The following is a 108,314-nucleotide window of genomic DNA, read 5'->3' as shown; positions in this document are numbered from 1 at the left end:
CCGCGCGGGGGCGCCGGGCCGGGCGCGCCCGGGGGGGGCGGCCGCCCCGCCCCCCCCCCCGCGGCCCCCCGGGGGGCCCGCCCCCGCCGCCCCCGCCCCCCCACAGCGGTGAGTAGGAGAACACCTCGGGTAGATCGGCGTCGAGGTACGCCAGGAGGGACTTCACATCCTCCACGGTGAACCCGCAGGACAGAAGCTCACGGATGTTCCGGACCCTGCGTACCGCACCTGGCTCATACAGGCGATAACCCGCCGTCGTGCGGTCGGACTCCAGCAGGCCCTGCTCCTCGTAGTAACGCAGGGCACGGGTCGTGGTCCCGGCTTCCGCGGCCAGTTCACCGATCAGCATTGCAGCCACCTCCGAGTCCGACCATAAGGCTTCACCCGTACGTCAAGGTCAACTCCCGAGCCGGACAACCGTCTTCCCGGTGAACGTGCCGTTCACAAGATCGAGGAGAGCCTGCGGTGCATTGGCCAGCCCATCGATCACCGTCTCGTCATAGACGATCGCTCCCTCGCGCAGCCACGTACGGAATTGCGCGCCGAACTCCGGAGCACGTTCAAGGTGATCGCCCACGGTGAAGCCGCGGATGGTGAGCCGCTTACCGAGGACACTGAGCAGGTCGCCGGGACCGTCGTCGGGACCGGCTTTGCTCTGCCGGTTGAGGGCTCCGCACACGGCGGTGCGGCCATGCGGGTTCATGATCTCGATCGCGGCGCGCAGCTGTTCGCCACCCACGTTGTCGAAGTAGACGTCGATGCCTTCGGGTGCGGTCTCACGCAGCCGGTCGACGATAGGTCCGTCGTGATAGTCGAAGGCCGCATCGAACCCAAGTTTCCCGGTCAGATAGGCGACCTTGTCCTGCGATCCGGCGCTGCCGATCACCCGGGCCGCCCCCTTGAGCCGGGCGATCTGGCCGGCCATGCTCCCGGTCGCCCCCGCCGCACTGGAGACGAAGACGGTGTCGCCGGGCCGTAGCTCGGCCGCGTCCATGAGCCCGACGTAGGCGACCAGTCCGAAGCCCAGGTAAGTGGAGAGCGTCGGGTAGACGTCCCGGTCGACGCGGCGGAACAGCCCGGCCTGCGCCACGGCATACTCGCGCCAGCCAAGCCGGTGCATCACCAGGTCGCCCTCGCCAAGTGATGAATCCGCGGAGGCGACCACTTCACCGATGGCATCGCCGTACATCACCTCGCCGACCTCATAGCAGGGCATCGGCAGGCCGGACTCGCCCGTGATCAGCATGAGCATGCCGGGATCGAGCGACATGAAGAGATTGCGGACCAGCACCTGCCCCGATGCGGGACTGGGAACAGCGACCTCGGTGATCTCGAAGTCCCTGGGAGTGGGCAGGCCCTCAGGCCGTGCGACCAGTCGGGCTTCCAGCCCGGTACGGGAGATGCCGGAGCGGCTGGATAGGGTTGTGCTCCTCGAAGATGTGTCCATGCCGACGACGCTAGGGATTGACCCATGCGTGAAGGTCAAGCCGTCCGGCCGGTGGCGGCCTCGTGGCGTACCTGGAGGCCGAACGGGGCGTCGGCCCGCAGGGAGTGCACAGAACTCGATCACCTCGGGGCCTGGCCTGTGTTGCGCCCCGCCCGGTGCCGCCGCCCACCCGCGCGACCTCTAACGGCCTCGGGACACAAGGCCCTGCGGAGTAGCTCGTGACGCACACCTTGAGAACCCCGCACGGCCGCCTTGCGCCACGTGGCTGCCCCACCAGCATTGCTCCGTCAAGTCGTTAAGCTCCAAGTGCACGCCCGATCTCTGCGAGCTCCTCCTCCGCCAGCGGCCCGAACTCCAGCGCCCGGGCGTTTTCCTCCGCCTGCGCCACCGTCCGAAAGCCGGGGATGGGCACCGTCCTCGGGCTGCGCGCCCACAGCCAGGCCAGCGCGCCCTGGGTGAGAGTGCGCCCTCGGCTCGAGAGGACGGACCGTACCGCCTCGATGCGCTCCAGCCACTGCGGATCGGCGCCACCACCCGCCGCGAATCCCGGCAGCCAGGCAGGCGGTGCACTGCGGATGTCCCCGGAGGCGAGCGTGCTCCCCGAAACGTACTTCCCGGTCAGCAGCCCCATCGCGAGCGGGCTGCGGTTGATGCTCGCGAGGTCGGACGCCTCACACAAGGCGAGCATTTCGGGCGCGTCCTGGAGGACGTTGCAGCGGTGCTGCACGGCCGCGCAGTGCGGGCCCGCGGCGAAGAGGGCCGCGCGCCCCGGGTCGTCAGTGCTCCATGCGTACGCGCGGATGAGCCCTTCTCGTACGAGATCCTCGCAGGCGTCCCGCAGGAGAGCGGCCCGTTCGGGGTCCGCGTCCGACAGATGCAGCTGGTAAAGGTCCACGTAGTCGGTGCCGAGCCTGACGAGCGAATCCGTCAGCGCACGTCGTACGTACGCTGGTGAGTCGTCGCTGCCCGTGAGGACTTTGCTCTCCTCATCGAAGAGGTTGCCCCACTTGGTGGCCACGACGACGTCCGCCCTGTGCCTGCCGAGTGCCCGTCCCAGTACACGCTCGCTGTGCCCGGTCCCGTAGACGTCGGCGGTGTCGAAGAAGGTCACACCGAGGTCCAGCGCACGGCGCACGGCACGCACGGACTCCTCGTCATCGACCTTGCCCCAGCCGAGCGGACTCCCGTCGGGGCCCTGCCATTCCCCGCCGATGGCCCAGCAGCCAAAACCGAGGGCGCTCACCTCGATTCCGCTTCGTCCAAGGGTCCTTGTGTACGGCGCGTGCCTACCGGCGGCCGTCCCGTGCGTCGTCTCCATGCTTGTGAAGGCTAGGAGTTGGAGTGCATGCGAAGGCAACCCCCCTGCCGTGCCACGCCCGTAGGCGTCAAATCAGGTGGGATCCCAGCGTGTCGAACCCGCGGACCGCGAAGCGGTGGACCGCACCACGCACGGTGACGTCGTTGTGTTCGAGCAGGTGCGCGACCTCGGGCACGGACAGGCCGCGCCCCATCAGTGGGCTGGTGCTGCTGTTGGCGGGGATTGGCTACGCAGCCAGGGATCACGCCTGTATCCGTTCCAGGCGACGATCGACCAGATTCCGCGCGAGGGGGACGACGAAAGTGCCGCTCACTACCGAGGAGTCGGTGCCCGCTCCGTGTTCTCAGACCTGGTCGACCGCCCCCGGTCGGGGTGGCGAAATATGCGCAGCAGTACTGTGCCGAGCACACCTGAGCTGGAGAAATACCCGACCTGCCGGGAATCCAGGCTCTGCTCGAGGTTGTCGCCGACCAGCACCAGCTTTCCGGAGGGGACGTGCTGTTCTGGGGCATGGGACAAGGCTGGGACGCGGTCTCTCGGCACAGGCTCGCCAGGGGTGGCGAGCACCCGCTTGATCAGGAAGCCTTCTTTCCCGCGCGGATCGGCGACCACGATCACCCGATTGCGGAGGGCAGTGGTTCCGCGCACCACCAGGACTCGGTCCCGCTCGTAGTAGGTGGGCTCCATGCTTCGACCCCGTACGGTGACCAGGACCAGGTTGCGCCCGAGCAGCAGGGTGAGGAAGCGGGTGAGAGGCCCGAGCCGGGATCCGTGCGGGGGCGGTAGCTTGCCGGAAGGCCAGGACGCAGCAAGCGCGTCGAGTTCTTCCCGGCTGGGCATCACCCCACCTGCCGGCTCGAAGGAGGGGCAGCGAGCTGCGCGGACCGGCCGAAGCGTCACCGGGGTACCGCCACATCGGAGACGGCCGGCGCGGTGCCCGTAGGCCGGTCCTGATAGTCCTTGGCCTGCAAGGTGAACAGTCCGGCGTACGTCCCGCCTACCACCAAGAGCTCGTCGTGGCAGCCCTGCTCCACGATCCTGCCGTCCCGCAGGACCACGATGAGATCCGCCTCCCGCACAGTCCCGAGCCGGTGGGAGATCAGAACGCTGGTCCTCCCGGCACGAAAGCGCCGCAGTGACGCGTGGATCTCGTGTTCGGCCTCCGCGTCGAGGCCGGAGGACGGCTCGTCCAAGATCATCAGTTCCCGCTCCTGGCGCATCAGTGCGCGGGCCAGGGCAACCCGTTGGTGCTGGCCCCCGGACAGGAGAACACCCACGGCAGGATCGGATCCGTCCGGTGCTGTCACGAACTTCCGGGAGAGCAGTGTGTCGTATCCCTGCGGCAGTGCGGCCAGATAGCTGTGGATCCCGGCAAGGCGAGCTGCTTCCTGGATGCGTGACCTGTTCGTCAGAGCCTCCAGGTCACCCAGTCCGATGTTCTCGGCAGCGGTGAGGTCATAGTGCATGGAGTCCTGGAAGACCACGCCGATCCGAGACCGCAGCTCGGCGGGGTCGATCTCCCGGATGTCGACTCCGTCCCACAGGATTGCGCCCCGGGTGGGGTCGTAGAGCCGGCACAACAGTTTCACCAAGGTCGACTTGCCCGCGCCATTGAGCCCGATCAGAGCCAGGGCCTGCCCGTGCGGGAGAAAGAGGTCGACCCCGCGCAGTACCCACGGCAACTGGTCCGCGTACCGGAACCACACGTCTCGGAATTCGATCCCGCGCCGCAGGGGAGGCAGTGGCCTGGGCCGGTCGGACAGGGGAAGGTCGGATTCGAGAATCGTGACAGCTCGGTAGCGGTCGAAGAGGAGCAGTGCTTGGGCCGTCGCCGACATCTGCGTGGCCAGCGCGGCGAGCGCGCCCTGGACGGCCGTGACGGCGGCGGCGAACAACGCGATCCCGCCGACCGACAGGCTGCCGTGACGTGCGGCGTCCACAGCCCATAGCAGGCCGCCGCCAGAGACGGCCGCAGCCAGGCTCTCCAGGCAGAACTGTACGGACAGTTCTCGGCGGTCCATACTTCTGCGGGCTGCGTTGTTGGCCAGGCGCTCGCGCCGCATGGAGGTCCTGAAGAATCCTCCCAGGCCGAATATCCGTACCTCCTTCGCGCCTTCGACAGTGCTCAGCAGCTGGTTGTAGAAGAACTCCTTGCGTTCGATCGGGCTTACGTCCATGACGAGTTGCGCGCGCCTGCGCGAGAGCAGCCCTTCGGCAATCACTGTCGGAACGGCGGCACCCAGGACGATCAGGGCCATGTACGGGCTGAGCACGAAGAGCGAGCCCGCAAATCCGAGGAGCGGAAGCGCTTGGCCGACGATGTCCAGGCCCCCGCTGACGATCTGGATCGGGGCGCTTCGGCTCGCCACCTGAGCGAGCCGAAGCTCATCGAGGAAGCGCGGGTCCTCAAAACGAGTGATACCGACGAACCGGTCCACAGCGGCGAACAACTGGTCCATGGCCGCCACCCCCGTCCGGCGATCCAGTTCTGCGTGCAGATACTGCGATATCAGCGGGGTGACAGCCATCGCGATGCCGACGGCGGCCAAGGCGGCCGCCAGTCCCGCCAGGACGGACAGACCGGCGCCCCGGACGAGGTCGTCCAGGAGGATCTTCATCAACCATGCCGTGGCCAGGGGGAGTGCCCCACGGCAGAGGGTTACGACGGCGAAGGCGGATATGTGCCAGGGCGCCGTTTTCAACACCAGCAGCGCTGCGGCTCCCACAAGGCGGACGGTCCGGGAGAGCCCGGCACGGAGCGCCGGACCTGCCTTGCCCCACGACTGTGCGCGCACGCGATCGCCCCCGCTCATACCGCGGCTGCGGTGGGCGCGGCCAGCACACGGTCGGACGTCACTACGGTCCTGCCGCGTAGGTTGCCGACCCGCAACACCGTGGGTGTGGCGGACGTGCGGAAGGCCGTGCTGACGGCGCCCAGGGGCTCCTCGACGATGACCTGGGCGAAGGGCCGCAGCATCGCCACCAGTTCCCCGGAGGCCGACGCCTCGCCGATCACGACCGCGATCCGGTGATCCCTGCCGGTCTCGTCAGCTTTCGCCAGTCGGATGAAATCCGGGATCACCGCCTTGCACGGCTGGCAGTCGGGCGCGAAGAACGCGACGACGCTGTCGTCCGTCAGGGATTCGCGGCCCAGCGGTTCACCGTCCACGCTGAGCACACTGAATTCGCCGACCTCGTCCCCTGTTCGGATGCCGGCCTGCTGCCGGATGGGGGCGATGATCTCGGTGTGCTCACGCAATCGCTTGATCACGCCGACGGTCAGCAACAGATCCAGCAGACAGAGCACTGCGACCAGCACGACGGCGGCCGTCAGAACGTACATCAGGACTCCTGTGGTTCGATCGGGAAGCGAGTGGACGATCGAGACGTGTCGTTTTCTGTGATGGGCTGGAAGAGCGCGAAGATCTCATCGAGGACTGCCGTCACCAGACCCATGACCAGACCCACGAGTGCCGCCACTAGCGCCTTGCCCGCGCTCGCCGGGCCCGAGGCCGGTACCAGCAGGGAGCTGAGTGCCACCCCTGTGAGCAGGGCGTTGCGCACGATGTGCCGGCCGCCGAGAGGAGTGCTGGAAACTCCGAAACAGGGGCATGTCACCGGCGAGCGTCGTCGTACGGTCCGTAAGATGCCGACCGTGAATGCGGCGAGCAGCCCCGCCGCGAGGAGCTGTCCCATCCACCCGGCCTGCGCTGTCGGCACCGCCAAAAGCGCCCAGACCGCGAACTCCGCGATCACGACCAGCCGTGTCGCGGACCCTTCCAGTGCAAGGGGCACCACACGCATCTGGGCCAAGGAGTGCGCGAAATCCTGATATGACTCGCGGCTGCGTGCTTTGCTCACGGACGAGATCAGGAAGACCGTACCGATGAGGCTCCGTGCCGCGATCTCGAATGAGGACACTCCAGTTCCCTTCTGCAGCGGATCCGACGGGGCCCAGGGGCCGGGTCGGTGGCCCCCGCCACCGGAAGGTCCCGGTGGCGGGGGCAGCGTTTCTTTGCGCAGGCCGAGGGCTCAGCCGCAGATGCCGCGCGTGAACTTGGCACCGTTCCAGTACGCCTCGCAGGGCGCGTTGTAGCCGAAGTGACCCCACGGGCCGTTGTTGCACTGCCAGCACTGGGCGTAGGGGTACCAACCGGGGGCCGCCGCGGCGTCTGCGGTGACGCTCGGCACGACGCGCTCCAGCAGGGCGGTGCCCATCGCTTCGATCTTGGCGAGCATGGCTCATCTCCTTCTTCTCAGGACCAGGCACCGCAAGGAGCGGGGCAGGTCGTTGTGCGCTCACCGTGCCGGTGCGGTCGTCGGGAAACCTTCGGAAAGTCTTGAATCAAGCTGGATTAGCTGATCAGGGACAGGTAGACCGGTGATCACGTAGTCGCGGCTGGAGGGGGCCCTGATGACCGTGCGGTTCGGGATGCTGGGAACCATTGAGGCGTGGTGGGACGGCGTGCCCATGGATGTGGGGCACGCGCGGCAGCGGAGGGTGCTTGGGGTCTTGCTCACTGATGCCGGACGCGTGGTGTCGGCTGATGCGCTGGTGGACCGGGTGTGGGGGGAAGCTGGGCCGCGGCGGGGCCGAGAGGTGCTGTACGGGTACGTGTCCCGGCTGAGGCGAGTGATGGCGGGACCGGGGCTGGACATCGTGCGGGCGCAGGGCGGATACCGGCTGGCGGTGGAAGCGGGGTCGGTGGACGTGAACCAGTTCCGCGGCCTGGTGGACCGTGCACGCCAACTGCACGCGGATGAGCAGGCTGTGGCGTTGTGGGAGGCGGCGCTGGGGCTGTGGCGGGGGGAAGCGTTCACGGGGGCGGACACCCCGTGGTTCAACGCCCAGCGCGACCTGCTGGATACCGAACGTCTCGCCGCACAGTTGGACATGACTGACATCCGGCTGCGTTTGGGGCAGCACCGGCGCGTGGTGAGCGAGCTTTCTGCTCTGACGGAGGCGCATCCGCTGGACGAACGGCTGGCCGGCCAGCTCGCTCTTGCCCTCTACCGCAGCGGCCGGCCCGCCGATGCCCTCGACCTGTGCCACCGGACCCGGCAGCGGCTGGCAGAAGAGCTCGGTATGGACCCCGGGGCCGCGTTGCGGCAGCTCCACCAGGACATCCTCACCGCCGACGCCCGGCTCACACTTGCCCGTCCGGCCGAGCCGCGTGCACCGCAGCCAGGGACAGCGATCTACCGTGTGGAGCGGCCGCAAAGCCTGGTGGGACGCCTTGAAGAGGTATCCGTTCTCCGAGCCGTACTCGACGACCAGAGCACTCAGGCCCCGCGGGTGGTGGAAATCGTCGGGGAGCCCGGCATGGGCAAGACCAGGCTGCTCGCCGAGTTCGGTGAGCTTGCAGCGCACAGCGGCGCGGTCGTACTGGTCGGCCGTGGCGCCGAGATCAGCGAAATTCCATACGGTCTCTTCATCGACACCTTGGACGGCGCTCTGCCAGCGGTGGATCCCGGCCATCCACGGCTGCACGGAGCCGATGGACGGGAGTCGCAGGGCTCGTTGGATGCGTTGACGGCCAACCACCACGGAGCTGAGGCTTCGTTGCCTGCCGAGCGCTTCCGCCGGCACAGGGCCGTGCGGGAGCTGCTGGAGGAGGTACACCCTGGTTTCAGGCTGGTGTTGATTCTGGACGACGTGCACTGGGCGGACGAGAGCAGCATCGAGCTCATCGAGTACTTGGTGCGGCATCCGCCAAGAAGGGCGGTGACACTCGTGCTCGGTTACCGCCCCCGACAGGCGCCGCCAAGGTTGGCCTCGGCCCTGGTGAAAGCCGACGCCGACGGTCACCTGACCAGGGTCGCGCTCGGTCCGCTGTCAGCGTCCGCGGCCGCACAACTGTGTGGTCCGCAGGTCAGCCGCCTGAGATGTCGACAGCTGTACGAGGCTACCGCGGGCAACCCTTTCTATCTGCAAGCACTGCTCCGCCGAACGGGCGACGGGGAGCCGACCGACGACCAGTTGCCGTTGTCCGCGCGTGCCACACTGCTGGACGAACTGGAGAACCTGTCGGCAGGCGCTCGCGTCGTCGCGCGCGCGGCAGCCGTCCTCGACGATCCGTTCGACGCGGAAATGACAGCCGTGGTCGCCCAGGTGGACGAGAGCGACATGCTGGCCGCGCTGGACGAGCTGACCCGCCGAGATCTGATCCGCCCAGTGAGCGCCATCCGGCAATTCGAATTCCGCCATCCGCTCGTGCGGAGCGCCGTTTACGACGGGATGGGAGCAGGCTGGCGGCTCGGGGCGCACGCCCGCGCCGCAGCCGGCCTGGAACGACGTGGAGCATCGCCAGTCGTCCAGGCGCCGCACGTGGTGCGCTCGGCGCGTTCCGGGGACGAGCGCGCTGTCGCGCTGCTCACCCAGGCCGCCGACGATCTGATGTCCAGTGCGCCGGCGACAAGCGCGCACTGGACACGCGAGACCCTGCGCTTGCTCCCCGCCAAGGATGCGCGCCGATCGGAACTACGGCTGAAGGAGGCGACCGCGTTGGGAACGGCCGGACGCCTGCGAGACAGCCGCGACATATTACGCGAGCTGGCTTCGTCGGCGCTTGTCCCGCCGCATCCACGACGCACGCAGGCCGTCGTCTCCCTTGCGGTGATGGAGCGACTCCTGGGGAGGTACGAGGCGGCAACCGCCGTTCTGCGACGTGAACTGGCGCAGAACACCGGACTCTCAGCAGCGGAGGCCACGGCACTCGAGATCCAGATCGCTGCCGCCGAGCTGCGCAATGGCGACTTCTCGCTGGCTGTCAACTGGGGTCGGCGCGCCCTGCTCTCCGCACGGCGAGCGGGTGAACCCGTGCAAGTGGCAGGGGTCCGTGCGCTGCTTGCGCTGGCGCACATCTCAGCCGGGGAGACTACCGAGGGAGCGAGATGCCTCGATGCCGCGGTGACCGCTCTCGATGACACCGAGGACCGGCGCCTCCTGGAGCACCTCGACGCCCTGATGCTGGTCGGCTGGACAGAGATCCTTCAGCGCCGTCACAAGGCGGCCCTCGGCCACCTCGACCGCGGCCTGGCCCTGGTGCGCCGTACAGGACAGAACTATTTGCTCACCGACCTGCTCACCGCGACGGCATTCGCTCACCTGGGACTGGGAAACCTCAGCGAGGCGGCCGCGTATGCCGACGACGCCGCGGAGGCAGCCCTGTTGCTCGGCACCAGCGAACCCCGTGCGCTGGCGATGACTGTGGAAGCCGCAGTCTCCATGTGGCGGGGGGATTTCCCCGCCGCGCTGAAGATCTGTGAGGAGGCGGTCGCCGCGCGCAGGGAAGAGCCGCCGACACGGAGGATGGTTGTCATCGGGATGCTGGGCCAGGCCCAGCTGCTGTGCGGGGATCCGGCAGCGTGCGTGCGAACCGTGCTGGACGGCGGGGGTGGCCGCGAACTGCCCCTTGCCGAGGCACCGGAACGGCCGTTGTGGTTTCGCACCCTGGCCCAGGCCGAACTCGCCCAGGGGAACGTCGAAGCGGCGCAGATGTGGGTGCGTCAGGCAGCCTGTGCCGTGACGCCCGACCAGCCTGGAGCCGTGCACGGTCTAGTGCTGCTGGCTCACGCCGAGGTCGCACTGCCCCAGGACAGCGCGGACGCGGCACGTGCGGGGCTTGAAGCCGCGGCGGCGTTCAGCGCCGCCGAAATGCCGCTGTACGAGGCCTCAGCCCGTGCCATTGTCGCAAGCGCACTGGCCGCGCTGGGCGATCAGTCCGCCAGCTTCGATGAGGCAGCGCGTGCTCAGTGAGTGTTTGAGGCGGTACTGATACCGCGTGGACCGCTCCAGGTCGGGGCACGGCCCTACCTTCGCCCCTCAGCGGAGGCAATCGCCGCGGGCAGCTCACGAAGCTCTCCGGAAGACGGTCGCCGGGCCGATGACACGACGGCCGAACTTGTCGCGGACGCGGTCGACGCCCGCTTCAGCCACCAGCTGGGCTTCACGGGTGCCATCGACGAGAACTCGCCGCTGTACGGCACCGACGCCGCCGACATCGTCGTACGGGGCGGCCGGCCGCACATACGGGACAACCCGGCGCGCGGGGAGACCTAGCGACAGCTCCTCACCCGCAACGACCGCACCTCCCTGGAAGCGATGGGCTCCTGGACCCCTGGCCAGTCCCGGTCATCCATGTACGCGTACGGAGCGGTGTTCGCCGAGGTCGCCGTGGACGCCCGCCTGGGCCTGGTCCGGGTACGGCGGATGCTCGGCGTCTTCGACGCGGGCCGCATCATCAGCCCCAAGCTGGCCGACAGCCAGGCCATCGGCGCCATGACCGGCGGCATCGGAGCGGCTCTGCTGGAACACACGGTCACCGACCACCGCGACGGCCGCATCGTCAACGCCAACCTCGCCGACTACCTGGTCCCGGTCAACGCCGACGTCCGCGAGCTGAGGGCGATCTACATCGACGGCCGGGACGACGAGGCCGACCCCATCGGCGTCAAGGGCCTCGGCGAGGTGGTGCTTGTCGGAGTGGCGCCCGCCATCGCCAACGCCGTCTTCCACGCCACCGGCCGCCGGGTCCGCGAACTGCCCATCACCGCCGAGGCGTTGCTCTGAGCCATGTCCCGGGCGGTCCTGGCCGGTGATGGCCGTCACCGCCGGGGCGCACCCCACGTCGTGCCGCGGGAGCGCGGGACGGCCCGGGCCGCCGCCGCGTACTTCCGTTCCCCCGCGGCGCGGCGGCGGCCCGTTCACTCCGAGCTTTCCCGAAGGACCATCCATGCTGAACATCGCGGACACGCTGCACGCATGGTGCCGCGAAGCGCGCTCCTGCGCCCTCGCCACCGTCGTCGGCGTCAGCGGCAGCGCGCCCCTGCCCCCGGGCACCGCACTCGCCGTCGACGCCGACGGCAACGCGGCCGGCAGCATCTCCGGCGGCTGCGTCGAAGGAGCCGTCTACGACCTGTGCCGCGAGATCCTCGACTTCGGCGGGCCTCCGCGGCGTGCGCGGTTCGGCTACTCCGACTCCGATGCCTTCGCGGTGGGCCTCACCTGCGGCGGTGAGCTCGACGTGCTCGTGCAACGTGTCGAACCCACCGCCCTGCCGCACCTGACCCGAGTCCTCGAAGCCGTGGGAAACGGCCGCCCCGGCGCGGTGGCCCAGGTCGTCGACGGCCCCTTGGAGCTGCTGGGACGCACACTGAGCCTCGTCGGCTACGACGGCACACACGAGGGAACCCTCGGTGGCGGTACGCGCGAGGACGCGACGGTGGCCCGCTCGCTCCTGCACGCCGGGCGTACCGGCCGTATCGAGGTGGGAGGGGCCGACGACACCTGTCCCGAGCCTCTGTCCGTACTCGTTCACGTCAACGCGTCCCCGCCCCGGATGCTGATCTTCGGCGCGGTCGACTTCTCCGCCGCCCTGAGCCGGGCCGGGTCGTTCCTCGGCTACCGGGTCACGGTCTGCGATGCACGCCCCGTGTTCGCCACCCCCACCCGCTTCCCACACGCCGACGAGGTCGTCGTCGACTGGCCGCATCGCTACCTGGACCGCACCGAAGTGGACGCCCGTACGGTCGTCTGCGTCCTGACCCACGACGCCAAGTTCGACATCCCTCTGCTGAGCCGGGCTCTGGGCCTCCCGCTCGGCTACGTGGGCGCGATGGGCTCCCGCCGCACCCACGACCAGCGCCTGGAACACCTGCGCGAAGTCGGCGTCCCCGAGACACAGCTCGCCCGCCTGCACTCCCCCATCGGCCTCGACCTCGGCGCCCGCACCCCGGAAGAGACAGCCGTCTCCATCACCGCCGAGATCATCGCCCACACGAACCATGGCACCGGCCTGCCCCTGACCCGCGGCACCGGCCCGATCCACCACCCGGCTCCCGGCACTCGCACGCGAGCTGCCCATGGAGCCGCATGGCCTCCTGTCGCCCACGGCGCATGACGAGGCAGTCGCCCCCTCCAACGCACCGAACAGGGCCACGCGCGGTTCGCTCTCGCCGCCGCCTGCCCCCCTTCGCAGGTGCGAGCAGGTCGTCACCGACGGAAGTCCCAACCACACAGGGAGACGGATGAATCCCCCGTCCGCCGTTGCCTGCGGACGCACACGCCGAGGCGGGCACGGGCCCGCTGCTGCTGCACGGCTGGCCGGAGACCTGGTACTCGTGGCGGCACCAGATTCCTGCGCCGGCCACGGCCGGATACCAGGTGGTCGCCCCCGACCAGCGGGGATAGGGCGACACCGACGTCCCCGAGCGCGTCGACGACTACACGATCGAACCTGACGGACGACATCACCGCACTGATGGACGTACTGGGAGGGGAGAAGTCCGCCGTGGTCGGCCACGACTGGGGCTCGCTGGTGGCGTGGTTCAGGAACATCCGCGCTCACCTGGCCTGCCCGACCCACCGCTGCCAAAGACCGAGGCCCGCGGCGATCCTCACCCTGGGTTGGACGACACGGAAGTGTCAGTGGTTGGCGACACCTCGTGTGTCAGAGCTGATCTCGTCGCAGCTGTACGTATGTCCGCTCGCCGAGTGCGTCCGTGATTTCGATGGTGACGCTCTCCCATTCGTCGGCGGGTTCCTCCGGGACTTCCCCCACCTGGTACTCGGCCTCCGCCAGGAGCTTCTCGGTCACCCGTACGCCTGTGAGGCGCTCTGCCAGCGCGAGGACCGCTGCCTTCGTATCGACGTCGGGATCTTGGTCCCCCGATGGGTTGAGGCCAACCTCTGTCATCACGGCGTTCAGCTCATCGGGAGTGCTGCCGGTCCTGTCCGCGGGCCACTCGAACGTGGTCCGCAACTCGCCATCTTCGTACCAGTTGAAGAAGTCCATGGGCTTCCCCCCGTTGCTCGAATGCGAGACAGCACGCGTCCCGGCGGAGAGCGCCTCCATGAAGCGCGGGCGTGTACCCAGATCGCCTCCGAACTCCACAGCGAGAGTCCACTCCCCTCCCTCTCCCTGAGCGGTGAACGCTCCTGCGAGGAAGGCGTCGGGCCACGCTTCGTACCCGTCCAAGAACTCCTGCTGCTCTTCGATGAACTCGCCGAGCCCCTCACACGCACCTCGCGGCTCGGCACTCACGATCCGGAACAACTCCGAAGGCGAGACCCCTCGCACCATCGTCAGCGTGTACCCAACCTGCAGTCCATAGGCGAACAGTGAGGACGAGGAACGTATCCAGCCGTAATCGGCTGCAGTGGCGGAGGTCATGCACCGCATCCTGCCAGTGCCCACTGACACCGGGGTGCGCTGCCCCGAACCGCTCAGGAGCGCGCTTCGGACCTGGTGACGGCGGCTTCGTCGTACGCGGCCAGGGTCCGGTAGAGGGTGGAACGGCCGACGCCGAGGTGCTCGGCGACGACGGTGACGGACTCCTTGGCGTCGCGGCGGCGCAGGGCGACGGCGAGCATGTCGGCGTCGCCGGCCGGAAGCGCCCGTGAGTCATCGCTTCGCGCGCTTGGCTACCCGAGGCCGCCGTTGCTCTGGAGAAGCTGGGCGTTGATCCATCCGCCCTCTGTCGAGCAGAGGAACGAGACGAGATTCGCGCAGTCCTGCGGCACACCAAGCCGTCCCAGGGGCGTGAAGCGGATCATGTCCGCCTTCTGCTCCCCAGTCATCCACCCGGTGTCGGTCGGTCCAGGATTGATCGCGTTGCAGGTCACTCCCAGGTGGGCGAGCTCACGGGCGGCGGCCAGCGTGATCCGGTCCATCGCTCCCTTGCTTGCCCCATAAGGCAGGTTGCCCGCGGTGTGGTCGCTGGTCAGGCTGACGATGCGCCCGCTGCCATGCTGTCCGCGGAATCGCAGACCGTACTCCCGGATCAGCAGCCACGTTGCCCGCGCATTGACCGCGAAGTGCAGGTCGAAGCTCTCCACAGTGGTGTCGAACAAGCCGGAGTCGACCGACTCGCAATGACAGAGCACCAGCGCGGTGACGTTCCCGAGCTCACGCTCGACGCTGTCGAAGAGCTGAGCCGGCACGGACGGGTCACTCAGATCCGCCTCGACTGCAAGCGTTCTCGCACCAAGGGACGTCACCTTCTTCCGCAACTCTTCGGGCGCACCCGGCTCCATGCCCCACTGCATGCGCGCGTCATACGGAGTCCAGTACGTGAAGGCGACGTCCCAGCCGGCCCGGGCCAGATGCAGTACCACGGACGCCGCGATCCCCGCCGAGCGTCCCGCACCCGTGACCAAGGCAAGCGGGAGCCCCGCCTCTCCCACGTCCTGCCGGCTCCCCACGCGCGTCTCACCAGTCATGATCCTCATCCTGGCGGGCCGTCCTTCACACGGCACCCGATTTTCCTGGGCGCTGCCACGCTCACACGCGGAGACCCAGCCACGACAACGAGTGCCGCTTCCGACACCGGCCGCACCACCACCCTCACCGGGACGGCCAGCAGCACGGTCGTCGGCCTATTCACTCCGGCCCGGCGCGGCCATCCATGGACGGGCTGGTCGTTCTCCGCCGCGTGGGGCAGCCGGGAGACGCTGAAGTCACGCTGGTAGAAACCTGCGGCCCTCCTCGCGGAGGAGCGGGAGCACGACGTCCTGGCCGAGGACGTCGCCCGTGTCTCCCTCCTTTAGCGCCAAGTCTCCGCGCTTCAGCGCCAAAAGCGAGGTGCAGAGCGTGACGTCCAGCCGTCACGAGATCGGCCGCTACCGGGACGCATGACGGCTCTACGTCACGATCAGCTTGGGGCGTCTGCTCGTGCTGTGCAATCTCGGGTTCTGGCTCAGATTCCGTGATCTGGCTACTGAGCGTTCGGGTGCCCAAGAAGTTGAGCTCGGAGCGATTGGGCCATCTGGTCTGCCTGGTCAGCCGTTACTCGCTCCTGCGCTGGTCGCCGAAGCAGATCGAAGATGCCCGGCCCACGATGCTCTGGTTGCAGATCTGCCATGCGCGGAACGATATGGAAGTGCACGTGCGCGAAGCCTTCGGCTTCGGCAAATTGGACAACGTAGGTCTTGGCGCAACCAGTCATCCTCTGGAGAGCCCGGGAGAGCTTGACCTGCCACACTCCTAGGGCAGATGCCTCAGCGTCGGTGAGGTCATGAACCGCGGCAACGTGACGCCGAGGCAGCAGCACCAGCCACCCGGGCACTGCGGTGTTGAAGGCGTGGGCCACCCGCCAGTGCTGGTCATGTACCACGCACTCGCGTGGTGGAAGGTTGTCGAAATCTGCTTCCTTGCTGCATGTGTAGCAGTCGGGAGTCGTCATGAACCGAGATCGTAGAGCTGTCTCTCGAGACAGATCGCCGACCCGTCGTCGAACGCTTCGCCGAGCAGAGCGTCGCCAGCCACTTCCGCCTCGACGAGGTGACGGGCGCAGCTGGGGCATCAACGGACTGCCGGTCACCGGGACCGCTCGCGGGCGCGCACGGCGTCAGGCAGGGCAGCGGCCCGACCCGATCCTCTGTGCGGGCACCACATCCACGTGCCCCGGCCACCCGGCAGACCCTTGGTTGCGCCCTTCGGCATCCGCGCAGGCGGCCCGTCCGTCCTCGTAGGCGGTCCGGTCCGGCAGCACATGGCCGGGGAGGGCGGCACACACCAGTTGCTCACCACCCCCGTCATGGCGTACAGAGCAGCCTGGTCACGTCGCTCGGGAGCCGGCGTTCGCCATCCACACGCAATGGTGTTCGCCGGCCGGCCTCGGCGGCCTTGGAAGGCAGCCGCGGCCGTTCCTCTCCCGTTTGAGCGCCCTGGCGTGCGAGGACGACGCCCATGCCGGCCGCGTACGGACCGCCGGTGTGACCAGCCTCATCCCGAGGAGGGCGGCGACGGTGACGGCAAGCAGCACGGCATTGAGCCACAGGATCTTGGAGGTGGCACCGTCGACCGTGTCCAGCGGCAGGGCCACGACGGCGTGCATGCTGGAACCGCCCGGTCTGGGAGGCGACCAGCGGCCTGGTCGCGGGCAGGCCGGCCTTCGCTGCGGCGACGCCCAGCGGTGCGAGCGGCGAGCACTGCGACGTCGGGTCAGGCAGAGGCGAAGGCCTCCTCGGGGGCTTCGTCGAGGACGAATCCGTTGTCGAGCCGGACGCGGACCGTGACGCGGAGCATCCGTCGCTGGTAGGCGGCCCACTGCTCTTCCAAGGCCCCCACCTGCTCCTCCAGTTGCTTTCTGCTCTCCGGCGGCATCTGGTGGCCGAAGTCGTCGAGGAGCGACTTGAGGCGCAGGTACTCACGGACCTCGTGGGTCTGCTGCCGGTGATGCTCGTCCACACGCTCGACAGTGCCCTCGATGCCTGCTGCCAGTGCCACAGAGGCGGCGAAGGCGCCCGTCTCCTCCGGGGGCTCCTCGGCTGGGGTCACCGACCCGGCCAACCGGAGGTCCGCCGCCAGCCGCACCCGTTGGCCCACGTTCAGCGTCATCGATCCTTCGTCTTCCTCGTCGGTCACCGGCAATCCGGTAGACGTGGCGATGCCAGGCGTACCGGAGAGGAAGGATCATCCCACCCTCGCTTCCGGTCCCGGCACGATCGAAGCCCTCGCCGACCCTCGCATGAACACCGCCCGACGGGCAAACAGGAGCCCGAGACGGTCAGTCGGACCTGGCGAGAGCGCCTGGGCCTGTTCGTTGACGTGTGCGTAATCGAGTTCGCATCTGTCGTCATGGCTTCGACGGTAGGTCGCACCCCGGCCACGTGCTCGGGCACTTCTCTGGGAAGTTCCTGGAGCACATCCTGGAGATCGCCTTCAAATACGACGGTTCGGTGGAGCGCACCGGCCACATCGTCGCCGACAACGGGTTCATGGAATGGCCTCTGTAGAGGTTGCCTCGTTCGCGACCTGGGCCTGTACGTGGCCGTCTCACTCCACGAGCACGGTGTCGCCACGTTGCTGGGCATCCTCGCCGCCGTCACGGTCACCATGGCGGCGGGCCTGCTGGTGCGCGAGACGGTGATCAGGCCACTCGGTCAGGGACAGCTGTTCTCCGCGCTCGTCGTGACGATGGGCGTGTCCCTGGTCGCGGAGAGCGTGGCAGGTCGCGGGTGGCGGAACCGACGCCCAGTACCTTCGGTCTCGGCAGCCGCCGTGGTCCTCGCGCTGGCCGTACCGGCCGCCGCCTCCGGCCTGCGGATGCGGCTGGTGGCCGCAAAGTCGCATCCGCCGGCCGCCCGTACGATCGGCATCGCGCCGCAGGCGCAGTCCTCGCTGTCGTTCGCGGTGAGCGCGGCGTGCACGTCCTTGGCGGGCGTGCTGCTCGGACTGATCACCGGGTTCGTCAGCCCGGATCCGTTCTCGCTGACCTTCGGCATCTCGCTGATCGCGGCGTGCGTGCTCGGCGGCGTCGGCACCGTCCTCGGCGCCGTGGCCGGCGGTGTCTACCTGACCTGGAATCCTCCGCTCTCGTCCGCCGTCGGGCTGCCACAGCCGGTCATGCAGGGCCTCGTGCTGGTCGGGGTGCTCCTCTTCCTCCCCGGCGGAGTCGTGCCGTTCCTCGCCAAGCCCGCGCGGAGCGTTCTGCGGCGCGTACGGCGCCGGCCGGACGCCCCCCGCCCTCCGGCCGCCGACACCCCGGCGAACCTCGTGCCGCTCCGGTCCCCGTCCGAGACGGCGGGCGGCGGTCCCGGTCTGCTGCGCCTGGAGCACCTGTCGGTCGTGTACGGGGGTCTCAAGGCCATCGAGGACGCCTCGCTGTCCCTGCCGCAGAACGAGATCCTGGCGGTCATCGGGCCCACCGGGGCAGGCAAGACAACCCTGATGAACGCCCTGTCGGGGCTGACCGGCAAACGGCCGGGTGAGCGGCGGTGGCGACTTCGCCGGCCGGCCGCTGCTCAAGGCGCGGCGACCGCGCGGCGGCGGCTGGGCATCGGCCGCACGTTCCAGCACGCGGAGGTCTTCTCCGAACTGACCGTCGCTGAGAACGTGTTGTGCACCCGCCGCCGGATCACGGCCCGGGACCGGGCCGAAGTGACCCGTCTGCTGCACTCCGTCGGTCTCGCGGACGTGGCTGGGAACAGTCGACGGCAGGGAACGCCTCCCCGCTCGCGGAGGCGAGCGGAGCATGATCCGCCTGCATGGGGTCGGCCACACGTACGGCGGCGTGGTCGCCCTGCGAGGCGTCGGCCCCGACGTCCGCCAGAAAGTCGTGCTGGGTGTCGCCGGAGCCAACGAAGTGAACCCCTCGGTCCAGGTGGACCAGCTGACGGTCAAGTTCCAGACCACCGACTACACCCCGGGGATCAGCAAGGCGAAGGCCGCGAAACCCCAGGCGGTGATCGTGATCCCCACTTCCCCCGAGGCGGCCGCCTTCATGAAGGAGGCCAAGCTCCAGAACTGTCACTGCCCACCTACGCCTACGCGCCCGTGGCCGCCGAGTCGACGATCTCGCTGGCCAAGGACGCCGCCGAGGGACTCGAGGCCGTGCAACTGGTGAAGCCGCCCTCGGACCCCCGGCCCCGCGGTGAATGAGCTCCGGACCGCGATGGCCAAGTACGAGCCTGGTCAGACCGCAGGACTCCTCGCCCTGGGAGGCTGGAGCAATGCGAAGGTGTTCGCGGAGATCGTGAAGAGCTTCAAGGGCCCCGTCACGTCCCAGGCCATCATCGGGGCGTACCAGAAGGCGTCCGCCGTGGACCCGGGGGTTTCGCCGGTGATGCATTTCAGCCCGAGCGACCACCTCGGCACGCGCAGCGTGCAGCGAGTGGTGGTGAAGAACAGCGTCTGGACGTCCCTCGGCGACTTCTGCACACCCCCGGTCCGCGACTGATCGCTCTGCCCAAGGGGACCATCGAGGGTCCCCCACCTCCCTGAACCGAACCGGGTGCCTGCTCGCCAGGTCGAACGCTCCCTTGTGACGGTTGTGGCACCGGACACCGCTTCACGTCTGCCCGCAACCGAGGACGACTTGTGCGGCTTGCTCACGCACGACGATTTCGCACAGTTTCGCCTGGATCATTTCGGTAGGGAAGCTTCAGACACTCGGACAAGTCCTGCAAGTCGTTTGGCGCCTGCTCAGCTACGCACGTTGCAGAGCCAGTCGTTCATACGCATCATCGACGGCATGAGTACAGAGTCCCTGGTGGCAAGGACATGGCGCATGCTGATCGAGCGCCACCCCCAAGCACGTCGAGGTGATTCGGACGTGATCGAGGCGGCGTTCGCCGAGCCACGGCTGCGCCAGTTGTTTCCCTTCCCGAGCCACGGGCGCCTGCACTTCCACCGCAACACGGACTTCCCGTGGAGCAATGATCTTCCTTCCATTGCCAGCGGTCTGTCGGCGTACGCCGTGTACTCGGCCGACCACCAACTCATCGGCGAAACGCCAACTCCACAAGAGGCGGCTGCGCTCCTCGTCGCGCATCTTCCTGACGACTGCGGACCGGCAGTCGACGGGCCATGGCCTCCGCCGAGCATCCACCAGGCGTAACAGCACCTTGGCCCTCGACGCGGGTGAACGTGCCAGTCGCCTCGTCCCGCGCCCCGCCACGGTGGCCCGACCTGCTACTCCCCTCGGCATCGGATCCAGAGACCTCGCGACGGATACCTCGGTCCCCTCCCTGGCTCCCTGGCACGGATGGCCTGGAACTCATCGCATCTCAGGCGCCCACCGCACGCAGTGTCTGTGCGGACCGCCCGGCGACGCCGCGCGCCAGCCAGTCCTGGTAGGCCGGTGCCTGACGGGCCGCCTCCCAATAGGCCCCCTCCAACTCGTCGAACCCTGTGTCGAGTTCGTCCGCCGTCCGGGCCGCGAGCATCAGCCGCACTCCTATCGGGTCACCGTGCAGGGGCCGGATGACGAGGTCGGAGCGGGGTGGGAGCGCGGTCGGCTGACTGACCGTGACGACCTCGCCGATGGCGGCCAGGAAGTAGGCGGTGAGGTAGTCGCCGTGCAGAAGATCGGGCTCGATCCCGGCGGCGCACAGCACCCGGCACACCCCGTCCCACTCGCCGTCGACCGTGGCGTCCACCATCCAGCGGTCGTGCGCGAGGTCCGTGAGACGCACTTCGCGCCGGATCGCCGCAGGGTGGTCCGCGGCCATGGTGACGAACTGGGGTTCGCGCTCCACCAGGATCCGCAGACACAGCCCGTTCGGGACGCGCAGTGGGCTGCCCTCGACCTCGTGCACGAACGCCAGGTCGAGCCTGCCCTCAACCACCTGCCGTAGCAGGGCGTTCGCGGACACGTCCATCTGCAGGCTGGGCTCGACTGTGGGCACGCGGGCGCGCAGCCGGCTGAGCCAGCCGGGGACCGCTCGGCTGGCCGTGGCGCCGATGCGCAGCCGGGGGCCGCCCGCCGCGCGGGCGGCCGCCGCCCGGGTCTCGGTCACGATCGCGGAGAGTTCGGCGACCAGCGGCCGGGCGCGGCTCACCACGACGTGCCCCAAAGGAGTGGGACGGCTGCCCGTACAGTCGCGGGTGAAGAGCTGTCCGCCCAGCAGCTGCTCGATGCGGCGCAGCTGGGTGCTCAACGAGGGCTGTGCCATGCCCAGTTGACGAGCCGCCTTGTGCATGCTGCCGGCGTCGGCGATGGCGCACAGCACGCGTAAGTGCCTCACCTCGAGCTCCATGCGCGGAGCGTAAGGGCTGGCTCTGATGAGGCGCCAGATGTTCAAAGGCCAATGAATGAGCACGAGTCGCCCCGATAGCCGTGGGCTATCCCCAGTTGCCATCATCCGCTCGGCCGGCCGGCTGCCCCACACTCGGCTCCACCGATCGTTCACCACCCCACACGAACGAGTAGGAGCCCCCCCACATGACGTCCAACCGTACGTCCTTCGCGTCCGCGAATGCCTCCAGGAGATTGCTGTCGCTTGGCCTGGGCGTGACGTTCGCGGCCCTGGGCAGCGCGATCCCGGCGAGCGCCCAGACCACCGGCTCCACCGCCACGCTCCGCGCCGGCTACACCGGTTCGGCCCAGGAGGCGACGGACAGCAAGGCGTTCTTCGAAGCCGTGCTCAACTCGGTCGCCAAGAAGCAAGCGGCCAACCCCAGCCTGCAGTCGGTGACGGTCTACTACAACGTCTCCCAGGCACCGAGCTTCCGCTCCCAGATATCGAGCGCCGCCTCGATCTGGAACAGCTCCGTGAGCAACGTCAAGCTGCAGTCCACCTCGGGCAGCGGCGACTTCTCGTACTACGAGGGCAACGACTCCCGGGGCTCGTACGCCTCCACCAACGGCCACGGCAGGGGCTACATCTTCCTCGACTACGCCCAGAACCGGCAGTACGACTCCATCCGGGTCACCGCGCACGAGACCGGTCACGTGCTGGGGCTGCCGGACCACTACAGCGGCCCGTGCAGCGAACTGATGTCCGGCGGCGGACCCGGCACGTCCTGCACCAACCGCTACCCCAACACGACCGAGCGGACGCGCGTCAACCAGCTGTGGGCCAACGGGCTGGCCAAGGCCCTCGACAAGTTGAACAAGGTGCGCTGACAGCCCGAGGATTCTCACTCTCACCCGGAAGCGGGCCGTGCAACAGGTGACGGCACGGCCCGCTTCGCCGTGCCGCGCCCCCGACCCTGCCGGTCGCCGGCGGTGACGCCGGAACAGGTCCGTGACCATGGACTCCTTCGGGGTGACGGCACCGAAGTTGCCACAGTGCTTCACCGGTGGGCCTCGCGGCACGGTCAGTGGCTCCGGGCGGGCGTGCCGGACGATGACCTGACTGCCGACGGTGCCGCAGAAATCCACGAGGCGCCGCGTTGTCCCTGTCCGGGCCCCGTCAGCCGTCAGCAGCGGTTCCGATGAGGACGAAGGCGACGGTGGCCGGTTCGTCACCGCGGTTGCGCCAAACGCGCCTGGTGCCGTTTCTGGATCCCGATGTCACCGGCCGACAACCGTGTGCACTGGCCGTCGTCGAGTTCGAGGACGATCTCCCCCCCGCAGCCCGAGGCCGTAGTCGACGCACAGGCCTGTGTCTGGCCGGACTTCGTCCGGCACTGCGGCCCGTGCAGTCTCGATCGTTACTGACTTCGGCTCGTTAGGGTGATCCGTCTCGAAGTCCCTGATGTTGCGGCGCGGTTGGTTGTATCTCCTGGCGTGTGAGGTATGCGGATGGGGGCGGGCTGACGCCCGCGGGGCGTCGGCGCCGTGAGGCGGTACGGATGCAGGCGGCCGGGCTGTTCGAGCAGAAGATCAAGCCGTTGGAGGTGGCACGGCGTCTGCGGGTGAGCCGGAAGTCGGCCTACGAGTGGCAGCAGCTGTGGCGGGACGGTGGTCGTGCGGCTCTGGCCTCCCGTGGCCCGAGTGGATCGCGATGCCGTCTGTCGCCGCGTTGCCTTCAGAAGCTCGCCGGGTATCTCGAGCAGGGGCCGGCCGCGCACGGCTGAGTGGAGGACCAGGTGTGGACCGCGGCGCGGGTGGCCACGCTGATCGGCAGGAAGTTCCACGTCTCCTACAGCGTCTCGGGTGCGACGAGGCTGATGCACCGGCTCGGCTTCAGCCCTCAGGTTCCCGCGCGGCGGGTCGCTGAGCGCGACGAGCAGGCCGTCGCCGTCTGGAAGGAGGCGACCTGGGCGGAGGTAAAAGAGCCCGGGCGGCCTGCGGAGGCTACATCTGCTTCGAGGACGAAGCCGGGTTCACCCGTCGGCCGCCCCAAGGACGTACCTGGGGCCGGCGCGGAGTGACTCCGCGGGTGACGGTGAGCGGACGACGTTCGGGACGCCTGTCAGTGGCCGGGCTGATCGCGATGCGGCCCGGCTCCAGGACCCGCCTGTGCCACCGCCTGCGCACCCACCCCGCGGGCAAGGGCAAGCGCCGCAGCATGGGCGAGCGTGACTTCATCACGCTGATTGACGGAGTCCACCAACTGGTCAAGGCGCCGATCGTGCTCGTCTCGGACCGGCTGAACACCCACGTCTCCCACGCCATGCGTGAGCTGATCGCCGAGCGTGAATGGCTGACGGTGTTCCTGCTGCCCGCCTACTCGCCCGACCTCAACCCCGTCGAGTGGGTGTGGGCGCACGTCAAGCGCAGCCTGGCCAACCTCGCCGTGGTCGCCCTCGACCGGCTCGAGGCCCTCGTACGCAACCGGCTCAAGCGCCTTCAGTACCGGCCGGACACCCTCGACGGCTTCATAGCCGGAACCGGCCTGGCCCTCGACGATCCAGCGTCACCCTGACAAGCCGAAGTCAGTATTGACTCCCAGACCCGGAGCCCCTGGTCCCGGTTCGCAGGCCGGCGCTCTTCCGGCCGGACAAGGCGTTTGAGCGCGCCGTGGAGCCGCACCAGGACGATGTCCGACTCGACGATGTGATGGGCGTCGATGACGCCCTCATCAGCCGCGTCTCGCGCCACCTTGGGCAGAACGTGGGCCTCCTGTGCCAGGGCTCGGAGGAGAGCGACGTCTGGATCTCCTACCAGCGGGCGGTCTTCCCGGCGGAACCGCACCGGCGAGATGGCGGTGACAACGAAGATCGGACGGCCGATGCACGCCACTCGCCGAAACCGCATCCTTCCGGGTGATGAACCGATCCCGATCATCCGAGAGGACACTCATGTCGCCCAGCCCGTCCCGAGGCGCCCGCCGCACCGTCTCCGGTCTCGCCACCGCCCTGCTGGCCCTGGCCGGCCCCCTGGCGGCCCCGGCCTCACCCGCGGCCGCCGCAACCGGGCAGGTCAGTACGGTCACCTACACGGCGGCGGAGCGCACCGGCGCCCTCTCGTACTGGACGCTCGCGCGCATGAAACAGGTCAGCCGCGCCGTCGACCTGGGGCCGACCGGTCCGCTCAGCAAGCCCTGGACCGGCAAGGGCATCCCCAGCATCGGACGGCTCTTCTTCGTCGATTCGAGGGGGCAGGACACCTGGTGCACGGCCAGCGCCGTCACCAGCGACAACCGCTCAGTGATCATGACCGCCGCCCACTGCGCACGCCTCGGCTCCTCGCCGGTCAACACCTACAGCGACATCGTCTTCGTCCCCGGCTACGCCAAGGGCAAGGCGCCGTACGGCCGCTACGCCGTCAAGGCGACCATGACACCGCGCTCCTGGGCCCAGGACACCGTCAATGACATAGCGGCGATGGTCGTCGCCACCCCGGCGTACGGGAAGCGGCTCACCGACGCGGTGGGGGCGCAGAACATCGCCTTCGGCCGTTCGGCCGGTGAGCGGGTCACCGCCTTCGGCTATCCGGCGACCACTCCCCAGCGGGGCGAGGAACTTCTGTACTGCGCCGGTACCTCTCAGCGCGCCCCCGAGGACGAGCAGCGCGTCCCGTGCGACCTCGGCGGCGGCGCGAGCGGCGGTCCCTGGCTCGCCGGCTTCAACTCCGCCACCGGCAAGGGCACCGTGGTGTCGGTCAACAGTCACGGCGAGGGCGACGGCGGCAGCCCGATGTACGGGCCGACGCTCGACAAGACCGCGCGGGCCGTCTACGAGGCCGCCCAGCGCGGCTGAGCGGTTCGTCCCCGGCCCCGGAGGCTGCCTGGCGACTTAAGAGGCCCTAACAAAGGCGTTGGACGTGGCGGTGGGTGATCAGGCAGACGGCGAGTCCGAGGAATGCCTCGTGGATGTCGTCGCGTCGTTCCCAGCGGATGCGCAGGCGGCGGAAGCCGTGGAGCCAGGCGATCGTGCGCTCAACGACGTAGCGGAAAACGCCCGGGCCAGTGCCGTGCGGCTCGCCTCGCTTCGCGATCACGGGGCGGATCCCTCGCTGCCAGAGCAGGCGCCGGTACTTGTCGTGGTCGTAGCCGCGGTCGGCCAGCAGCGCGTCCGGCCGCCGTCGGGGTCTGCCGGCCCGGCCCGCGACGGCCGGGATCTTGTCCAGCAGCGGCAGAAGCTGGGTGACGTCGCCCTCGGTTCCCGCCGGTCAGCGACACCGCGAGCGGGATGCCCTGCCCGTCGACGATGAGGTGGTGCTTGCTGCCCGGACGTGCTCGGCCGACCGGGCTGGGCCCGCTTTTGGGGCGCCGTCGGGCCGCGGACGTGCGAGGAGTCGATCACCGCCCTCGACCAGTCCAGGTGGTCCTTCGACCGCAGCTTCTCCAGCAGCAGCACGTGCAGCTGATCCCAGACGCCGGCCTCGTTCCAGGCCGCCAGGCGCCGCCAGCAGGTCATCCCCGAGCCGAAGCCCAGCTCCTGCGGCAGGTACTCCCACTGGATCCCGGTATGCAGGACGAAGAGGATCCCGCACAGGGCCTGGCGGTCCGGCACTCGAGGTCTGCCCTCGACCAGCTTCGGCGCCGGCTCGGGCAGCAACGGCTCGATGAGTGACCAGAGTTCATCCGACACGATCCACGGTCGCGACTGACGCTTCCCCACGACCAGACCAACGAGCGGACAAGCCAACAGTCACATGATCAACAGCTTTTGTTAGAGCCACTAAGGGCCGACGATCCCCGGCCTGTGCAGTTCCTGCGGCGGATCATTGGGTGACGCACGTCTGATCCGGTCTGCGTGGCGACCAGCCGGCCACCTGAGGGCGGGTGCCTGTTGAGCCGACACGGAGTGCGATGCCGGTGTTGCCACCGGTCCGTTTCTCCGTGCCGGTCACCGAACCCGGCTTGCCCGTATCCCGCGTACCGGGCGCGGGGCCCCCAGACCGAGGGCTGTCCGAGCGTCCTGACGCCGCCAGGCGGTGGCCGACATCATGTCGGCCACCGCCTGGCGGAAGGGATGCCCGGTTCGGCTGCGTGGACAGTGGCGTGGCGTCAGGTGGTTGGGCTGCCTGCGGTCCACACGCTCCACGCCATGTTCCAATCGCTGAGGCCGTTGTCCGAGGCCAACATGGTCTCGTCCTCCGAGTTCTTGACGACCACGACATCACCGATCATCGAGTGGTCGAAGAACCACGCGGCGGGCCGACTGCCGTCGCTGCCGCCCCTGACATCCTTCAGGCCTACGCAGCCATGGCTCGTGTTGACCCTGCCGAAGACCGAGTCGGCACCCCAGTAGTTGCCGTGGATGAACGTGCCCGAGTCGGTCAGGCGCATGGCGTGCGGTACGGCCTTGATGTCGTACGAGGGCTTGCCGGACTTCTCCGTGAGGCCGACGCTCGCACCGTTCATATGGATCTGCCCGAACTTCTCGGAGATCACCATCTGGCCGTTGTACGTCGGGTGCTCGGGGCTGCCCGACGAGATCGGGATGGTCTTGATCGTCTTGCCGTCCCGGACGACGGTCATCTGCTTCGTCTTTGCGTCCACGGTGCTGATCTGGCTCCGGCCGATCTTGAACGTGACCGTCTTCTGGATGCCGTGGCGGTTGAGCGTGACGGTGGCGGTGGAGCCGGGCTTCCAGTAATTTTCAGGGCGGAAGTCCAGGCGGTGGTCGTTGAACCAGTGACCGACGACGCGCTGGCCGCTGCTGGAGCTGACCTGGATCTCCGACTCCACAGCGGCCTTGTCGCTGATCGCCATGTCGAAGTTGACCGTCACCGGCATGCCCACGCCGACGGTCGAGCCGTCCTCGGGGGAGACGTGCCCGATGAAGTCGTTGGCCGGGGAGACCGTGGTGATTGTGGCGTTACCGGTGGCGGAGCGGCCCTTGGCGTCCTCGGCCTCTGCGGCGATCTGATACTTGGTGGCACGCTCCAGTCGTCCGTTTGGCTTCCAGGAGGTGCCGTCCGCGGACAGAGTGCCCGGGATCTCGGCACCGGTCGCGACGTCGGTCATGGTCACCTTGGTGAGCTTGCCATTACTGACGGTGACACCGACCGGACCGTTGATCCCGACATCGTGTGCACCTTGCCCGGGCGTGATCTCTATTCGGGCGTCGGAGGCTTCCTGGGCGGCCGCCTGATTTACCCGCGCCTGCGATTTCGGGTGGCTCCCGGCGCTGTCGCCGCCGGTGGCAGCGTTGCTTGTACCGCCGAGGGCCGTGACTGCGAGTACGCCCCCGAGTACGCCGGCCGTAGCCACAAGCCCGGTGCGTCTTTTATAGAGCGTGATCAAACGCTTCTCCATGCCGCTGGTCTTTGCATCCATGCGCTGATCGCCGAAGGGGTGCAACCAGCCTTGAAACCACTTATAGGCATGACTATGTCCAGAAATGGGTAAATTGTGGCGAAGGCCACGCATTGCCGAGCGCGTCGCCGAGGTTGCAGACCTGGACCTGGGAGCCGATGACGGTCCGCACGCAGATCTTGGTGCAGTTCCGCTCTCCGTTGCTCGTGACCGCTTTCTCGCTGTGGGCCGAAGCGTCGCCGACCTCGGCGCCGCGGCCGTCCCGTCGTTCCTCGGGCCCGGGGAAGGACGACCGCGCGGGTGGCGTCGGCTTCGCGACGGCGCTGGAGGCGGGCCACCTCGATGGGGGCCGGTGCATCGTCCGGGACGACTTCGGGTTCGGGGAACGCGCGGCGGTTGGTGTGCTGAGGGGGATGTCGGGGTGCCGACCACGCTGCAAAGTCGTGGTGACCTGCGGATATGGAAGCGCGGGGACCACGGGTCACGTGCCGCTGAGCGGGGAACGGCGAGATCCGGGTTCCAGGTCCCCCCAGGATTGCGTCCGCGGCTCCGTTCCTGGTCACCCACTGCATCACCGCACATGGCTATCGACCGCCGCAGGTCTTCATCGACGCCGTTCTCGCCGTGGACCTTGACGCGTGGGCCGCGGCCCGCTGGCCCGAGGTCCCTTTCCCATGGGTTCCCGACGACGCGGAACGCATGGAGGAGTAGATGCGGGCTGCCCTTTACTCGCGGCGCCAAAGCCTGATCGCGGCGACCGTGACTGTGACGTCGAAGACGAAAGCCCTCTTGTCGAAGCGCGTTGCTACGTCCGTCGTCCCGCGTCCAGGCAACCCAGCATCGCGCCGTGGCCGGCAAGGTCAAGACCGTCTCGGTCAAGCGTGAGGGCCGTAAGTGGTTCGTCGTGGTCACTGCCGAGCAGGGTCGGCCCGAACCGCTGCCCGCTACCGGCAGCATGGTCGGGGTCGATCTGGGCATCGCGAGCTTCCTCGCCGACTCGGACGGCGCTTTCGTGCTCAACCCGCACCACGGCCGCCGTGCGGCCGCCAAGCTCGAAGCAGCGCAGCAGGCCCTGTCCCGGTTCCCGCGCCGCAAGGCCACCGACCGCACCGCCAACCACCGGCACGCCGTGGAGAAGGTCGCCCAGCTCCACGGCAAGGTGCGCCGCCAGCGGCGCGACCACGCGCACAAGATTGCGCCAACCTCAGCCTCGCCGAGACGCCTGATCACCCGTCTCACCGACCGCCGTCCCACCTCGGTCGCCGCGGCTACAGCCGGTGGCGGCGCGTGGCCTGTTGTGGTGGCAGGGTCAGTGTGATTTGCCGGACGAGTTGCTGGAAGCATGCGAGGGACGCCACGGCGGGCAGGGCAGCTCCAGCGATTCCGGTGATGGTCTTGTCTGCCTGTGCCACGCACAGCATTACCGCGACGGAGGAGAAGAGCAGAACGATGAACCATGAGTGCACGGCTCGGCGTCGATGCAGGGCAGCGCGCAGGATGGAGAGCGAGGCCGCCACCCAGGGGCCGTACACGAGAAGGGGCCACGACGGGGCGATGCCGGCGCCCGTTCCGGAGGTGATGCTCTGCAGCGGCCTGTAGGTCACCATGCCTCCGAAGACGCTGACCATCGCCACGACGACGGTGACGAGGGCGACGAGGGCGAAGCTGCCGGCCTGCAACCACTTGAGCCGGGCTTCTCGGACTTGCGACTTGCGATGCCCAGCAGGGGGGCGTCGGGTGGGCGGTGGCTGAGCCAGGCCCTCCAGCGGGCCGGTGAAGCCGACGCCGGGTGGGGGCTCGCTGCGAAGTGGCGGCACCCTGGCCGGCTGCTCCGCCGGAACAGCTTCCTGCAGGAGGTAGGCAAGTTCCTCGACCGGGTCCCAGCCGGTGTCGGGTGCAGCCAGAGGAACCCCTGTGTGGACGCCGTCGTCAGGCCCCCCGTTCCAGTCGGTTCCAGTCCCGTAGGAGTGCGCGTCAGAGTAATACTCCCGATACTCACGCTGCGCAAACGAAGGATTCACATAGTCATGGTTCATGTAATTAGTTGCCGTCACGCACTGTTCTCGTGACGGCCAAAGTGATCCTGGCCGTCCCACCGAGAATTGAGTTCCTCCTGGATTGCCTCCAATAGCCCGAGGAAATCGCGTAGCAGTGGCTCGGTAATCCGATGTTCGGCCCACGTACCGTCTCCGATAGCGGTGCCCTGTGCCGCAAGCACCAAGTATCTCGCACCAGACGGCCAGGCAGGGCTCGCAGGTAGATTTTCTGTCCTCGCGTTGCGCCTCGCGTTGCGTTGCGGGAGGCCCTGGGACGTCGCTTTCGTCATATCCCGCTAACGCCGCTCCTCCTCCTCCAGAAGCGCGGCAAAGCGAGTGACCGTGCCACCGGTATGGGTGAGTTTTCCTTGAGCAAGTCACTTTATGAGCCGAGCGGGTTTTCCTCGGACTCGCCGGAATGGTAAATAGGATTCACCGTCGGTATCAATCCCGGAAGTCAGACCGGACGCGACAAGCGCCCACCGACCCGGCCCGATGCGTCTGTGGCCAGCGCTGTGCGGAAACGAAGCCCCGACACAGCCGCCCTGTGACCCTGACCCGTCGAAGGGACCCCAACCCCTCGTATGAGAGAGAACGAGCCCACAGGCATCCGGGGTGTGACCACAGGTTTTGTCATGGTGATCCCTGCGCTGGGCCATTTCGTTTGGATCAGCCGGTCGTGGCCAGGGTGTGCCGTGGGCTGATGCGCAGTGGGCGCGGATCGAGCCGTCGCTCCCGGACCGCACGCCGAAGCGGGGTGGCCGCTGGCGGGACCACCGTGAGGTGATCGACGAGATCGCCTTCAAGTTCCAGACCAGGACCCAGTGGGTGCACCTGCCGCAGAAGTACGGCAACCGGCAGCGCGTCTACAACCGGCTTCGGATGTGGGCGGTCGACGGAGTCTGGGAGCGGGTGTTCACCACCCTGGTGGCCCAGGCCGACGCCGACGAGGACCTGGACTGGGGGGTGTCGGTGGATTCCACGATCGTGCGCGCTCACCAGCACCGCGGCCGAAGCCCGCAAAAAAGGGGGCCCCGGCCGAACCGGACGACCACGCCATCGGCCGCTCACGCGGCGGACTGATTACGAAGATCCACTCGCGGCCGACGTCCGGTGTCGGCCACTCGCGTTCCTTCTCACCCCCACCCGCGCTTCCACCTGCACTTCACGCCGACCAGTTCATCCTGGCTGAACCTGGTGGAGCGATGGTTCGCCGAGCTGACACAGAAGGAGCTCAAGCGAGGTGTCCACCGCTCCGTCCAGGCCCTCGAACGCGACGTCCGCAGCTGGCTCGCCCGCCGACGAGATCCTCGACAAAGTCGCCGCCTACTGCCGACGAATCTCCGACTCAGGTCACTGGGCTTTCCGGGCCAGTCCGGCGGCGATGAGGTGTTCCCAGACCGTGAGCTCTCGCCTCTTGCCGCTGTTCCAGGGGTTGTCGGTCTCGTCGGGACGCCACAGGGACGCAGGGACGATACCGGGGTCGAGGATCTCCAGGCCGTCCAGCAGGGAGGCGATTTCCGCGTCCGTGCGCCACCGGCCGCGGCCGAACGTCTGCTGGAGGACCTTCTCGGCCTCCGCGGTCTCCGGGTTGTTGCCAGAGCGGAAGTGGCTGATGAAGAAGTAGCTTCCGGCGGGAACGTGGTCGCGCCAGTAGCGGACGATGCCGGCCGGGTCCTCGTCATCGTTGACGTGGTGGAGGATAGCGCTGAGGATCACGGCGACAGGACGAGCGAAGTCGATCAGTTCGACGGTGTCGGGGTGAGTGCGGATGCCTTCGGGGTTGCGCACATCGACCGCGACTACGCGGGTCCGGTCGTTGTTCTCCAGCAGTGCGCGGCCATGGACCAACACTTGGAGGTCGATGTCGACGTAAACGACCCGGGACTCGGGAGCGTGCCGTTGGGCGACCTGGTGGACGTTGTCCGCAGTCGGCAGGCCACTGCCCAGGTCGATGAACTGCCGAATGCCGGTGGTCTTCGCGATCTCCCTGACCGCCCGTGTCAGGGCCGCGCGGTTGGCGAAGGCAATGGCCACCGAACCGGGCAGGTCGCGCTTGAACACGTCGCCGATCTTACGATCCACGGCGTAGTTGTCCTTGCCGCCGAGCAGGTAGTCGTAGACGCGGGCGATGCTGGGCTTGGCCGGGTCGATGGAGGAGCCTTCGTACGTCATGGCGGCCATTCTCCCCGCAACGTCGCCTGCGCACCCTCGTTTTGGGATCCTCCAGCCGGTCGGGGCGGCGCGATGGCTGCGTAGCTCTCAACGGGCTCTGGGCCACTTGCCGTGGAGGGCTCACAGACAGTGATCTCAGTGGCCCGTGGTGAGATGGCTGCGCTCCATCAGCCACCTGGTGGGAGATCGTTCCGAAGCCTGTCTACCCGTCCCTGACCCGTGGTCTGGCGGCGGCTCTGGTCGATGTCCTCTGGTTCGTTGAGGGTGCGAGGACGAGCAGAAATCCCGATGACGCGGTCAAGGTCTGGAGGATGCCGCCCATCTGGTGACTCAGCTGTCGGGTGATCAGCGAAGCGAGTTCGTCGACATACTCGGTTCGATGGCTGCAGACGAGGCCGACCCTTCGCGCCGCGAGTTCTTGGAGGGCTTCCCGAACGGCTTTGGACTCGTTGTGGACGACTCCTGACCTGGGATCTATGCATAGAGCAGGAGGCGCTTGCGGAGGAGTTGGGATCCTGCGCGACCGAACATCTGACGCTTGAGCATCTTGGTCCGGTTGACGTGACCTTCGACGACGCCGGAGTTCCAGGGCTGCGAGAGCCCAGCGATGACGGTGTCGAGGTCTCGTTCGAGGTGCTGGGCGCCAGCGGACCAGACTGTCGAGAATCCGCTTCCGACCGACCTCGCCTGCGACCGCCCAGGTGTTCTCCATGGAACGGCGCTGCTTCCGGCGGAGCCGCCGTGGCTTTGTTCGCGCCCGTGTCCCTGCGCGAGGTATGTCAGAACCCCGGCGGCCTCGTCGTCTACTGCCCTCAGGGCGCACACCTGTCCCCCTCCGTGTCCGTAGCACTGTACGGCTGACCGAAAGAGGCTGTTGAATAGCTCGATCAATGAGCTGTTTCAGCGTTGGCACCCCAGGGTGAGGACGGCCGCGCGGCGATTGGCGTCATTCGATTCGGGCTGCACCGCGATCTGCGGAAGATGCGCCAGGACTTCAGTCGTGCCACGCCGCGTTCGACTGCTGCCCGTGCCGCGGACAACGCACGGTTGACGGTTTGTTGCGTCGGTGTGAGCTCGCGGCCCGGCGGGCGTCTGAGGGGTGTCATCACCCACGAGCCGGCTCCCCTGTAGGCGCGGTCCGCGAGGATCGGGACGCCCTGGCGCTCACAGATACGGATGATCCGGTGGGCGCGGGCCCCGTCAGGTCCTGGGCGCGGCCGGGCAGCGCGGCTGAGATCCACAGCGGCCGCCCCGGCGGATCGGTCACCACCTGCACGTTCACTCCGTGCCGGCGGTGCTTGTGGGAGTAGTCGGCCCGACTGTCGCACTCCGCGAGCGTGCCGTCCAGCAGGACGTGGTCTGACTCGGTCGTTGAGACTCCGCCGACCTCTGTGCATCCCTGCTACAGGGAGGCCAACACGGCGCTTGCCTCAGCAACAAACGCGGCCATGGCCTCCTCAAGCCTCTCCGCTTCCTGCGATTGTGCCGACCAGAGGTCGTCACTTGATGACGGCCTGTTCCCGCTGAGGGTTTCCTCCTGCTTGTACCAGAGCGCTTCGAACGTATCGGACATACTGGCGGCGAGCCTCTGCAACTTCGTGTCTGCGATGAGCGCAAGATGCGTCCTGCACGTAAAGAGCGCTCTTACTGCGACCTTCAATTCGTGTTCGGCCGCAACCTTCAACTCATCCGACTGGGCCACGGCTGCCTTCCCAACTGCATCAAGCTCCAGCCGCGCCCTGCTGATCGCCTCAAGGCATTGGGCACAGACTTCGCGCAGCAGTTGTTCACGTCGAGTAGACCGCTGCTCACGTCCTTGGTGCGCCTGCTGTGCCCTCATCGCTAGCCACGTCATGCTCGCAGTGAGCATGCTTCCCGCCAGCGCGGAACCGGCGGCGATCAGCGCAACTGCCGTCTCGCCTGCCATGCTTCCCCTTCCTGCATGGTGGCCCTCCTGTGCCCGCTAGATCGGCAGATACGCGGCCCGCCGGGCCGCGTCACGGCGTCCATCCATGCGAATTGCTCCCGGCCAGCTACCCAGGTCAGGGGCCGTTCACGTGTGGGGTGGCGGGATTTGACCCCACGGTGGTTCGCGCACCACGGTTTTCAAGATCGGTCTTACCGTTACTCGTGGTACATGCCTCGCCTTCCATAACCTCCCCGTACACGCGCTCCACTCGACGCGTCCAGGCCATGCCGCGGTCTTCCGCCGGGAGCGGCTCGTCCTGTACGAAGGCCCCACGCAGTCCAAGACGTGATCACAAAGCTCGCACAGGATGGTGTGCGGCCCCTCCGCGGCACCGCGCAGAACCAGATCTGGCCGGAGATCGTCCAGCTTGCCCTGGCTCTGCTCGCCTGGATGCCGATGCTCGCCCTGACCGGCCGGGCCCGGCTCTGGGAACCCCGCCGCCTGCGGATCCGCCTGTTCTTCACCGCCGCCCAGCTCGTCACCACAGCCGCCGTCGGCACCTGACGTTCGCGACGCACTGGCCTTGGACCGACGTGATCACCGACGCGATCGAGCGACTGCAGGCTCATCCGAACCCCGGCTGACCAGGCGAACGCTGGCAGTGTTGATGTACTCAACCTCGTAGTCCCCTTCCACGATTGGGACGGGACTACGTCAATTGGCGCGGTGCGCGCAGTATTGCGGCGGTCGCCGCCGACATCCGAGTCAAGCTCTCGCTGCGCTGGCACCTTCAGGAGAAGGCAGCCGAACTGTGAGTATTCAGCAAGCCCTGTGGATCGGTCGATCTCAGTCTCGTTCGGGTGATGTGATCGCGACGAGTTCGACTTCGAAGCCGTCGTCGTTCTCCAGGTAGGCGGCGTAGTGCTGTCCGCCGCCGGCGTATGGATGCCGCTCGGGGAACATCAGGTGCCAGCCGTGATGAGCGGCGTTGGCAGTCAACTCTTCGACGGTGGCGGCATCTTCGACGTGGAACGCCAGGTGGTTCAGTCCTGGGCGGCAGCGGTCGTGCTGTTCGGCGGTGAGGGCCGGGGACTGCTCGATGACCAGGTAGGTCGGCCCGAGCCGCCAGCTGCGGCCGCCCTCCCAGCTCTGGAAGAGGGAGTAACCCAGCTTCTCCAGCAGCCAGCCGAGCGAGGCGATCGCGCGGTGGAGGTCCGGTACCCACAGCTCGACGTGATGCAGCGTGCCGTGCGTCGGTCGGCTCATGCAGCCACCGCCTCGGCACGCTCGACGAGGTGTCCGCGTTCGAAACGGGCTCCGGCGCGGACGACGGCGACGAGGTGGGGCGTGTTGACCGCCCGCCAACCGCGGCCTGGTTCGTGATGCTCGACGAACCGGTCAACGGCCTCGACCCCAAGGGCGTGGCTGCGGGTGCGCAACCAGGTCATAGAGCCGCGGCCCTCCCGGTGCGACCGTCGCCGCGGGAGGCGAAGCGGTACGAGGTGGGTGGCGAGGGGCGTGGTGACCACCTTGACCGGCTCGAGGTCCCTCCGCGTGGGGCCCCGGTCCCCGAAGAGGGGCAGTCCCGCTCCGAGGTGCGCGGGCACCACGTGCAGCTGGAGCTCGTCGATGAGGCCCTCCCCCAGGTAGTGCCGTACGGTGCTCGCCCCGCCCGCGATGTCGACGTTCCGCTCCCCCGCGGCGGCCTTCGCCCGGGCGAGGGCGCTGTGGATGCCGTCGGTGACGAAAGGTGAAGGTGGTGCCGTCCTCCTTGACCAGGGTGGGCCGTGGACGGTGCGTGAGCGGCGCCCTGACTGCCTCCTCGCTGTTCGCCAGGCCCGGAGTGGGCCCGAGGCGGAAGCACCCCGGGTGAGGCTTGCCCGAGGCCGCGTACGGCAGGAAATCCAGCGGGCCCTCGCCGATGGGCGGGAAGGATGACGACCCTGGTGGTGTTCGTCGGGCGGCTGAGGGTCAGACCTGATTCGCCAGATTTTGATCATCGTCTCCTGGAGTGCGGTGGTGTGTGCTCAGTGCCTGCTCCACGGAAGGGGACACGGCAAGGACTGTGCTGGCCTGGGTGAGGTGCAGCATGCCGCTGATGAACGGGGGTGGTGCGGCCAGGGTGAGCGCGGTGCCCGTGGCCTGGCCCCGATGCCACACTTTCAGCAGCATGGACAGCCCGGAGGAATCGAATGAGTCGACGCGGGAGAGGTCCAGCACGAGATGGCGGCAGTCGCTCTCGTCCAGCAGCGCCAGAATGCCGGCGCGCAGTGCGGTGACCGTGTCGAAGTCCACGACGTCAGGCAGCCGTGCCACGGTCACACCGTCATCGCGCAACCGAACCGTCACCACGCTCGTCTCCATATGTCGAAGTTGACCTACGTTTTCCCCACTGTCCGACCAGTACACAGACGCACCCGGGTTGCTCACCATCATGCCGCCGATGGCCTGGTCGATCACGCTGCGCCGCCCGCGCTTTGAGGTCCTCGCCGGCCTGCGAAGCGCGCCGCCGACTGGGCCGACAAGGTCCGCGCCGCCGCGCACGCCGACGCCGTCCACGTCCCGGCCGAGAAGGACCGGGCCCGCATCCCCCGCTGACCTGCACCACTGACCGCCGCCCCTGGAGGCCTGCGCCATGTACGAGTTCGAGCCCGTCCCTCCGACCTACGGCATCTCCGAAGCCGTTGTCGCACACCGGCTGCGCGGCGGCGAGCGCCTGCGCGCCGGCCTGCCCGGCGGCTACCGGCTGACCCCGCGTACCCACGAGCTGCACTGGCCGGTCCAAAGCGGGCCACCCCGGCGTGTGCCTTCGGGTGCCCCGGTCAGGGGCGCCAGCCACAGGTCGGCGTGCGACTGGAGCAGCTGCTCGGCCGACCGGTAGTCCAGAACGGATCCGCAGGACAGGCGCAACCCGTCGCTGTCGGCGGCGGTGCCCGGCCACCCCGGCCGGGCCCGGAGTGGGTGGCGCACAGGAGCGCGAGCCAGTGCGGCGACTCCCCCGGCTAGGCGTCGGGGCCCTGCCGGAGCGCGGTCACCGTGGCGGGGCTGTCCAGCACCTCGCGGAGCCCGATGAGCTGCTTGATGTTCCGCGACGGAGCATCACTCCGGTCGGGCGAGGTCCTTCCTCAGTGTTCCACTACGTGATTCCCCTGATGCCGGGGCTTCGACGGCCGTCCTACGATCTGGGGCGCCCGCCCGACGACCGCCGCGCCGCGGTCCGACGGGGAGCACCGGTACCGCACGGACGGAGCGAGCATGAGGTCCAGGTCCACGAGCCTGCTGTACGGCCTGCGCGCCAAAGGATGGGTCGAGCTGTTCGTGGCCGCGACCTCCGGGCTGGGGTGCGCCATGCTCCTGGTCGTGGGCGCCGTCGGCGCGGTCTCACCTCTGTGGTGCCTGGTCGCGGTGCCGCTGGGAACCTTCAACGCCGTCGAGGTCACCGGCTTCTTCCTCACCCGGCAGGGGCGCCTGGGAGAGGGCTCATGACGCCGTACCGCCCGTCGTCACGCCGTTGCGCGTCATGAGGACGGCCAGGGCCGAGCGGGACGGCACGGACGCCTTGCGGTAGATGGACGACAGGTGCGTCTCGACCGTACGCGGGCTGAGGTGGAGCCGGGCGGCGATGCTCTGGTTGCTGAGGCCCTCCGCCACGAGCCCGGCGATGTCGAGTTCACGTGGCGTCAGGTCGGCCAGCCTCGGCGGCAGCATGGCTGTCTCCTGGACGACCTGAGGGCGGATCGACCCGGCCAGGTCCACCAGCAGCCGGGCTCCACCGTCGGCGGCGATGCGATGGGCCCGGTGCCACATCGCGGCGGCCCGCTGCCCCTGTCCGGCGCGTTTGACGAGGGGAGCGGCGCGCAGCAGGCAGTACGCCTCCCACAGGGTCAGACCGCAGGAGGCGTACTCCTGCGTGGCAGCGTCGAGGAGGCGTACGGCCTTGTGGGTGTCGCCGTGGTGCTCCGCCAGCGTCGCTTCGGCGCGCAGCGCGGCCGCGCGCTGGCCGCCCAGGCCCAGCCGTTTCGCCTCGCGAGCCGCCTGCGCGGCCCACCGCCCGGCCTGGTCGGGATCACCGGAGGCAAGGGCGATGCCCACCAGCGTGTCCAACTGGCCGGGGCGGATCGAGGGCTGCAGCAGCGGCAGTTCGGGGCCCCCGCCGGCGGTGACGATGGCCTCCCGGGCGCGGTGCGGGTCGCCGTTGACGAAGGCCGCGTGGCCGAGCATGCACCAGGCCAGGGTGCCCCACCAGCCCTTGCTGCCGCCCGCCGCGGCGACGGCTTCCTCGCCGGCGGCCAGCGCGCTGCCGTCGCCCAGCGGGCGGCCCAGGAGGAGTGCCAGTGTCTTGATGGCGAGCGTGAACGCGAGCAGATCACTGCTGCCGGCGGCGCGGGCTATGGCCTCGGCCTCTTCGGCCGCCTTCAGCGCGGCGGGCAGCCGACAGGTGTGCAGGCACACGAACGCCCGGTTCGTCAGCAGGTGGGGCAGGACGTGGAGCTGACCGCTGCGGCGGGCGATGTCCAGACCGCGGGTGATGTGCCGTTCCGCGTCGGCATAGCGCTCCAGCAGCGCCTCCGCCCAGGCCAGCCAGACCAGTGACTCGCACAGCTCGGTGAGGTCGGGGTCGGTCAGTGCGTCGGTGAGCGCGCGGGCCTCGTCGGCGAACCCGGCGGCGGACGCCGTGTGCCCCTCGTACGCCTCGCCGAGAGCGGCGAGAGCCAGGGCGGCCGCCTCCCCTTGGGCGTTGTTGTCGGCGCGGGCGACGGTCACGGCCCGGGCGACGTCCGCGCGCGCCTCGGGGTAGGACGCGGTCAGCAGGGCGGACATGCCCAGGGCGAGCCTGAGGGAGACGTCCTGGCTCGGCGGCGGGCCCGGTGTCCGGGACAGTTCTCGGCGCAGGAGGGCCGTGGCCTCCGGTGAGTGACCGAGGTGGCGTTCCAGCACGGCACACCGCGCGATGGCCTCGGCACGCAGGTCGGGGTGGCTCCTGCCCGACATCTCTATCAGCAGGTGGAGCAAGTTGCGGCTCTCGCTGAGCGCACCGCTGACACCGAGCGCGCGGGCCCGGGCCAGGGTCAGTTCGCCGCGCCGCCGGGCGTGGTCGGGCGTCGCGGGCAGGTGCCTCAGGACGACGTCCAGCAGATGGGCGGTGGTGGCCGGCGCGGTGGACAGGAACTGCTCAGCCGCCTCGCTCAGTACGGCGGCTGCCTCGGGGTCCCAGCCGGTGAGCGAGCGTTCGACGTGATGGGCGCGATCGGCGGCGGGAGCACCTCTGCGGCCCAGTTCCCGCGCCGTGCGGCGGTGCAGGTCGGCGCGCCGCACGGGCGAGGTGTTCTCGTAGACCAGGGCCCGCACCAGCGGATGGCGCAGGGCCCAGCGATCGCCCGGCCCCGGGCGCAGGACGTCGCGTGCCGTGAGGGTGTCCGTGTGCTCCTCGAGGGCGGGTGCCGGGGCGTCGGTCACCAACGCCAGCATGCCGGTCGTCGCCTGGTCGCCGAGCACGGCCACCGCTTCGGCGAGGCGGCGCTGCGGCCCGCTCAGTCCGGTCAGCTCGTCGAGCAGCAGCGCGGCCAGACCGCTGGGGACTCCGGACGCGTCGGTGATGTCCGCGTGAACACCGGCACCGCCCGGTGCGGCCCCGCTGCGGTACGCGTCCAGCAGCGAACGCAGGTAGAGGGGGTTGCCCTCGCTGGCCGCGTACAACTGCCCTGCCCGGGCCGGCGGCAGGTCGCCGGCCAGCGCCTGGATGGATTCCCGCTCGGGCAGCGGCCCCAGGGGCAAATGGAGTACGGCGCCCGCGTCGATGCCGCGCGTGAGGGCCGCGTTGAGCGAGGTCGGCGTCTGCCTGGCCCGGCGCGCCACGACCAGCAGCACCCGGCCACGCGGAGGATGACGGACCAGGTGGTCCACCAGCTCACGGGAGGCGGGATCGGCCCAGTGCAGGTCGTCCAGCGCCAGCACCACCCCGGGATCGCCCAGCCGGGCGAGGAGCGCCGCGAGCGCGCGCCACGGACCGAACCGGGCCGCCGTACCGCCGTCGCTCCCCTCCCCGGGCCCGTACGACAGGGCGCCGGCCTCGGCGTGAAAGCCGAACAGGGCCGTCGCCGCACCGCCGTCATGCCTTCCCTGCACCCCGTACAGCGCCGCGCCGGTCTCGGTGGGAAAGGGGACGGAGCGCGCCGTCTCGAAGGCCGCGTCGGCGAGGGCGTCGGTGAACACCTGGTACGGCACGTGCTGTTCGTACTCCGTGGCCCTTCCCCGCAGCACCGTGAATCCGGCCCGCCGCGCCCGGGCGCACACTTCGATGAGCAGACGGCTCTTCCCGATGCCGGGTTCCCCGGAGATGTCGACGGCCGACACGGCCCCCGCCCGCCCCAGGTCCGCGAGGACGGCGTCGAACCGGTCGAGCTCCGCGGACCTGCCCACGAGTTGTTCCACGTCCGCGCCCCCCGATGCCCCGCCCACCCCGTTGTCCATCACAGCCCCACCGTCATCACCTTACGTTCGGGCACTGACACCCGATCGCCCGAGCGGTGCGCACCCGGTGTTCACCACCGGTGAGTACGGGGACGCGCGGGGCAGTCTCCGCGGTTCGCAGCGCCGGAAACGCGGTGCCTCCACTGACCTCGTCCCGTCGTTCGGACACAGAGCGGTTCACCTTCGTGACGAAACCGCTTCTTTCCGAACTCTTACCGGATCTCCTGCCGTTCGGCCGCGTACCGGGCGCAGTGGGCCACGAAGTCCTCGAACAGCCCACGGTGTGCCGGTGGGTTCGCCAACTCCTCCGGGCGGTACTGGACGCCGACGATCCACCGGTCGGGACCGGTTGCCTCGACGGCTTCCACGACGCCGTCCGCGGCGGTGCGTACCACTCTCAGCGTCGGGGCGGTGCGGGCGGCGGCTGATGGCACAGGCTGTTCACCCGCAGCAGCCGGGTGCCGGACGGTTCGGTGAGGCGGGATCGGCCACGTAGAGGATCTGGCACCCCCGGCAGACACCAAGTACCGACATCTGGAGGCCGTCGCGCACCTCGTCGCGGCGATCTCCAGCGCGTCGAGGTCCTCGTCGACGACCGTCTCGGGCCGCATCGCCTCACCGTAGCGGCGCGGATGCGGATCGACCGCGTCCACTGCGCCGGTCAGAAGCAGACCGTCGACGGCGGGCAGCATCTGCCGGACCACGACGGCGTTGATACCGGGCGCCGGCACGACCGGGCACCGCCCCGGAGGCCCGGGCAACGGTCGCTTCCACCGAGACGGATCCGGCGGCGCTTGCCGCCATGCGCCGCGAGGTGGACGCGGCCTGTCCCTCGATCAGCCCCGACGACCGCCTCTAGGATCCGGCTGCAACTGTGCCTTGCCGACGAATGGACCCGCGCGTTCAGCGACCTCGTGGAAACCGGCCTCGTCGGTCAGTCAACGGCGGCGGGCGGCCGCTGAGCCGGAGGGGAGGGGCCTGGGCTCCCGAACTGCGCGGATCTGGTGCTGCCGACGAGGCTTGGGCGCGTAGTACAAGCTGACGCCGTTGCAGCGCCGACGCAGGGCGAAGAACGTGGGCCCGGCCACAAACGTCCCGAAAATGGCGGCGATGCTGATCGGGAAGAGAGGGGGAAGCGACTGCCCCTCGGGCAGGGTCTGTCCGCCCACGTGAACCGCGTAGGGCAGGGCGCAGGCGAACACGACCAGACACAGCAGTGCGAGAACGCCCCAGACCGCTCGGACCCGCCGGGTCCACCCGAGGGCGTGCACCTGAGCCAGCAGGGGTGCCGAGCAGCGAGGGCAGTCGAGGTCCACCGTGTGCTTGCCCGCTGACGGGCGCGCTATCCGGAACTGGCCGGCGGACCAGGTGATCGTGCGGGTTCTCGGCCGGACCACCCCTCCCGAGAGTTCGTCGCTGAGTATGTGCCGGACTTCCACCTGCACCGTGCCAGGTGAGTTCATGGCCTCGTCCCTCTAGGTTCCCAGGTAGGCCACCGCCGTTGTCGTGGCCCCTGCGTGATGAGCCTGCCAGCGCCCGTGGCCGCCGGTCATCAGTGGAACCACGTAGATCGCCCATCAAAGCCGCACCGAGGCCGCCGCCTCCCGCGGCGACCCATTCTGATCTGATGACCCACCGGCGGCAGTCCGATCGTTGGCTGGACTCGACTCCCTTGCGTGCGATGCGGACGCCGACGTGCTTGCCCCACAACTATTTGCGCAGGTGAGGGATGTCGTAGGCCTTGTCGGCGTGGAGTCGGCGGAGTTTGGAGTATCCGCCACCCTCGACCGCGCCACCTGAATCGGAGAGCCCCATGGACCAGCAACAGCTCACGCTCGGATACGTCACCGCCCTCGCGGGAATCGACGTCCTGGAACACCTCGACCGGCAGGCCGCCATCCCGGTCTCCTCGGGTCTGCAGCGTCAGGGCGACGTCGGACTGATCCCGGTCGGCCTCATCGGGTACGAACCGCCGAAGGGCGGCCACCAGGTTCCCACTGCCGGTGTACCTCTGGTGTCATCCGGCGACGGCGCCCACACCCACCTGCTCGTGGCCGACGGCCCGGTGACCTGGGTACCGATACCCGACGGCAGCGCCGACGTCGGCTGCTTCACCGTCCACCAGAGCGCCACCGCCTATGTCCTGCATCCCGAACACGGGGCCATGGGCCACGCCCCGGGTGTCTACCTCGTGCGCCGACAGGTCGAGGACAAGGGCAGCCTCGTCGTCGATTGACCCGGCGGAAATCCTCACAAGCCATGTCAGACAGAGGCCTTGAGGTCAGTTACCGACCTGAAGGCCTTCTACGGTCAGACCAGGGCTCGGTCGTTCTCGCGGTACGCCTGTTCTGACCGCGTGATGCCGAGGGTGGTCAGTCGGCGATTGGTGTCGCGGGCATGTTTTGCGCAGGCCGGCGGCGATGTCGTCGTGGCCGGCGAGGCGAAGGGCGCCGATGGCCAAACAGTGACGACCAGTCAGGAGCAGTCGTACATGAGGTGGCTGGTGGTGGTGCGATCGACGGGAGAGAGGATGTGGAGTTCGGCCCGGGCCGCGTAGTGGCCCTTGCCCTGGAAGGTCCACAGCAGGTGCAGACGTGCCTGCCGCTGGCCCCGGACCACCACTTCCCGCAGGACGCCCGAGGCGGTGCCGTCGCTTCGGGTCCAGCGGTAGGAGAGTGTGCCCGGACGGCCGTTCGTGGTGACGAGGCCGACGATGTCCACGGTGCCGTCGCACCCCAGAACCGTCGGCCGAGCCGTGACCTCCACCGAGCGCACCGCCACGGATGGCCCGAGACGCTGCCAGGCGAGGAACGCAATGACCGAGACCAGCACCAGGGCCGGCAGGGCGTGTCTGCGCAGTCGCCGACGCGAGGGCGCGGCAGGCGTCGGCACGGCGGGCAGCGTCCTGTGGGTGCGTTGCGCGACGGCGGCGGTCACGCCCGGGCCGAAACGCAGCACGGTGCCTTCGACACGATCCGGCGTCGGCGTCGGCGTCGGCGTCGGCGTCGGCGTCGGCGTCGGCGTCGGCAGGATCTCCGTGGCGGGCGGCCCGACGAGGGTGGCTTCCGGCTCGGGCCTCTGGATCCAGTGACTGGCCAGCACGGTGGCGCTGTACTCGGCGTCGGCGGAGCCGTGTTCGTCGATCGGGGCGGGCTCGGCGGCGGGAGCCAGACTCACCGTGACGGCGGGCTCGTCGGCCGGGGCGAGTACACGGGTGGGCTCGCTGTTCTCGGCGGACGCGGGGGCGCGGTCGTTCGGAGCGGTCATCGGATCTCACACTGCCTGGTCAGAAGCTGCTGCGAGGCGCCGCCGTCGGCGGAGGCCGGAGTGGTCGTGACCCGTACCGCCCAGTAGCAGCCTTGGTTCTGGAAGGTGTGGTCGACGGTGAGCGTGTACTGGGTGGCGCCGCTGCGCTCGAAGGTCTGGGTCGCGCCGTCCGCAGTGCCGAGCCCTCTCCCGGTGCCGCTCGTGTACCACGAGACGGTGACGGAGAGCGGGCCGGTGCCGTCCGTGGTGATGCCGATGGTCGCCGTGGCGGTCGTCGAACCCGTCTGCCGAAAGCCGGTCACCACGACGTCCTTGACGGCGGGAGCAGACGGCGCGGACGCGGTGGGGGACGCCGTCGTCGGCGTCGCCCCGGTGGTCGGCTCGCCGGGCGTAGTCGTTTCCCCGGCCGGAGCCGTGGTCGCGGACGCCGAGGGTTCGCCGGTACCGGTGGTCGCCGTGCCCGAGGCCGACAGGGTGGGAGAAGGGGTGGACGTCGGGGACGGGGAGGAGGGGGCCGAGGCCGACGGGGCCGGAGCGGTGGGCTCTGGGGAGTCCACGGCGGGTTGGGCGCTGGTGGTGGCCAGGGCCTGCGCCGCCTGCTGTGCATCTGCTCCAGGGCTGTGCTGGAGGCCGTAGGTCAGGAGGACGCCCAGGACCACGGCCGCACCGGACACGAGCATCCCCGCCCGGCCGGGCAGCCACGACCGCACCCGGCCGGGGCCCGGTTGCCGGCTCAGGACCGTGCGGGCGGTGTCCGTGGTGGTTTGCCGGGCGCTGCGGGCCGAGGGCAGCAGCAGCGGCAGCAGTGCCACCACCGCGGCGAGCCGGCCTCGGCCGCGTTCTTCCCAGTCGGGCCCGTAGGCGGCGCCGGCGGCCGCCTCCAGCTCCGTGACGAACTCCTCGGCGTGTCCGGGACGTTCCACCGGGTCCTTGGCGAGGCCACGCCGCACCAGTTCCCGCACCGCCTCGGGGACCTCGTCGACGGGGATGGGCGCGTCGACATGCTGCAGGGCGAGTTCGGCGAGGTTGTCACCCGAGTAGGGCCGGTGGCTCGTCAGGCACTCGAAGAACGTGGCCGTGGCCGCGTACACGTCGGCGGCGGGAGAGGCGGGTGCGCCGGTCCACTGCTCGGGGGCCATGTAGGAGGGGGTCCCCGCCGCGCCGGCGCTGGCGCCGACGTCCACCGCGATCCCGAAGTCGACGAGCCTGGACGAACCGTCCGGCTTTACCAGGACGTTCTCCGGCTTGTAGTCGCGGTGGACGACGCCGACGCGGTGTGCGTCGGCCAGACCGAGCAGCGATCCCTTGAGGACCACGAGCGCGGCCTCGGGGTCGAGCGGGGCCGTCCTGGTCAGCAGGGTCCGCAACGAGACACCGTCCACCAGTTCCATCACGATGGCGGCGCCGTCCGGGCTCTCCACATACTCGTACAGCCCAGCGACGTACGGGCTCTCCAGTCCGCCGAGGAGCCGCGCCTCCGCCCTGAACTCGTGCACGAAACCCGGCCTGGTGCGCAGCGACTCGCTGAGGTACTTGACCGCGACCGGTACGCCGGTCTCCTCGTGCACGGCAAGCACGACGCGCCCGCTGGCCCCTGCCCCGAGCTCCAGCGACTCGGTGTATCCGGGCACTGCCCATGTGTCCATTCCAACCCCCCAAGCCGGCCGTGCAGCCGGTCTCCCGCCCCTCCGGGACATCGAGCCACGGGTTGGGAGACACATTTTCGGCCACTGCGGTTGCAGTACGACGGAGACCTTGTCCGATGAGCCGAGGCATCTCATGCGCACCACCAGGCGGTGGCCCGGCGCCGCGAAGAGATCTGGGACGCCGCCCGCATCGCCTACCGTTCGGCGGAGTGCATCTGGAACGAGCGCCAGGAACAGGAGACCTACAGCACCTTCCTGACCGAATACGGGAGCCGAGTCTCTGGGAAGGCCACCGTAAGACGATCAAGCCACCTCCGATGCCCGAGCCTCCTGACCAGAGCAGCGGCGCGGCTCTGTACACCTTGCCCCTGCGCAGCCCCACTGGCAGTCGAGCGAATCGGCAACGCGTACGCGAAGCCCCACCATCTGGGGATTCGCGTCCGGGTTCCCGTGCCGCATGACGCAGGATTCCAGGAAGCGAGGTGTGCGGCCGATGAGGGCCGCCCAAGACACCCTGCCATTCGACGACCTGGCCGAGATTTCCACGGCCTCGAAGTGGTGCCGGCGCTGGCGAGACCGGCGGCGCTCCTCGCGGCACCTCACCGAGGGCGGGTTCCATCCCCGGTGCTACGCGGCTGAGTTGCTGCCCGAAAGGGGCGCGAAGAGCTTCGTGGTGGAACACCACTACTCCAGGTCGCTCCCGTCCGCTCGGTTCCGTCTCGGTCTGTACCACGTGAGCGCCGGCGAGGGCCGGCTGTGCGGGGTAGCCGTGTTCGACATACCCGTCAGGACGCCTACCGCCTCTCGGGCCGGCCCCTCGGGAAGCCGGTGCAGAGCCTCCTGACGTCGGCACCGCGCCAGCGCCATTCGACGCAGCGTCGGCCCACACACGCAGGTCGGCTTGCACGCATACCGGCGTCACCGATTCGGATTCCATCCACTTTCTGGCGCCTGGGCGGCCCTGGCCTCGGAGCTGCGGGCCTCTTCGCAGTCCGGCTCCGGTATCGGACCCTTTTCCTTTCCGACAGCAGGCAAGGTAATCAGCAGCACAGCTGCTCCGAGGAGTGCGATGACCGCGATCCATCCCGCACCTACGTGCATAGCATGGATAAACGCATTATCAGCAGCCTGAGCAAGAGTGGGCCGGTGCACAGCGGTGGCGACGTGGCGGGCCTGTTCGGCGGAGACTCGCGCCTGATCCTGCACCGGACCGGGTGCACCCTCCAGCGAAGGTTCGATCGCACGTCGGTACGTGATCGACATGATCGTGCCGCCTACTGCGATTCCGAACACACTGCCGGTTTGTCGCACGGTGTTGGTGACGGCCGATCCTGCACCGGCCTGTTCCAACGGCAGGTTGCTGATCAACGCGGCCGTAACGGGGCCGATCACCATGCCGATCGAGAGACCCTGTATCAACAACAGGATCTCGATCCGGACGAGTGGAGTTTGGAGTCCGAGGAACCCGTACCCGCCCATGGTCAGCGCAGCCACGGTTATTGCCGGCACGGTGACAAGGCGTAGCGGCAGGCGGCGAACCAGGCGCGAGGCAAGGGGTGCCCCCGCGAGCGCGCCGAATGCGGTCGGGATATTGGCCAGACCCGCCTTCATCGGCGAAAACCCGAGCGCTCCTTGCAGGTAGAACGCGTTATAGAAGGTGATGGCGGCCACACCGAAGAGCAGCAATCCGAGTGCCACATTGCCGCCACCGAATGTGCGTTGTGCGAACAGTCGCGGATCAAAGCTGGGCACCTTGACACGCAGTTCGACGAGTACGAAAACGGCCAGCAGAACCAGACCGACAACGATCGGCGCCCAGACGTCGGTACGACTCCACACCGCCACCTGCCCCGCGCGGATCAGCCCGTAGGCCAACGCCACGAGCCCACTGATCGACAGCAACATTCCAGCGGGGTCCAGTGGTCGCAGAGTGGGGCTGCGGAAATTCGGAACCAGCACGGCGAGCCCGACCAACGCCAATGCCGTGACCGGGACATTGATCAGAAAGACCGAGCCCCACCAGAAATGATCGAGCAGGAACCCCGCCAGCACCGGGCCGGCAGCCATTCCGACACCGGCCGACGTCGAGAAAATGCCGATTGCGGCAGCCCGCGCGGGGCCAGCAAAGGTCCACATAAGGATGGCCATCATGGCGGGCGTGATCAGCGCGCTGCCCATCCCCATCGCAGCCCGAGCTGCAATCAACTGGCCCGCATCGCTCGCGTACGCCGCCCACAGCGAAGACCCGGCGAAAATGACCAACCCACTGGAAAACACAGTCCGGTGACCGAACCGATCGCCCAATGCGCCTGCAGTGAACATCAATGTGGCGAAGGCCAGAGTGTACGAACCGGTCGCCCATTGCAGCTGACCGGGATTGGCCCCCAGTCCACGAACGGGGTCTGCAAGGGTCGCCAGCGTAGTACTCAGGACGGTATTGTCCAGCCAAATCAGCAGCGAACACAAAATAAGAACGGCAAGAATCAACTGCTGCCTGAACTTCGGCAACGTCGGAGGCGTGGTCATGAACACCTTCGGATATCGATCGGCGAGGACCTGAACGACTGGACCATAAGCAAACTCCACGGCGCCGTCAAGCTTAGAGTTTCTTGTCAGGACTGTTGCGGCCGCACGGAATATATGCCCTCTGCCGGATTTGCGGACTGAACAATTTTGTGCCCTCTGGCGGATTTGCGAGTCGACGGATTTCGTGACTTCCGAGGGTTGCGACCGAACGGATTTCATGCCCTCCGGTGAGCTGTCGCACCGCGTCCTGCGACCCCAGCTCGATGCCCACGCAAACCGCAGCTCATGCCCGCCCAAGACTGCCGGAACACTCGCACTTACCTGACGCTTTACCGAGCACCATTTCTGCGTCAGTCACCATGGTCTTCAGGCAACCTCAGCCGAGCCCCATGGACCACGACACTGAGGCATACGACTCCCGGGCCGTGCGCTGCGACCTGAGGCGGCGCCGGATCCTGCCGGTGATCTCCCGCAAGGGCTCCCCCGAACATCAAGACCCTGGGCAGGCTCCGTTACGTCGTCGAGCAGACCTTCGCCCTCCTCCACCAGCTCAAGCGCCTCGCTGTCCGGTGGGAGCGACGCGTCGAACTCCACGACGCCTTCCTCTCGTTGGCCTGCAGCCTCATCTGCTGGCGCCGCCTGAAGAAGGCCCGCTCATGACCCTGCTACGAGCTCGAAGCCCCGGCCGCACAGTCCTAGGCCAGCTGACCAGGCGCCACACAGGAGGGACCACTGGGTGGCCGATCGGTAAATGAGTAGCGTGTTGTTACGGCTGTCGGAACACTGCCTCGGTGACCAACACTGCGTCGTCTCAACTGCTGCGCCCTCGCGCCCTCGTGCCCGGAGATCTTGTGTCGTCGCGGCGTTGTCCGGGCCGCTCCATGCCCCATACGCACCCGATCTCGAACGGGCGGTGGCCGAGATCGAACGGATGGGATTCCGGGTGCGCCTCGCGCCGCTCCTCGAAGCCGGACGACACCGCTGGTGGAGCGCGGCGCGGCCGGACGAGATCGCCGAGGAGTTCAACGGTCTGCTGCGTGATCCCGAGGTGCGCGCGATCGTCGCGCACGATGGTGGCCATACGGTGTTCGGGTACCTCGACCTGATCGACTTCGACGCGGTCAGGGCCGACCCCAAGCCGATCCTCGGCTACAGCGACATCTCACTGCTGCATCTGGTGCTCTACGCGCGCACGGGTCTGGTCGGATTCCATACCGACCTGGCCACGCCCGGTCTCGGCGGGCACTGGCAGAGAGCCTCGGCGGCTCGCCGGGAGGAGCTGGGGAAGCTCTACTCGACGCTGTTGACCGATACGGAGCCGATCGGTGCGCTGCCCGTCGGCCCGTCGACGTCCTCGGCGACCGTGACATCCCGGTGCTGGGCAACGCCGAGATCGGACACGCCGCCCCGAATCTGCCGATGCCGGTCGGCATCCGCGCCGCCCTCGATACAGAGGAACGGACGTTGTCGCTGCTCGAACCGGCAGTACGGCCGCACGAGATGACGGGACCGGTCGGCTGAGCAGCGCGCATGAGTCAGCCGACGGCCTCGGCAGCGAGCTGTCGTCAAGACGTGTGGATCAGTGATCAGAACCAGTTGATCGTGTCCTTCAGGAGACGGGCGACCTTCGCCCGCTTTGTCGCGTTCGCTCGCCAGGCTTCCTCGGCTTGAACGCTGGCGGTTGTGACTCCAGCCTGGCCGACCGGGTTCTCTGCCGGTGTCAGACGGCGGTTGGCGATGAGCATCCCGACACGGATGAGCGTGACGCCCAGGCGGCGGGCGGCCTCTGGCTGGGACAACCAGGCGTCGACCTCGACGGTGTCCACCTTGAGCAGAACGTAGCCGCGGTTGCTTCGCGGCCACGACCGCCCCGGTCGGCGTCGCTCGTGCATCACGCCGCCTTCGGACGCTCGACCAGGAGGCCGCGTTCGAAGCGGGCTCCGGCGCGGACCAGGGCGACGAAGTGGGGTGCGTTCACGGCTCGCCACCGCTGCTGTGCGGACTCGACGATCTGGAAGACCATGGCGCCAGGGCGGCGGCCGGGCTTCCGGCACTCCGGGTGACCTTGGTCCGCAGGCGGACAGTGGCGAAGGTCGACTCGATCGGGTTGGTTGTCCGGCGGCAGCACCCGCGGCCCGGAGGAGGCAGGCTTCCCTCCTGTGCCTCTGGACGAACCACGACCCGGTCTCCGTCCGAACCCACGAAGCGAACCACCCGCATGCCGAGCACAAGTGCGAGGATATCCACACCTGCGACAAGCACAACCTGTCCTCCGCCCGGGTGTCGTGCGGTATGCGGATGGTGGGGGCCTGACTGCTGAGCGGCGGGCTGCGCGTGAGGTTGGTCCGGCTGGCGGCCTGGCGGAGGTTTGCACGAGGTGACAGGACCTCGGACATCGCCACTGGTCTGTCCCTTGCCTCAGACGCCCCGAAACCAATGCGACAGGCCGGTAGCGTGTCGCCTTCCTGGGCTGCTTGAGCAGTGGTCAGTTGCCCGCCGCCAAAGCCACGGTTCTGCCGGCTATTGGACGCATTTCTCCTCACCGGACATCTGCCGGTCGCACAGTCTCCAGGGGTCGACGACGAAAACCCAACTCTGCGTGGTGCCCAAAGGAGGGGACTCGGTGCGGATCCGCAGGGCCTTGCCCTTGCTGTCCTTCAGCTGGACCCACCTCGTGGTCTGGTAGGAGTCGGTATAGCGGACCTTGATGCCCCACTCGCACGACTGCCCCGATGGCCCGATCGCCTGCACCCTGAAACCGCCCGAGGACTGGCCGCCTCCCACCTCGACGTAACGGGTGCTGAAGTAGGGCTCGCCCTGCCCCTCGGTGTCATCGGCCAGCACCGGTTCGCCGGCGAGGGGCGGAATGTGGAGCTGAAGACCCTCGTAGACGGCTCCGCCCTGCGGCGGAATCTCGACGATGGTCTGCGCGATGCTCTTCCGGCATGTTATGTCGGTGACCTTCCAGCCGTTGATGACCACCGCGGAGGACCGGGTGCTCATGATGTTCATCTGGAACACGTCGGCGAATCCCCCGCTGTTGCTCGACGCCACCTGCTGCCTGTATCGCTCGGGGGCGTACTCCATTGTGGCCGTGTACACGAGCGGGCGGGCGCCCAGTTCCTTCAGGTAGGAAAAGGCGGCCGAGCGGTCGTTGCCGGCCACCAGTTTCCGCGTCTCGTCGGGGGTCAGTTTCCGGTCGAGAACCATCGCCCATTCGAGGGGCTCGTCTTCTTCGGGCAGCACGGACACCGTAAACGGCACCTTGTTGGCGTCGTACTCCGTGTTGGATTCGTTCTCCCTGGCCACGCTGGTTTTGATCATGACGTAATCGATCAGTGTGTCCCGGAAGACGGCCACGAAAGCGATCGCCATCATCACCAGCAAGGTCACCACTCTTCTGCGCCGGGAGGAGTCGGGCGCCAGGCCGAGCGTCTCGGCGACGATCGATCCGAAGCTCTCACGAGGTTCGTCGCCCTCGTCGGCGGCACTCTGCCCCGAGGGCGGCGCGGGCACGGCCGGCGGGCTGCCGCCGGAGTCCCCGCTCTGCCCAGTCCGCGCGACCGGATCCCCGGGGGAGCCGTCGGTACCGCCCGGCTGCGGCTCTGGTTCCCCGCCCGATGACCCGGTCGTCGTCATGCCCGTCCCCCCACCACGTGAATGCGTCCAGTCCCCGCCTGGTGCTCGGCAATTCGTCATGGCTACGCCATGTGAAGAAACAGGCCGCGCCAGCGCGGGCCCGCCCCACTCGGTCCCACGATGGGGACAACGTCGTACAGGACCCCACCACTTGAGGCCCGGCTCCGAAACGCTGCCGTGTACGGGCGTCACCCATGACGTACAGCAGCCCGCCGCACAGAGGCGTGGCCTCTGGTGACACGCCATGCACCCCTCGTCATCCCCTCATTACCCATCCTCCCCGTCATCGACAACACCGGATTTCGCCATGGTGTTCGCCTCCACCCACGCGGTGCCGCCTGGCCCGGCCTTTGTCCCGCCCGCGGCGATCGGCGGGCTGGGAGTCGTGGCCGGTCTGGTTCGCGCGATTCTGTCGCCGTCGGCGCGGATGGCGGTGGCGCCGTTCGCGGCGTCGCCGACCAGGCCGACCACCCGGCCGGCGTCCCGGAGGGCCTCGACGACCTGGAGTTTCTGCTCGGGCGCGACCCGGGCCACGACGTCCGCGTCCCGCAGCATCCGGGCGCGTCTCCAACGGTCCGCGGCGGCCAGTTCGTCACCGGTGACCACGCTCGCGTCGTAGCGCGAAGTCCGCGCTGCGCAGGCCGGCCCGTGCCGCCTCAGGGCTGTGGTGTGCGCGGTTCTCGGCGGCGGCCGCCGCTGTGCCGACGGAGCAGGTGGGTGTGGCGGGCGACGTCGTCGACCCGTGCCGCGAGGTCGGGGTGTCCGGGCGCCAGATGGGCGTGGGTGCCCGTCAGAGGGCCGACGAGGGCGGCGGCGTCGTTGTCGGCGAGGGCGGCGGTGAGTTCTGCCAGCGGGGTGCGGGCGGCCGGGGGGAGGTCGGTGAGCGCGGTGATCTGGCCGGCCAGCCGACGCAGGTCCGCGGCGTTGTCGCGGGCCCAGGCGGTGACGGTGCGGTCGCCGGCGCGGCGGTCGCGGGTGGCCTGTACCCGCTGTTCGCCGGTGGATCCGGGGTTGCCGGGGCGTACGCGCAGGTAACGGCGTTCGGCGGCCTGCCGGCTGGAGACGCCGAGGGGGTGGGCCAGGTCGGCCCAGCTGGTGCCCGCTTCCCGGGCTTCCTCGATCAGGCCCGGTTCCCACTCGGCGAGTTGGTCGCGCACTTCGCGAAGCAGCAGCAGAGCGGCGAGTGCCTGCTCGGAGCTGCTCTGGAGGGGTTGGGGCGGCTGCCCTTCGCCCGAGGTCCGGGCGGTGTGCAGGGCGTCGCGGATCGTGTACAGCGCTGCGGCGGCGAGGAAGGCCGTGGGCGTGGGGGTGAGACCGCGGGCATGGGGCGTCGGCTGGTCGTCTTCTGTCACGGAACCTCCAGCTGCTGTCATCACTTCGATGACGTTCTGCTTGTCATCGTTTCGATGACATGTTACAACGGATGGCAGGTGAACCGCATTGGCAGCAAGCGCTGACCCGAACCCTGGAGGTGTTTCCCGATGTTGATGCGCACCGACCCCTTCCGCGAGCTCGACCGGCTCACCCAGCAGCTCCTGAACACGACCGGCACCTGGTCGCGGCCGTCGGCGGTACCGATGGACGCCTACCGCGAGGGCGAGGAGTACGTGATCGCGCTCGACCTGCCCGGCGTCTCCCCGGACGCGATCGACATCGACGTCGAACGCAACATGCTGACCGTCAAGGCCGAGCGGCGGCCCGCCGCCAAGGCGGACGATGTACAGATGGAGCTCTCCGAGCGGCCCCTGGGTGTCTTCTCCCGCCAGCTCGTCCTGGCCGACACCTTGGACACAGAGCGCATCAGGGCCGACTACGACGCCGGTGTGCTGACCCTGCGCATCCCGATCGCCGAGCGCGCCAAGCCACGCAAGATCGCCATCGGCGGCGGCTCCGCGCACAAGGAGATCAGCGGCTGACTTCCGGCCGCACCCGAGGCGGGCAGGCGGCCTCCCCCGCCACGGCCGCCCCCGCCCCTCCCCCATTCGCCGCCCAACAGGCAAGGGAGCAGCGATGGCCATGCGATGGGAAGCGTTCCTGGACCAGGTCAAGGAACGCGGCAGATACGAGACCGCCGAGGAAGCAGAGCGGGCGGCCCGCACGGTACTGGCGCTCTTGGGCGCCCACCTCGTGGGCGCGGTACGGGCGGAACTGGCGGCCCGGCTGCCGGAGGAAATGGCACTCCTGCTGCTCAATCCGCTCCAGGCACACGAACCGCTCTCCCCCGAACGGTTCGTGCGGGCCACCGCGGCATGGATCGACGGAGCCACCGAACGGACCGCGGCCTGGGACGTGAGCGCGGTGCTCAGCGTGGCCTCGGACGCCGCGGGCGAAGACCTCACCCGCCGGATACTGCTCCAACTCCCGGCAGGCTACGACCTGCTGTTCGGCTACCCCCAGCCCGTATGACCCCCGGGCAGCAACCCCACACCCCCTTTCGACCGACCGCCCGGGCATCGGCGGCCGGTGGGCGAGTCCCCAGTCCCCCCGGCCGCCGCCCCGGGAACACCTCAGACGTCCCAGATGTCCCGGACGTCTCAGCTCAGACGTCCCAGCTCAGATGTCCCAGACGCCACAAGACGAGAAAGGCGACCGCGTCACCGATGATTTCCCAGCTGGAACCGTGCCGGTCCACCACGGACATGACGTTCGAGCAGATGCTGGAGCGGGTGCGGTACGAAGGCGCGTACCCCACCCGCACGCAGGCCGAGAAGTGCGTGCACGCCGTACTGGCCGCCCTCGGACGCCAGCTCACGGGCGACGAACGGGTGGAGCTCGCGGCCCGGCTGCCGCACGAGGCAGCCGTCAGCTTCACCTCCGAGATCCCCGCGACCGAACCCCTCACCGGCTGGGGTTTCGTCAAGGACCTGGCGTCCCGCACCGGCGGCACGATGGCCACCACCCGCTGGGACACCGGCACCGTCCTGCGTGTCGTGGCCCAGCTCGCAGGCGAGGAACTCCTCAACCGTGTCCTGGCCCGGCTCCCCGGCGGCTACGCCCTGCTGTTCGGCCGCGCCGAACTCACCAAGGCGGCATGACGGACGCGGCAACGTACAGCCGCGGCCGTCGGCTGCCCGGCGAGGTGTCTCCCGCCACGGTGGAAGGGCGCACAAGGTGAGACCGACGCCGCCTTGGGGACCGCGGCCTCTGCGGGTACCCGGGACGCCCAACGGCGGTCGGACAGCACCGCCCACGAGAGCACCGCACCGTGTCCCCGGACACCACCCGCGACACGACCAGCGGTCACGGCCGCCTGAGAGATCCGCACCCTGAAAGTCCTGACGATCTCTATCGGCATCGACGTCCCGCACGCCGCCCAGGCGATGCAGATCCGCCGCCGTAAACGCCGCATCGCCCAGCCGAAACGCTTCACCACCGAAACCGTCTACGCATCACCGACCTGCGCGTCACCAAGGCCAGACCGGCATAACTGGCCGCCTGGATCCGCGGGCACTGGGCCATCGAGAACAAGATTCACTGGGTCCGCGAGGTCACCTACGACGAAGACCGCAGCCAGGTCCGCACGGGCACCGGACCTGAAGTCATGGCCGCTCTGCGCAACGCCGCCATCGGCGCGTTACGCACCGCCTGAATCACCAACATCGCCGCCGGCACCCGCCATCACGCCCGCGATAGTAGCCGCCCACTGGCCCTCCTCGGCATCACCTGACGACTTTGCCGGGGCCCTGGTGGGGCGGGATGTTGTCGATCGCTGTGTGAGGCGCTGGTTGTTGAACGAGTCGAGCGCCAAGGGGTGCCGATCCTGGCCGATCGCGCATACATCGGTGCCGGCGCGTGGGTGACCTCACCGGCCGGACTGCCCGCGGGAGGCGAACTGTCGCTCACTCAACAGACCATCAACCGGGCGCTGTCGAGGGCGGGCCCCGGTACTGACCTGCAGAGGTGACGGCACTGTTTTCCCGGGGACCTGCCGACCCCGGGAAAACCCCGGCCCCAGAGTTGGATCTCGTCGGCACCGCCGATGAACTCCATGAACCTCTGCCTGCCGAGGCGAGGCAGCGGGAAAGAATCAGTTTGGACAACTGCCGCTCGCGCATGGTCCTGCTGTAGCGGCTCCTGGCACCGCACTTCCCAGCCTCCGTCGAGGCCCTTGCCGAGAAACCCGCCGCCCGCCGACTGCACCGCCGTCGGCGAGCAGTCCGGGCACCGGCCCCTCGATCACTTCGACTCCGCGGCCCCCGAGACAGCTCCGTCGCCGCTGGGAGCGACATGTCAACGAGCAACGCCCCCGCCATCGGGCAGGGGCGTTGCTCGAGATGGCCTGTTTCAGGATGCCTTCTGGTCGGCGGGCTTCTCGATCTCGGTGGTCACCCGTGCCCCTCGGAAGAGCACCGGGAGCCACAGGAGACATGCCAGCAGGGGGACCGCGGCGTAGGTGGCCATGCCCACACTGGAGCCCAACCCGTCCATGAGCGCGCCGAGGACGAGATAGCCGATGCCGATGAGCGCCGACTCCACGAATGCGATCATCGACAGCAGGCTCGCCCGGTGGCGCGACGGCACTGCCTCGTTGAACACGTTGTCCACGATCACGGCGGTGATCTCGGGAATTCCGACCAGGACCAGGAACGCGGCGATGGTGACCCGGACAAGGCCGAGGCCGCTCAGGCCGAGCGCCACGGCGAGCGTCAGGAGAGACGCCGGGACGATGACCCGATACCCGATGCGCCGGTCCGCGCGGTCCGACAGCAATGGAGTGAGCCCGCCGGCGAAGAAACCCGCCGATATGACCACGCTGACCAATGCGGTGCCCGCTCCCTGATCGGAGAGGGTCTTCTGCGTAAAAATGATGTACGGCGTCAAAGTCGCATGCATCAATCCGGACACCACGACAAGCGTCACGAGCGCGGGCGTGGCGACCCGAAGCATCGCCCGCCATGCTGTGGCGTCGCCGTGCTCCTCCTCGGCTCCGTCCTGCTCGTCCACCGCGTCCGCGCCGCGGATCTCGGGCACCCGTGACATCAGCACCGCCACGGCCAGGACGAGGCACGCCGCCGAACCGACGTAGACGACTCCCCAGGAAATCTGCTGCAGTTGGCCGCCGAGGACGATGGCAGCTCCCGAGGTGACCGTCCCGAGCATGGTGAAGCGGGACTTGATCTTGACGTAGCTGGCCGTTGCACCACGACGCACGAGCAGGTCGTACAGCAGGGCGGTGTCCGAACCGGACACACATGCCATGCCGACGCCCTGCCCGATGAACAGCGCCAGGAACACCCAGTAGTTGGAGAACGCCACCTGACCGAGCAGACATCCAGCTGTCAGCACCTGGCCGATCACGATGCTGGCACGCCTGCCGATTCGGTCGGCGATGACTCCCGTCGGCAACTCCGCAAGTCCGCTGACCAGGTAGAGCAGTGTCTGCAGTAGGGCCACTTGCCCGGCGGAGAAGCCTCGCTGATAGAGGAAGAGGACGAATACGCCGCGCTGGAACAGCGTGTTGGCGAGCACGGCGTATACGTAGAGCGGGCGCGTGACGCTTCGGGCTGCATCGTCGATTGCGGCCGACCCGCCAAGGGCCTCCGTGGTGCCGGTCATGCTGTGGGCTCCCCCTGGTGACTCCGGTGATCATTAGTGGTGGACCTCCGCCGACCGGCTCATCGGGCACGCCCGTCGCCGCGAACACCGTTCGCCGGAGGACCATTCGGACCGCGCTCCGAACAAGGGAGGCCGCACATCCGCAGAAGCCCCCGCAGGCCAAGCCCCATCATGGTCGCGACCTCGGCCGGCGGACACCGGTCCACGCGTGCCTTCCGGTCCACCCAGGACTCGAACGCCTCGCCCACCCCCGGAGCCGTGACCAGCGCTAATCGCCGTGGCGACACGCGCGCACCCTCCGAAGGCGACCCCATCACTTAGGAGTTCACGCTAGCAAGCGCACCACCAGGTTGGGGTTCACACATTAGTTCCGAGCTTCGGCCCTCAGCCGTCGGCGGCCCAAAGTGGATCATTCCAGGGCTGCATTACTCCATGCAGCCGAACACCACTTTTGGTCATCCGTCCTGGCACCCATCGCGCCGGACTCGTGCTGCACGAGCGAGGCCCTGAAGCGGTCACCCGATCCAGCGATGGCACCCCACCTGTCGTGCACGCTACGGTCCTTCGCATAGCTGCTGAGCTGCACCGTTCACCGTTCCTTACCGAACCACGCCGTGTCCCAGTTCTCCCCCAGAGAATGCGCGGCTGCCCGACAACACCGGCCTGTACGGGGAACTGGTGGTATGGGAGGAAGGCCGGCTCGCTTTCGAACGGTTCCAGCAGCGCCTGCCCCGCCGGGGCAGCGCAGCTGCGGCGGCCGTCGCGCATTGGCCCGCCCACTTCGTGGTCTTCGACGTGCTGCGCCTGGCCGGCACCAACACCACCGCCTCACCGGACGACGCGCGCTTGCGCTTCGCCGACCCCACCGAGCGGCCATGTGAACTGCCGGTCAGAGGGCCGGAGCGGGGGCCGGATTGCCGTAGTAGGCGTCGGGACCGTGCTTGCGGGTGAAGTCCGTGCCGATTCCGATCACCTGGTCCGCCCGTACTCCGGAGCGGGGGCGGCGCTGGGGCTCCCGCGACCTGGGTCTGACCGTGGACCGGTAGAAGGGCTCCGCACGGCAGGCCGAACCGCGTCCTCCCGACGGACAACAAGCTCGTCTCTATGAATCCGGCGGAGCAACCGTCAGACGTGCGCTGGTTGCGCTGGGTCTCAGGGGCCTTCTTCTCGCATGGCAACGATGTCCTCGAGCGGGCGGCCCGGCACGTACAGCGTGGCCATCCACGGCAGTTCGGCGTCCGGGTCGGCGTCGACCACGGGGGCGGTGAACGCCCCGCTCACCCGACGGGCCGCCGCGACCTCCTGGCTGAAGCGGGTGCGGAGCTCCTCGTCCTGCGCGTACTACGCGTGGACGACCTTGACCGCTGGACCTGTCGTCCCGAGGCCGAGTGGCCGAGGTGGACAACTCCCATGCCGCCGCTGCCGAGCCGGTCGACGAGTGTGTAGCCGCCGATGGACTACGACTCCCCGGTACTCAGCGACATGTGCAGGTCGCCCCTCCTGAATCCCCTGTGTCACACGGCTGTTCGGTCGCAGCACCCTAGGGCCTCGCCCGGCGGGCCGGGCTGCGGAGGCTCCCGCACCGACGCCCCGACTCCTCGTTCTGACTCCGGCCACCCCGGTTCCACCGGCGTCGGCCTGACGCCGGTCCGCCCTCCGAGGCGACCGACGGGGGTTTGACGACAAGACCTGCGTAAACCGCCAATTCACCGCCAAATCCCGTGACCGAAGAGGGCATTGGCACTCCTCGGCCACAGGTTTCCCTTGAGCCGCTTTCCGCGCAGCGCTCACTCTGATCACTGGCTTCCGCTCGCCAGGCCGGAAGCGTCGTCAGCGTTCAAGGGAGGAAAGCCACCCATGCGAAGACTCCACGCCCTCTGGGCCGTGGCAGGAGCGGCCGGAATGCTCACGGGCGCGATCACGTCCGCCGTGGCCGGTTCCGGATCACAGGTCACCGCGCCGGGCACCACGCCCGTGCGGAGCGGCGCCGAGACCGGTGCCAGGAACACGCAGACCGTCACCCTCATCACCGGTGACACCGTGTCGCTCACCGCCGGACCGGACGGCAAGTACGCCGTCGACGTCCGGCGCGGCAAGGGCCGCGAGACCGCCACCTTCGTGTCGAGCGAGAAGGACGGCGAGGTCAGTGTCCTGCCGGCGGACGCGATCCCGCTGCTGAACGCGGGCCGTCTGGACCCGGCCCTGTTCAACGTCACCCAGTTGGTGAAGCAGGGGTACACGGACGCGAAGACCAGTGCCACCCCGGTGATCGCGACGTACGCGAAGGGCAGCGCGACCCCCGACGGCGCGCGCCGGACGCTCGCGCTGCCCACGATCGACGGCGCCGCGCTGAGCGCGAAGAAGTCGACCGCCTTCTGGGCGGACATCGCCCCCGCGCTCGGCACCGAACCCACCGCGAAGGCTGCGAAGCGGCTCGGCGAGGGCATCGACAAGATCTGGCTCGACGGCAAGGTCGAGGCGTCCCTCGACGTCAGCGTGCCGCAGATCGGCGCCCCCGAGGTGTGGAAGTCGGGCTACGACGGCAAGGGCGTAAAGGTCGCCGTCCTGGACACGGGAGTGGACGCCGGTCACCCGGATCTCGCGGGGAAGATCGCGGAGTCGACGAGTTTCGTGCCGGACCAGGCGGTGCAGGACGGCCACGGCCACGGCACCCACGTGGCGTCCACGATCGTCGGTTCGGGCGCGGCCTCGGACGGCAAGCGCAAGGGTGTGGCGCCGGGCGCGGAGCTGCTGATCGGCAAGGTGCTGGGCAACGACGGCCGCGGCCAGGACTCCTGGATCATCGCGGGCATGGAGTGGGCGGCGCGGTCCGGCGCGAAGATCGTCTCCATGTCCCTGGGCGGCACGGCCTCTGGCCCCTCGGACGTGCTGAGTGAGACCGTCGACGAGCTGTCCACGTCCACCGGCACCCTCTTCGTGATCGCGGCGGGCAACTCCGGCCCGTCCGAGCAGACCGTCGGCACCCCGGGCATCGCCGACTCGGCGCTGACGGTCGGCGCCGTCGACAAGTCCGACAAGCTGGCCTCGTTCTCCAGCCGCGGCCCACGCCTCGGCGATTCCGCGGTCAAGCCGGAGATCACCGCACCGGGCGCGGCCATCACGGCGGCCCGCGCCGCCGGCACCACCATGGGCACGCCGGTCGACGAGTACTACACGACGTCGAGCGGTACGTCGATGGCGACCCCGCATGTCGCGGGCGCCGCGGCGCTGGTCGCGCAGGCCCATCCGGATTGGACGGGACAGCAGATCAAGCAGGCGCTGGCGACCACCGCGAAGACGAACACCGTCAACTCCGTGTTCGAGCAGGGCGACGGCCGGGTCGACGCCGTACGGGCCGTCCAGCAGGGCGTCTTCGCGACTCCGGTCCTGAGCTTCGGCACGTACGAGGAGAGCGACACCGAGGCGGACGGCAAGGACGTCACGTACACCAACACCACCGACAAAGCAGTGGAGTTGAAGATCTCCTCGTCCCTCCCCGATGCCGTCCTGAACGCGGACACCGTGACCGTCCCGGCGAAGGGCACCGCCGCCGTCGGGGTCACGGTCGACCCGGCCGCGGAGGCGACGGGCCGGTACACGGGCCACATCACCGCGAGCGCCGACGGCGTCCGGGTCACCACCGCCGTCGGCTTCGAGAAGCTGGCGAAGACCTACGACCTGAAGGTGTCGCTGGTGGACCGGGACGGCAAGCCGTCCACCTCGGCGTCGATCTTCATGCTGCAGGAACTCAACGGCGCGTACCCGGACACGTACGGGTACCTCGGCAGCGGCTACACCTTCAAGGTACCCGCCGGCACGTACAACGTGGCGTCCTGGATCTCGACGCGGGACGCGGCCGGACTGGAGGTCGGCACCTCGGTCGTCGGCGATCCGGAGATCAAGGTCGGCAAGGACACCGAGGTCGTCCTCGACGCCCGCAAGGCGGTCGAGATCAAGCTGAAGACCAAGGAGGACTCCGAGTTCCAGGGCTTCAGCACCAACTGGCACAGGGAGGGCCCGGGAAGCGCCTGGGGCCTGACCTACAGCCAGGGCTGGTGGAACGACCACCTCTACGTGTCGCCCACGGAGAAGGTCACCGAGGGCATGTTCGAGTTCACCTCGAAGTTCCGGCTGTACGCCAAGGAGCTGACGGCGAGCGTCACCAGCCCCGAGAAGTACGCGCTGCCCCTCGACTACGCGCAGACGTCCAGCGGCTTCCCCGTGAAGATCAACGGTGACCGCACGGTCCGGGTGGTGGACGCGGGCAGCGGCACCGTGGCCGACTTCTCGGGGCTCGACGTCAAGGGCAAGGTGGCGGTCGTCCGGGTGAAAGCCGGTGCAACGGCGGATGAGGCACTGGCCAACGCGACTGCGGCCGGGGCCGGTTACGTCCTCGCCTACCACGAGACGCCCGGGTACTGGATCTCCTGGGTGAAGAGCGCGACCATCCCGCTGATGACCGCCACCGGCGAGGACGGCGCGAAGCTCGGGGCCCTGCTCAAGAGCGGGAAGAAGGTCAAGCTGAAGCTGCACGGCACCGCGGTCAGTCCCTACGTGTACAGCGTGATGTTCCCGCAGACGGGCGCCGTCTCGGCCGACCAGACGTACAACCTGAACAGCTCCAACACGGTGAAGCAGAAGGTTCGCTACCACGCGGGCCGGGCCGGCCAGGTCGGCAAGGACGCCGTGTACAGGTTCCGTCCCTGGCAGTCCACCGACATCGCGACCACCAACAACGTGCAGCTCGGCACGGAGCGCACCGAGTACTACAACGTCTCCGACAGTCGGATCTGGCACGCCGTCCATCCCGACTCGAGGGCGAACAAGCCTCAGTGGAACTCCCTGCGAACCTTCGACAAGGCGGGCAAGCTGCCCACCGAGGACTGGCTGCGCCAGGTCGTCCGCCCGGCGACCAGTGAGCAGTACGGCCTCTCCCAGCGCACCGGCGACAAACTCACCTTCGCGATACCGGAGTTGAGCGATGCCACGCCGGGTCACTACGGGTCGGTGGACAACGTCCAGGACACCGCGAAGGGCACGCTGTACAAGGACGGACAACTGGTCGGCGACACCACACTCGGCGGAGTCGGCGCCTTCGACGTCCCGGCGGCGAAAACCTCGTACCGCCTCGTGCTCGACGCCCGGCGCACGGCCGACTGGGCCGCGTACTCCACCGGCACCCACACCGAATGGTCCTTCGCCTCGGCGCGCACGGACCGGCGGACGGCGCTGCCGCTGCTCTCGGTCGACTACGACGTGGACGGGCTCGACCTCCTCAACCGTGCTGACCGCAAGCACACTTCGGCGCTCGGACTCTCCGTCCGCAATCAGTCGGGCAGCGTCACGGCCGGTGACCTGAAGGCATGGGTCTCATACGACGACGGCACGTCCTGGAAGGAGGCGAAGGTGAAACACGGCAAGCTGGAGCTCAAGCACCCGAAGGGCGCCACGTTCGTGTCGCTGCGCGTGCGGGCCGCCGACCGGAACGGCAATGCGGTCGACCAGACCGTACTGCGGGCGTTCGGCCTGAAGTAGCGGGCTCCAAGGAGACGGCCTGAAGGGGATGGCCTGAAGCAGGCGGCCTGAAGTGAACGGCCGCAGGCCAGTACAAACAGCCTTAACAAAGATCGTCTACCGTGCCAGGCCATGGTGAACACGGCATACGACACGGCAGGGCAGACCCCCGCCGCGAGCCCCTGGGCCGCGGTGGGGGTCTCCGCGTTCGACGAGCTGCTGTACCAGGCGGTCCTCAACCAACCCGACGCCGGCGCGGTCGGCTGGGCGTTGCTGACCGGTGCCTCCCCCGCCCGGGTCCGCGAGGCCTGCGACCGGCTGCTCACGCTCGGGCTGCTGCAACCACCGGACTCCATGGGCGGGTTACGGGCGGTCGACCCCCGGGTGGCGATCCGCGGACTGATCCGGCGGCGCGAGACGGAGTCAGAGCTGCTGGCCGCCACCGCCGAGGAGATGGCGACCGCGTACGAGGCGGGGTTGTTGCGCGAGGAACCGTCCCGGCTGGTCGAGGTGGCCTCCGGCGAGGGGGCCATCGCGGCACGCCTGGAGGAGATGTACGCGCGGGCGGAGCACGAGGTCTGCCTTTTCGACACTCCGCCGTATCTCGCCCCGGCCGCTCCGCAGGTGGATCTCCAAGCCGATCTGCTCAGCCGCGGGATCGTCTCTCGCGGGATCTACGCGGCGACCGGTCTGGAGGATCCGAAGGTTCTGTCCCGCGCCTTGAGGATGGTCGAACTCGGCGAGCAAGCCCGGGTGTTGCCGTCCGTGCCGCTCAAGTTGCTGGTGGTCGACGGATGCCGGGCGCTGCTGCCGCTGACCGCCTCCGTGGCCGGCGGTTACTGTGCCGTCGTGGTGTGGCACTCGGCGGTGACCGAGGCCCTGCAGAAGCTCTTCGAGCTGGCCTGGCAGCAGGCGACGCCGCTGGGCCAGGCGGCCGACGACAGTGAACTCTCCGAGAGTGAGAGGACGTTGACCCGGCTGCTGGCGGCCGGAATGAAGGACGAGGCGGTGGCTCGCCATCTGGGGGTGAGTCTGCGGACCCTGCGGCGGCGGGTGAGCGAGCTGCAGGAGCGGCTGGGTGCGGCGAGCCGGTTCCAGCTGGGGATGCGGGCTTCCCAACGCGGCTGGGTGTAGGTCGTACCAGGGCCGGTATGTGGTTTTGACCAAGGAGGCGGCCCGCGCGAACTCCGCGGCCGCTGCGCGTGCGGTTCGCCCGCGGGGACGGCAACCGGATCGACCAGCGACCGTGCTGTGGGCGTTCGGTCTGAAGCGACCTGAAGCGGCCTGAAGCGAGTCGTTCACGACGGTCGGGCCGCGCTCCCTACGGGATGCTGTTGGTTGATTCGGGCCTGTGCGTGACGTCGGCTCCCAAGACCTGGTTGTGGTTGGGACCGATCAACGAAGCGCATGGGGAACAGCCGGGACTGGCCGTGGTGGAGATCGCGGCGTGCGACGACCAGACCGTCACGCCGTCCAGGAGCTGCTCACCGCTCGGTGGGCGAGCGCAACGGCGGACCGTACGACCAGGGACCCGGGTCGGCCCGGCATCCGGCGGCGCTGCTACCTGGACGTGCGCCAGGAGCTCGACTCATAGCCACGGACAAAGCCACGGACAAAGCCACCCGACCATGATCTGGGCACTGCCGACCATGACCCGAGCACGGCAGGTCAGCGCAGTGCGGCACTTCGCCGGCTCCGCGCATGTCCGGTAGCAGATTCGGCTCAGAGGCCGAAGGCGCCGCCTTCGATGAGGATGAGCAGGCCGATGGCGATGAGGACCACGGGCAGCAGGATGTGGCCCCAGCGGGCGAGAGCCTTGGCGATGACTGGGCGGGTGGCGAAGAACCTGCCCGCGAAGCACCACACAGCGACCAGGAGCAGGAAGACGACGGCGTACACGCTCATGCCGCCGATGCCGGCAGTGGCGAACACCGGGACGTAGACGCCGATGTTGTCGCCGCCGTTGGCGAACGTGACCGCGGCGACCTCCAGCGGGCTCGGTCCGCCCTCCTTGGCCGCGGCCTCGTCATCCTCGCCGCCGTCCTGGTGGTTCTTCCATGCCTGCCATGCGGCTTTGAGGCCGAGGGCGAGCGGGAGTAGACCGAGGTAGGGGATGGCCGACTCGGGCAGGAACGTGGCACCGAACGCGGCGGCAACGGCCACGGCCAGGATGGCGGCGAAGCCGAGGTACTGGCCGAGCACGATCTTCCGGGTGGACCCGCGGCGCCCGGCGCCCTGGGCGAAGAACAGCGCCAGGATCAGGATGTCGTCGATGTTGGTGACGGCGAACAGTCCGGCCGCCTGCCCGAGGATGCCCAGGTTCACGAACCAGCCCACTCCACTCGTACGACAAGACTCAATGACCCTACTCGGGCCCGAACGAGGAGTCGTGGCCGTCCTGACCAGCGTGATCAGGGTGCGCTGTCACGCACCGGCTGATGGTCCGATTGCGATGACAATCGGTCCATGTTCGCTGTCACCGGCCATTCGGGCGGCAGCAGAGCGTCGGCTCCGGCCTGTCCCGTCTCTGTCGATCTGACTCCTGTCTCACGTCATCTGGTCCGGTTCGCCGTCGTCCCAGGTGATCTGGTTCACGGCGAGCGGTGGTATCCCTCCTCAGTGGGCGGCTGGGGTGAGCGGCCGAGTTGCGGTGTCGGCTACAGCGGGTCTTGTTGTTCGGCCTGTTCGGCCTGTTCGGCCTGTTCGGCCTGTTCGGCGGGGAACAGGATGGGGCTGAGGAGGTAGCGGGTACGTTCCCGCGATGGTTCGTTGGCGAGGAGGGGCGCGATGGTGGCTTGCATCGCGCCGATCAGTGCTGCGAGCTCGTCCCTGTTGAGCCAGATCGCGTGCTGCCGATAGCCGACGAGGTCGTTCCCGGAATCACTGCCTTCGCGCTCCAGGTAAGCACCGAACTCCGCGGCCAAGGCGGCCATGGCGGCCATGGCGGCCATGGCGGCCATGGCGCAAGCGAATGCCCGCTCGTGGTGCTGCGGGGTGAGCGCACGCGCGGTTTCCGCGTCTATGCCCGCGCGTTCCTGCCGCAGCCGGTATCGGCGTTCGACGGCGCCTCGCACTCGCCGTTCGTCGGGCCACGTCGAGGATGCCGCCCGCGGCGAGAAGGTCCACGTGTGTTGCCGTCCGTTGTCCAGTTGCCGAACGCCGTTGCCGGTCTTTGTCGTAGGTCCCCAACCGGCACGGGTTCAGTTCAGGGTCTGGGCGGTGTACAGGGCGCCGAGGGCTGCGGCGAGGGTGCCGAGCAGGAGCCGTAGGGCTCGTTCGGGCAGGCGGGGTTGGAGACGGGCGCCGAGGTAGCCGCCTATCAGTCCGCCGGTGCCGCAGGCGAGCCCGAGCCACCAGTGAGGAGCGACGTCTCCGCAGCTCACGAGCGACAGCAGTGCGTAGGCGACGGCGCCGACGAGAGAGGTGGCGAACGTGGCGGCGAGCGCGGCCGGGGCGACGCGTGCGACGGGCAGGCCGCGGCCGGCGAGGATCGGGCCGAGAAGCGAGCCGCCGCCGATGCCGTAGATGCCGCCGACCACCCCGACCGCCAGGGCGAGGCCGGTAAGCGTGCGTGGTGCCAACTCGCCTGCGGGCGGCGGTCGGTGAGGTGCCGGGACGAGGGTGCGCAGGCACAGCCACAGGCCGAGTGGCAGCAGCAGTGAGGCGATAAGGAGCCGGAAGACGCTCGGGCCTGGGAGGGCGAAGACGCGTATGGCGGCCCCGACAACGACGCCGGGCAGGGTGCCCAGCACCAGGCGCCGGGCGAGGTCGCCACGCAGGGCGCCGTCGCTGCGGTAGCGCCACAGGGCTCCGGGCCCGGCGACGACGTTGAACAGCAGGTTGGTCGGGGTGACCGCGGGGTTGGGCACGCCGAAGACGCTCAGCTGGACGGGGAGGAGGAATACCGCACCGGACACACCGACCGGGGCGGTGACGGTCGAAATCAGCAGGCCGGCGGCCAGCCCTCCGGCCAGTGTCCAGTCCACCGTTGCCCCCGCTGCTCGATCGCCTGGCCAGTATCAGCGCCCCGGGTGGCAGTGAGGGCAGCCTGCAACGAGATGTTCACGAGCAGCAGGCGCAGCCGGGCCGACAGCCGCACGCCTCCTGGTGAGTGGCACGGCCTATTCGTTCTTGGACGGGATCAGCCACAGGGCGATGACGGCGGAGAGTGCTGCCACGCCCGTGGCGACGAGGAACGCGCCATCGAAGCCGGAGGCCGCCTCGGCGCCGGTGCGGACGGCGATACTCCCGGCCGCGGCGCTGGAGACGGCCGCGGCGCCGACCGAGGCGCCGAACTCGTGGAAGGTGCTGACGATTCCGGAGGCTACGCCGGCCTCATGAGGGGCGACGCTGCTGAGGGCGGTGGCCGCGGCGACGACGAACAGCGCGCCCAGCCCCGCCGCGGCGACGCTCACACCGGTGACCATGGCGGCGGTTCCGGACCAGAGCACCGGCACGAGGAAGCCGGCGGCTGCGACGGCCAGGGCGACCGCGGCCAGCAACCGCGCTCCCAGACGGCCGATCACGCGGCTGGCGGCGGTAGCGGCGGCCATCGTCACTGCTGTCGCGCTGACATCCTCCGCTACTCGGTGATACTATGTAGTGGTACTCGGTACTACGCAGTACCGCCAGGCCGAGGAGGACTCGCCATGGACGACCTGACGGAGATGCTGAAGGGAACCCTCGAGGGGTGCGTGCTCGAAATCATCGGCAGCGAGGAAACCTACGGGTACGCCATCACCCGTCAACTGAACGAGCTCGGCTTCGCCGACGTCGTCGAGGGGACGGTATACACCATCCTGCTGCGACTGGAGAGGAACAAGCTCGTCCAGGTGACGAAACGACCATCCGGGGTCGGACCGCCGCGCAAGTTCTACGCGCTCAACGACGCCGGACGCGAAGAACTCGCGAAGTTCTGGACGAAATGGCAGTACGTCTCATCACGCATCGACAGGCTCAAGAAGGGCGGGAGATGAACTTCTGGGAGACCATCACCGGCAGCGATCTCACCAGGGAATGGAAGGCGTTCGAAGCCCGGGCCGAGGCCCTGCCGGACGACTACCGGGCGGCGTGGGATCAGATCAAGATCCACCTCCTTCCCCATGGGGACTTCACCGGCCGCAACCTGATGCCGATCCTCGACGCCGCCCTGGGGTTGCTCGAAGAAACAGCGGCGGAGGGGCAGAGCGTCCACGAGGTGCTCGGCGACGACATCCGAGGCTTTTGCACGGCGCTGGCCGGTGGGGAAGGGGCTCGGACCTATCGCGACCGGTGGCGCGAGCAGTTGAACAGGAACGTCGCAAGGAAATTGAGCCGACTGGGAGGCTGACGTGGGCATTCAGGACATCATCGAGGGCAAGAAGCAGTGGCGGGCGCACATGGCCCGGGTCAAGGCACTCCCGCCGGACTACCAGATCGTCTACAAGGAGATGCAGAAGTACCTGTTCAAGGTCGGACCGGTCGACCTGCCTGACGGGCCGCTGCTCCCCGGGATCGTCGACTTCTTCGAGGAAGGCGTCGCCGGGGGCAAGGGGGTCCTGGAACTCATCGGCAACGATGTCGCCGCGTTCTGCGACGACCTGGTCAAGGACTCACGCACCTATGCGGACGTCTACCAGGAGTCCGTCAGCAGGGAATCCGGTACGGCCGAGAAGTAGCGCCCTCGCCTCATGCCAGTGGGCGTAGTAGCCCGCGCGCGCCGTTCGTTCACCTCGGCGCAGTACGAACAGGCGCGGGCCGACCGGCCACCAGAAGCCGCCGTAAATCCTGTCCACCAAGGTGGTCGAGCAGGCTGGTGATACCTGACTCAGTCCTGCCATGCCCCCCGGTGGCCCGTGACGCGGGCCCGGCAGGCGGGGCCCCGCGCCGGGGCCGGCGAGCAGGTCTCCGGCGGCGGGCCACTCGACACCATTCCCCAGGACGACACGACTGACGTGTAGTCACGGACAGTCACTCAATCCGGGTTTCAAAACGCTTCCACTCCTCCTGCGTCTCCAGCCTCCGAAGGAAGCCATCATGCCTTCATCTGTCATGCCCACATCCAGGCAAGGTGACGGTCATCCGTCACCGACCGCCGTCTCCGCCGTCGGGCTACGCAAGTCCTACGGCGAAAAGCTCGTCCTCGACGGTATCGATCTGCGCATCCCGACCGGGTCTGTGTTCGCGCTGCTCGGTCCTAACGGCGCCGGGAAGACCACCGCCGTCAGGATCTTGTCCACGCTCATCACCGCCGACGCCGGAGACCTGCACGTCGGCGGGCACAATCTGGCCGCCGACCCACAGGCGGTCCGTGCCGCGATCGGGGTCACCGGGCAGTTCTCCGCCGTCGACGGCCTGATCACCGGCGAGGAGAACATGCTCCTCATGGCGGACCTGCACCACCTGTCCAAGAGCGAGGGACGGCGGGTCACCGCCGAACTCCTGGAGCGCTTCGACCTGGTGGAGGCCGCGAAGAAGCCCGCCTCCACCTACTCCGGCGGCATGAAACGCCGCCTCGACCTCGCCATGACCCTGGTCGGCAACCCGCGGATCATCTTCCTCGACGAGCCGACGACAGGCCTCGACCCACGCTCCCGCCACAACGTGTGGGGCATCATCCGCGGCCTCGTCTCCGACGGCGTCACCGTCTTCCTCACCACCCAGTACCTGGATGAGGCCGACGAACTCGCCGACCACATAGCCGTGTTGAACGACGGCAAGATCGCCGCCGAGGGCACCGCCGAGGAGCTCAAGCGGCTCATCCCGGGCGGGCACATCCGGCTTCGCTTCACCGACCCGGTCGCATACCAGTCCGCCGCCGACGCCCTGCGTGAGATCACCCGGGACGACGAGGCACTGTCGCTGTCCATCCCCAGTGACGGCAGTCAGCGCGAACTGCGCTCCGTTCTCGCCCGGCTCGACTCCGCCGGCATCGAGGCCGACGAACTGACCGTCCATACCCCCGACCTCGACGACGTGTTCTTTGCCCTGACCGGCCCGGCCAAACTCCCCCACCAGCCCAAGGAGTCCGTCCGATGAGCTCCCTCTCTCTCGCTGTACGCGACTCGAGCACGATGCTGCGCCGCAACCTCCTGCACGCATGGCGCTACCCGTCCGGGACTCTGAACCTGCTGCTCACGCCGATCATGATGCTGTTGCTCTTCGTGTACATCTTCGGCGACGTCATGAGCGCCGGCATCGGTGGCGGCGGCGCGGACCGCTCCGACTACATCGCCTATATCGTCCCCGGCCTGCTGCTGATGACCGTCGGCAGCACCGTGATCGGGGCCGCGGTGTCCGTCTGCGTGGACATGACCCAGGGCCTCACCGCCCGCTTCCGCACGATGGCGATCTACCGGGGCTCTCTGCTGGTGGGGCATGTCGTCGGCGGCGTGCTGCAGTGCGTGATGAGCGTGGTCCTCGTCGGCGCCGTCGGGGTGGCGATGGGCTTCCGGTCCACGGACGCCACGACACTGGAGTGGATCGCGGCGTTCGGGCTGATCACGCTGTTCGCCCTGGCACTCACCTGGATCGCGGTCGGCATGGGCGCGGCCAGTCCGAACCCCGAGGCGGCCGGCAATATGGCCATGCCGCTGATCCTCCTGCCGCTCATCTCCAGCGCGTTCATCCCGGCCGACACGATGCCGGCCTGGTTCCAGCCGATCGCCGAGTACCAGCCCTTCACCCCCGCCATCGAAACCCTCCGTGGCCTCCTCCTCGGCACAGAAATCGGCAACAACGGCTGGATCGCGGTCGCCTGGTGCGTCGGCCTGATGGCGCTCGGCTACCGCTGGTCGACGGCGCAGTTCAACCGCGACCCGAAGTAGCCGGGACGACCGCGCCGGCCGCCTCCGCAAAGCCGCCGAAGGGGCCACCGGGGTGCACCCCCACCCGCTCCTCGCGGCCGGAGCTTCCTGCAGGTGTCCACCGCTCGGGGACAGGATCCCAGGCACGACGCGCGGCGGGCGCGGTGTGGCCGGGATGGACCGCACCGCGCCGTGTCGGACTGGATGTGCCCCTGATCAGGTCCAGAAGCGGCCGTGGTTCGGGCACGTCTGACCAGTACCGCCGCAGGTGTTGCAGGTTCTGCCCTGCTGCCCACGGCAGTAGGGGCAGTTGACGACGGGGACTTGGTCCTTGCGGCACTTGGCGCCGTTGCCCGATCGGCCCGCGCTGAACAGGCCACCGCCGGTCGTGACGGTCCAGTCCTTGCCGTGCCGGGGGCACCGGTGCCCCGAGGTGCAGCGGCCGCACCCCCTGGAACAGCACCGTTCCAGCTGCTGACCACACCTGCACTTCGTCTGACTCATCATTCTTCCTCTCTGCTACGTCAGGCGATGGTCCAGCCGCGCGTGCGCACGCTGCACCGCTGGAAGACCAGCGACAGGCCGCCCGTCAGGCCGATGGCGTTGCCCATCCAGCGGGTGATCGCTCCCATCCGCCGGTCGAAGTACGCCTCTCCGGTGCAGCCGCCGGTGGTGGGCGTGAGGTCGACGTAGAACGTGAAGTACGTGTCGATCTTGTTGCCCGCGGTTACTGTCAAGCCGCTGGTGTCGAAGCGGCTCAGGTAGACCGCCGCCTCCACCCCGGGCCCCGACACAGTCGGCGACGGGGTGCTGAGTTGCTCGGCCACGCCGTTGAAGAGGACCTGCAACGTGTCCTCGACCGAGTGCGGCGAGTCGAAACTGCCGACTCGCTTGGTGAACCTGCCCATGAACGTCCTCCTGAAGTGATGCCGTACGCCCTCGGCTCCGGCTGCGAACAGGCCTGTGGGTGAGGCCGGTTCACACCTTCACCCCGACGCCGTGGGCGTGTCTGTCCCCGGCCGTGGGGACAGACGCCGGGCTTGCACGGGTGGTAGACCTGTTTGCGGGCTGTCGAGTCCGGCCAGGTGGCCGACGGGCCGCGGGGTGAGGAATCGGCATGAACGACACGCAGGGATCGCCCACTGACGGGGATGCCGCGACCCGACCACGCCTGGCCGCGGTCGACGACCATCCCGTGATCCTGCACGGCATCCGGGCGTGCCTGGCCGGGTCGGCACCCGAGATCGACTGGGTGGGGAGCGCGGAGAACATCGATGAGCTGCCGTCCAGGGTGACCGCGCTCCCGTCGGTCGTTCTCCTGGACATCGAGCTGAACGACGGCAGCGACGTCGCCGCCAACGTCCAGCGCCTGCGTGAGTGGGGTCCGCGGGTCATGCTGTTCAGTCGCGAGCACCGACCCGTGGTGGTGCGCCGGGGTATCGAGGCAGGGGCGCTCGGACTGGTGCTGAAGGAGGACCCGGACGTCCAACTCGCCGAAGCCATCAGGGCGGCGCACGCAGGAAAGGCTTACGTGTCCAGCCGGCTGGCCCATCAGATCGTCCACGACCGGCGAGGAAAGGTGCGGCTGAGCCCTCGCCAACTGGAGGTGCTGGAGCTGCTGGCCCGCGGACTCAAGCCGGCGGTCATCGCCCGTCGCCTGTACATGACCGAGGAGACGGTCAGGACTCACCGCAGGAGGGCCATCGAGGCGTTCGCCAAAGACGAGGGGACCCGACCGGCCAGCACCTCCGAGCTGGTGTACCGCTCGATGGTGGACGGCCACATCGACCTCGGCCCGAGCGGTCCCGGCAGGCCCGGCGCGTCGTCCCCGGATGTCGACGGGTGACCCGGCGCGGCACCCATCGCTCCGGAGTGGAGACCGCCCTTCGCCGCTCGTTCGCGGGACTGTCCCTGCTGTTCGCGATCGCGTGGTGGCTCACGGCCCTCTCCCTGGCCGTCTCGGACGACCTGCGTCCGCTGCCCTTGGGCGTCACAGCGCTGTTCGCCGCGTCCGCGACGGCCTGGGCCTACCGGGGGGCGTTCGTCCGCATCGGTCCGGTCGACGCCTGCTCCGCCGTCGCCGTGGCGGTGACCGTGCACACGGCGTACGCCGTGCAGCCGTACGCCGAGCTGGTGGTCGGCCTGCGCTGTATGACGACGGCCGCCGCGGTCCTCCTCGCTGTCGCGTATCTGCCCCGCGCCCGGGGGCTCCCGGCAGCGGTGACCGCGCTGGCGGCGCAGGTGGCCGCCGGGTGGCAGGAGGGTGTGGGAAGCGCCCTGCAGGGGATCTGGCCGCCGCTCGCCGCAGGGGTGGCCGCGGCGGTACTGGCCCCCGTCCTGCGCGCCGCCGGTGACCGTGCGGACACCGCCATGCGCGAGGACGAGGACTCCAGTGAGGCCGCCGCGCGGGGACGGGCCGTCCGGCGAGGCAGACGCGACTTCCAGCGGCTGTTGCACGATGACGTCGGGTCGGCGCTGCGCGTGGCGGGCATGAGCGGCGTGCCCGCAGGGGAACAGCGTGCCGAGGCCCGCCGCGCGCTGGCGGCACTGACGGCCGGCTCGGCCGGCGCCGAGGGCGACGGGGACATCGACCTCGTACCGCTGCTGACCGGGCTGGCGGCGACGTCGGTGGGCGGCGTCCCGCGGCCGCGGGTGACGACGGACTTCCCGCCGGAGCTGCTGGTGCCCGACGATGTGGCCGCCGCGTGCGCGGGAGCGGCCGTCGAGGCGCTGCGCAATGTACGGTACGCCGGTGCCACGCACGTCGTGGTCCGGCTGAGCGGGGACCACCGGGACCTGGAGCTGACCGTGGCGGACGACGGCCGCGGTTTCGTGCCGTCCCAGGTCCGGCGGACCGCCCTGGGCCTGCGCGACTCCATCGGCCGGCGTATGGCCGACATCGGCGGCGTGGCCGACGTACGAACACGGCCCGGATCCGGCACGACGGTGCACCTGCGGTGGACCGCCCCCGACGCGTCCGACGGCGCGCGAGGACAGCCGCGCGGACAGCGGGAGACGCTGCGCGCCGCCGTGGGCGACGTACGCCGTGCACTGGCGGCGGTGTGCCTGCCGTACCTGGTGGTCATGGCCGTCGTCGCGGCGATCCAGACGGCCGGGACACCGACGCTGCTCGGCCACCTCATCTGGTACCTGGCGCTGGCGACGGCCACCTGCGTACTGCTCAGCAGAGCAGACCGGCGGATCAGCGGACGGGTGGCTGTTCCGCTGCTGGCCGTCGCGGTCGCGGGCGCGGTGAGTTGCCTGCTGGTCATCCCGCCGGAAGCAGTCAGGGACTACCGCTCATGGCCGATCGGCGCGGTGACCCCGCTGCTGACCCTGCTCGTCATCGTGCGTCCGGTCCGCCAGACGGTTTTCGCGCTCGTGTGCGAGGAAGCGGGCATCGCCGTGCTGACCGCCCTGGACCCGCCTGCCGACGAGTCGGTGGTGAGCACGGTAGCCATGGCAGTCCCCGCGATGCTCGCTCCGGCGACGGGGGTCGTGATGGGCCTGGTCATACGGCGCACCCTGGTCACCCTGGGCGGGGCCGTACTGGACGCCCACCGGCACCGCATGGTCGTCGTCGCCACAGAGTCCGCCGCACGCGCGAGGGCGCAACAGCACCGCCGTCGACTGCGGGAGATCGACGCGCAGATCGTGCCCTTTCTCCACACGATCGCCGCAGGAGACACCGGCGATGACCGCCCCGGCCCGGCCGCCGTCCGCGCCCGGGCGGACCGGCTGGCCCAGTCCATCCGGGACGAACTGCACCTGCCGGGCGTCCTCGACGGCCCCCTGCGCGACCTCGTCGGCCGCGCCCGCGAGGCGGGCTGCGAGGTGACGATCCACGCCCAGGCAGACGACGACACCGCACCACCTAACACTCCCGCCCGGACGGCCCTGCTGCGCACCGTACTCACCGCCGCCCTGACGGACCAGGACACGCCCGACGAGCTGGTACTCGGCGTCCAGGACGGGCCCGAGGGCCCGGCCCTCAGCCTCGTCACGATGCCGGGCGATCCCCGCCGCAGTGCAGCGCTCCGCGCGGCACTGGAAGGGACTCCGCACACCCTGGAGGACTCCGCCGACCTGACCTGGGCGGAGGCCGTACTGCCGGGAGCAGGGCGGCGCGGATGACCATCGGCTGCCCTGGGAGTCTCCGTTCGATCCGGCCAACGGCTCTCCGGTACAGCGCCCTCACCGACAACAGATGAGAGCAGAAGGGGTCGAAATCCACGTGCCGTTCGGGCCCTGTACGGAATCTGACACGTTGCCGAGCTGGACGTGGTTCCGGGTTGCCGCCGGCCGCCGTCCAGGCTCGGGCCTTCTCGCCGGCGCCGGCGGCCATGATGAAGCTGCCGTCCGGAGCGATGGCGCAGGGGTGCAGCCGGTCGTACGGACCGTGGATCACCCTTCGTACGGTCTGAGTCGCCAGGTCGTAGACAGGGATGAGCTTGTCCCCTCCGACCGTCACCAGCCAGGTGCCGCCCGGTGAAAGCGCGAAGTCGCGGGTGGACGGCGGTACGCGCAGTACTGCACGGACCGCGGACCATGGCCAGGGCGCGACGGAAAGCAAGTTCCCACCCGTTGCCGCACCACCACGACAACTACTCAAGTACTCAAGTACGCATACTCATGTGCGGCCGCAGGGCGCCCCCAAAGATGTGCTCATGGCGCGAACCTCCGGTAGGGAAAAGGCGAATGCCCACCTCCGACGAGGTGCGTTCCGGCCTTCTTCTCCCCCGCTCGTGGCGGGCCCGGCATCCAGTCGTCGCCCTGTTCGCCACAGCTGCTCCTCAGGGGCAGAGCGCGCGGGCCAGTCGGCCTCCGTACCCCCAAGGGGACTCCCCCTTTGCCGAAAGGGACATGCATGAGTCGCGACCTGCGCATACGAGCTGCCACTCCCGAGGACCTGGTCTGGATCCACGAGTTGAGGCACCGCGTGTACGCCCAGGAGCTCGGTCAGCACACGCCGCAACCGGACCGACGGTTGTACGACGCACTGGACGGCGACAACGTCTACCTCGTCGCGGCCCGGGGGCCGGTCCGCATCGGCTTCGTCAGCCTGACTCCGCCGTGGCTGGGCCGCTACGGCCTGGACAAGTACCTGACCCGCGACGAACTGCCGCTGTTGTCCGAGGGGGGACTCTTCGAGATACGCATCCTCACCGTGGAGCCACGCTGGCGCAACACCGCGGTGGCACCACTTCTGATGTACGCGGCCCTGCGCTGGATCTCCTCCCGGGGAGGCCGCACGGTGGTGGCGATGGGCCGCACCGAACTGCTCGACATGTACCTGGCGGTCGGCCTGCGGCCTGTCGGACGCACCGTCCGCAGCGGTGCGGTGACCTTCGAGGTACTGACGGGCGAGGTGGCCGGGCTGACGCAGGTGGCCACCACCCGGTATCGCACCGTCCTGGAGCGGTTCGGCTCCGTGGTCGACTGGCAGTTGGACATGGAATGGGCGCCCGGGCCGGACGGCTGTGAACACGGCGGCGCCTCCTTCACCGCTATTGGAACGGACTTTCGCACCTTGCACCGGCGCCACGAGGTCGTCGCCGCCGACGTGCTGGACGCCTGGTTCCCGCCCGCTCCCGGGGCAGGTGCGGCGCTCACGGAAGACCCGGCCTGGTCCGCCAGAACCTCGCCTCCCACGGGCGCCGAGGGCCTGCTGTCGGAACTCGCGACGGCTCGGGCGCTGCCGGTGGAGACGCTCGTGGCCGGGGCCGGCTCGTCGGACCTGATCTTCAGAGCGTTCGACCGGTGGCTGACCCCGGAGAGCAGGGTGCTTCTGCTGGACCCGGGGTACGGCGAGTACGCCCATGTCACCGAGCGCGTGATCGGGTGCCGAGTGGACCGCTTCCGGTTGCACCGGAGGGACGGATGGCGGATCGACTTCGCCCGGCTGGCTTCTGTCGTCGGGGCGGGTCGCTACGACCTGGTGGTCGTGGTCAACCCGAACAACCCGACCGGACGCCACGCATCCGCCGCCGAACTGCGCACCCTGATCGCGGCCGCCCCGGCCGGGACCCGCTGGTGGATCGACGAGGCCTACCTCGGCTACGTGGACCTGGCGGAGTCGCTCGCCCCACTGGCCGCGGTGGACCCGCGGGTCGTGGTCTGCACCTCGCTGTCCAAGATGTACGCGCTGTCCGGCGTGCGGGCGGCCTTCCTGGTGGCCGAACCCGTCACCGCGGCGCTGCTGCGCCGGTGGACGCCGCCCTGGGCGGTGAGCCTTCCCGCGCAACTCGCCGCCGTGGCCGCCCTGCGGGACCCCGCGCACTACCGCTCCTGCTGGCTCCGCACCCACACCCTGCGCCGTCACCTGGCCGCCGACCTCGCCCGGGTGGCCGACACCGCCGTGATCGAAGAGGGCGTTGCGAACTTCCTCAACATCACCCTGCCGTACGACGGACCGAGCGCTGCCCGCCTGGTGCGGGAGTGCCGCCGGCACGACGTCTACCTGCGCGACCTGTCGCCCCTCTCGCCGCAGTACGAAGGGCGCACGGTACGCGTCGCGGTCAGGGACGCGGCGGAGAACGCGCGCATCGTAGCGGCGTACGGAGCCGCGCTGGAGACGCTGCGACCCGGCTCGCTCTCGCGGCAGTCCGCCGGGTCCCCGGCCGCCGTCGCCGCCGGCCACGCCCGGTGATCAGCGTCGCCTCCCTCGCGCCCGTCCTCGGCGGGGCCCTGGCGATCGGCGGGATCGCCGCAGCACTCTCCGGGCGCCGCGAACTGCTGGTCCGTTGGTGCTGCTGGGCGGTCGGAGTGCCCCTGGTCGCCGGAGCGTTCTGGTGGGGCAGCCCAGGGGTGACGGCTCTCGCGCTCGTGGTCGGGGTGGTCGCGGCGATGGAGTTCGGTGGGCTGGTGGGTCTGTCCCGGCCGGACAGGGCGGTGCTGGCCGCGGCCGTCTCCGGCGTGGTGCTGACATCCTGGCTGGCCCCCGGACACGAGGTGCGGGCGGTGGCGGTCGGCGCGCTGGCCATCGCCGCGGTCCCGCTGCTGGCCGGTGACTCCACCCACGGTCTGCGCCGGCTCGGGGCCGGTCTGCTCGGGCTGGTCTGGCTGAGCGTGCTCGCCGCCCTGGCACCGCTCGGCGCGACCGCGCTCGCCCTGTTCGTCGCTGTCTCGGTGGGCGACATCGTCGCGTACTTCGCCGGTCAACGGCTGGGCGGGCCACGGCTGTCACCGCTCTCCCCGGCCAAGCGGTGGAGCGGAACCCTCTCCGGCGGCGTGGCCGCCCTCGGTGTGCTCGCCGCGCTGTCCGCGCTGAGCCTGCCGATGGCGGTCGCGGTGGCGGTCGGCGCCCCGGCGGGGGACCTCCTCGAATCCATGGTCAAGCGAGGAGCGCAGGCGAAGGACTCCGCTCACTGGCTGGCCGGCTCCGGGGGCCTGCTCGACCGAATCGACTCACTCCTCCTCGCCCTGGCCGTCCTTCTCCTCCTGCGCTGACTCAGGAGCTCAGGAACTTCGGCTGGAGTACGGCCTGCCCGCCGCACACACGCCTCACTCGCCCCCTCCGCCGCAGGACTCCCGTACCAGATAGGTCCATCGTTCTCGGGTTCGAGGACGGCCCGTTCTGGCTCTTGCTGACCACCGGCCCCCGCCGCGGGGAGGTGTGGACGATCGCTGACGTCGGCGCCCTCCCGGTGCCCGGCGACCGGGCATGGGGCTTCGAGGAGTGGTCGGCTTCAGCTTCGACGTCTCCGAGAGGCCAGAGCAGTGACAGCAAGGCCAGCCGCCCGGCCCCTGCTGTCCTGCTGCGGCGGCGAGGCCCGCCGCGCCTCCCGGCTCCCCATGGGAGGCATACGGACCCGGGTCCAGCTGGTGCGGGCCGCGCGCACCCTTCGTAGGCTGTTCCTGCTCGGGGCCTGCTGCGGAGGTGTGCCATGCCCCGAACCATCTGGTCCGGCGCCATCTCGTTCGGCCTGGTCACGGTCCCGATCCACGTCCAGTCCGCCACCGAGAACCACTCGATCCAGTTCCACCAGTACCACCTGGAGGACATGGGCCGGATCCGCACCCGCAAGATCTGCCAGATCGAAGACCGCGAGGTGTCGAACGCGGAGATCGGCAAAGGCTACGAGTACGCCAAGGACCAAGTCGTCGCCATCAGCGACGAGGAGCTCCGCGACCTGCCGCTGCCGACAGCGAAGGCGATCGAGATCGACGCCTTCGTCCCGGCGGACGAGATCGACCCCATCCGGATCGGCGAGGGCTACTACCTCTCCCCCGACGGCCAGGTAGCGGCGAAGCCCTACAAGCTGCTTCGCGAAGCGCTGGCCCGCTCGTCGAAGGTGGCCATCGCCAAGTACGCATGGTCCGGGCGCGAGCGGCTCGGCATGCTCAGGGTCCGCGGCGACGCCATCGTCCTGCACGCGATGCACTGGCCCGACGAGATCCGCGACCCGGCCGAGCTCCTCCCGGAGCCCGTGGACGTGTCCGAGGAGGAGATCAAGGGGGCGCTCGCCCTGATGGAGTCGATGTCCCGCGACGACCTCGAAGGCGACGACTTCAAGGACAGCTACACCGAGGCCATGGAGAAGATCATCGAGTCGAAGCGGGAGGACAAGCCGCTCCCCGAGGTGCCCGAGCCGGAGAAGCCGGGCCGGGTCCTCGACCTGATGACCGCGCTCGAGGAATCCGTGTCCAAGGCGAAGGCGTCCCGCGGCGAGGACGCCGACGTGCACGAGCTGCCGAAGAAGAAGACGGCCGCCAAGAAGACCACCACAGCGAAGAAGCAGCCGGCCAAGAAGACCGCGGCGAAGAAGACGAGCGCGAGGAAGCCACGCCGCAGCGCCTGACCTCAGCCCTCCAGATAACCGAGCCCGCTGTCCGGTCGGCAATGGGTGCAGGCGGGAATGCCCTCGGCGAGCCAGCGCAGCGCGCCACTGCGCTCGATGCTCCGCGACCGTTTGCCCGCCATGTGACAGCCGCCGGCGTGAACCATGTTCGGCGGCGAATCGCGGTTCAGCCCGAGCTCCAGCAGCGGGGGCGGTGCGGCTCAGCCGAGGAATTCGGTGGCGCCGAGGGCGCAATCCCAGTGCCCCACCCCGTGCCGGGCGAGGCCCACCGTGACCAGGCCCGCTCCTTCCAGCCAATGCGCCATCTTCAGGTCGCCGACATCCAGCGGGCGCAGCCCGAGGCTCTTGACGAACACCCCTACGCCCGCCTTGGCCTGCGCACTGTCGCCGGCGATGAACACGTCGGGCCGACCCTTCTCCAGGACGTGACGGAAGACGGTGTTGAATGCCTTCACCACGCTGGCGCTGGCCGGGGCCACCTTGGCGACCTCGTGCGCGATCGAGGTCTCCTCGCGGTGGGCCAGCCCGTCGAACGTGGGATTGAAGGGGTTGCTGATGTCGACGATGAGCTTGCCCGCGAGGGCGTCTCCGTACCGGGCTACGGCCGGAACGACACCGTCGAACAACAGGGCCACGATGACGATGTCCCCGGCCGGGACCGCGCCCCACTCTCCCGTCGTCGCGCCACCGCCGAGAGCCTTGGCCAGGTCAGCGGCCTTGGAGTGATCGCGACCCATGACCTCGACGGTGTTGCCGCCCGCTATCGCCCGCGCGCCGATGGTACGGGCCATGTTCCCGGTGCCGATGATGCTGATGCTGCTCATACGGTGTGCTCTCTTCCTCGTTCTCAAGCTTTCGCTTCGGCTCAGCGCGTCGGCTGAGCTGCGCCTTCCAAGGGGATCAGGTCATAGACACGGGGCGAGGGCATCCGTGATCGTTACTCCCCGTCCCTGCGAAGCTCCCAGGACCGCATGCCCAGGAGTTGCGCAAGATGCCCCTGCGTCTCGACCGCGGACGGCGGCGGGCGCCAGAGAATGGTCACCTCGACGATCTTGCCGTCCTCGTTGAGCAGAATGCAGTCCATGCCGTTGACCGTTGACCACGGTGTCTTCGATCTGCAGCCGGAAGAATGCGGCGTGGCGGGTCCCAACGATTGCAGCTGGTAGGGCTCGAACAGCGCACTCATCGGGATCCCCGGGGCCTGCCCCGGCGCCACGGGCCCGGCAGCCGGCCTTTCCGAGCCGAGTGCCGCTACTGCCGCCCGTGGCGGCAACGTTGCTGCGGGCACACCCCCCAGAGCGCAGTACGACTGTGTTCTCGCGGGTGTGCTGGTGGGTGCTGGCTAGATGCCGGTGGTGCCGCCGTCGGTGACGAGTTCGAGGCCGTTGACGTAGCTGGACTCGTCGGAGGCGAGGAAGAGTGCGACGGTTGCGATCTCTTCGGGGCGGCCCATCTCTCCGCGTGGGATCAGGGATTCGAAGGCTTTCTTGGTGGCCTCGTCGAACAGTTCTTCCTGCTTGGCGGTGGCGACCTGGCCGGGGGTGAGCACGTTGACCCGGATCCTCCTGTCCTTGAGTTCGTTGAGCCATACGCGGGCCCAGGCCTGCTGTACGGCCTTGCTGCCCGCGTAGACGCTCCACCCGGGGAAGCCCTTGAGGGAGGCGTTCGATCCGGTCATGAAGATTGAGGCGCCGTCGTTGAGCAGCGGCAGTGCCTTTTGCACGGTGAACAGGGTGCCGCGCGCGTTGAGCATGAAGGCGCGGTGGAACTGCTCCTCGGTGATCTCGCCGAGCTTGCCCTGTTCACCCATACCGGCGCTGGCCCACAGCACGTCGATCGAGCCCTTTTCCTTCTTGACCGTGTCGTACAGGCGGTCCAGGTCGTCCAGGTCGGCCGCGTCGCCCTGCACTGCGGTCACGTTCCGGCCGATCAGCTTGACGGCTTCATCCAGCGCTTCCTGCCGCCGACCCTGGATGAAGACGTGAGCTCCTTCGTCAACGAACAGTCGGGCGCCGGCCAGCGCCATGCCGGTTGATCCGCCGGTGATCACCGCTACCTTGCCATCGAGCTTTCCCACGATCACTCCATTGAACTGAGGATATTCGGAACGGCCCGGCGTTAAGTACACCGAACTGTTCACTTAACGTATCGGAGGGTCGACCGGGGCGCAAGCTAGGTACACCGCTCGGTACCCGACTGCGCTAAACTGGAAGCATGACGGAGTTGGAGAAGGGCCCCCAAGGCCTACGCCGCGGCAGGGGCGCACGCGAGCGCATCATCAGCGCGTCGCAGCAGTTGTTCCGCGATCAAGGCATCAACCGCACCGGCATGGACCAACTGTGCGCGGCGGCCCAGGTGTCGAAGCGCACGGCATACCAGCACTTCCCCAGCAAGGACGAACTCGTCGCCGAATACCTCCGCCGATTCGATCCCGGCGTCACGGCCGGAGTGTTCGACCGCACCGACCTGACCCCCCGTGAACGACTGCTCGCCGCCTTCGAGCCGCCCACGGGAAAACAGGGCCTCACCCCCCTGTGCCCCTACATCGCGGCGTCCGTCGAACTGCACGACCCCGAACACCCCGCGTCCCAATACGCACGCGACTACAAGTCGACCATCGCCGCGCGCCTGGCCGACACCGCCCGCGAAGCCGGCGCCACCGATCCCGAACAGCTCGGCGAACAACTCGCGCTGCTCCTCGACGGCGCCGCGGCCCGCACCCGGGTCCTCAACACCGAATCCTTCCCCACCGCCGCAGCCATCGCCGCCGTCCTCATCGACAACGCCATCCCCACCACCGCCTAGCGATGACCGCGGAACTGCCAGGTCCGCAGGGAGTGCCAAACTCTCAAACGGACACACCGGGTTATGGCGAACCGTGAGGACGGGAGCGTGACGGAGCTGGCGTCTGGGCCATCACGCAGGGCTTCGGCGTAGCCGTATGGCGTCCGATCTGTGGCTAGGCGAGGTCGACTTCGGCAAGGGCCAGGCGGAAGATGTCCGTGGGCGAGCTCGCGGACCGCGTCGGGATCACGCCCGCCAACCTGGCGGTACTCAAGAACGGCCGCGCCAAGGCGGTGTGCTTCGCGACGCTCGCCGCGCTCTGCGAGGTCCTCAGGTGCCGCCGGGCGACCTGCTGCGCTGGGAGGCCGAGGACACCGCGGGCGAATGAACCGTGCCTGCCGACGCGTCACCGCCGATCCTGCTTGCCTTTGACCAACTCCGCGAGCACCCCGGGGCCTGAGATCCGCCGGCTTCCCCAGTGCCGCCGACGGCCGCCAGAACGCCACACAGGACTCACGCGGAATGTCCGCAGGCCAGAACGACGCCGCATAGACCGCCAGTTCACGCAGTACCGCCATCTGCCCCGCCCGGATCCGATCCACCAGACTCTCCACCCTGTGCCGATCCATGAGATTTCCCAGCCGTTCTCACCCCAAGGAGCCCCCGGGACACAACCACCGCCGTTCGCCGGCAGCACTACGTCCGCGAAGAGGAAACGGCCCCAGGACTCATGGGCCAAGCGGAAAGGCACCAACTGCCCCCGCGACAGCGGACAGGCGCGGACAAGCGGTGATGATGCCCCGGACGGCGCCCCGCGTCCCGGTCCGCGCTCCGTGGCAGGCGCGCTTTCGGTGTGGCGCGAGGTCCCGGCTGGGCAGCATCCCGCTCACCCACGACGGGCTGCACCGGGAGCGTCCCCGGAGCCCGGGTGCTCCAGGACGACGCGCTGACCGACGTCTGCCTACCCGTGGAGATGTTCCGGCACGGGTACTGCCGCGTCACCGTCGAGGACGCCGCCGGAGGTCGCGCCTGGAGCAACCCGATCCATCTGGCCCCGCCCGCCGCGACTGCGGCAGGGACGTAGCCGTCTCCCCCAACCACCCCGCCGCATATCTCAGCCTGCCTCATGAAGGGACCCGTCATCATGCTCTGGCCCGCCCTGCGCGCGCTGGCCCACGGCGAACTCACCAACGAGCAGCTGGGATGGCCGCGCGACACCTTCCGCCTCACCGCCGGACCCCGCACTGAGGGCCCCGGTGCTTGTCGAGGCCCGCCTTGTCCGCGACAGGCCGCCGTCGCCGGCTGGTCCCGGACGACGGCGAGGTCGAAGACGACCTGGTGCGGGAGCGTACTCGCGCGGGCCTTTCAGTGTGCCGGGATCGCCGAGGTGCCCGGGCGTTGTTGAGAGCTGGAGCCTCTGACGTACGGTCAGCTGCCGCCAGGTGTTCCAAGGCTCACACTGACCCGTTGCTGACCTTTCCGATGAGCCATCAGCCCTGGATGCCAGAACCGCGACGGGCCGGTGGTCGCGGCCCACGGTCGGCGGGCCCGCGCCGGTGGCGGTCTGGCGGCCCGCGACGACTGTGACGACTGTGACGACTAGTACTGCAACGGTGCTTAGGGTCTGTTGCGGAAGTGGATCTTGGTGGTGGATGATCAAGCCCAGATGCCGTCGCCGAGGTGGCCAGCCTGCTCGCGTCGGCTGACGCCCGCCGGTGACGGCGGGGCGCGGGCTCCCACCACAGGCCGAGTCGGCCAGGTAGAGCCCGGTCGGCAAGGCCACGGCCACCACGCCCGATGCCCGGTCCGGCCTGCTGGGCCGTACCGGGCATCGGGCGTTATAGGGGGCTGCCTGGGTCACGCCTCGGCGACTTGGAGCAGCCAGCTGACCGGGATGTCGTCCTCGGTGTCGCTCGCGCTCTTCCTGACGCGGCCGATGGCGATCTTCTGCGTACTCGTCGGGAGCTTCGCGCCGTTGTGGACCCGGCCGCCTGCCTGCGTGACGTTGAGGTCCACGGCGGCGCTCCAGTTGGAGCCGTCGTGCCAGTTCACCTTGATCTTTGCATCCCCCCAGGCGGAGCCGAAGCTGATCCACATGTCGCCCGACCAGCCGGCCTGGTTGGCCGCCGGGACGGCCAGGACGATGCCGTACTTGTAGTGGATGAGCCCGCCGCTCTCAGTGAACGCGAAGCCGGGTGGAATCTCGCCAGTCTGGAAGTTCGCCATTCAGTGCTCCTTGCCTGTCACTGCTCCGGTGCCGCGGGAAGCGACGCCGCACCGCAGCCCGCAGACCACGGCACGAACGACGCTAGGGACGCATTCAGGATCCTCCTCAACTTCCCAGGCCAAACCATCAGTTGAGGGGTAGTGCAAGCATGCCCAGCTCATCCGCTCCGCTCCTGCGCTCCCGGATGCCCCCTGCTGCACCCCAGGGAGCGGCTGACTCCTTCGGCCGTCGGCCGGGGCCTAGGATCTGCTACGGAAGCGGATCTTGGTCGTGGATGATCACGCCTCGTGGGGCATGGTGATCTGACGAGCGGCCAGTGGGCCCGGCTGGAGCCGTTGTTGCCGCAGGGCATCAAGCCGGGCCGTCCACCGGTGTGGACGCGGCGGCAGCTGATAGACGGCATACGTTGGCGAACCCGGACGGGTGCGCCCTGGCGGGATGTGCCGGAACGATACAGGCCCTGCTGTCAGGTGTTGGTGAAGCGGCCCGCCTGGGCGAGGATCTGCTCCGGGTCGTCGATCGGCGGGTAGATCCAGATCGCGTTGATGTTCCGCTTGAGGGTCTTGGCCTCCTGCCCGGTCAGCGCGATTTTGCGGTTCCACCCTTCGGTGAAGACGGCACCGGCGGGGCCGAGGTCGAGGCAGGTGACGTAGGGGTCGGGGGTGAAGGGCAGCGGAGTGTTGCCCAGGAGGTCGGCCGCCACGTTGTGTCCGGCGAACTTGCCCATGGGCAGGGCGTGCTGGCAGGACTGCACGGTGGAGTAGCCGTCTTCGGCGGGGGCAAGCGCGGTGTCGCCCGCCGCGTAGACGTCGGGAACTCCGATCACCCTCAGGCGGGCGTCCCCAAGCCGAGTCGTCCCAGGCGGTCGCGTTCGCCGGGGGATCTGGGCCGTGAGCGGGCTCGCGGCCATACCGGCCGTCCACACGACGGTCGCCGCGGGGATCGCTTCGCCGTCCGAGAGAGTGACGTCCCAGCTGGTCACCGATGACACGGTGCGTCCCAGCCGTCGTTCGACCTTCAGTTCGTCGATCGCGTCGTCGATGTTCGGGCGGGGGCCGGGGCCGAGCTCCGGGCCCACGACGCCGGCGCGGTCGACCAGGACCACCCGGACGTCTTCCGCCGCGCTGTCGCGGTCGGCGATCGCGCAGAGCCGTTCGCCCCGTGCGGTGGCGATCTCCAGGCCGGTGAAACCGGCGCCGACCACGACGGCGGTGTAGCGGCCCGGAGAGGATGCCTGTTCGAGCAGCCTTCGCGGGGCTGCCCCTCCGGGATCGTCGGGGAACACGTGATCACCGGTCCGGCGGAGGATACAGCCACCGCCTCAGCAGGCGGCTCAGCCTCGGCATCACCACATACGTCAGCGTCGGCAGCAGCACGATCGGGAACACGGCGGCCCGCAGCGGCAGGGGCCAAGCACCCGTGCGGGGGGTCACCAGCCACTGGATCAGCAGCGTGAACGGATAGGCGCCGAGAAAGGTGGTGAGCACCATCTTCCACCGGGGTGGGGCCTGCACAGTAGTGCCTGGCAGGTTGAACCAGGTCTCCATCCCGGACGTCGACTGCCGCTCGCTGCCGATCTCCGTGGCGACGCCCTCGATCCGAGCGTGCCAGGACGCCCGCTCGTCCGACTCCAGCCACGCGGCGAGCCGGTGCGGATCGGACCAGCGCAGCATCGCGTGGAAGCGGTGGCCCTCCTCGGGGCGCAGCCACGAGACGCCCTCGTTGCCCGGGAACCGTCTGGCGCAACGGGTGATCCCGTGCGTCCAGTCCTCGAACTCGCGCTCCCGGCCCGGGCGCACCTCCCAGGTGAGGACCGTGGTAACCGGCTCGCCCCGCCGTACGTCAGTGGTGCTCATGCTCACCACGTGTGCCACGTAAGCCACCGGTCATGCCTCCAGACCTCACGCGCCCTGCGAGCCGGGGGGTGCGATCAGGATCTCAATCGACCCGCTCGGGCCGGGAACATTCGCACCCCTTGAGCACCTCGGGGGAACCGTGGGTGTCCTGGCGGATGGCGCGCATGGTGGTGGAATTTGTCATGTGTCCAGCGTCGCGGCTTGCCGCACGGCGACACCATGGCATGAATGCCAATCCTCTGCGGCGATCCCGCCGCGCGTCGTCGATGTCCCGCAGTCCGGTGGCGATGTGGCTGTCATCAAGCCTTGTTCGGGTCGCCGTTCGGGTGTCACACCGGACGGCCGTGACGGGCTCTCAGTGTGGTGGCCGCGTAAATCCCTGGTTTCGATCTCTTGACGCGCAGCGTTGTGACCGTTCACAATCCTGCCGTGGACGTGACCGGTCACACAAGCTCCGGCAGCCGACCGGGCCCTGGAGATCGGTTACGCGAAGTTCGACGCAGGGTCTTGCTCGCTCAGGGGCCCGGTCCACGCTCGCGTACCCAATCGATACGCATCGACGATGACGGCAGGAGGCGGCGACTATGTTCACCAGCAAGGACGTCGCCCGCCTCGCCGGCGTTTCGCAGAGCACCGTCTCCTACGTCATGACGGGTAAGCGCCCGATCTCGGGAGAGACCCGCAAGCGGGTCCAGGCCGCGATCGACCTGCTGTCCTACCAGCCGAACGCGGGCGCACAGGCGCTGGCCAGCAGCCGTACGCGGGTCATCGGACTGGTGGTCCCGGTGGGCGGAGACCTGGGCAACACAGGTGTCGTGCCGTTCCTGGAGTCGATCACCCAGTGCGCGAGGGAGGCCGACTACGACGTGCTCCTGGTGACCGCGGACGAGGGCGCCGCGGGGCTGAGCAGGCTCGACGGCCGGTCTCTGTGCGACGCGATCGTCATGATGGTCATCGCAGCCGACGACGAGCGGATCCCGGTGATCTCCTCATTGCGGGTGCCGGTGGTCCTGCTCGGCGTCCCCGACGACCCCTCCGGTCTGTACTGCGTGGACATCGACTTCACACAGGCCGGCCGGCTCGCGGTGCAGGAGCTGGTCAGCACCGGCCACGAACGCATCGTGGTGATCGGCCACCCGCCGCACACGGTGGCCCGTGGCAACAGCTTCGTGGGCCAGTTCCAGCGCGGCGTCAACGAGGCGGCCACCGCCGCCGGTATCCGCACCGGACTCGTCCAACTGCCGGAATCCACGCCGTCGGGTGCCCGTCTGGTGGTGGACCAGGCGCTGAGCAGTGCCGAGCGACCCGACGGGCTGATCGTGCCGCACACCTCGGCCATCCCACATGTGCTGGGAGCCCTGCTGCGGCGCGGGCTGGTGCCCGGTCGCGACATCTCGGTCGTCGGGCACTGCACGGACTCTGCGGCCGAGGAGACGGAGCCGAAGGTCACGAACGTCTCCCACGCTCCCCGCGAAATCTCCCGTCGCGCGATGCGCACCCTGTTCGCCTTACTGGACGGAGAAGGCGGAAACCCGCCGCCGTACGGCGTCGACCTGGTCCCCTCCCGGCTGACCCGCCGCGAGACGACCGTCACCACTGTCCGCCCCTGATCTCCAGGCCGACCCCTCCAGCAGGAAACCCACCGACCGCCGGACGCGCACGACATGCCATCGATCGTCGATACGCATCGACGAGCCGTCGACCCGGCGCTCGTCGGGTATCGCGGCCTGCGCCGGCGCGCATCCGGACCAGCCAGAACATCCAAGTCGCACTGAAGCCAAAGGAACCGACAGTGTCCCATCACGGCAGCGAAACCTCATCACGGCCCGCCAGACAGGCGCCCTCCCCCGCAGGACGCAGGCGGCGGTACCTGGCCGCGATCGCCCTCACGATGGCCACCGCGCTGACGGGAGCCGCTTGTAGTTCCTCGGGAACGTCGTCCGACAGCGCGAAGGGGCCGGTCACGCTGACCTTCTGGGTGAAGACACCGTTCCCCGACAGCAAGGTCCTGCTCGACCTGTGGAAGAAGCAGCACCCCGACATCAACATCAAGATGGAGATCGTGTCGGCCAGTGGGAACGCCATCCCGCAGGCCAAGCTGCTGCTCGACGTCAAGGCGGACAAGGCGCCCGACATCGCGGCCTTCGACACCCAGTACCTGCCGCAGTTCGTCACCACCGGATCCGTGCTCGACCTGAAGACCGTCAGCGGCGGCAACGCATCCGCGCTCGCCTCCAACTACGAGGCGTGGGCGTGGAGCACGGTCCAGGTCGGTGACGGTCTGTACGGGCTACCGATCGACTCGGGCCCGCTGTCCCTGTACTACCGCAAGGACCTGTTCGAGAAGTACGACCTGCCGGTCCCGACAACGATGGACGAGTACGTCCAGTCCTCGATCGCCCTGCACAAGAAGGACCCCAGTGTGTACATGGGGAACCTGCCCACCAACGACGCCTCCCCGTTCAACGCGCTGACCTGGGCCGCCGGGGCCAGGCCGTTCAAGGTGAAGGGCAACAGCTGGGTGGTGGACATCGCCAACCCCGAAGCGCTGAAGGTCGCGAACACCATGCAGAAGCTCCTCGACGAGAAGGCCGTCCTGACGCTGCCGCAGTTCTCCAGCCAGTGGGGGCAGGACCTCAACACGGGCAAGGTCGCCTCCTGGATAAGCGCCGCCTGGGCACCAGGCCCGCTGAAGTCGGTCGCGCCGAAGACCACGGGCAAGTGGGCTGTCGCCCCCCTGCCGCAGTGGACGCCGGGCACTGCGGCCAGCGGTAGCTGGGGCGGATCCTCCACGGTCGTCTTCAAGTCGACCAAGCACCCCAAGGAAGCCCTGGAGTTCGCCAAGTTCATCACCACGAACCAGCAGGTGTGGTCGGACTACTGGATCCCCAAGATCACCATCTACCCGACGAACCTGCAGGCTCAGAAGAGCGCGGCGCTCAGCAAGCCGGACAGCTTCTTCGGGGGACAGAAGATCTACGACACGATCTCCGCCTCGAACCACAGCGTCGCGCGCGACTTCAACTACGGGCCGGTGGCGAACGAATGGTTCACCACCGAGCAGAACTACCTCAGCCAAGCGGTGAACGGGAAGATGACGCTGGCCGAGGCGCTCGAGGAGACGCAGAATTCGGTCGTTGCCTACATGCGCAAGCAGGGCCTGAGCGTCCAGGAATCGTGATGACGACGACCCTCGACAGTGCTCCTCGCGCCCGAGGGCGTGAGGAGCCGATGCGGAGCCGCCCACCGCGGCTCCGCCAGGACCGCAGGCGCCGTGTGGCCGCCTACGGTTTCCTGGCACCGTTCATGCTGCTCTTCGCCGCCCTGTTCTTCTTCCCGATCGGCTACGCCCTCTACACGAGTCTGTTCCGGCAGACCTTCGACGGCCTCGGTTTCGGCGGCTCCCAGCTCAAGTTCGTGGGGCTGAGCAGCTACGTCACCGTCTTCACCACCCCGGACTTCTACAACGGCGTCTTCCGGCTTCTCCAGTTCGGCGTCATCGTGGTCCCCCTCATCCTCGCCGTGGCGATCCTGCTGGCGCTGATGCTCGACTCCCGACTGGCGTTCATGAAGAGGCTGTTCAGGGCCGCCTTCGTCCTTCCGTACACCGTGCCGGGTGTGATCGCGGCCCTGTTGTGGGGCTTCCTCTACCAGCCGGGGCTGAGCCCGATCACCTCGGCCACCCAGAGCATGGGGCTCGGCTCGGTGGACCTCGTGGGCTCCGACCTGGTCCTCGGCTCGATCGGCAACATCATGGTCTGGGCCGGGGTCGGCTTCAACATGCTGATCATCTACGCGGCACTGCAGTCGATCCCCGCCGGCATCGTCGAGGCGGCGCGGGTCGACGGGGCCGGCGAGATCAGGATCGCGCTGCGGATCAAGCTGCCGATCGTCATGCCGGCTGTCGTGATGACGGGCCTGTTCACCATCATCGGCACGCTGCAGCTCTTCAACGAGCCGGTCATCCTGTCGAAGATCTCGAACGCCATCAGCAGTAACTACACGCCGAACATGATGGCGTACAACGCCGCTTACGGGAACAACGACGAACCGTTGTCAGCCGCGATCTCGGTGTCGCTGGCGTTGATCGCCTTCGTGCTGTCGTTCGGGTTCCTGCGTCTGACGGCCCGCTCGTCCGGTCTGTCCGCCCCCAAGGAGACGTCATGAGCGTCGTCAGCCGGGCGGCATCCCCGGCCCGCTCGAAGTGGATGCTCGGGCGCATCCCTCTCGGCCTGGTGATGGTGCTCTTCGCCCTGTACTTCTTCATACCGGTCTGGTGGCTGCTCGTGGCGGCCAGCAAGGACGCGGGCACGCTGTACTCCAGCTTCAGCCTCTGGTTCGCCGCGCCCGGCCGCGTCATGGACAACCTGCGGCTGACGTTCGACTACGAGAACGGCATCTACCTGCGGTGGCTCGCCAACAGCGTCGGCTACTCGGTGATCGGCGGGGCCGTCTCCACGATGCTGGCCGCCGCGGCGGGCTACGCGTTCGCCAAGTTCGACTTCCGCGGCCGCAGTTTCCTCTTCACCCTGGTCCTGGGCGGCGTCCTGGTCCCCCAGGCGGCCCTGGTCATGCCCCTGTTCCTGATGATGAGCGCGACCCATCTGACGGACACGTACTGGGCCGTACTGCTGCCCTCGTTCGTCAATCCGTTCGGGGTGTACCTGGCCCGCATCTATGTGCAGTCCATGGTCCCGGACGACCTGCTCAACGCGGCGAGGATCGACGGGGCCGGCGAGTTCCGGACCTTCCGGTCGATGGTCCTGCCCACGCTCGCGCCGGGGCTGGTGACCATCTTCTTCTTCCAGGCGGTCGCCATCTGGAACAACTTCTTCCTCTCCCTGGTCATGCTCAAGAGCAGCTCGCTGTACCCCGTGACCCTCGGGCTGGACATCCTCAACGGGGAAATCCGCACCGTGGGCGCCTCGCCGGACCTGATCAGCATCGTCATGATGGGCTCGCTCCTCTCCATCCTGCCGCTGGCGGCCGGCTTCTTCGCCCTGCAGAAGTACTGGCGCCCCACCCTCGTCGGCACCGGGTTCAACGGATGACCGGGCCGGACTCACCTGATGAAGGCACGCACGCACGGCGGTTCGCATTCGGCGGCGGCCGGGTGGTACTCGGCGCCGACACCTCGCCCGTGGCCTTCCAGCACGCGTCGGATCCGGACCGGCTCTACCTGCTCGACGCGGTGACGGACACCTGGCACGGTCCGGACCACGCCTGGGGCACCGGCTTCGCGATCACCTCGCGCGGCTCCGGCCGCTGGCAGACACCGCACGAGATCGACTGGCGGGCCGACGGCGCGACCGCACGCCACCGTCCACTCCCCGGCCTGGAGTTGGAGATCCGGCGCCAGGCCGCGGTTGATCGCTACACCGAGACGTACGTCTGGACGAACACCGGTGACGAGCCGCTGCGGATCACCGGGCTCGGTGTGAACGTGCCGGTCAGGGATGTGTACGACGGCGCGGCGGGCGCGCTCGCGCGGAGCTGTCACGCGCATGTGTTCACCGGCGGGGCGTGGTCGTGGGTGCTGGCCGAGCCGATGGCGGGCACTCCCCCGCTGCTCGGCGCGATCGTACGCACGGGCGCGTTGTGGGCGTACTCGGTCGAGTCCCGCAACTCCCGGACCTGGTCCGACATTCGCGGCCACCTCGTCGTCCACCCCACCGACCACGCACGCGGTCCCGAGTCGTTCGGCGGCCAGCCCGTCCTGGACCTCTCCCCCGGCGAGGAGTACGTCCTCGTCTGGGAGCTCGGCTGGTACGACGACCGAAAGGCCTTCCTCGCCGCCACCGACGCACCTGTCGAACTGCCGTCCCTGACCGCACCGGTAGGCGCGGCCCTGGACGTGCGCCTGGCAGAGGGCGCGGTGCTCGCGTCCAAGCCCGGCGACGGTGTCACGTCGTCCCGCCACGGCGTCCAGCACATCGACGTCGAGCGGGACGGCCGCCGGAGCCGCACGGCCGTCGCCTTCCTCGCCCCGGTGCGGGAGCTGGTCGAGGCGAGAGTGGCCCGCATCCTGCGCGAGCACCGCCCGCGCGAGCGGCCGGAGCCCGAGCGGTACGCGTTCGTGCCGGTGGACACGCGCACCGGCCTGGCCCAGACCGAGAACGGATGGCAGGACTGGACCGACGGGGCGGAGCGCATCGGCATGGCGGTGCTGCTCCAGCAGGCCCGACTGCGCGGCTGGGGCGGTTCGGACGGGGTCGGCGCGATCGACGAGGCCCTCCACGGCTTCGCGCGCTTCGCCCGTGAACGCCTGGTCGACCCCGACGGCTCGGTCCGCCGCGGCAGCCGGTTCACCGAACCGGTGCGGCTCTACAACACCCCGTGGCTGGCGCACTTCGTCCACGACCAGTTCGCCCTGTACGACGACCCGGCAGACCTCGATCTCGCGGCCCGGCTTCTTGAGACGTCGTACGCCCTCGGTGCCGGCGACCATCTGCTCATCGGGCAGCCCGAGGCAATGGCCGCGGTGATCGCCACGCTCGACGAGCAGGGCGACACGGCACGGGCGAAGCGCCTGCGGGAGTCGCTGGTCGAGCACGCGCTCGGTTTCGCCCACCGGGGCACCGCGCTGCCGGGGCACGAGGTGAGCTACGAGCAGTCGATGGTCGCGCCGCTGGTCAGCCTGCTCGCGACGGCGTACGACGTGGCGCCCGACGACCGGCTGCTGACGGCGCTGGGGCCGGCGGTCCGGTGGCTGCGCGTCTTCGGCGGGCCGCAGCCGCACGTCCGGCTCCGCGACATCGCCATCCGGCACTGGGACGGGTACTGGTTCGGGATCGAACGCCTTTGGGGCGACACCTTCCCGCACTACTGGAGCGTGCTCACGGCGATCGCACTCCGGCAGCTCCCCGAGGCTTTGCGGGACGAGGACACCGAGCGGGTCGCCGAAGCGATCTTCGCGGCCAACCTCGTCGACTTCACCCCCGACGGCCTCGCGACCTGCGCCTTCGTGATGCCCAGCTGCGTGGACGGGCGTCCCGCGCACCGACCGGACCCACTCATGAACGACCAGGACTGGGCCCTCGCCCTGCTGCTGCGATCCGGCGGGAAGCGGTGAGGCGACCCCTCGCCGAGCCGTCCCCCCATCACTCTCAAGGAGCGTCTGTGTCTCGTCCCGACCCCGCCGGCGAACGTCTGGCCGGCCTGCGGCAACGGCTGCAGGGTCTGGCCTACGGCGGCGACTACAACCCCGAGCAGTGGCCGGCTGCCACCTGGCGGGAGGACATCGCGCTGATGCGGGAGGCCGGGGTGAACATGGTCACCGTCGGCGTGTGGTCCTGGGGCCTGCTCGAACCACGGCCCGGTGTCTTCGAGTTCGGCTGGCTGGACGAGGTGATGGGACTGTTGGGCGAGGCGGGCGTGGGCGTCGACCTGGCCACCCCCAACGCCGCACCGCCCTCCTGGCTCGCCCACGAGCACCCCGAGACCCTGCCCGTGGACGGCGAGGGCCGCCGGATCGCCTTCGGCTCCCGCGTCCACTACTGCCAGTCCTCCCCGGTCTACCGGCATCACGCGGCCCGGATCGCCGACCGGCTGGCCGAGCGCTACGCGGACCATCCCGCCCTGGCCATGTGGCACATCGGCAACGAGTACGGCGGCTTCGGCTGCCACTGCCCCGCCTCGGTCGCGCACTTCCGCCGCTGGCTGGCCGACCGCTACGGCACCGTGGACGCGCTCAACGACGCCTGGGGCACGGCCTTCTGGGGCCAGCACTACGAGTCCTTCGAGCACGTCGGCACCCCCGCCGCCCGCTCCCGGCTGTTCTCCGGTCCCAATCCCGGTCAGCTGCTGGACTTCGCCCGCTTCTCCGACGCCGCCTCGCTGGAGTGCTACACCGCCGAACGCGACATCGTGCGCCGGTACTCCCCCGACGTGCCGGTCACCACCAACTTCATGGGCTCCTACAAGAACCTGGACTACTGGCGGTGGGCGGCCGAGGAGGACGTCGTCTCACTCGACATGTACGCGGGGCCCCGGGATCCGGACGGCCCGGCGCTGGCCGCCTACAACTTCGACCTCATGCGCTCGCTGCGCGGCGGCCGGCCCTGGTTGCTGCTGGAGTCCGCAACCGGCCGCAACCTCACCGACGGCCGCAACTACGCCCGTCCGGCAGGGCAGTTGCAGTCCCGTTCCCTGCAGGCGGTGGCCCGCGGCGCGGACTCGGTGATGTTCTTCCAGTGGCGGGCCTCCCGGGTCGGCGCCGAGCGCTACCACTCGGCGATGGTCCCGCACGGCGGCACCGCCACCCGGACCTGGCGCGAGGTGAGGTCCCTGGGCCGGGACATGGCGCGGCTGGCCGAACTGTCCGGGGGTGTCTGCGACCGCGCAGAGGTGGCCGTGGTCTGGGACTGGGAGAGCTGGTGGGCCCTGGAGAGCCCCGACCACCCCTCCAACGACCTGTGTTTCCCCGACCGACTGCTCGACCACTACCGACCGCTGTGGGAAGCCAACGTCGCGATCGATTTCGTCCACCCGGACAGCGACCTGAGCGCCTACCGCCTGGTGGTCGTGCCCAACCTCTACCTGACCGACGACACCGGCGCCGACAACCTCACCTCGTACGTGCGCGACGGCGGTCACCTGGTGATGTCGTACTTTTCGGGCATCGTCGACGAGTACGACCGGGTACAGCCGGGCGGCCACCCAGGCCCCTTCCGCGACCTGCTCGGCATCGGCATCGACGAGTTCGCGCCCCTGGAGCCCGGCGAGACGTGTGGAATGCGGCACGCCGGTCACGCCGGGACGGCGACCGAATGGCAGGACGTCATCGACCTGGCCGGCGCCGAGACGATCGCCGACTACGCCGACGGGGAGTTCAAGGGCCGGCCGGCCGCCACCCGGCACCGCTTCGGCACCGGCACCGCCACGTACCTCGGCACCTCTCCCAACCGCGAGACCCTGCGCCGTCTGCTTTTGGACTGCGTCACCGGGGCCGGAGTCACCCCCGTACTCGACACCCCCTCGGGTGTCGAAGCCGTCCGGCGCCGCGCCGCCGACGGCACCGAGCACCTCTTCGTGCTCAACCACACCTCCGACGAGGTGACCGTCGACCTCGGCAGCGGTTCCACCGTGGATCTGCTCGCCGATGATGCCCCGGCACCCGTCGGAGGCCGCCTGCGCCTGCCCCCGTTCGGCGCGGCGGTCCTGCGCGACGTCCCCTGAGCCGCCCGTGAAACCCGATGAGAGAGGACGAAGCACCACCATGAGGAGATCATCGGCCGCCGAAAGGCGGCACACATCCGCACGTCCGATACGACGCGTCACACTGGGACTACTTGCTGGCATGCTCATGCTCAGCGGACTCCTGTTCCCCAGTACCAGCTACGCGGCCAACGCCCAACTCGGGGTCGACCTCTCGCAGACCACCGGAGACATCGCGCACGGCGCGTCGGGATTCCTCTACGGCCTGGGCAACGCCGGCGTCACGACCGACAACGTGCTGCAGCCGCTGCACCCGCAGCAGGCCGCGCAGAAACCGCAAGGAGGGCTGCAGCACCCCAGCGGCGACGCGTTCGACGTGGCTCCCCAGTACCTGGCCGCGGGGACCAAGCAGATCCAGATCTACCTGCAGGACATCTACCGGTTCTGGCCCTACGAGAACCCCGGCCTGACCGACTACCTCGGCAAGGTCGACGCCATGGTCGCCGCGGTGAAGGCCGACCCCAACTACGGCAAGTACGTGTACGTCCCGTTCAACGAGCCGGACTGGATCTGGTACGGCGGGATGTTCACCGACGCCACCGTGAAGGCCAAGTTCTTCGACGACTGGAAGACGGTCTACCACCGCATCCGCGCGCTGGACCCGTCGGCCAAGATCGCCGGCCCGGGCTTCAGCGTCTACAACAACCAGACGATGGCCGACTTCCTGACGTACGCCAAGGCGAACAACGTCGTCCCGGACGTCGTCACCTGGCACGAGCTCGAGAACAGCTTCTTCACCGACTACTACAACCACTACGACCACTGGCGTGGTGTGGAGTCGGGCCTCGGCATCCCCAAGCTCCCCATCGTCATCAACGAGTACACCCGCTCGTCGGGCGACCTCGGCATCCCCGGCCAGCTCATCCAGTGGATGACCCGGCTGGAGAACACCAAGGTGAGCGGTGACCTGGCGTACTGGGTCACCGAAGGCACCCTCAACGGTCTGACGACCCGGAACAACGAACCGACCGGCGCATGGTGGCTCTACAACTGGTACGGGGAGATGACGGGCAAGACCGTCACCGTCACCCCGCCGACCCAGAACGGCTCGCTCCAGGGCATCGGGACGCTCGACTCCGCCAAGAAGCAGGCTCGGGTGGTCTTCGGCGGCTCGTCGGGCGACACGGACGTCGCCGTCCAGGGCTTCGGTTCCACCTCGGGCTTCGGCAGCACCGTCCACGCCATCGTCCAGGCCACGAACAGCACCGGCACCGAGGACGCGGCGGGCCGTCCCGCCGTCGTGCTCGAGGGCGACTTCCCGGTCACCGCCGGCAAGATCACCGTCACCGTGCCCGGCATGACCGCGACGTCCGCGTACCAGATGATCATCACGCCGGCCACGAGCACCTCCTCCGCCGACGTGCCCACCCGGTACCAGGCCGAGTACGCCGACCTCACCGGCAGCGCCCGGGTGACCTACGGCGCCAACACCGGCTACACGGGGACGTACCTCGTCGACGGCTACGCCGGTTCGAGCAACGCGAGCACGAACTTCGTCGTCTCCGCCCCCAACAACGGGTACTACGACGTGACGCTCCGCTACTCGGCCGGCCCGCACAGCGGCGCCCCCGCCGACCGCAGCACCCGCGTGACGGTGAACGGGTCCAAGCTGACCGACCTCACCCTGACCGGTACGGCGAACTGGAACACCTGGAACACCAAGACGGTCACGATGCACCTCTCCCAGGGCATCAACCGGATCGACTACGGCGCCTACACCAGCGACGACAGCGACAACATCACCGTCGACTCGATCGACGTGACCACGTCGACGTCCGGCACCACCGCGAGCTACGAGGCGGAGGCCACGAGCAACACCCTCGGCGGCACCGCGGTGATCAAGTCCGACACCGCGGCGTCCGGCGGCCGTTACGTCGACATGCTCGGCAACGGCGCGTCCAACACGCTCCAGTTCAACGGGGTCACCGCCCAGAACGCGGGCCCGCAGCGCCTGGTCATCTCCTACGCCAACGGCGACAACCGCGGCGACGGCGGCAACGACTACAACATCATCAACCGCTACGCCGACGTCACCGTCAACGGCGGCGCCCCGCAGCGCGTGTACTTCCGCAACACCCGCGGCTGGTCCAACTACTGGACCACCACGGTCGACGTGAACCTGAACGCCGGCTCGAACACCATCAAGTTCGGCAACGGCTCCGCGTACTCCCCCAACATCGACAGGATCCAGGTCGCTCCGGCCGTCAGCGCCGGCGGCACGTCGTACATCAAGCTGCAGAACCGTACGACCGGGTTGTACGTCGACGGAGGCGGGCGCACGACCAACGGCTCCGCCACCGGTCAGTGGCCCGTCGGCGCGACCACCAACCAGGAATGGTCGGTCGTCCCCGACGGCAGCTGGATACGCCTGAAGAACCATGCCACCGGGCTGTACCTCGACGGGCTGGGAGCGACGGCCAACGGCTCCGCCGCCGGTCAGTGGAGCGACCGCAGCGACACTTCGCAGCAGTGGATGGAGGTGACGGCAGGCGCTCACGTCCGGTTCAGGAACCGCGCGACGGGACTGTACGCCGACGGCATGGGCCGCACCACCAACGGCTCCGACCTCGGTCAGTGGAGCGACAGCGCCAGCACCAACCAGCAGTTCCGGATCATCCCGCAGTAGCGGGTCGCGACCATCGATCGGTCGATTCGGCGCCGGGGCCTGCTCCGGCGCCGTTGCCGTTTCCTGGACAGGTGGAGGCGGAAAGCTGCCTGCTGGTGGCGCGCCGGTCCGAGCACCCTTCCGGTGCTCCGCGTGGCACCTGATCCCTGCACCGTTCGCAGCGGCCCCGCCTCGAAGATGGAGTATGGCGTGAGGCTTGGCAGCGGGCGGGACAGCACCTCCTCGGTCAGCTCGGGGCCGGAGAAGGCGAGCAGGGCCTTTCCGACACCAGTGCAGGTCAGGGGCAGGCTGCCGCCGATGCGGGAGGGCAGTTGCAGGGCCTCGTGGCCGTGGATGCGTTCGAGATAGACCACGTCCAGTCCCTCGCGGACACCGAGGTGGACCGTCTCGCGGGTGGCCTCGAACAGGTCCTGCAGGAAGGGCAGGGCCGTCTCCCGCAGATCGAGCCGGTGCGGGACGAGCGAGCCGAGTTCGAAGAGCTTCGCGCCGAGCCGGTACTGAGGTCCCGAGCGCTCCAGCCAGCCCAGCCGGACCAGGTCTGCCGCCAGCCGGTGCACCGTCGGCTTGGGCAGGCCCGTACGCTCCCAAAGTTCCGAGAGGCGGTACGAGCCACCGCTCGGGCTGAACGATTCAAGGATGAGTGCGGCCTTTTCCAACATGCTGCCGCCAGTGATGTTCCGTGTCACGGAACAAAGGTTGTCCCATCGGTACGCTTGGCACTGAGCCCGTAGCCAGGCAGGTCAGGGACGATGATGCGGTGTTCCTTGGCCAACTCCCCCACGTTGCGGGTGTAGTTGGAGACGCCAGAAGCGCCGGGGCCGCCGCCGTGCAGAAGCAGGACCGGTGCGCCCTCGCCCGTCTCGGCGACGTAGATCTCCTTGCCGCCGACGTCGAGCACGTACTGCTGCATTGTCGGAAGTTCAGTTTGAGTGGTCATGGTGTCCTCACTGGGATGTGGCGGGCATCGGGTGCGGTGTCGGCACCGGGGCGAAACCGCCCGGGGCGACGGGAGTTGGGCCCCCGTGGGGGCGGCGGCGTAGACATAGGCGTCGGGGCGCAGGGCAAGGGTGGCCGCGCGATGCTCGCTCATCCAGGGCAGCAGGACTCCGTCGCTGTCGACGAGGGTGCCCTCGGCGGGCCGGGATCCGGCGGGCGTGACGGTGAGTGCGGGGACGCCGAGTCGGTCCCACGCGGGCTGGGGCACGGGCGTCCGGGCGTGCAGGAGCAGCCACCGGCTGCCGAGCGCGTCGTCCAGCGGTACGCGGGCGCCGTCCAGGCCGGTCACCCAGGGCTGCGGGATCTGGTGCCCGGACGCCTTGGCGCGCGCGGGAGACTGCAGGCCGGTCGCGTAGTGGGGGACGGGTATCCAGTTGGAGTGCTGCAGCCAGTTACTGAACCCCGGTATGCGGTCGAGGGCGCGCAATCCGACGTCGCGGACCGCTGCCACCGGCCGGCGCCGCTCGGTGATGACCCGTCCGACGAACACCGCCCGCCTGGTCACCTCCTTGACGTGCGGCTTGCGCTCGGCCTCGTAGCTGTCGAGGACGCCGTCGGGCAGTTCGCCGCGCAGCACCGCGTCCAGCTTCCAGCACACGTTGGCCGCGTCCCGCACGCCGGCGGCCATGCCCTGGCCGATCCACGGCGGCATCGCGTGGGCGGCGTCGCCGGCCAGGAAGACCCGCCCCGCCCGGAAGCGGGCGGCGAAGCGGACGTGGTGGCTGTAGACAGTGGCGCGCAGGATCTTGACCTGGTCCCGGTCGATCCCGTACCGGGCCACCATCGCGTAGATCGCGTCGTCGGTGGTCAGGTACTGCTCGTCGTCGCCCGGCAGGATCGGGAACTCCCAGCGGTGATGTCCGAGCGGGGTCGGGCAGTCCACCGCGGGCCGCGTGGGATCGCAGCGGAACCGCAGCCGGTCGTGGTCCGGCCAGGGCCTGAGCATCTCGGTGTCGATGACGACCCAGCGGTCCTCGTACGTCTTGCCCTCGTAGCCGATGTTCAGCTGCGCACGGGTCAGGCTGGAGCCGCCGTCGGCCGCGATCACGTACTTCGCACGCACCCGGTGCACGGAGTCGTCGCCGGTCCCCACCACCGTCAGCTCCACACCCTCGGCGTCCTGCCGCAGCCGCAGGCACTCGTGCCGCAGTCGTATCTCCACGTTCGGATGGCGGTCGACGCCCTCACGCAGGACCCGCTCCAGTGCCGGCTGGTAGATGCACATCTGCGGCGGATGGCCATGGCCGCGTGGGCTCGGGTGTGCGCTGATGAAGACACGGCCCTGCGCGTCGACGAAGTCCAGCGGCCGCTCGGCCAGCATGTCCTGCTTCAACCGCTCGGCCAGCCCGATGCGCTGCCAGATCCGCATGACCTCCTCGTCCGTGGAGATCGCCCGGGCGCGGGCGAAGACCTCGGCGTCGCGCACGGGCTTCCTCACCGACCCGGACGAGGCCGCCGGCCTGGCCCGGCGCCTGAACGACTTCTCCACCAACCTGGGCCCTTCGCCCCCACGGCGGCCGGCCAGTACTTCGCAAGCGGCCTGGACACCTGCGTCGACTCGGACGCCCGGACGGCCATCAACCGCACCAACGCCCAAGCGCTCTTCCCCCGCCTGGCCGGCGCCCCCATACCGACTCCGGCCCGTCCGGCCCCGATTCGCCTCCGCCGCGTCCTCCAACGCGCAGGTGCCCGCCTCGTCTTCAAGCTCGTCCAACCCGGAACCGATTGAGGCCCTGCCCCTCGCGTCGGCCGGGCGACGCTCGAGCGATGACGCTGTCGACGAGATCGAGATCGGACAGGTCCAGTGCGCAGATCCGCGCGTCCGACGAGCAGTGGCGAACCAAGTACGGATCCCGCGCGGGCATCGAGGGAACCGTCCATTCCACCACCGGCTTGTCCAATTCCTGTTCCTGCCGTAGGGCGTCGAGGCGGTCGGCCAGCTCGGGAGCCACCGCGCGCAGAGCAGCGAGGTCGGTGCGTAGCTGGAGGGCCCGCGTCCATTGGACGGCTCGGCCGTGCCCGAGAAGGCCGATGCTCTGAGTCGGCCTGCCGGCCAGCAGGACAGTCGCCGCGGCGGCGCCGACCAGGCCGGAACGCATGAGCGTCCTGCCAATCAGGCGCTCGGAGGCGGTCAGTTGGCCGCGATCGGTCTCACAGCTGCGGTGGGACCGGCCGACCGAGAAACGCGGCGAGCCGATCGATGGCCGGAGCGGTCTCCTCGACGGGTTGCGGCTCGGCGAATCGTCCCGTTCGGGACTGGGTGGCGAGTTGGATCTGAACGAACGCCAGGGCCTGCTCGGCAAGGTCTTCGGACAGCCGTGCGGGAATTCCGGTGGCCTGGGCGAGGTCCCATCCGTGAGCGAGCAGATCGTACAGGCGGATCTGCAAGCGCTCGGCGCCCGTGGCACTCCCCAAGGGGCCGCGATAACTCCGCTCGAGGAACCCGGGACGGGAGAAGGCGGCCTGCAGCGAAGCGCTGGAGGAGCGGTAGGCTCCGACCGGGTCGTCACCGAGGAGGTCTGCTCCGCGCTCGGGCATCGGGCCGCCCTCGATCATGGCTGCGAACACCAGGTCCATGCCGACCAGATGGTTGACCACCTCGCGCACGTTCCATTCCGTGCACGGCGTCGGCGCCTTCCACTGCTCGGGGCGGACCTCGGCGATCAGGTCACCGACGGCTTCGCACGCGTGTGCGAGATCTTCAACGGAAACGGTAGTCACCCGGGGAGGCTACGGCGTCATCTGCCAGGCTGCCCAAGGGTTTTGCGTCGGCGCGGAGAAGCCCTGCCGAACGGGTGGCCGCGCAATCGGTCAGCGTCGAAATGAGTGGCACCTTTGACAGGTACCTCATCCGAACCACCGAAATTCAGCGACGACGAACCCACCGTACTTCCGAGCGCGCCTGCAGAAGACGCCGTGGGTTCCCGGCGAAAGTCCCTCAGTCGCGCTGAACTTACGGCGGACGTGCCCGTACGAACCGTGTCACCAGCCGCAAACGGCGTTGGTCTTGAGCGGCGTAGAAGGCGCGCGGCCCTCATTGTGCGCCTTCTGCCGCGTGACCCATGTCGGGCCGGTGTCGTTGGGAACTGCGCCGCGCATGTCGTTGCGTGGTCGATGCACGACCGACCGAGAGGGACGTCTGATGGCCGAGGCCTACTTTGCGTTCATGTACCCGCCGTCACCCGAGGAGTTCGTCTTCAAGCTGACGGATGACGCCAAGATTGAGGAGGCCCGCAAGATCCTCCGCGGCGAGCAGAAGGACAAAACCCATGTGATGGGCAGGATCCGCAAGCAGGCCGTCCCCTACAACCCGGGCTGGAGCTACCACCTGGACCCGGACACCATCCAGTTCTTCGAGATGGCCATCGAGGTGTGCGACGCCGGCATCCGGTACACCGAGGACCACCTGGACGAGGCCTGCGGTGCTTTCCTCCCCGGCTGTTTCTGGTGCCCGTGGGGTTCAACACTCCGCCGCGAGGTCAACGGCCCGACGGCGACCACCACGACGTCCACCGCCCCCGCAGCCCTGCAGACCAAGAGCCTGGCCGACGGCTGGTCCGGGCTGAAGGGCACCACGTTCACCTCGGGCATCGACGCCGTCTGCGGTGTGCCGGACAGCGCCACGGACCTGTATCTGTTCAAGGGCGACCAGTACCTGCGCTACCACGTCGGCAACGAGAAGATCACCTCCGGCCCCAAGAGCCTCGCGGACGGCTGGTCCGGGCTGAAGGGCACCACGTTCGCCTCGGGCATCGACGCCGCCTGCGGCGTGCCGGACAACAGCACCGACCTGTATCTGTTCAAGGGCGACCAGTACCTGCGCTACCACGTCGGCAACGAGAAGATCACCTCCGGCCCCAAGAGCCTGGCCGACGGCTGGTCCGGGCTGAAGGGCACCACGTTCACCTCGGGCATCAGCGCGGCCTGCAGCGTGCCCAGCGAGCCCACCAACCTGTATCTGTTCAAGGGGGACAAGTACCTGAGCTACCGCGTCACCGACGAGAAGATCGTCTCCGGCCCCAAGAGCCTGGCAGAGGTCTGGGGGGTCGACGGCGTCTTCTCCGGCGGGGTCGACGACGCCTGCCGCGTCCCCGGCAACGCGGGCGACCTGTACTTCTTCAAGAGCGACCAGTACGTGCGGGTCCGCTAGGGCGCGTCACGACTGGAGGTCGAGGAGCTGCCCAGTGTCTGCGGGATCTGGATGTAGCGGTGCAGCTGAGGACCAACGACCGCTTGAAGTCCCATCTGGCTCCGCCGTCACGTTTCCGGTTCGTCGTCGATCCGGTCCGTCCAGCGGGCCACCGCCACGTACGCCTCCTTCACCCGCGGATGTTCCCAGCCGAGGCCGCTGGCGCAGTCATCGCCCAGGCTCTGGTACAGCGCCGCCGCACCGCGGGCGTCGCCGGACTCGCCAGTCAGTTCGGCCTGGTGGGCGCGGGCGTCGAGAACGGCGTCGGACATCCAGTCCTCCCGCTCGAGGAGTTCCCGGATGTGGCGTTCGTTGCGGCGGATGTCCTCGACGTAGTCCGTGTTCACGTGCGGACGTCCGCTCGTGACGCGCGCGACGGGGGGTGGACGACGGCACGCGGGTCGTGCAGGACCACCTGCTGGATGGTCCGCGCCACCTCCCCCGCACTCTCGGGCCGCCTCGCCGGCTCCTTGTCCAGCAACCGCAGCACGAGCCGGTCGAGATCGGGCGCGATCCCGGCGCGCTACTCGCTCGACGGGGGCGGGGGCTGGTGGAGGTGCTGGTCGACGAAATGGGCGTTCGACGCGGGCGATCCCGGAGTCGACGACCTTGGCGTCACCGTTCTTCGTGATCATGATGTTGGCCGGCTTGATGTCCCGGTGGATCACCCCTTCGGCGTGGACGGCCGCCAGCCCTTCGCAGATCTGCACCGTCCAGCGCACGACCTGTTCCAGTGTCAGCTGCACGCCCTGGCCGGTCACCCCCGCAAGCGAGATGCCGTCGATGAACCCCATGACGAGGTAGAGAACCTCGCCTTCGCGCCCCCGGTCGTGGACGACCGCCACATGGGGGCTGTCGACCTGAGCCATGGTGTGTGCCTCGCGCTCGAAGAAGTCGATGCGCTGACGCCTGGCCGAGGCGGCGGTCGCGGCACCGCCGCGGAGCGTGATGCTGTCCAGCGACAGCAGCTTCACCGCGACCTCCCGGCTCAGGGTGGTGTCGTGGGCGCCCCACACCTCGCCCATGCCGCCTTGGCCGATGAACCGCTTCAGCAGGTACCGGCCGCCGAGCAGCTGCCCCTCCCTCACGTGGGCCGTCCTCGCGGGACGGCCAGCCGGTGAGCGCGGTGAGCCTGCCCGCGTACCACTCCCACCGGGCGAATAGCTGCCGACGCTGGTCCAGTGCCCGCCGGAGGAGCCGCGCTGCCTCCTGCCGACGCGCCAGGCCCGCGGCTTCCCGCCTGCGCCGCTCCGCGGGCACCCATGTACGGTGCGACACCGGCCCAAGGGGCCACAAGGTCCCTTCGGGGGATTGACGCCGTCAGCCGCTCCGGAAGCCGCCGTCAGCGTGCCCCATCAGGGCACGCGTTTCACCTGTCGGGATACGCGTGACCTTGTGAAGTGCGGGGCCCGGACGAACCGGGACCCGCACAAGAGGGTGCTCGCGATCCCTCGTACATCGTGCTTACGGCTTGTCGAGCACCGTCCCCGTCAGCACCGGCCTGTCGGGCAGTGGCTTGGCATTGTTGTCGGTCAGTGCGAGGCGCATCGACTCGGTCGGCTCGGCCACCTGGTCCCGCACGGTCGGCACGACGAAGTCCACGCCGGTGCTCCCGGGCGGGATGTTCAGCCACGCCCACAGGTGCGCCTCGGACAGCGGCCGCTCGGGGTCGGGCACCTCGCCGGACCAGTCCTTGAGCCACTGCGGGTCCACGTCCTGGGTGGACAGCTCGGCGCCCTCGGTGGCCGGAAGCACCCGCACCGGCTGCCAGATGTCCACCGCCGCGGGCGCGTCCACGGACAGCCGCCAGGTCAGCGTCTCCCCCTCGGTCACCCGGTCCGCGACCGGCGACAGGGTGATCACCGGCTCGGGGTCGTCGTCCTCGACGGTGAGCCCGCCCCGGTACTTGCCGACGATGGCGTTGTGGACGGCCTTGACGGCGATGTCGTGCTCCACGTCGTCGCCGTAGACCGTGTCGCCCTTCACTTCGACCGGCACGTCGATCGCGTCGCTGCCGGGCCGTACGGTCACGAGGCGGTTCTCGGCCCGGCCGCTGTCCGGGTCGAGGACGTACACGCGGACCTGCCCGCTGCCGTGCCCGGAGATCTCGACCGGGATCCGGTAGGTGCGGGTGCCCGAGTCGCCTTCCTTGACGATCGTGCGGCCCACGTCGACACGAGGCAGTGCGGCCGCCTTCACCGCCAAGGTGCCGGGCGCCCAGCCCCAGGCGTCCATGAGCCAGGCCCGCCCGGACTGCGAACGGGGCGTCAGCTCGAGGGACTTGACGTGCCTGAGATCGATTCCGGCCCGGGTCGCGGCCGACAGCGGGACGCGCAGTTCCTGAGCCCAGTAGGAGGCGGTGTTCGCGGAGCCCGGGAGCCCGTCCACCTGGACCGAGCCCAGCTTCACCCGACGGTTGGAGGAGTCGGTGACGGACACGTCGAACTTGGTGCCGGCCGTGTTCGGCGGTACGAAGACCCGGAGCGCGAGCTTCTGGGAGTCGCGGAGGGAGAGCGGCTTGGCCGGAGTGATACGCGCGGCCGTGCCCGGCGCGGACCACTTCAGGTCCATCGCGCTGCGGCCGGTCTCCTGTTCCGTCTGCCACGACGCGAAGTGCGGTGACGATCCGGGGGTCTCCGGGTCCAGACAGGCCACGGCCGGGTCGGGGTCGATCGCCGAACACAGCCGGGCGCCGGTCACCTTCGCCCCGCCGTCCGGCAGGAAACCACCGCTGCGGCGGCCGCCGACCGCGTGGGTCAGCACCCGGGCCGGGTCCGCGGACGGGGCCCGCCTGCCGGAACCGTCGAGCAGCGGACGCACCCGGTCGTCCCCGGCGAGGAAGAGGCGGGCCGCGGCGGCGATGTACGTGGAGCCGGCCTTGTGCTGCTGGGCGGCGGTCAGCCGGGTCGCGGCACCCGGCGTGCACACCGGGTCCGGCTGCTCCGGGTCGGTCCAGAAGTCGTCCCTGGCCGGTGCGACGGCCTCGCCCGGGGTCCACTCGCTGTTGAAGTAGTTGTGGTTGGCGCCGACCATGTAGACCGCGCTGTGCAGTGCCGTGCCGCGGCTGATCCCGCGCGTTCCGTCGACGAAGTCCTCGCCCTGCAGGTCCGACACGTCGCCGTCGCAGCCCGGCAGCAGCGTCACGGACGGCACGTCGGCGACCGGATTCTGGCCGAAGATCGTCGGTCCGATGAGCACCGTCCCGCGCACCTTCCAGCGCACCGGGCCCCGGTAGCCGTCCTCGGCTGCCGGCGGCGGGTAGAGGCTGTCCGTGGCGGCCCGGTCGACGCCCTCGCCACCGCGCGAGTGGCCGACGAGCAGGACATGGGAGAGGTCCGCCTTCGCCGCCTCGTGTACGACGGCCGGGGCGGAGGAGCGATGGGCGGTCCAGTCGGCCCAGCGGGCGAGGTGCAGCCGTACCAGCGAGGAACGCGCCTGCGCGCCGGCGTCCTCCGCCTCCTCGTCCTGGGCGTTGATGCCGTTCGCCGAGATCGACACCGTCACATAGCCCTGGGAGGCCAGCAGTTGTTGGTCGCGCAGATGGCCCAGGTAGCTCGGGATCGGCTTGTAGCCGTCCGCACAGGGCCAGTCGCCGGTCACGTCGTCCTCGGAGCCCGGCTTGTAGCAGGTGTTGTGGCGGCCGTGCAGGAATCTGGTGGTGAGACGCTTTGGCCAGGTCGCGGGCTGGGTGATCAGATCGTGTCAGTTCTGCTCATTGGTATGGACGTCGGCCCATTCGGGGTCGGCGAGCGTGTCCTGGAGCAAGAGGGTGCTCACGAAGACGGGGGCGTATCGGCGTGCACGTACACATCACCCTTGGCGATGTCGTCGACCTCCTCGGCCCGCACGACGGAAAAGCCGGCCAGCCGCAGGATCCCGATCAACGCCGTCTGCATGAGTAGAACGACCTCGGCGTAGCGCTTCCACTCCGGCGCCGCCGGGTCCCGCTGTTCTGCCACTGCCCGCAGACCGGCCTCTCCCACGCTCCAGCGGACGTAGAGGCCTCCGGCGTACTCACCCTGGCTGTTGACTTCCACCCAGGCGCCGGGCTGTCGCGGTACTCCCGGATGTTCGACATAAGCGGGAAGACCGGCGTGGTGGAGTTGTCGGCAGACCCGGCTCGCCAGGTCGTACCCAGCGGCGATGATTTCCTCCGAGGCATACGGGTGACCGTGTGCCTTGGCTTTGGCTCGACTCTCGGGGTCTATGTACGTCACTGGGAATCTCCTGGTGTGAGGTCGTGCGGACAAGTCATGGGACCGCCGCCTCAAAACTCGCGGTCCCCACCTCACTGGAGCCCGAACCGGAGCCGGCCGCGGACTCGGCCCCGTCGCCACGTCGACGGCGAGGGCCATCTTCGATCCCGGGCTCGTCGTGGGTCCTGGTTGCTGAGGTTTTCAGGGTTGCGTCGGTGGTGTGAGAGCCAGGCCGGTGGCGCTGTGGCCGCCTTCGATCAGGCGGGGTCGGAGCTGGATTTCGCGTGACTCGCGGCGGAGTGCGCGGTCGAGGTCGTCGGGGTCTCGAAGGCGATGTTAGCCACTGCTCTGCGCACGAGTGACCAGACGACCTCGACGGGGTCGAGGTCGGGTCATACGGCGGGAGGCGGACGGTGGTGAGCCACGTTTCAGCCCTGCTGCCAGGTGGGTGTTGAGATTGTCCCGGACGACCACGACCGGGCCGGCGAGCTGGATGTGGGCCCGGACGAGCACGTCGCGACAGTCCTTCCAGGAGAAACTCTTCCGGGCGCCCTTGAGGAGGAGATGGCCGCGGGCCGGTGGATCAGCCGGCTCGCCTCGTCCCCTGGGTAGCAGCGCGGAGCCGCGACCGAGGTCCTGCGCGGGCCGGGGATCCGTGGTGCCGCTGTCAGTGCCTCGGGCTAATCTCCGCACAACCGGCACAACCGGCCCTCTGCCTCTTTCAGGAGGATTCCATGGCTTCGCGACTCAACCCGTACCTCAGCTTCACCGGGGACGCCCGGCAGGCGCTCGAGTTCTACAAGGAGGTCTTCGGCGGCGAGCTGTCACTGAACACGTACGGCGACTTCGGTCAGGCGGATGCCCCCGGCTCGGCCGGCGGCGAAAAGATCATGCACGGCATGCTGGAGACCCCGAGCGGCTTCACCCTGATGGCCGCCGACACCCCGCCCGGCATGGAGTCCACCGCCGGGACCAACTTCTCCGTGAGCCTCAGCGGCGACGACGACGCCGATCTGCGCGGCTACTGGGCGAAGCTGTCCGCCGGCGGCTCGGTGGGAGTGCCGCTGGACAAGCAGATGTGGGGCGACGTGTTCGGCATGTGTACCGATCGCTTCGGCATCCCGTGGATGGTCAACATCGTCCAGGCCAAGGGCTGAGCGACAGCGGGGCGGGGGGGGGGGGGGGGGGGCCCCCCCCCCCCCCCCCCCCCCCCCCCCCCCCCCCCCCCCCCCGCGGGGGGGGGGGGGGCGCGCCCCCCCGCCGGACCGGCCGGGCGTCGGGGCGCTGCGCGTCGTGCGGGCGAAGGCGCGCT

The 108,314-nt window shown here is 69.1% G+C and carries 94 protein-coding genes and 16 pseudogenes; 53 read left to right on the top strand and 57 right to left on the bottom strand.

Annotated features, from left to right (window positions below):
- From ACIPFH_RS06395 to ACIPFH_RS06355, 9 genes are all read right to left on the bottom strand, one after another.
- The coding region (locus ACIPFH_RS06395) for a MerR family transcriptional regulator (protein ID WP_401823650.1) at positions 1-349 on the bottom strand (349 nt) is incomplete at its 3' end.
- 48 nt (positions 350-397) lie between these two features.
- Entirely contained in the window at positions 398-1,447 is a 1,050-nt protein-coding gene (locus tag ACIPFH_RS06390; protein WP_401823648.1) for an NADP-dependent oxidoreductase, read from the bottom strand.
- 295 nt (positions 1,448-1,742) lie between these two features.
- The gene (locus ACIPFH_RS06385; RefSeq protein WP_401823645.1) at positions 1,743-2,765 is read right to left on the bottom strand and encodes an aldo/keto reductase; all 1,023 of its coding nucleotides are present in this window, start codon (positions 2,763-2,765) and stop codon (positions 1,743-1,745) included.
- Positions 2,766-2,832: 67 nt separating this feature from the next.
- Positions 2,833-2,958 (bottom strand): hypothetical protein, encoded by a 126-nt coding sequence (locus ACIPFH_RS06380; RefSeq protein WP_401823642.1) that lies wholly within the window; start codon positions 2,956-2,958, stop codon positions 2,833-2,835.
- Between the two features lie 119 nt (positions 2,959-3,077).
- Positions 3,078-3,605 (bottom strand): S26 family signal peptidase, encoded by a 528-nt coding sequence (locus ACIPFH_RS06375; protein WP_401823640.1) that lies wholly within the window; start codon positions 3,603-3,605, stop codon positions 3,078-3,080.
- A gap of 56 nt (positions 3,606-3,661) precedes the next feature.
- Positions 3,662-5,491 carry an ABC transporter ATP-binding protein gene (locus ACIPFH_RS06370; protein WP_401823638.1) on the bottom strand — a complete coding sequence of 610 codons (1,830 nt, stop codon included), beginning with the start codon at positions 5,489-5,491 and terminating at the stop codon, positions 3,662-3,664.
- 83 nt (positions 5,492-5,574) lie between these two features.
- Positions 5,575-6,108 carry a TlpA family protein disulfide reductase gene (locus tag ACIPFH_RS06365; RefSeq protein ID WP_401823635.1) on the bottom strand — a complete coding sequence of 178 codons (534 nt, stop codon included), beginning with the start codon at positions 6,106-6,108 and terminating at the stop codon, positions 5,575-5,577.
- Positions 6,108-6,686 (bottom strand): MauE/DoxX family redox-associated membrane protein, encoded by a 579-nt coding sequence (locus ACIPFH_RS06360; RefSeq protein ID WP_401823632.1) that lies wholly within the window; start codon positions 6,684-6,686, stop codon positions 6,108-6,110. The genes ACIPFH_RS06365 and ACIPFH_RS06360 overlap by 1 nt, the downstream gene beginning before the upstream one ends.
- Positions 6,687-6,797: 111 nt before the next feature.
- Entirely contained in the window at positions 6,798-7,004 is a 207-nt protein-coding gene (locus tag ACIPFH_RS06355) for a hypothetical protein (protein WP_401823629.1), read from the bottom strand.
- 175 nt (positions 7,005-7,179) lie between these two features.
- Between ACIPFH_RS06355 and ACIPFH_RS06350 the strand changes: the two genes are divergently transcribed.
- The 4 genes and pseudogenes from ACIPFH_RS06350 (at position 7,180) to ACIPFH_RS06335 (ending at position 12,957) form a co-directional block, all read left to right on the top strand.
- Positions 7,180-10,524, top strand: a complete 3,345-nt coding sequence (locus tag ACIPFH_RS06350; protein WP_401823627.1) for a BTAD domain-containing putative transcriptional regulator — start codon at positions 7,180-7,182, stop codon at positions 10,522-10,524.
- 204 nt (positions 10,525-10,728) lie between these two features.
- Positions 10,729-11,337 (top strand): annotated as a pseudogene (locus ACIPFH_RS06345) (xanthine dehydrogenase family protein molybdopterin-binding subunit); the annotation flags it as partial.
- Between the two features lie 163 nt (positions 11,338-11,500).
- A complete protein-coding gene (locus ACIPFH_RS06340) occupies positions 11,501-12,667 on the top strand; it encodes an XdhC family protein (protein WP_401823624.1) in 1,167 nt (388 codons plus the stop codon).
- A gap of 146 nt (positions 12,668-12,813) precedes the next feature.
- Positions 12,814-12,957 carry an alpha/beta fold hydrolase gene (locus ACIPFH_RS06335; protein WP_401823622.1) on the top strand — a complete coding sequence of 48 codons (144 nt, stop codon included), beginning with the start codon at positions 12,814-12,816 and terminating at the stop codon, positions 12,955-12,957.
- 259 nt (positions 12,958-13,216) lie between these two features.
- Here the strand turns inward: ACIPFH_RS06335 and ACIPFH_RS06330 are convergent, their stop codons facing one another.
- The 5 genes from ACIPFH_RS06330 to ACIPFH_RS06310 all read right to left on the bottom strand — a co-directional run bounded on the left by ACIPFH_RS06330 (position 13,217) and on the right by ACIPFH_RS06310 (position 17,134).
- Entirely contained in the window at positions 13,217-13,939 is a 723-nt protein-coding gene (locus ACIPFH_RS06330; protein ID WP_401823620.1) for a DUF6461 domain-containing protein, read from the bottom strand.
- A gap of 53 nt (positions 13,940-13,992) precedes the next feature.
- Positions 13,993-14,139 (bottom strand): helix-turn-helix domain-containing protein, encoded by a 147-nt coding sequence (locus ACIPFH_RS06325; protein ID WP_401823617.1) that lies wholly within the window; start codon positions 14,137-14,139, stop codon positions 13,993-13,995.
- A 51-nt stretch (positions 14,140-14,190) separates the two neighbouring features.
- On the bottom strand, positions 14,191-14,988 hold the full coding sequence (locus tag ACIPFH_RS06320; RefSeq protein WP_401823614.1) for an SDR family oxidoreductase: 798 nt from the start codon (positions 14,986-14,988) through the stop codon (positions 14,191-14,193).
- 494 nt (positions 14,989-15,482) lie between these two features.
- Complete coding sequence (locus ACIPFH_RS06315) at positions 15,483-15,950, bottom strand: HIT family protein (RefSeq protein ID WP_401823612.1); 468 nt, start codon at positions 15,948-15,950, stop codon at positions 15,483-15,485.
- Positions 15,951-16,711: 761 nt separating this feature from the next.
- Positions 16,712-17,134, bottom strand: coding sequence for a hypothetical protein (locus ACIPFH_RS06310; protein WP_401823609.1), 423 nt, complete (start codon positions 17,132-17,134; stop codon positions 16,712-16,714).
- Positions 17,135-17,379: 245 nt separating this feature from the next.
- On the opposite strand from ACIPFH_RS06310, the gene ACIPFH_RS06305 reads away from it, so the two are divergent.
- From ACIPFH_RS06305 to ACIPFH_RS06290, 4 genes are all read left to right on the top strand, one after another.
- A complete protein-coding gene (locus tag ACIPFH_RS06305) occupies positions 17,380-17,505 on the top strand; it encodes a hypothetical protein (protein ID WP_401823606.1) in 126 nt (41 codons plus the stop codon).
- A gap of 31 nt (positions 17,506-17,536) precedes the next feature.
- Complete coding sequence (locus tag ACIPFH_RS06300; RefSeq protein ID WP_401823603.1) at positions 17,537-19,150, top strand: ATP-binding cassette domain-containing protein; 1,614 nt, start codon at positions 17,537-17,539, stop codon at positions 19,148-19,150.
- A 13-nt stretch (positions 19,151-19,163) separates the two neighbouring features.
- On the top strand, positions 19,164-19,448 hold the full coding sequence (locus ACIPFH_RS06295; RefSeq protein WP_401823600.1) for a hypothetical protein: 285 nt from the start codon (positions 19,164-19,166) through the stop codon (positions 19,446-19,448).
- 294 nt (positions 19,449-19,742) lie between these two features.
- Entirely contained in the window at positions 19,743-20,108 is a 366-nt protein-coding gene (locus ACIPFH_RS06290) for a DUF6193 family natural product biosynthesis protein (RefSeq protein ID WP_401823597.1), read from the top strand.
- A gap of 169 nt (positions 20,109-20,277) precedes the next feature.
- On the opposite strand, the gene ACIPFH_RS06285 is transcribed toward ACIPFH_RS06290, so the two are convergent.
- A complete protein-coding gene (locus tag ACIPFH_RS06285; protein WP_401823594.1) occupies positions 20,278-21,249 on the bottom strand; it encodes a LysR family transcriptional regulator in 972 nt (323 codons plus the stop codon).
- Positions 21,250-21,434: 185 nt separating this feature from the next.
- Between ACIPFH_RS06285 and snpA the strand changes: the two genes are divergently transcribed.
- From snpA to ACIPFH_RS06260, 5 genes and pseudogenes are all read left to right on the top strand, one after another.
- Positions 21,435-22,118: a snapalysin gene (gene snpA, locus ACIPFH_RS06280; RefSeq protein WP_401823591.1), complete on the top strand. Its 684-nt coding sequence runs from the start codon at positions 21,435-21,437 to the stop codon at positions 22,116-22,118.
- Positions 22,119-22,789: 671 nt separating this feature from the next.
- Positions 22,790-23,311: pseudogene (locus tag ACIPFH_RS06275) on the top strand (winged helix-turn-helix domain-containing protein).
- Positions 23,197-23,805 (top strand): transposase, encoded by a 609-nt coding sequence (locus ACIPFH_RS06270; RefSeq protein WP_401823786.1) that lies wholly within the window; start codon positions 23,197-23,199, stop codon positions 23,803-23,805. Before ACIPFH_RS06275 ends, ACIPFH_RS06270 begins: the two are co-directional and overlap by 115 nt.
- A 95-nt stretch (positions 23,806-23,900) precedes the next feature.
- Positions 23,901-24,149, top strand: a complete 249-nt coding sequence (locus ACIPFH_RS06265; protein ID WP_401823588.1) for a hypothetical protein — start codon at positions 23,901-23,903, stop codon at positions 24,147-24,149.
- 32 nt (positions 24,150-24,181) lie between these two features.
- The gene (locus tag ACIPFH_RS06260) at positions 24,182-25,081 is read left to right on the top strand and encodes a trypsin-like serine peptidase (RefSeq protein WP_401823585.1); all 900 of its coding nucleotides are present in this window, start codon (positions 24,182-24,184) and stop codon (positions 25,079-25,081) included.
- 46 nt (positions 25,082-25,127) lie between these two features.
- On the opposite strand, the pseudogene ACIPFH_RS06255 reads toward ACIPFH_RS06260, so the two are convergent.
- Both ACIPFH_RS06255 and ACIPFH_RS06250 read right to left on the bottom strand, forming a co-directional pair.
- Positions 25,128-25,945 (bottom strand): annotated as a pseudogene (locus ACIPFH_RS06255) (IS5 family transposase).
- A 389-nt stretch (positions 25,946-26,334) separates the two neighbouring features.
- Positions 26,335-27,588, bottom strand: a complete 1,254-nt coding sequence (locus ACIPFH_RS06250) for an Ig-like domain-containing protein (protein WP_401823784.1) — start codon at positions 27,586-27,588, stop codon at positions 26,335-26,337.
- Positions 27,589-28,435: 847 nt separating this feature from the next.
- On the opposite strand from ACIPFH_RS06250, the gene ACIPFH_RS06245 reads away from it, so the two are divergent.
- Complete coding sequence (locus tag ACIPFH_RS06245) at positions 28,436-28,906, top strand: transposase (RefSeq protein WP_401823582.1); 471 nt, start codon at positions 28,436-28,438, stop codon at positions 28,904-28,906.
- On the opposite strand, the gene ACIPFH_RS06240 is transcribed toward ACIPFH_RS06245, so the two are convergent.
- On the bottom strand, positions 28,857-29,624 hold the full coding sequence (locus tag ACIPFH_RS06240) for a DUF2637 domain-containing protein (RefSeq protein ID WP_401823580.1): 768 nt from the start codon (positions 29,622-29,624) through the stop codon (positions 28,857-28,859). The two genes, ACIPFH_RS06245 and ACIPFH_RS06240, sit on opposite strands and share 50 nt — an antisense overlap.
- A gap of 690 nt (positions 29,625-30,314) precedes the next feature.
- Between ACIPFH_RS06240 and ACIPFH_RS06235 the strand changes: the two genes are divergently transcribed.
- Positions 30,315-30,707, top strand: coding sequence for a transposase (locus tag ACIPFH_RS06235; RefSeq protein WP_401823577.1), 393 nt, complete (start codon positions 30,315-30,317; stop codon positions 30,705-30,707).
- A 60-nt stretch (positions 30,708-30,767) separates the two neighbouring features.
- Positions 30,768-30,932: pseudogene (locus ACIPFH_RS06230) on the top strand (IS630 family transposase); the annotation flags it as partial.
- Positions 30,933-30,977: 45 nt separating this feature from the next.
- On the opposite strand, the gene ACIPFH_RS06225 reads toward ACIPFH_RS06230, so the two are convergent.
- The 3 genes and pseudogenes from ACIPFH_RS06225 to ACIPFH_RS06215 all read right to left on the bottom strand — a co-directional run bounded on the left by ACIPFH_RS06225 (position 30,978) and on the right by ACIPFH_RS06215 (position 33,726).
- The gene (locus tag ACIPFH_RS06225) at positions 30,978-31,808 is read right to left on the bottom strand and encodes an SAM-dependent methyltransferase (protein WP_401823574.1); all 831 of its coding nucleotides are present in this window, start codon (positions 31,806-31,808) and stop codon (positions 30,978-30,980) included.
- 891 nt (positions 31,809-32,699) lie between these two features.
- Positions 32,700-33,165: pseudogene (locus ACIPFH_RS06220) on the bottom strand (transposase family protein); the annotation flags it as partial.
- A 36-nt stretch (positions 33,166-33,201) separates the two neighbouring features.
- The gene (locus ACIPFH_RS06215; protein ID WP_401823571.1) at positions 33,202-33,726 is read right to left on the bottom strand and encodes a hypothetical protein; all 525 of its coding nucleotides are present in this window, start codon (positions 33,724-33,726) and stop codon (positions 33,202-33,204) included.
- 357 nt (positions 33,727-34,083) lie between these two features.
- Between ACIPFH_RS06215 and ACIPFH_RS06210 the strand changes: the two are divergent.
- Positions 34,084-34,352 (top strand): annotated as a pseudogene (locus tag ACIPFH_RS06210) (transposase); the annotation flags it as partial.
- 202 nt (positions 34,353-34,554) lie between these two features.
- Here ACIPFH_RS06210 and ACIPFH_RS06205 read toward each other — a convergent pair.
- The 3 genes and pseudogenes from ACIPFH_RS06205 to ACIPFH_RS06195 all read right to left on the bottom strand — a co-directional run bounded on the left by ACIPFH_RS06205 (position 34,555) and on the right by ACIPFH_RS06195 (position 36,267).
- Positions 34,555-34,974: a VOC family protein gene (locus ACIPFH_RS06205; protein WP_401823568.1), complete on the bottom strand. Its 420-nt coding sequence runs from the start codon at positions 34,972-34,974 to the stop codon at positions 34,555-34,557.
- 311 nt (positions 34,975-35,285) lie between these two features.
- Positions 35,286-35,387: pseudogene (locus ACIPFH_RS06200) on the bottom strand (dihydrofolate reductase family protein); the annotation flags it as partial.
- A 292-nt stretch (positions 35,388-35,679) separates the two neighbouring features.
- Positions 35,680-36,267 carry an STAS domain-containing protein gene (locus ACIPFH_RS06195; RefSeq protein WP_401823565.1) on the bottom strand — a complete coding sequence of 196 codons (588 nt, stop codon included), beginning with the start codon at positions 36,265-36,267 and terminating at the stop codon, positions 35,680-35,682.
- A gap of 76 nt (positions 36,268-36,343) precedes the next feature.
- On the opposite strand from ACIPFH_RS06195, the gene ACIPFH_RS06190 reads away from it, so the two are divergent.
- Complete coding sequence (locus tag ACIPFH_RS06190; protein WP_401823562.1) at positions 36,344-36,589, top strand: hypothetical protein; 246 nt, start codon at positions 36,344-36,346, stop codon at positions 36,587-36,589.
- 374 nt (positions 36,590-36,963) lie between these two features.
- Positions 36,964-37,194: a hypothetical protein gene (locus ACIPFH_RS06185; RefSeq protein WP_401823559.1), complete on the top strand. Its 231-nt coding sequence runs from the start codon at positions 36,964-36,966 to the stop codon at positions 37,192-37,194.
- Here the strand turns inward: ACIPFH_RS06185 and ACIPFH_RS06180 are convergent.
- The 4 genes and pseudogenes from ACIPFH_RS06180 to ACIPFH_RS06165 all read right to left on the bottom strand — a co-directional run.
- Positions 37,189-40,179, bottom strand: a complete 2,991-nt coding sequence (locus tag ACIPFH_RS06180; protein ID WP_401823782.1) for an ATP-binding protein — start codon at positions 40,177-40,179, stop codon at positions 37,189-37,191. The genes ACIPFH_RS06185 and ACIPFH_RS06180 overlap by 6 nt on opposite strands.
- Before the next feature lie 212 nt (positions 40,180-40,391).
- The gene (locus ACIPFH_RS06175; RefSeq protein WP_401823556.1) at positions 40,392-40,883 is read right to left on the bottom strand and encodes a gamma-glutamyl-gamma-aminobutyrate hydrolase family protein; all 492 of its coding nucleotides are present in this window, start codon (positions 40,881-40,883) and stop codon (positions 40,392-40,394) included.
- Positions 40,884-41,117: 234 nt separating this feature from the next.
- Positions 41,118-41,642, bottom strand: coding sequence for a hypothetical protein (locus ACIPFH_RS06170; protein ID WP_401823553.1), 525 nt, complete (start codon positions 41,640-41,642; stop codon positions 41,118-41,120).
- A gap of 163 nt (positions 41,643-41,805) precedes the next feature.
- Positions 41,806-41,958, bottom strand: a pseudogene (locus ACIPFH_RS06165) (IS5/IS1182 family transposase); the annotation flags it as partial.
- A gap of 34 nt (positions 41,959-41,992) precedes the next feature.
- Between ACIPFH_RS06165 and ACIPFH_RS06160 the strand changes: the two are divergent.
- Entirely contained in the window at positions 41,993-42,415 is a 423-nt protein-coding gene (locus ACIPFH_RS06160; protein WP_401823551.1) for a hypothetical protein, read from the top strand.
- 239 nt (positions 42,416-42,654) lie between these two features.
- On the opposite strand, the gene ACIPFH_RS06155 is transcribed toward ACIPFH_RS06160, so the two are convergent.
- The 3 genes from ACIPFH_RS06155 to ACIPFH_RS06145 all read right to left on the bottom strand — a co-directional run bounded on the left by ACIPFH_RS06155 (position 42,655) and on the right by ACIPFH_RS06145 (position 47,678).
- Entirely contained in the window at positions 42,655-43,446 is a 792-nt protein-coding gene (locus ACIPFH_RS06155) for a hypothetical protein (protein ID WP_401823548.1), read from the bottom strand.
- Entirely contained in the window at positions 43,443-45,092 is a 1,650-nt protein-coding gene (locus ACIPFH_RS06150; protein ID WP_401823545.1) for a serine/threonine-protein kinase, read from the bottom strand. Before ACIPFH_RS06150 ends, ACIPFH_RS06155 begins: the two co-directional genes overlap by 4 nt.
- Before the next feature lie 918 nt (positions 45,093-46,010).
- Complete coding sequence (locus tag ACIPFH_RS06145) at positions 46,011-47,678, bottom strand: MFS transporter (RefSeq protein WP_401823542.1); 1,668 nt, start codon at positions 47,676-47,678, stop codon at positions 46,011-46,013.
- A gap of 429 nt (positions 47,679-48,107) precedes the next feature.
- Here ACIPFH_RS06145 and ACIPFH_RS06140 point away from each other — a divergent pair, with 429 nt between their 5' ends.
- The 3 genes and pseudogenes from ACIPFH_RS06140 to ACIPFH_RS06130 all read left to right on the top strand — a co-directional run bounded on the left by ACIPFH_RS06140 (position 48,108) and on the right by ACIPFH_RS06130 (position 49,139).
- Positions 48,108-48,278 carry a hypothetical protein gene (locus tag ACIPFH_RS06140; RefSeq protein ID WP_401823779.1) on the top strand — a complete coding sequence of 57 codons (171 nt, stop codon included), beginning with the start codon at positions 48,108-48,110 and terminating at the stop codon, positions 48,276-48,278.
- Between the two features lie 91 nt (positions 48,279-48,369).
- Positions 48,370-48,771, top strand: a pseudogene (locus tag ACIPFH_RS06135) (LD-carboxypeptidase); the annotation flags it as partial.
- A 221-nt stretch (positions 48,772-48,992) separates the two neighbouring features.
- On the top strand, positions 48,993-49,139 hold the full coding sequence (locus tag ACIPFH_RS06130; protein ID WP_401823539.1) for a hypothetical protein: 147 nt from the start codon (positions 48,993-48,995) through the stop codon (positions 49,137-49,139).
- Positions 49,140-49,204: 65 nt separating this feature from the next.
- Here ACIPFH_RS06130 and ACIPFH_RS06125 read toward each other — a convergent pair whose 3' ends face one another.
- The 5 genes and pseudogenes from ACIPFH_RS06125 to ACIPFH_RS06105 all read right to left on the bottom strand — a co-directional run bounded on the left by ACIPFH_RS06125 (position 49,205) and on the right by ACIPFH_RS06105 (position 52,609).
- A complete protein-coding gene (locus tag ACIPFH_RS06125) occupies positions 49,205-49,444 on the bottom strand; it encodes a DNA-binding protein (protein ID WP_401823537.1) in 240 nt (79 codons plus the stop codon).
- A gap of 65 nt (positions 49,445-49,509) precedes the next feature.
- Positions 49,510-49,736, bottom strand: a pseudogene (locus ACIPFH_RS06120) (IS256 family transposase); the annotation flags it as partial.
- A gap of 402 nt (positions 49,737-50,138) precedes the next feature.
- Positions 50,139-51,257 carry a hypothetical protein gene (locus tag ACIPFH_RS06115; RefSeq protein ID WP_401823535.1) on the bottom strand — a complete coding sequence of 373 codons (1,119 nt, stop codon included), beginning with the start codon at positions 51,255-51,257 and terminating at the stop codon, positions 50,139-50,141.
- A gap of 420 nt (positions 51,258-51,677) precedes the next feature.
- A pseudogene (locus ACIPFH_RS06110) lies at positions 51,678-51,872 on the bottom strand (hypothetical protein); the annotation flags it as partial.
- Positions 51,873-51,913: 41 nt separating this feature from the next.
- Positions 51,914-52,609, bottom strand: coding sequence for a type III effector protein (locus tag ACIPFH_RS06105; protein WP_401823533.1), 696 nt, complete (start codon positions 52,607-52,609; stop codon positions 51,914-51,916).
- Between the two features lie 129 nt (positions 52,610-52,738).
- Between ACIPFH_RS06105 and ACIPFH_RS06100 the strand changes: the two genes are divergently transcribed.
- The 4 genes and pseudogenes from ACIPFH_RS06100 to ACIPFH_RS06085 all read left to right on the top strand — a co-directional run.
- Positions 52,739-53,173: an Hsp20/alpha crystallin family protein gene (locus ACIPFH_RS06100; RefSeq protein WP_359128163.1), complete on the top strand. Its 435-nt coding sequence runs from the start codon at positions 52,739-52,741 to the stop codon at positions 53,171-53,173.
- A gap of 94 nt (positions 53,174-53,267) precedes the next feature.
- Positions 53,268-53,663: a DUF2267 domain-containing protein gene (locus tag ACIPFH_RS06095; protein ID WP_401823530.1), complete on the top strand. Its 396-nt coding sequence runs from the start codon at positions 53,268-53,270 to the stop codon at positions 53,661-53,663.
- A 194-nt stretch (positions 53,664-53,857) separates the two neighbouring features.
- Positions 53,858-54,292 (top strand): DUF2267 domain-containing protein, encoded by a 435-nt coding sequence (locus ACIPFH_RS06090; protein ID WP_401823528.1) that lies wholly within the window; start codon positions 53,858-53,860, stop codon positions 54,290-54,292.
- A 701-nt stretch (positions 54,293-54,993) separates the two neighbouring features.
- Positions 54,994-55,134: pseudogene (locus ACIPFH_RS06085) on the top strand (IS5/IS1182 family transposase); the annotation flags it as partial.
- 407 nt (positions 55,135-55,541) lie between these two features.
- Here the strand turns inward: ACIPFH_RS06085 and ACIPFH_RS06080 are convergent.
- Together ACIPFH_RS06080 and ACIPFH_RS06075 are read right to left on the bottom strand one after the other, a co-directional pair.
- Positions 55,542-56,813, bottom strand: a complete 1,272-nt coding sequence (locus ACIPFH_RS06080; protein WP_401823526.1) for an MFS transporter — start codon at positions 56,811-56,813, stop codon at positions 55,542-55,544.
- A 1,155-nt stretch (positions 56,814-57,968) separates the two neighbouring features.
- Positions 57,969-58,225: pseudogene (locus ACIPFH_RS06075) on the bottom strand (serine/threonine protein kinase); the annotation flags it as partial.
- A 445-nt stretch (positions 58,226-58,670) separates the two neighbouring features.
- On the opposite strand from ACIPFH_RS06075, the gene ACIPFH_RS06070 reads away from it, so the two are divergent.
- The 3 genes and pseudogenes from ACIPFH_RS06070 to ACIPFH_RS06060 all read left to right on the top strand — a co-directional run bounded on the left by ACIPFH_RS06070 (position 58,671) and on the right by ACIPFH_RS06060 (position 63,921).
- Positions 58,671-62,348 (top strand): S8 family serine peptidase, encoded by a 3,678-nt coding sequence (locus ACIPFH_RS06070; protein WP_401823523.1) that lies wholly within the window; start codon positions 58,671-58,673, stop codon positions 62,346-62,348.
- 111 nt (positions 62,349-62,459) lie between these two features.
- A complete protein-coding gene (locus ACIPFH_RS06065; protein ID WP_401823520.1) occupies positions 62,460-63,461 on the top strand; it encodes a LuxR C-terminal-related transcriptional regulator in 1,002 nt (333 codons plus the stop codon).
- 194 nt (positions 63,462-63,655) lie between these two features.
- A pseudogene (locus ACIPFH_RS06060) lies at positions 63,656-63,921 on the top strand (DUF6207 family protein).
- Positions 63,922-64,049: 128 nt separating this feature from the next.
- On the opposite strand, the gene ACIPFH_RS06055 reads toward ACIPFH_RS06060, so the two are convergent.
- The 4 genes from ACIPFH_RS06055 to ACIPFH_RS06040 form a co-directional block, all read right to left on the bottom strand.
- Positions 64,050-64,652: a cadmium resistance transporter gene (locus ACIPFH_RS06055; RefSeq protein WP_401823517.1), complete on the bottom strand. Its 603-nt coding sequence runs from the start codon at positions 64,650-64,652 to the stop codon at positions 64,050-64,052.
- 332 nt (positions 64,653-64,984) lie between these two features.
- Positions 64,985-65,401 carry a hypothetical protein gene (locus tag ACIPFH_RS06050; protein ID WP_401823514.1) on the bottom strand — a complete coding sequence of 139 codons (417 nt, stop codon included), beginning with the start codon at positions 65,399-65,401 and terminating at the stop codon, positions 64,985-64,987.
- Between the two features lie 126 nt (positions 65,402-65,527).
- On the bottom strand, positions 65,528-66,313 hold the full coding sequence (locus ACIPFH_RS06045; RefSeq protein ID WP_401823511.1) for a TSUP family transporter: 786 nt from the start codon (positions 66,311-66,313) through the stop codon (positions 65,528-65,530).
- A gap of 135 nt (positions 66,314-66,448) precedes the next feature.
- Positions 66,449-66,880: a hypothetical protein gene (locus ACIPFH_RS06040; protein ID WP_401823508.1), complete on the bottom strand. Its 432-nt coding sequence runs from the start codon at positions 66,878-66,880 to the stop codon at positions 66,449-66,451.
- Between the two features lie 96 nt (positions 66,881-66,976).
- Between ACIPFH_RS06040 and ACIPFH_RS06035 the strand changes: the two genes are divergently transcribed.
- The 5 genes from ACIPFH_RS06035 (at position 66,977) to ACIPFH_RS06015 (ending at position 70,132) form a co-directional block, all read left to right on the top strand.
- The gene (locus tag ACIPFH_RS06035) at positions 66,977-67,303 is read left to right on the top strand and encodes a PadR family transcriptional regulator (RefSeq protein WP_358862403.1); all 327 of its coding nucleotides are present in this window, start codon (positions 66,977-66,979) and stop codon (positions 67,301-67,303) included.
- Entirely contained in the window at positions 67,300-67,656 is a 357-nt protein-coding gene (locus tag ACIPFH_RS06030) for a DUF1048 domain-containing protein (protein ID WP_401823501.1), read from the top strand. Before ACIPFH_RS06035 ends, ACIPFH_RS06030 begins: the two co-directional genes overlap by 4 nt.
- Position 67,657: 1 nt before the next feature.
- Positions 67,658-67,984 (top strand): DUF1048 domain-containing protein, encoded by a 327-nt coding sequence (locus ACIPFH_RS06025; protein WP_401823500.1) that lies wholly within the window; start codon positions 67,658-67,660, stop codon positions 67,982-67,984.
- A 358-nt stretch (positions 67,985-68,342) separates the two neighbouring features.
- Positions 68,343-69,344, top strand: coding sequence for an ATP-binding cassette domain-containing protein (locus tag ACIPFH_RS06020; RefSeq protein WP_401823497.1), 1,002 nt, complete (start codon positions 68,343-68,345; stop codon positions 69,342-69,344).
- Positions 69,341-70,132, top strand: coding sequence for an ABC transporter permease (locus tag ACIPFH_RS06015; protein WP_401823494.1), 792 nt, complete (start codon positions 69,341-69,343; stop codon positions 70,130-70,132). Before ACIPFH_RS06020 ends, ACIPFH_RS06015 begins: the two co-directional genes overlap by 4 nt.
- A 503-nt stretch (positions 70,133-70,635) precedes the next feature.
- Here the strand turns inward: ACIPFH_RS06015 and ACIPFH_RS06010 are convergent.
- Positions 70,636-71,019 carry a hypothetical protein gene (locus ACIPFH_RS06010; protein ID WP_401823492.1) on the bottom strand — a complete coding sequence of 128 codons (384 nt, stop codon included), beginning with the start codon at positions 71,017-71,019 and terminating at the stop codon, positions 70,636-70,638.
- A gap of 209 nt (positions 71,020-71,228) precedes the next feature.
- On the opposite strand from ACIPFH_RS06010, the gene ACIPFH_RS06005 reads away from it, so the two are divergent.
- The 5 genes from ACIPFH_RS06005 (at position 71,229) to ACIPFH_RS05985 (ending at position 78,912) form a co-directional block, all read left to right on the top strand.
- Positions 71,229-71,957: a response regulator gene (locus tag ACIPFH_RS06005; protein WP_401823489.1), complete on the top strand. Its 729-nt coding sequence runs from the start codon at positions 71,229-71,231 to the stop codon at positions 71,955-71,957.
- A 26-nt stretch (positions 71,958-71,983) separates the two neighbouring features.
- On the top strand, positions 71,984-74,245 hold the full coding sequence (locus ACIPFH_RS06000) for a sensor histidine kinase (protein ID WP_401823486.1): 2,262 nt from the start codon (positions 71,984-71,986) through the stop codon (positions 74,243-74,245).
- A 733-nt stretch (positions 74,246-74,978) separates the two neighbouring features.
- Positions 74,979-76,760 (top strand): aminotransferase class I/II-fold pyridoxal phosphate-dependent enzyme, encoded by a 1,782-nt coding sequence (locus ACIPFH_RS05995; RefSeq protein ID WP_401823484.1) that lies wholly within the window; start codon positions 74,979-74,981, stop codon positions 76,758-76,760.
- Positions 76,757-77,560: a phosphatidate cytidylyltransferase gene (locus ACIPFH_RS05990; RefSeq protein WP_401823481.1), complete on the top strand. Its 804-nt coding sequence runs from the start codon at positions 76,757-76,759 to the stop codon at positions 77,558-77,560. The genes ACIPFH_RS05995 and ACIPFH_RS05990 overlap by 4 nt, the downstream gene beginning before the upstream one ends.
- Positions 77,561-77,997: 437 nt before the next feature.
- Positions 77,998-78,912 (top strand): Ku protein, encoded by a 915-nt coding sequence (locus ACIPFH_RS05985; RefSeq protein ID WP_401823478.1) that lies wholly within the window; start codon positions 77,998-78,000, stop codon positions 78,910-78,912.
- A 2-nt stretch (positions 78,913-78,914) separates the two neighbouring features.
- On the opposite strand, the gene ACIPFH_RS05980 is transcribed toward ACIPFH_RS05985, so the two are convergent.
- The 4 genes from ACIPFH_RS05980 to ACIPFH_RS05965 all read right to left on the bottom strand — a co-directional run bounded on the left by ACIPFH_RS05980 (position 78,915) and on the right by ACIPFH_RS05965 (position 80,989).
- Positions 78,915-79,082 carry a DUF6233 domain-containing protein gene (locus tag ACIPFH_RS05980; protein WP_401823777.1) on the bottom strand — a complete coding sequence of 56 codons (168 nt, stop codon included), beginning with the start codon at positions 79,080-79,082 and terminating at the stop codon, positions 78,915-78,917.
- A gap of 30 nt (positions 79,083-79,112) precedes the next feature.
- On the bottom strand, positions 79,113-79,736 hold the full coding sequence (locus tag ACIPFH_RS05975; RefSeq protein ID WP_401823477.1) for an NADPH-dependent F420 reductase: 624 nt from the start codon (positions 79,734-79,736) through the stop codon (positions 79,113-79,115).
- Between the two features lie 113 nt (positions 79,737-79,849).
- Positions 79,850-79,996, bottom strand: coding sequence for a hypothetical protein (locus ACIPFH_RS05970; RefSeq protein ID WP_401823474.1), 147 nt, complete (start codon positions 79,994-79,996; stop codon positions 79,850-79,852).
- Between the two features lie 258 nt (positions 79,997-80,254).
- The gene (locus ACIPFH_RS05965) at positions 80,255-80,989 is read right to left on the bottom strand and encodes an SDR family NAD(P)-dependent oxidoreductase (RefSeq protein ID WP_401823472.1); all 735 of its coding nucleotides are present in this window, start codon (positions 80,987-80,989) and stop codon (positions 80,255-80,257) included.
- Between the two features lie 137 nt (positions 80,990-81,126).
- Here ACIPFH_RS05965 and ACIPFH_RS05960 point away from each other — a divergent pair, with 137 nt between their 5' ends.
- From ACIPFH_RS05960 to ACIPFH_RS05950, 3 genes and pseudogenes are all read left to right on the top strand, one after another.
- Positions 81,127-81,717: a TetR/AcrR family transcriptional regulator gene (locus ACIPFH_RS05960; protein ID WP_401823469.1), complete on the top strand. Its 591-nt coding sequence runs from the start codon at positions 81,127-81,129 to the stop codon at positions 81,715-81,717.
- Between the two features lie 191 nt (positions 81,718-81,908).
- Positions 81,909-82,084: pseudogene (locus ACIPFH_RS05955) on the top strand (helix-turn-helix domain-containing protein).
- A gap of 540 nt (positions 82,085-82,624) precedes the next feature.
- A complete protein-coding gene (locus tag ACIPFH_RS05950) occupies positions 82,625-82,780 on the top strand; it encodes a hypothetical protein (RefSeq protein WP_401823467.1) in 156 nt (51 codons plus the stop codon).
- A gap of 773 nt (positions 82,781-83,553) precedes the next feature.
- Here ACIPFH_RS05950 and ACIPFH_RS05945 read toward each other — a convergent pair.
- Positions 83,554-83,922, bottom strand: a complete 369-nt coding sequence (locus ACIPFH_RS05945; protein WP_030895169.1) for a hypothetical protein — start codon at positions 83,920-83,922, stop codon at positions 83,554-83,556.
- Positions 83,923-84,210: 288 nt separating this feature from the next.
- On the opposite strand from ACIPFH_RS05945, the gene ACIPFH_RS05940 reads away from it, so the two are divergent.
- Entirely contained in the window at positions 84,211-84,453 is a 243-nt protein-coding gene (locus ACIPFH_RS05940) for a transposase (RefSeq protein WP_401823464.1), read from the top strand.
- Here the strand turns inward: ACIPFH_RS05940 and ACIPFH_RS05935 are convergent.
- Positions 84,390-85,208, bottom strand: coding sequence for an NAD(P)/FAD-dependent oxidoreductase (locus ACIPFH_RS05935; RefSeq protein WP_401823462.1), 819 nt, complete (start codon positions 85,206-85,208; stop codon positions 84,390-84,392). The genes ACIPFH_RS05940 and ACIPFH_RS05935 overlap by 64 nt on opposite strands.
- Positions 85,209-85,212: 4 nt before the next feature.
- Positions 85,213-85,779, bottom strand: coding sequence for an antibiotic biosynthesis monooxygenase (locus ACIPFH_RS05930; RefSeq protein ID WP_401823460.1), 567 nt, complete (start codon positions 85,777-85,779; stop codon positions 85,213-85,215).
- A gap of 584 nt (positions 85,780-86,363) precedes the next feature.
- Here ACIPFH_RS05930 and ACIPFH_RS05925 point away from each other — a divergent pair.
- From ACIPFH_RS05925 to ACIPFH_RS05895, 7 genes are all read left to right on the top strand, one after another.
- On the top strand, positions 86,364-87,389 hold the full coding sequence (locus ACIPFH_RS05925) for a LacI family DNA-binding transcriptional regulator (protein WP_401823459.1): 1,026 nt from the start codon (positions 86,364-86,366) through the stop codon (positions 87,387-87,389).
- Between the two features lie 281 nt (positions 87,390-87,670).
- Positions 87,671-88,960 (top strand): ABC transporter substrate-binding protein, encoded by a 1,290-nt coding sequence (locus tag ACIPFH_RS05920; RefSeq protein WP_401823457.1) that lies wholly within the window; start codon positions 87,671-87,673, stop codon positions 88,958-88,960.
- On the top strand, positions 88,960-89,946 hold the full coding sequence (locus ACIPFH_RS05915; protein WP_401823456.1) for a carbohydrate ABC transporter permease: 987 nt from the start codon (positions 88,960-88,962) through the stop codon (positions 89,944-89,946). The genes ACIPFH_RS05920 and ACIPFH_RS05915 overlap by 1 nt, the downstream gene beginning before the upstream one ends.
- Positions 89,943-90,830: a carbohydrate ABC transporter permease gene (locus tag ACIPFH_RS05910; RefSeq protein WP_401823454.1), complete on the top strand. Its 888-nt coding sequence runs from the start codon at positions 89,943-89,945 to the stop codon at positions 90,828-90,830. Before ACIPFH_RS05915 ends, ACIPFH_RS05910 begins: the two co-directional genes overlap by 4 nt.
- A gap of 89 nt (positions 90,831-90,919) precedes the next feature.
- The gene (locus ACIPFH_RS05905; protein ID WP_401823451.1) at positions 90,920-92,851 is read left to right on the top strand and encodes a hypothetical protein; all 1,932 of its coding nucleotides are present in this window, start codon (positions 90,920-90,922) and stop codon (positions 92,849-92,851) included.
- Between the two features lie 47 nt (positions 92,852-92,898).
- Positions 92,899-94,956 (top strand): beta-galactosidase, encoded by a 2,058-nt coding sequence (locus ACIPFH_RS05900; RefSeq protein ID WP_401823450.1) that lies wholly within the window; start codon positions 92,899-92,901, stop codon positions 94,954-94,956.
- Positions 94,957-95,077: 121 nt separating this feature from the next.
- On the top strand, positions 95,078-97,621 hold the full coding sequence (locus ACIPFH_RS05895; RefSeq protein ID WP_401823448.1) for an RICIN domain-containing protein: 2,544 nt from the start codon (positions 95,078-95,080) through the stop codon (positions 97,619-97,621).
- Here ACIPFH_RS05895 and ACIPFH_RS05890 read toward each other — a convergent pair.
- The 4 genes from ACIPFH_RS05890 to ACIPFH_RS05875 all read right to left on the bottom strand — a co-directional run bounded on the left by ACIPFH_RS05890 (position 97,567) and on the right by ACIPFH_RS05875 (position 101,338).
- Positions 97,567-98,280, bottom strand: a complete 714-nt coding sequence (locus ACIPFH_RS05890) for an IclR family transcriptional regulator (RefSeq protein WP_401823776.1) — start codon at positions 98,278-98,280, stop codon at positions 97,567-97,569. The two genes, ACIPFH_RS05895 and ACIPFH_RS05890, sit on opposite strands and share 55 nt — an antisense overlap.
- 23 nt (positions 98,281-98,303) lie before the next feature.
- Positions 98,304-100,043, bottom strand: coding sequence for an FAD-dependent monooxygenase (locus ACIPFH_RS05885; protein ID WP_401823447.1), 1,740 nt, complete (start codon positions 100,041-100,043; stop codon positions 98,304-98,306).
- A gap of 274 nt (positions 100,044-100,317) precedes the next feature.
- Entirely contained in the window at positions 100,318-100,716 is a 399-nt protein-coding gene (locus tag ACIPFH_RS05880; protein WP_401823444.1) for a hypothetical protein, read from the bottom strand.
- Positions 100,717-100,768: 52 nt separating this feature from the next.
- Positions 100,769-101,338 carry a TIGR03086 family metal-binding protein gene (locus tag ACIPFH_RS05875; protein WP_401823441.1) on the bottom strand — a complete coding sequence of 190 codons (570 nt, stop codon included), beginning with the start codon at positions 101,336-101,338 and terminating at the stop codon, positions 100,769-100,771.
- Between the two features lie 421 nt (positions 101,339-101,759).
- Here ACIPFH_RS05875 and ACIPFH_RS05870 point away from each other — a divergent pair, with 421 nt between their 5' ends.
- Positions 101,760-102,767, top strand: a complete 1,008-nt coding sequence (locus ACIPFH_RS05870; protein ID WP_401823439.1) for a hemopexin repeat-containing protein — start codon at positions 101,760-101,762, stop codon at positions 102,765-102,767.
- A 107-nt stretch (positions 102,768-102,874) separates the two neighbouring features.
- Here the strand turns inward: ACIPFH_RS05870 and ACIPFH_RS05865 are convergent, their stop codons facing one another.
- The 3 genes and pseudogenes from ACIPFH_RS05865 to ACIPFH_RS05855 form a co-directional block, all read right to left on the bottom strand.
- On the bottom strand, positions 102,875-103,894 hold the full coding sequence (locus ACIPFH_RS05865) for a serine/threonine-protein kinase (RefSeq protein WP_401823436.1): 1,020 nt from the start codon (positions 103,892-103,894) through the stop codon (positions 102,875-102,877).
- Positions 103,895-104,270: 376 nt separating this feature from the next.
- Positions 104,271-106,457: pseudogene (locus tag ACIPFH_RS05860) on the bottom strand (hypothetical protein); the annotation flags it as partial.
- A gap of 122 nt (positions 106,458-106,579) precedes the next feature.
- Positions 106,580-107,023, bottom strand: coding sequence for a hypothetical protein (locus ACIPFH_RS05855; RefSeq protein WP_401823434.1), 444 nt, complete (start codon positions 107,021-107,023; stop codon positions 106,580-106,582).
- Positions 107,024-107,736: 713 nt separating this feature from the next.
- Between ACIPFH_RS05855 and ACIPFH_RS05850 the strand changes: the two genes are divergently transcribed.
- Positions 107,737-108,159, top strand: a complete 423-nt coding sequence (locus tag ACIPFH_RS05850; protein WP_359130331.1) for a VOC family protein — start codon at positions 107,737-107,739, stop codon at positions 108,157-108,159.
- The last annotated feature ends 155 nt before the right edge of the window (positions 108,160-108,314 follow it).

Origin of the sequence: Streptomyces sp. NPDC088157 (genome assembly GCF_044741545.1) — a bacterium.
Classification (GTDB): Bacteria; Actinomycetota; Actinomycetes; order Streptomycetales; family Streptomycetaceae; genus Streptomyces.
The sequence above is the reverse complement of the archived record's forward strand: the minus strand, read 5'-3'. Positions and strand labels throughout refer to the sequence as shown.

Bases quoted from the DNA above. Each gene is read 5' to 3' on its own strand.
- ACIPFH_RS06390 (WP_401823648.1), bottom strand. From the start codon at position 1,447: ATGGACACATCTTCGAGGAGCACAACCCTATCCAGCCGCTCCGGCATC.
- ACIPFH_RS06385 (WP_401823645.1), bottom strand. From the start codon at position 2,765: ATGGAGACGACGCACGGGACGGCCGCCGGTAGGCACGCGCCGTACACA.
- ACIPFH_RS06380 (WP_401823642.1), bottom strand. From the start codon at position 2,958: ATGGGGCGCGGCCTGTCCGTGCCCGAGGTCGCGCACCTGCTCGAACAC.
- ACIPFH_RS06375 (WP_401823640.1), bottom strand. From the start codon at position 3,605: ATGCCCAGCCGGGAAGAACTCGACGCGCTTGCTGCGTCCTGGCCTTCC.
- ACIPFH_RS06365 (WP_401823635.1), bottom strand. From the start codon at position 6,108: ATGTACGTTCTGACGGCCGCCGTCGTGCTGGTCGCAGTGCTCTGTCTG.
- ACIPFH_RS06355 (WP_401823629.1), bottom strand. From the start codon at position 7,004: ATGCTCGCCAAGATCGAAGCGATGGGCACCGCCCTGCTGGAGCGCGTC.
- ACIPFH_RS06350 (WP_401823627.1), top strand. From the start codon at position 7,180: ATGACCGTGCGGTTCGGGATGCTGGGAACCATTGAGGCGTGGTGGGAC.
- ACIPFH_RS06340 (WP_401823624.1), top strand. From the start codon at position 11,501: ATGCTGAACATCGCGGACACGCTGCACGCATGGTGCCGCGAAGCGCGC.
- ACIPFH_RS06330 (WP_401823620.1), bottom strand. From the start codon at position 13,939: ATGACCTCCGCCACTGCAGCCGATTACGGCTGGATACGTTCCTCGTCC.
- ACIPFH_RS06325 (WP_401823617.1), bottom strand. From the start codon at position 14,139: ATGCTCGCCGTCGCCCTGCGCCGCCGCGACGCCAAGGAGTCCGTCACC.
- ACIPFH_RS06320 (WP_401823614.1), bottom strand. From the start codon at position 14,988: ATGACTGGTGAGACGCGCGTGGGGAGCCGGCAGGACGTGGGAGAGGCG.
- ACIPFH_RS06315 (WP_401823612.1), bottom strand. From the start codon at position 15,950: ATGACGACTCCCGACTGCTACACATGCAGCAAGGAAGCAGATTTCGAC.
- ACIPFH_RS06295 (WP_401823600.1), top strand. From the start codon at position 19,164: ATGGCCAAGTACGAGCCTGGTCAGACCGCAGGACTCCTCGCCCTGGGA.
- ACIPFH_RS06290 (WP_401823597.1), top strand. From the start codon at position 19,743: ATGAGTACAGAGTCCCTGGTGGCAAGGACATGGCGCATGCTGATCGAG.
- ACIPFH_RS06285 (WP_401823594.1), bottom strand. From the start codon at position 21,249: ATGGAGCTCGAGGTGAGGCACTTACGCGTGCTGTGCGCCATCGCCGAC.
- snpA (WP_401823591.1), top strand. From the start codon at position 21,435: ATGACGTCCAACCGTACGTCCTTCGCGTCCGCGAATGCCTCCAGGAGA.
- ACIPFH_RS06260 (WP_401823585.1), top strand. From the start codon at position 24,182: ATGTCGCCCAGCCCGTCCCGAGGCGCCCGCCGCACCGTCTCCGGTCTC.
- ACIPFH_RS06250 (WP_401823784.1), bottom strand. From the start codon at position 27,588: ATGGAGAAGCGTTTGATCACGCTCTATAAAAGACGCACCGGGCTTGTG.
- ACIPFH_RS06240 (WP_401823580.1), bottom strand. From the start codon at position 29,624: ATGAACCATGACTATGTGAATCCTTCGTTTGCGCAGCGTGAGTATCGG.
- ACIPFH_RS06225 (WP_401823574.1), bottom strand. From the start codon at position 31,808: ATGGCCGCCATGACGTACGAAGGCTCCTCCATCGACCCGGCCAAGCCC.
- ACIPFH_RS06215 (WP_401823571.1), bottom strand. From the start codon at position 33,726: ATGGCAGGCGAGACGGCAGTTGCGCTGATCGCCGCCGGTTCCGCGCTG.
- ACIPFH_RS06205 (WP_401823568.1), bottom strand. From the start codon at position 34,974: ATGAGCCGACCGACGCACGGCACGCTGCATCACGTCGAGCTGTGGGTA.
- ACIPFH_RS06190 (WP_401823562.1), top strand. From the start codon at position 36,344: ATGTACGAGTTCGAGCCCGTCCCTCCGACCTACGGCATCTCCGAAGCC.
- ACIPFH_RS06185 (WP_401823559.1), top strand. From the start codon at position 36,964: ATGAGGTCCAGGTCCACGAGCCTGCTGTACGGCCTGCGCGCCAAAGGA.
- ACIPFH_RS06180 (WP_401823782.1), bottom strand. From the start codon at position 40,179: ATGGACAACGGGGTGGGCGGGGCATCGGGGGGCGCGGACGTGGAACAA.
- ACIPFH_RS06170 (WP_401823553.1), bottom strand. From the start codon at position 41,642: ATGAACTCACCTGGCACGGTGCAGGTGGAAGTCCGGCACATACTCAGC.
- ACIPFH_RS06160 (WP_401823551.1), top strand. From the start codon at position 41,993: ATGGACCAGCAACAGCTCACGCTCGGATACGTCACCGCCCTCGCGGGA.
- ACIPFH_RS06155 (WP_401823548.1), bottom strand. From the start codon at position 43,446: ATGACCGCTCCGAACGACCGCGCCCCCGCGTCCGCCGAGAACAGCGAG.
- ACIPFH_RS06150 (WP_401823545.1), bottom strand. From the start codon at position 45,092: ATGGACACATGGGCAGTGCCCGGATACACCGAGTCGCTGGAGCTCGGG.
- ACIPFH_RS06115 (WP_401823535.1), bottom strand. From the start codon at position 51,257: ATGACGACGACCGGGTCATCGGGCGGGGAACCAGAGCCGCAGCCGGGC.
- ACIPFH_RS06100 (WP_359128163.1), top strand. From the start codon at position 52,739: ATGTTGATGCGCACCGACCCCTTCCGCGAGCTCGACCGGCTCACCCAG.
- ACIPFH_RS06095 (WP_401823530.1), top strand. From the start codon at position 53,268: ATGGCCATGCGATGGGAAGCGTTCCTGGACCAGGTCAAGGAACGCGGC.
- ACIPFH_RS06090 (WP_401823528.1), top strand. From the start codon at position 53,858: ATGATTTCCCAGCTGGAACCGTGCCGGTCCACCACGGACATGACGTTC.
- ACIPFH_RS06080 (WP_401823526.1), bottom strand. From the start codon at position 56,813: ATGACCGGCACCACGGAGGCCCTTGGCGGGTCGGCCGCAATCGACGAT.
- ACIPFH_RS06070 (WP_401823523.1), top strand. From the start codon at position 58,671: ATGCGAAGACTCCACGCCCTCTGGGCCGTGGCAGGAGCGGCCGGAATG.
- ACIPFH_RS06065 (WP_401823520.1), top strand. From the start codon at position 62,460: ATGGTGAACACGGCATACGACACGGCAGGGCAGACCCCCGCCGCGAGC.
- ACIPFH_RS06040 (WP_401823508.1), bottom strand. From the start codon at position 66,880: ATGGCCGCCGCTACCGCCGCCAGCCGCGTGATCGGCCGTCTGGGAGCG.
- ACIPFH_RS06035 (WP_358862403.1), top strand. From the start codon at position 66,977: ATGGACGACCTGACGGAGATGCTGAAGGGAACCCTCGAGGGGTGCGTG.
- ACIPFH_RS06030 (WP_401823501.1), top strand. From the start codon at position 67,300: ATGAACTTCTGGGAGACCATCACCGGCAGCGATCTCACCAGGGAATGG.
- ACIPFH_RS06020 (WP_401823497.1), top strand. From the start codon at position 68,343: ATGCCTTCATCTGTCATGCCCACATCCAGGCAAGGTGACGGTCATCCG.
- ACIPFH_RS06015 (WP_401823494.1), top strand. From the start codon at position 69,341: ATGAGCTCCCTCTCTCTCGCTGTACGCGACTCGAGCACGATGCTGCGC.
- ACIPFH_RS06010 (WP_401823492.1), bottom strand. From the start codon at position 71,019: ATGGGCAGGTTCACCAAGCGAGTCGGCAGTTTCGACTCGCCGCACTCG.
- ACIPFH_RS06005 (WP_401823489.1), top strand. From the start codon at position 71,229: ATGAACGACACGCAGGGATCGCCCACTGACGGGGATGCCGCGACCCGA.
- ACIPFH_RS05995 (WP_401823484.1), top strand. From the start codon at position 74,979: ATGAGTCGCGACCTGCGCATACGAGCTGCCACTCCCGAGGACCTGGTC.
- ACIPFH_RS05985 (WP_401823478.1), top strand. From the start codon at position 77,998: ATGCCCCGAACCATCTGGTCCGGCGCCATCTCGTTCGGCCTGGTCACG.
- ACIPFH_RS05975 (WP_401823477.1), bottom strand. From the start codon at position 79,736: ATGAGCAGCATCAGCATCATCGGCACCGGGAACATGGCCCGTACCATC.
- ACIPFH_RS05970 (WP_401823474.1), bottom strand. From the start codon at position 79,996: ATGGACTGCATTCTGCTCAACGAGGACGGCAAGATCGTCGAGGTGACC.
- ACIPFH_RS05960 (WP_401823469.1), top strand. From the start codon at position 81,127: ATGACGGAGTTGGAGAAGGGCCCCCAAGGCCTACGCCGCGGCAGGGGC.
- ACIPFH_RS05945 (WP_030895169.1), bottom strand. From the start codon at position 83,922: ATGGCGAACTTCCAGACTGGCGAGATTCCACCCGGCTTCGCGTTCACT.
- ACIPFH_RS05930 (WP_401823460.1), bottom strand. From the start codon at position 85,779: ATGAGCACCACTGACGTACGGCGGGGCGAGCCGGTTACCACGGTCCTC.
- ACIPFH_RS05925 (WP_401823459.1), top strand. From the start codon at position 86,364: ATGTTCACCAGCAAGGACGTCGCCCGCCTCGCCGGCGTTTCGCAGAGC.
- ACIPFH_RS05920 (WP_401823457.1), top strand. From the start codon at position 87,671: ATGGCCACCGCGCTGACGGGAGCCGCTTGTAGTTCCTCGGGAACGTCG.
- ACIPFH_RS05915 (WP_401823456.1), top strand. From the start codon at position 88,960: ATGACGACGACCCTCGACAGTGCTCCTCGCGCCCGAGGGCGTGAGGAG.
- ACIPFH_RS05910 (WP_401823454.1), top strand. From the start codon at position 89,943: ATGAGCGTCGTCAGCCGGGCGGCATCCCCGGCCCGCTCGAAGTGGATG.
- ACIPFH_RS05895 (WP_401823448.1), top strand. From the start codon at position 95,078: ATGCTCATGCTCAGCGGACTCCTGTTCCCCAGTACCAGCTACGCGGCC.
- ACIPFH_RS05890 (WP_401823776.1), bottom strand. From the start codon at position 98,280: ATGTTGGAAAAGGCCGCACTCATCCTTGAATCGTTCAGCCCGAGCGGT.
- ACIPFH_RS05880 (WP_401823444.1), bottom strand. From the start codon at position 100,716: ATGCGTTCCGGCCTGGTCGGCGCCGCCGCGGCGACTGTCCTGCTGGCC.
- ACIPFH_RS05870 (WP_401823439.1), top strand. From the start codon at position 101,760: ATGGCCGAGGCCTACTTTGCGTTCATGTACCCGCCGTCACCCGAGGAG.
- ACIPFH_RS05850 (WP_359130331.1), top strand. From the start codon at position 107,737: ATGGCTTCGCGACTCAACCCGTACCTCAGCTTCACCGGGGACGCCCGG.